A 114,455-nucleotide genomic window follows, 5' to 3' on the forward strand; every position below is an offset into this window, starting at 1 on the left:
TGGCGAGGAACAGCAACGCAGGATATGGGCTGCTGGCGCCGAAGTTGACTAACAGAACTAGCCACACAGGCCACTAGCGACCACTGAAACAACAACGGCAGCCTCAATGGCTGCCGTTGTCGTTAAAGCGGGTGCGATGTATCAGGCCAAACGTGCCAGCATTTCCTTGGCTTCGCTTTTCTGGCCGTCATCACCCTCAGTGATCACTTCACTGAGGATATCCCGCGCACCATCGCTGTCGCCCATGTCGATGTAAGCCTGAGCCAGGTCCAGCTTGGTAGCGACCTCATCGGTACCCGAGAGGAAATCGAACTCAGGCTCGTCAGTGTCGATCGCTGCGTCCTCGACCGTGAAGCTTGGCCCGGCGAACGACTCTGCGATAGGCGGCTGCTTCAGACTTTGCGATAGACGATCCAGCTCGGCGTTGACGTGATCAAGCTCCACAGCGAACGCATCCGGCTCGGTGTGCGCATCGAGCTCATCGGACAGAGACAGATCGAAATCAGCCGGCAGCTCCAGATCATCGATCGGCGCCGTGGTAACCGTCGGTACTTCAGTTACCGGCAGGTCTTTCAGGTCATCGTCAAGGCTCAACAGGAACTCGTCATCGGCCAGCGCGTCGGCTGGCATGTCACCGCCCAGATCAAGATCGAAATCCGACAGATCGTCCAGGCTCTCCTTCGCTTCGGCCTGCTGCTGCAACACCGATTCGAAGCTCAAATCATCATCCAGCGGAAAGGCTTCAAGCTCAGGCTCAGGCACGACCACCGCAGGAGAAGCTGCTTCCAGATCATCCAGACTCAGATCAAAGGCGGTATCAAACTCATCATCCATTGCGGCCGGGGCTGACGCCTCAGGCTCATCAAGCAGCAGATCCTTGACGTATTGTGCGTCCAGCGCAGCAGCCACCGCCGCCGCGCCGATACCTGCGACGGCTGCCACTGCAACCATCGACGGGAAACGGCTTTTCAGCTGTTCGACTTCAGCATGATTCTTGCCATTGGCGACCAACTGACGCTCTTGAGCGACAAACGCGTCACGATCGCCCTGTGCGCCATAGACTTCCATCAGTTTCAAGCGCAAGTCACTGCGCTGCGGTTCCTGCTTGATGGCCACTTCCAGAATCTCGGCAGCCTGATTCAAGGCACCGCGATCGATGTGCGATTGCGCTTGCGCCAGAACCTCGTCCGAACGCTCAGCCGCTGGCGCTACCAACGGTGCGGCAATGGGCGCTACAACTACAACGGGCGCGATCGGAGCTGGAGCGAGCTTGACGCTCGGCGGTGGAACTTCAAGACCTTCGAAGCTGCTTTCCGGCAGGTCCAGATCGCTGGAAAACTCAGCTTCCTCTGACAAGGCACGGGCCATGCGCATATGCTTTTCGGCCTCTTGCTGAGCTTTGCGACGACGCGCCAACAGCAGCAACAACAGCAGAACCACCACCGCACCGCCACCAATCAGCCCCAACAGGACTGGATTGGTCAGCAGATCATTGTATTTCGACTCTTGCGCGGCCGGGGTCGCCGCTTGAATCGGCGTCTCGGCAGGTACCGCTGCAGGTTTGGCAGCGTCAGGCGCCGGTACTGGCGCCGCGTCTGCCAGTGGCGTCACCGCAGCCTGAGAATGTGCGACCAACTCGGCCGGCATCGCCACCGAAGGCTTGGCAGCGTCCGCGCCTTCGGCTTGCATCTTGGCCAACTGATTGTTCTTCAGCTCGATCAAGCGCTGGAGTTTGTCCAGCTGGCTTTGCAGATCCGTCATGCGACTTTTCAATTCGGCATTGTCGCGCCGGGTCGAATCGAGGCTTTCCTGAGTGACCGCGAGCTTGTTGCTCAGCGCTTTGCTGTCGCCAGCCGCGCCTTTGCCACGCGCTTTGCCGGAGTCCGCGGAAACCAGACTCAAATTATCTTTGACTGCTGTTTGCGACGGCGCGGCATCGCCACGCGCACGCTTGGTGGCGTCCAGCTGCTGCGGGCGCGAGGCCAGGCGGCGGCCCTGGCGCCAGGCAGTATTCTGCGCGGCGACTTCGGCAACAGCCTTAGGCTGCGGCAGGCTGGTAATTTGCTCAGGGGCCGGCAAACGCAACACCTGACCGGTTTTCAACCGATTGATATTGCCGTCGATAAAGGCATCCGGGTTCAGTGCCTGAATCGCCAGCATGGTCTGCTGGACCGAACCGCCGTTACGAGCCTTCGCGGCAATCTCCCAAAGGGTGTCGCGCCGCGTAGTGGTGTATTGCGCAGGCTTGCCTGCCCCGGTGAGCGGAGCGGTGACCGCAGCAGCTGGAGCTGGCGCGGACTGAGCAGCGGCTTCAGCGGTTTGCGGGGAGAACTTCGAAGGATCCAGCAACACGCTGTAATCACGCAGCAGACGGCCGCTAGGCCACATCACCTGCACCAGAAACTTGACCATCGGCTCGGACAGCGGCTTGCTCGAAGTCACGCGCAAAACGCTTTTGCCACTAGGATTGAGCACCGTGGTGAAGGTCAGGTCATTGAGGAATGCCTGACGGTCGACACCAGCCTTGTCGAACTCTTGCGATGACGCCAGGCTCGGCACTACTTCGGCAGCGGTGAGGTCCTTGACATCAAGCAGTTCGATTTCTGCCACCAGCGGCTGGTTCGGAGTCGACTTCAGGGTCAACTCGCCGAGTCCAAGGGCCTGCGCCATACCGGAGGACAGCGCCGAGGCGGCCGCAATTGCTAACACCAGTTTGCGAACTTGAACCATTGCCTCATCCTTTGTTTGAACACTCCTCGGCTAGCGAGAAGGTGTAGTAGCCGCTGCCTTAAGGCATTGCGCGCAGTGATGAACGTGACCTGCACGCTATTTTTTCATTCATGCCCCTGGAAGCCCCGTAAAGCGGCTCACCTCCAGCAACAACCAGCCGAGCATACTGCCCGGCCAGAATCATTATGCAAATTGTTGCCAAGTATCTTTTACAGAAGGTCTTTTATCAACAACTCAGCCAACTGCACAGCGTTCAGTGCGGCACCTTTGCGTACGTTATCTGACGTCAGCCACAAATTAAGTTCCGCCGGGTCATCGACACTGGTCCGAACCCGTCCGACATACACCACATCCTGCCCCACCGCATCGCCGACCGCCGTCGGGTAATCACCCGCTTCGACCAGTTCGATGCCCGCAGCCGCGTCCAACGCCGCGTTGACCTGTACCAGGTCGATATCGGTCGCAGACTGCAAGGTCACGCTAAAGCTATCGCCAAAAAACACCGGGGCTTGAACACAGGTAACAGAAATCTTTAACAAAGGCTGCGCCAGGACCTCACGCAGCTCCCTGACCAGGCGCTTTTCCAGCAACGTGTGGCCTTGAGCATTAGGGGTGCCAACTTGAGCCAGCAGGTTGAACGCCATCTGCCGATCAAAGAATCGCGGCTCCAACGGGCGGACATTAAGCAGTTCGGCGGTTTGCCGGGCCAGCTCTTTAACGGCTTCGCGACCTTGCGCGGAAACGGCCAGGCAGGCCGTCAGGTTGACGCGTTGAATATCGAGCAAACCACGCAACGGCGCCAACACTACCGCCAACGCGGTGGCCGATGCACTTGGGCTGCTCAGTTGTACTGGTTTTTTCAGCCCGGCCAGCACCTGGCCGTTGGCTTCCGGAACGACCTGCGGCGCTTGCGCGGCGGGCAAGGCACCGGACAAATCGATCACCGCACAACCGGCAGCTGTAGCACGCGGCGCAAAACTCAGCGTAACCGCGGGACCCGCAGCGAAGAACACCAACTGAACCTTGCTGAAGTCGAATTCGTCGACTTCACGCACTCGCATGTTCTTGCCGCGGAACGGCACCGAGTGCCCGGCCGACTCGCTGCTGGCCAGCAGGTACAAGTTGGCGACAGGGAAATCACGCTCTTCGAGAATCTGGACGAGTGTTTCGCCGACAGTACCGGTGGCGCCGATCACGGCAATATCAAAGGACTGGCTCATGTTGCTACCTCAGGCGAAACGGGGGAGCGGCACTTTACCGGTCGAGAGATGCCTAGGCAATTCGTCACAATACCGATCGTTCCCATGCTCCTGCGTGGAAATGCCGCCATGGACGCTCTGCGTCCGCCGTAGATGTGACGCGGAGCGTCACGGGATGCATTCCCACGCAGAGCGTGGGAACGATCACTGCATCATAAAAAAACCCGCATCTCTTTCGAGACACGGGTTTTTCAATGCTTCAAACGATCAACGCTCAAGCAGAATCCGCAACATGCGACGCAGCGGCTCGGCCGCGCCCCACAGCAGTTGGTCGCCGACGGTGAAAGCACCGACGAACTGCGACCCCATGTTGAGCTTGCGCAGACGGCCCACCGGTACGTTCAGGGTGCCGGTGACCTTGGTTGGGCTCAGCTCCTGCATGCTGATCTCGCGCTGGTTCGGCACCAGTTTGACCCAAGGGTTGTGCTGGCTGATCAGCCCTTCGATATCGGCAATCGGAACATCTTTGTTCAGTTTGATGGTCAACGCCTGGCTGTGGCAGCGCATGGCGCCAATGCGCACGCAAATGCCGTCCACCGGGATCGGGCTCTTGAAGCGACCGAGGATCTTGTTGGTCTCGGCCTGGGCCTTCCACTCTTCACGGCTCTGACCGTTCGGCAGCTCTTTGTCGATCCACGGGATCAGGCTGCCGGCCAACGGCACACCGAAATTTTCGGTCGGGTAAGCGTCGCTGCGCATGGCTTCGGCCACTTTACGGTCGATGTCGAGGATGGCGCTGGCCGGGTTGGCCAGTTCATCGGCGACAGCGGCGTGGGTAGCGCCCATCTGTTTGATCAGTTCACGCATGTTCTGCGCGCCGGCACCGGAGGCCGCCTGATACGTCATGGCGCTCATCCACTCCACCAGACCGGCTTCGAACAGACCGCCCAGGCCCATCAGCATCAGGCTGACCGTGCAGTTGCCGCCGATGTAGTTCCTGGTGCCCGCGTCGAGCTGCTGATCGATGACCTTGCGGTTCACCGGATCCAGCACGATCACCGCGTCATCCTGCATGCGCAGGCTGGAAGCGGCGTCGATCCAGTAACCCTGCCAGCCGGCTTCGCGCAGTTTCGGGAAGACTTCGCTGGTGTAGTCGCCACCCTGGCAGGTCAGAATCACGTCGAGGGTTTTCAGCTCTTCAATGCTGTAAGCATCCTTCAGCGGAGCAATGTCCTTGCCCACGGACGGGCCTTGGCCACCGACATTGGAAGTGGTGAAAAACACCGGCTCGATAAGATCGAAATCCTGCTCTTCCAGCATCCGCTGCATGAGCACGGAACCGACCATACCGCGCCAACCGATCAGACCTACACGTTTCATCGCAACTACACCTTCTTGAAAAAGTGGGCCGCTGCTTTCATGGGTGAAAGTGGCAGCGGGCCCGAGAGATTACAGATTCCGCAGCGCGGCGACTACTGCGTCACCCATTTCCTGCGTACCGACTTTAGTGCAACCGTTCGACCAGATGTCGCCGGTGCGCAAACCTTGATCCAGTACCAGGCTCACGGCCTTCTCGATGGCATCGGCGGCGTCCAGCAGATTGAAGCTGTAACGCAGCATCATCGATACCGACAAAATGGTCGCCAGCGGGTTGGCAATGCCCTGCCCCGCGATGTCCGGCGCCGAACCGTGGCACGGCTCGTACATGCCCTTGTTGTTGGCATCCAGCGACGCCGACGGCAGCATGCCGATGGAACCGGTGAGCATCGACGCTTCGTCAGACAGGATATCGCCAAACAGGTTGTCGGTGACAATCACGTCGAATTGCTTGGGTGCACGCACCAGCTGCATCGCGGCATTGTCGACGTACATGTGGCTCAGCTCGACGTCCGGGTAGTCCTTGGCCACTTGCTCAACGACTTCACGCCACAGCTGACTGGATGCCAGTACGTTGGCTTTATCCACCGAGCAGAGCTTTTTGCCGCGTACTCGCGCCATGTCGAAACCGACACGGGCGATACGACGGATCTCGCTTTCGCTGTAGGGCAGCGTGTCGTAGGCCTGACGCTCACCATTTTCCAGCTCGCGGGTGCCACGGGGCGCGCCGAAATAGATACCGCCGGTCAGTTCGCGGACGATCAGGATATCCAGGCCAGAGACGATTTCCGGCTTGAGGCTCGATGCATCGGCCAATTGCGGGTAAAGGATCGCCGGGCGCAGATTGCCGAACAGCCCCAGTTGCGCACGAATCTTCAGCAATCCGCGCTCAGGACGGATGTCACGCTCGATCTTGTCCCACTTCGGGCCGCCCACGGCGCCGAGCAGCACCGCATCGGCAGCACGAGCGCGCTCCAGGGTTTCATCAGCCAACGGCACGCCGTGCTTGTCGATGGCTGCGCCGCCGATCACGTCATGGCTCAGCTCAAAACCCAACTGATACTTGTCGTTGGCCAGTTCCAGCACCTTGACCGCTTCGGCCATGATTTCCGGACCAATACCGTCACCCGGGAGAATCAGAATCTGCTTGCTCATGCTTTCCTCATTTCATCTGTCGGCGTGCCCGCAGGCTCGCGGGTTCACCGGGGAAAAATTCTATCGTTCGGCCCACAGCACCAGTACATCCGTACTGAACGAACCGTCGGCCTCAATCTCAAAATACTCGCGCACCTCAGCGCCCATGGCCTGCTGCAACTCACGGATCGCCACCCGCAGCGCCTGAGGCGTACGCATACGCTCGACCCAGGAGGTGTACTCCAGACGCAGACGCTGGCGAGTCGTGCTGCGGGTATGCAAACCCGCTTCGTTGACCTGACGCAACCACTCACCGGCAGAATAATCGCGCACGTGACTGGTGTCGCGCAGCACTTCGACGCTTTGCAGGTAAGTGTCGAACAACGGGCTACCCGGCGACATCACATCGATAAACGCAGCTACCCCGCCCGGCTTGAGCACCCGCCGCACTTCGCGCAGGGCCAGACCGAGATCGCTCCAGTGGTGCGCCGAATACCGGCTGAAAACGAAATCGAACTCGCCATCGGCGAACGGCAGACGCTCGGCAGCGCCCAGCACTGTAGTGACATTGCTCAGCCCTCGATCGACCGCCGCGCCAGCCACCACGTCGAGCATCTGCTGAGACAGGTCGTAAGCCACGACCTCGTCCACCAACGCAGCGACATGAAAACTGACATGACCGGCGCCGCAACCCAGATCCAGAACTTTTGCATCTGAGCGCCCGGCCAGCTCGGCCTGTAGCAACGCGAACTCGGTGCCTTGAGCGTGCACGGCGCTGCTCAGATAGGCCGCCGCCTGTTCACCGAATTGCTTTTGTACCACTTGGCTATGCTGGGGACTGCTGGTCATGGTGACTTCCTTTTAGGGTGAGTCTTGTGTTGTTTGTGCGACCGTCATCGCGAGCAAGCCCGCTCCCACATTAGATTGGGTATGGCTTCAATATCCCGCCCGACACAAATTTAGTGTGGGAGCGGGCTTGCTCGCGATGAGGCCGCAACTGCCTACAACAATTTCGAATCAATCACGCGTCGCGAAACAACCACGGCTGGCTGGCGCGATGTTTGGCTTCGAAGGCGGCAATCGCATCGCTGTCCTGCAGGGTCAAACCGATATCGTCCAGACCGTTGAGCAGGCAATGTTTGCGGAACGCGTCAATCTCGAAGCTCAAGATCTTGCCGTCCGGACGGGTCACCGTCTGGGCTTGCAGGTCGATCTGCAGCTGGTAGCCCGGGTTGGCCTCGACCTGCTGGAACAGCTCATCGACTTCGGCATCGCTCAAGATGATCGGCAACAAGCCGTTCTTGAAGCTGTTGTTGAAGAAGATGTCGGCGTAGCTCGGCGCGATGATGCTGCGAAAGCCATATTCTTCCAGTGCCCATGGCGCATGCTCACGGCTCGAGCCGCAACCGAAGTTCTCCCGGGCGAGCAACACGCTGGCGCCTTGATAACGTTCGGCGTTGAGCACGAACTCCTTGTTCAACGGACGCTTGGAGTTGTCCTGATATGGCTGCCCCACATCCAGGTAACGCCACTCATCGAACAGGTTCGGGCCAAAGCCGGTGCGCTTGATCGACTTGAGAAACTGCTTGGGAATGATCTGATCGGTGTCGACGTTGGCACGATCCAAAGGCGCGACAAGGCCAGTGTGCTGGGTAAAAGCTCTCATGTTTACTGCGCTCCCTGGGTCAATTCACGGACATCGATGAAACGACCGTTGACGGCCGCGGCGGCAGCCATCGCCGGGCTGACCAGGTGCGTACGACCACCGGCACCCTGACGGCCTTCGAAGTTGCGGTTGGAGGTCGATGCGCAGTGTTCGCCCGACTCCAAACGGTCCGGGTTCATTGCCAGACACATCGAGCAGCCTGGTTCACGCCATTCGAAACCGGCCTCGATGAAAATCTTGTCCAGACCTTCCGACTCAGCCTGCGCCTTCACCAGACCCGAGCCCGGCACCACGATCGCCTGCTTGATGGTCGAGGCCACTTTGCGGCCCTTGGCGATCACCGCCGCAGCGCGCAAATCTTCGATCCGCGAGTTGGTGCAAGAACCGATGAACACACGGTCCAACTGGATATCGGTGATCGCCTGATTGGCGCTCAAACCCATGTACTTCAAGGCACGCTCGATGGAACCGCGCTTTACCAGATCCATCTCTTTCGCCGGGTCCGGCACGTTCTGATCGACCGCGAGCACCATTTCCGGAGACGTGCCCCAGCTGACTTGCGGCTTGATCTGCGTTGCGTCAAGTTCAACGATGGTGTCGAACTTCGCATCAGCGTCGGACACCAGATCTTTCCAGGCTTCGACCGCCAGGTCCCATTCCGCGCCCTTCGGAGCAAACGGACGGCCCTTGACGTAGGCGACAGTTTTTTCGTCCGCGGCGACCAGGCCAACCCGTGCACCGGCTTCGATGGACATGTTGCAGATGGTCATGCGGCCTTCCACCGACAAGTCGCGAATCGCGCTACCGGCAAACTCGATGGCGTGGCCGTTGCCGCCGGCGGTGCCGATCTTGCCGATCACCGCGAGGACGATGTCCTTGGCCGTCACGCCGAAAGGCAATTGGCCTTCAACGGAAACCAACATGTTTTTCATTTTTTTCGCAACCAGACACTGAGTGGCGAGCACATGCTCGACCTCGGAAGTGCCGATCCCGTGAGCCAGGGCACCAAATGCGCCGTGAGTCGAGGTGTGGGAGTCGCCGCAGACCACGGTCATGCCCGGCAAGGTCGCGCCCTGCTCCGGACCGATGACGTGGACGATGCCCTGACGGATGTCGTTCATCTTGAATTCGACGATGCCGTATTCATCACAGTTGTCATCGAGGGTCTGAACCTGCAAACGCGAGACCTGGTCGACGATGGCTTCAATACCGCCTTTACGCTCCGGGGTGGTCGGTACGTTGTGGTCCGGGGTCGCGATGTTGGCATCGATGCGCCAAGGCTTGCGCCCGGCCAGACGCAGGCCTTCGAAGGCCTGCGGCGAAGTCACTTCATGAATGATGTGACGATCGATATAAATCAGCGCCGAACCATCGTCGCGCTGCTTGACCAAATGCGAATCCCAAAGCTTGTCGTAGAGCGTTTTGCCGGCCATCAGACGGTCCTCATCAGCGTATTTCTATGCCCCGGGTTTTGATGCATTTCAATAACCCCTTGGCTTGTGAGGTCGATCCTATGGCGTTACATTAAATAACTCAAATTCATATTTTTTATGCTTTGGATAACAATCTGGAATACAACCATGGATCTGGCCAACCTTAATGCCTTTATCGCGATTGCCGAGACCGGAAGCTTCTCCGGTGCCGGCGAACGCCTGCACCTGACGCAGCCGGCCATCAGCAAACGCATTGCCGGGCTGGAGCAGCAACTCAAGGTGCGATTGTTCGACCGGCTCGGCCGTGAAGTCGGCCTGACTGAAGCCGGGCGTGCCCTGCTGCCTCGGGCCTATCAGATACTCAATGTGCTGGATGACACCCGCCGCGCGCTGACCAACCTGACCGGCGAGGTCACCGGCCGTCTGACTCTGGCGACCAGTCACCATATCGGCTTGCACCGCTTGCCACCATTGTTGCGGGCCTTTACCCGGCGCTATCCGGACGTAGCGCTGGACATTCAGTTCCTCGATTCGGAAGTGGCTTACGAAGAAATCCTCCATGGCCGCGCCGAACTGGCGGTGATCACCCTTGCACCGGAGCCGCACACACTGGTACGGGCAACACCGGTCTGGGATGACCCGCTGGACTTCGTCGCCGCGCCGGAACACCCACTTGTCCGCAATGGAGTGGTCAGCCTGGCCGATATCGCCCTGCATCCAGCGGTATTCCCCGGTGGCAACACCTTTACCCACCATATTGTCCAGCGCCTGTTCGAAGCCCAGGGGCTGACGCCGAACATCGCCATGAGTACCAATTATCTGGAAACCATCAAAATGATGGTCTCCATCGGCCTGGCCTGGAGTGTTTTACCGCGTACCATGCTCGATGATCAGGTGGCGCGTATTCCTTTACCGGGCATACAGCTCACTCGCCAGCTAGGCTATATCCTGCACACCGAACGGACGCTGTCGAATGCTGCGCGGGCTTTCATGGCCTTATTGGATGCACAAATCGATTTGCCAGGGACACCGGCATAAGTTGTGCTTACCCGATATAGTCTGGAACCCTCGCGCTAAATGCCCTATTGAGCTCAAGGCCCGCAGCCAATGCACAAATCCTCTGACCGCACTCGCCACTCCACGCCCGCTATGCCGCGCATAAAGGCGCTGGACCCGAAAACGTCGGAACAGAGCTGGGAGAGCGCCCCGCAATTGCTCGCCGCGCTGAACGGTGCCCGCCTGGGCGCCTGGTATTGGGACATAGAACGCGGGCAAATCAGCTGGTCTCGCGGCACTCAGGCCTTGTTTGGCTTCGACCCGCGGCAACCGCTGCCAGCCGACCTGGAATATCTGGACCTGGTGCCCATCGAGGATCGGGCCAAAGCCATGCGCGCCTTCAATGCAGTGGTCGCCGGCGCGCCACTGGAGCAGGCAATGCACCACCGAATCCGCTGGCCGGACGGCAGCCTGCATTGGCTGGAGATCAGCGGCAGCCTGGTGCCGGACAAGAACGGCAAACCGCGAATGATCGGCGTGATCCGCGAAATCACCCATCAACGCCAGCGCGAACAAGCCTTGAGCAGCTCGGAAAAACGCTTCGCCACGCTGTTTCATCTGTGTCCAAACATGGTGCTGCTGACCCGCCAGGAAGACGGCCTGATCAGCGAGGCCAATCAATATTTCGAAAGCCTTTTCGGCTGGCCAGTGCAAGATGCAATCGGCCGCACCACACTGGAGCTGGGTCTTTGGGTCGATCCGGAGCAACGCGCGCAGTTGGTCAAGGCCACCAAGGCCAAAGGTGAACTGACCAACATGGAGGTGCAGTTTCGTGCCAGCAGCGGGCAAATCCACGATGGCATACTCAGTGCGCAAAAAGTTGAGCTGGAGGGGCAGCCCTATCTGCTCAGCACCTTCCTTGACACCACCGAACGCAAAAATGCCGAACAAGCCCTCAAAGACAGCCAGGAGCGCCTCGACCTGGCACTGGACTCTGCCCAGCTCGGTACCTGGGACTGGCACATTCCCAGCGGCATGCTCTATGGCTCGGCACGCGCGGCACAGCTTCACGGTCTGGACCCCAAGCCTTTTCACGAACCCTTCGATGCGTTCTTTGAAGGCGTCCCCGGTGAAGAGCGCGACAGCATGCGCGATGCCTACCGCAGCTTGCGCGAAGGACCGGCCGGCAACTATCAACTGACCTATCGCGTGCAGCTGGCAGACGGCAGCTCGCGCTTCCTGGAAAGCCGTGCCCGACTCTACCGCGACGAAGATGGCAATCCATTGCGTATGGCTGGCACCTTGCTGGACATCACCGAGCAGGTTGAGCGCGAGCAACGCCTGATCACCTCCGAAGAGAAATTCGCCAGTCTGTTCCAGGTCAGCCCGGACCCGATCTGCGTGACACGCCAGGACACCGGCCAGTTCATCGAGATCAACTCCAGTTTTACCCAGACATTTGGCTGGACCGCCGCCGACGTCATGGACCGCAGCGCCGATCAGATCGGGCTCTGGGACGATTCAGCGCAACGCCGGCAACGCATCGAGCAAGTCATCCGCGAGCAGGCGCTGAACAATGTCGCGGTCATTGTTCATCACAAGAATGGCCAAGCCCTGACCTGCGTGATCTCAAGTCGCCAGATCAGCGTCGGCGACCAACCCTGCATCGTGACCACTCTGCGCGACATTACCCAACAGCAACGCTCCGAGGCTGCGCTCAAGGCCAGCGAAGAGAAGTTCGCCAAGGCATTCCACTCAAGCCCCGATGCCATCACCATCACCGAACGCGACACCGGGTGCTACCTGGAGGTCAATGACGGTTTCTGTCGGCTGACAGGCTACCGCGCCGATGAAGTGATCGGGCGCACGGTGTATCAGGTCGGTATCTGGGCCGAAGAGAAACAGCGCTCGACCTTGCTGGCCGAATTGCAAGTGAAAGGCCGGGTTCATCATCTGGAAATGCTCGGCCGTAACAAGCGCGGGGATATTCTCACGGTGGAGGTATCGGTCGAGCCCATTACCCTGAATGAAACGCCGTGCCTGCTGCTGACGGCGCGGGACGTCAGCCTTTTGAAGAATGCCGAGGCGCAGATCCGCCATCTGGCTTACCACGACCCTCTGACCAACCTGCCCAACCGTGCACTGCTGATGGACCGCCTGAGCCAGCAGATAGCGCTGCTCAAACGGCATAGCCTGCGTGGCGCCCTGCTGTTCCTCGACCTCGATCACTTCAAGCACATCAACGACTCCCTCGGTCACCCGGTCGGCGATACGGTGCTGAAAATCATTACCGCCCGGCTTGAAGCCAGCGTACGCATGGAGGACACCGTCGCGCGCCTTGGCGGCGACGAGTTTGTGGTATTGCTCAGCGGCCTGGAAGGCTCACGCGGCGAAGTCAGCGATCAAGTACGGGAGCTGGCCGACACCTTGCGCGATCTGCTGTCCGAACCCATGTTTCTCGACGGTCAACGGTTGCAAGTCACACCGAGCATCGGCATCGCGCTGATCCCCGACCACGGCTCGACCCCGAGCGATTTGCTCAAGCGCGCGGACATCGCGCTCTACCGGGCTAAAGATTCCGGACGAAATACCACGCAAATGTTCCACAGCACCATGCAAAAAGCCGCCAGTGAGCGATTGCGCATGGAAACCGACCTGCGCCTGGCCTTCTCACGAGGCGAGTTCAGCCTGCACTTCCAGCCACAAGTCGACGCACGGGGCAACCGCATAGTGGGCGCCGAAGCACTGGTTCGCTGGCAGCACCCAAAACTGGGCGCGCAACCCCCCGCAGATTTCATCAAAGTCCTGGAAGAGAGCGGGCTGATTCTGGAAGTCGGTACCTGGATTCTCAATGAGGCCTGCCTGGCCTTCCGCCAACTGATAGATGAGGGCCGGATCGACCCGCTCAATTTCAGCCTTTGCGTGAATATCAGTCCACGGCAATTTCGTCAGAACGACTTCGTCGAACACATCGAACGCAGTATGAACAACCATCAACTGCCCTGCTCGCTGCTGAAACTGGAGATCACCGAAGGGATCGTGATCCAGAACCTCGATGACACTGTCAACAAGATGCGCCGCCTGAAAAAGCTCGGAGTGAGCTTTGCCATGGATGATTTTGGCACCGGCTATTCTTCGCTGACTTACCTCAAACGCCTGCCAGTGGATGCGCTGAAAATCGACCAGTCCTTCGTCCGCGACGCAACCAGCGACCCGAACGACGCGGAAATCATCCGTGCCATCGTCGCCATGGCCCTCAGCCTCGAGCTGACGGTGATTGCCGAAGGCGTGGAAACCCATGAGCAGCTTGAGTTTTTGCAGGGCCTGGGCTGCCATTTGTATCAGGGCTACCTGCATAGCCGGCCGTTACCGCTGAACGAGTTCAAGAAGCTGCTCAAATGAGGGGCGCAAAAAAGGGCGCCGATGGCGCCCTTTCCATTGCAGCTGGCTGATATGGCAAAAATCAGTGCTGCAAAGCCGGCTTTTTCGTTTCGTTGATCGGAATGAGCCGGGCTTTCGCCTCTTCCGGCACGATACGCAACAGGTCGATGTTCAACAGACCATTGCTCAGGCCCGCAGCCTTGACTTCGATGTGGTCTGCCAGGCGGAAGGACAGTTTGAAGGCCCGCTGGGCGATACCTTGATACAGATAGGTAACGTCTTCGCCGGTATCGCGCTTGCCGCCACTGATGGTCAATACGCCTTTTTCGACTTGCAGCTCCAGGTCTTCTTCCTGGAAACCGGCCGCGGCAATCACGATACGGTATTGATCTTCCGCGTGTTTTTCCACGTTGTAGGGTGGGTAGGTGCTACCTGGCTCATTGCGTAGCGCCGACTCGAACAGATCGTTGAAACGATCGAAGCCAACCGAAGAACGGAACAGTGGAGCCAAAGAAAATGTAGTACTCATGATCTATCTCCTGAAATTCAGCAAGTGGTTATCTCCGCGACCCGAATTCGGCATCGCGTATAAAAGAGATAAGGATTGACCCACACATTTCAAGAGGCTTTTTTTGAAAAAAATCAGGCCGCTTCGGTGCGCTGAATGCCCAGCAAACGCCCGACCTGATCCAGATCGGTTTCCCGACGCATCGCGGTGAACAGCTCAACCGCTTCGGGGTAATTGCGTGTCAACATCGCCAGCCACTGCTTCAAACGCCCCGGCGCAGAGCGTGGCGTCAGTTGCGCGACGGCCTGCGCCCAGAACTCATGAAGCATCGGCTGCAGGTCGGCCCAGGACATCTCGACAACCTCCTCACCGGCCCGCGCAGCGGCTATCTGCCGCGCCAGATCCGGGCGCGAGACCAGTCCGCGACCGAGCATGATGTCTTCGACACCGCTGATCTCACGGCAGCGGCGCCAGTCTTCGACGCTCCAGATATCGCCGTTGGCGAACACCGGCACTTTGACCACGTCCTGAACTCGTGGAATCCACTCCCAATGGGCAGGCGGCTTGTAACCGTCGGTCTTGGTTCGGGCATGCACGACGATGTGCTCAGCACCGCCCTCGGCCAGAGCCGTTGCACACACCAGCGCGCCGTCCGGGCTGTCGAAGCCCAGGCGCATCTTGGCGGTCACCGGGATATGCGCCGGCACCGCGCGACGGACTTGGGCGACAATTGCGTTCAGCAGTTCCGGCTCTTTGAGCAGCACCGCGCCACCGCGAGACTTGTTGACAGTCTTGGCCGGACAGCCGAAGTTCAGATCAATGACTTGCGAGCCCAACTCGCAGGCCAGTGCGGCGTTTTCCGCCAGGCACACCGGGTCAGAGCCGAGCAATTGCACGCGCAACGGCACGCCGGCAGCAGTCTTCGCGCCGCTGAGCAACTCAGGAGCCAGCTTGTGAAAGTAAGCCGGGGTCAGCAGACGATCATTGACGCGAATGAATTCGGTCACACACCAATCGATCCCGCCAACCTGGGTCAAAACGTCCCGCAGGATGTTGTCAACCAACCCCTCCATGGGCGCCAAAGCAATTTGCATGGATAACACTCAACGAAAAACGCGGGCAAAAAAACGTGCGGCAGTTTACTGGGTTTTCAGGCGAAAGAGTTGCACCAGCGTTTGTGACGAGGGGACAAGCCCCCTCGCCACAAATCGGCGCTAGATTGCGACTTGCAACGCCGGGCCATAGCCCTCGATAAACTCCGCGGGCATACGCTTGGGCCTGCCACTGGATAGCTCGATACAGGCAAAAGTGGTCTGGGCCCGGAGCAAGGTGGTGTTATCGCTTGGGCGGACCAATTGAAAGCGCCGGGTCATTTTCAGACGCTGATCCCAATCGACGATCCAGGTCGCCAATTGCAACTCATCACATTCATAGGCAGCAGCCAGGTAGTCGATCTCGTGGCGGACCACCGCCATCGCCCGATCCAGGCGTCGGTATTCGGTCAGGTCCAGTCCCAAACGCTGCGAATGACGCCAGGCACAGCGCTCGAGCCAGGTGACATACATCGCGTTATTGGCATGCCCGAGCCCGTCAATGTCTTCGGCACCCACCTGCAGATCAATGATAAATGGCGTTGCCAGGTCCCAGCCCATGCCCTACTCCCCCGGTCAGATGAATTCGGGGGCAGTGTAACGGATGCTCAGGCGGTTTGGCGCGATTGCAGACTGCGACCGGCGAGCAGGGCCAGCACACCGTCGATCAAACGCGGGTCAGCCAGTACACGCTGATGGCCGCCCTCTTGCAGCCGCAGCAAACGGCTGTCGAACCAGGCCTCGTGAATCAGCTCCGATTCTTTGACCGGAACAAAGCAGTCATCCTCGGCGTGCACGATCAGCCCTGGCATATCCAATTGATAGTGCGCCACATCGAGCAAAGACGCCTGCATGCCGACTTCCTGCTCAACTTGCCGGATAAATGCCGAACGCGCCGCAGGCGGCAGGCGTACATACCGGGCAAAACCGCGCAACACACCCAATATGCGGGCTGGAGCGGCGATGCTGACCAGGGTTTCAGTACGCAAACCCAACTGGACCGCCAGCATGGCGCTGGCACCGCCCATGGAGTGACCGATGACCGCTTGCAGCGGTGGCAATTCGGCGGCAGCCTCAAGCATGGCGCGGGCGAACAACACGACATTCGCCTCACGACCAGGAGATCGACCGTGGGCCGGGCCGTCCAGCGCGACCACCGTGTAACCGGCGTCGACCAGCGCGGTGATCAGGCTGGCGAACTGCGTCGGCCGTCCTTCCCAACCATGCATCAACAACACCGTTGGACCCTGGCCCCAGCGCAACGCCGAAAGCCCGAATCGCAAGGTGATTCGCTCGGACTTCGCCAGCAGCGGCAACTCCCAATCGCGCGGCGGCAGTTCACGCGGCGTCATGAACGCCAGCCGCATCTTGCGGGCAATCAGCTGCGGTGCAAACCAGCCCAGGGTGCCATTAACGCCACGAACCCAGCTTAAAGTGCTCATCGCTCATCTCCTCAGGCTTTCGCTTCAGGTCACAGCACCGCCGACTTGGCGGCACGTAGCAGTCGATCAGATAACTCTCCGGCACCCAGGGCACGAGCCAGAGCCAGACCACCAACCATCAGGGCGATATCGGCCAAAGCCTTGTCGGTGTCTTCCGGACTGGCCGCCAATTGCGCCACCATCAACTCCAGGTGTTCATTCAGCGCCTGACGAAAGTCGTCCGGCAGGCGCCCCAACTCCCCGACTGAAGCCGGGATCGGGCAAGCCTGTTCGGTAGAATCACGGTGCTTGCGTGACAGGTAGAACGCGGCGACCAAGGCGCGACGCTCTTCACCGGTCAACTCGGTATCCATTTGCGCGATCAAGCCACGGCGCTGAGCGAGCAGTTGCCTGAACGCCTCCAGCATCAGCGCATCCTTGCTTTCAAAGTGCGCATAGAAGCCACCCACCGTAAGCCCGGCGGCACCCATCACCTCCCCCACGCTCGGCTCGGCCGGACCACGCTGAATCAGCGCTGCGCTTGCGGCCTTCAAGATACGTTCGCGGGTTTGAGCTTTTTTATCGTTCATCGTTGCCTCCGAATATTACGATTAAAATATTATTCTCATAATAAATTTTCGCAAGTCGTTGATGTGACCGTTGGTCAGAAGAGCCATTCTTTGAGAACAGAAAGCTGAAGACAGAGAGTTGAGGAATAAGAGAATTGGCGAATGCCAGACAAACAAAAGGGCCATTCAATAATTGAATGACCCTATAAATCCCGCAGAGCGGGTAATCGTGGCGTCCCCTAGGGGACTCGAACCCCTGTTACCGCCGTGAAAGGGCGGTGTCCTAGGCCACTAGACGAAGGGGACGCAAAACCTTCTATACAACTGATCAGGCTGAGTCTGATCGATTCAAGGCCGGTGTGGCCAGACCTTGAACTGTAAAATTGGTGGAGCTAGACGGGATCGAACCGTCGACCTCTTGCATGCCATGCAAGCGCTCTCCCAGCTGAGCTATAGCCCCGGATTTTTCGCCTCGCGGCGGAGCAGCATTTTTCAACACCGCTTCTGTAAAAATGGCGTCCCCTAGGGGACTCGAACCCCTGTTACCGCCGTGAAAGGGCGGTGTCCTAGGCCACTAGACGAAGGGGACGCAAACCCTTCTATACAACTGATCAGGCTGAGTCTGATCGATTCAAGGCCGGTGTGGCCAGACCTTGAACTGTAAAATTGGTGGAGCTAAACGGGATCGAACCGTTGACCTCTTGCATGCCATGCAAGCGCTCTCCCAGCTGAGCTATAGCCCCTCGTCGGTGAGGACGGGGCGAATCTTAAGGGCGTATTGGGAAGCTGTCAAATTCTTTTTCAACAATTTTCAATATTTTTTGTCGGCATAACAATCACTTACCGCCCTCCCCTAGAGAATCCGGGTAGGGCATCCACTCTTGCAGCAGCTGCCGCAGGCTGCGTTGGACCATGAAGTGCTCCTGAATCGGGCGTCCTGCCCTTTATCAGCAAATTGAGTCGAGGCCATTTAAGGGCCGCTTCGCAGCCCAACGCAGCCTTCGGCAGCTGCTTATAGAGGGAACGTGCCGACTCAGCCGTCTCAGGCGATAGCGCCCAGGAGTTTTTCCCACTCCTTGTTTTCCTTCTTCGACACACCACCGAGCAAGTCGATGGCCTGGCGCAGGCGGAAACGCGTCAGGTCCGGACCGAGGATTTCCATCGCATCGAGCACCGACACCGAGCTGGCCTGGCCAGTGATGGCAGCGAACATCAGCGGCATGGCGTCACGCAGCTTCAGCTCCAGGGACTCGACCACCGCCTGAATGGTCGCGGTGATGCTGTCCTTCTCCCACTGACGCAGGCTTTCCAGCTTCCACAGGATCAGTTGCATCAGCTGACGCACCTGGTCGCCCGAGAGCTTCTTGGACTCGAACAGCCTGGCATCCGGCGTCACGCCACCAGCAAAGAAGAACCCGGCCAACGGCGCAATCTGGCTGAAGGTCTCGACCCGACCCTGCACGTGCGGTGCGATCTTCATCATGTATTCAGGATTCAGCGCCCAGGTCTGCACGCGACTGGCGAACTCTGCCACCGGCAGATCACGCAGCCACTGGCCGTTGAGCCAGGACAGCTTCTCGATGTCAAAGATCGGCCCGCCCAGGGAAACCCGCGACAGGTCGAAGTTGTCGACCATTTCCTGCAGTGAGAACTTCTCGCGCTCGTCCGGCATCGACCAGCCCATACGACCCAGGTAGTTGAGCATCGCTTCCGGCATGAAGCCCATGCGCTCGTAGAAGGTCACCGAGGTCGGGTTCTTGCGCTTGGACAGTTTGCTCTTGTCCGGGTTACGCAGTAGCGGCATGTAGCACAACTGCGGTTGCTCCCAGCCGAAGTATTCGTAAAGCAGGATCAGTTTCGGCGCCGAGGGCAGCCACTCTTCGCCGCGCAGGACGTGGGTGATGCCCATCAGGTGATCGTCGACCACGTTGGCAAGGAAGTAGGTCGGCAAGCCGTCGGTCTTCATCAGCACTTGCATGTCCATGCGATCCCATGGGATCTCGACGTCGCCACGGAGCATGTCCGGTACCACGCAGACGCCTTCTGTCGGCACCTTCATGCGGATCACGTGGGGCTCGCCAGCGGCCAGGCGGGAGGCGACTTCTTCTTTGGAGAGCAACAGCGCACGGCCGTCATAGCGTGGAGTTTCTCCGCGGGCCATTTGCTCGGCGCGCATCTGGTCCAGTTCGTCGCTGGTGCAGAAGCACGGGAAGGCATGGCCCAGGTCGACCAGCTGCTGACAGTACTTCTGGTAGATATCACCGCGCTCGCTCTGGCGATACGGGCCGTGCGGGCCGCCGACATCCGGACCTTCGCTCCAGTCGATGCCCAGCCAGCGCAAGGCATCGAAGATCTGCTGTTCGGACTCTCGGGTCGAACGCAATTGATCGGTGTCTTCGATCCGCAGGATGAACTCACCGCCATGCTGCTTGGCAAAGCAGTAGTTGAACAAAGCGATGTAGGCGGTGCCGACGTGGGGATCCCCGGTTGGCGATGGCGCGATGCGAGTGCGGACGGTGGTCATGGCATGTCTCGGAAAGAATATAAAAAGCGGAGATGAAACAAGGGGCGAATGGTAACAGGCGACACCGACCCGGCTCCAGTGAGCAGGGCATTTAAGCCAAGGTTGAGGCTACAAACCGCTCTAAAGCAGCTGAATGGCCGATTATCAGCAACCGGCATTTACCCCCCGCTGGCTATATGCCAGATTCGCCCCCCCTGTTAAATTTCCTTACACCTATCGACTACAGTCTGCCCATGCCTGCCCCACTCAAGCGTCGCCTGCTTACCTTTCTGTCGATCGTCCTGCTGATCGCACTGAGCCTCTTCGCCCAGTGGTTCTTCAAGGGACGATTTTATGAAAGCACCGATAACGCCTATGTCCAGGGCGAAATCACTCGCGTGTCCAGCCAACTGGGCGCACGCATCGACGAAGTGCTGGTGCGCGACAACCAGCACGTGGAAAAAGGCGAACTTCTGATCAGACTCGAAGACGCTGACTTCCATCTCGCCGTCGACCGCGCCAACGCCACGCTGGCCACCCGCGAGGCGGAACGCCTGCAAGCCCAGAGCAAGCTGACCCAACAGGCGAGCCTGATCGCCGCCAGCCAGGCACAGGTTGCGTCCAGCCAGGCCAGCCTCGGACGCTCACAGATCGACCTGTCCCGCGCGCAGACCCTGCGTAAACCGGGTTATGTCTCGGAAGAACGGGTCACCACCCTCTCCGCCGACAACCATATCGCCCGTTCGCAAGTGGCCAAGGCCCAGGCTGACTTGCAAGCCCAGCGCCAGCAGGTCAACGCCCTCAGCGCCGAGATCAAACGCCTCGACGCGCAGATCGCCAACGCCAAAACCGACCTGGCTCAGGCCGAGCTGAACCTGGCCCGCAGCGAAATCCATGCACCGATCAGCGGCCTGATCGGCCAGCGCGCCGCCCGCAACGGCCAATATGTGCAGGCCGGTGCCTACTTGCTGTCGATCGTGCCGGATCAGGACATCTGGATTCAGGCCAACTTCAAGGAAACCCAGATCGGCCACATGAAGCCCGGGCAAAAAGCCGAGCTGACTTTCGATGCTTATGGCGACACACCGATCGAGGCCCGAGTCGACAGCCTGTTCGCCGCCTCTGGCGCGCAGTTCAGTCTGCTGCCGCCGGACAACGCCACTGGCAACTTCACCAAGGTGGTTCAGCGCATCCCGGTCAAATTGACCTTCGCCGCTGATAATCCGCTGCGCGGCAAAATTCGCCCGGGCATGTCGGTCACCGTCAAAGTCAACATCAAAGCCGACGCTGGCGCAGAAAATGGCCGGTGATCAACTGATCCGTCCGGTCGGTGAACCGACCCGGCGCGACTGGATTGCGGTGATGAGCGCGATGCTCGGTGCCTTTATGGCGGTGCTCGACATCCAGATCACCAACTCCTCGCTCAAGGATATTCAGGGCGCGCTGTCGGCCACTCTCGAAGAAGGCTCGTGGATTTCCACCTCGTACCTGGTGGCGGAGATCATCATGATCCCCCTCACCGCCTGGCTGGTGCAGCTGCTGTCCGCACGACGACTGGCGGTATGGGTCTCGCTGGGCTTTCTGGCAGCCTCATTGCTGTGCTCCATCGCCTGGAGCCTGGAGAGCATGATCGTCTTTCGTGCCTTACAAGGCTTCACCGGCGGCGCGCTGATTCCGCTGGCGTTCACTCTGACGCTGATCAAGCTCCCCGAACACCACCGCGCCAAAGGCATGGCCATGTTCGCCATGACTGCAACCTTCGCTCCATCCATCGGCCCGACCATCGGCGGCTGGCTCACCGAAAACTGGGGCTGGCAATACATCTTCTACATCAACGTCCCGCCCGGTCTGATCATGATCGCCGGGTTGCTCTATGGCCTGGAGAAAAAGGAAGCCCACTGGGAACTGCTGAAAAGCACCGACTACACCGGCATTCTCACACTCGGCATCGGCCTGGGCTGTTTGCAGGTTTTTCTTGAAGAAGGCCATCGCAAAAACTGGCTGGAATCGAATCTGATCGTCACCCTGGGCAGCATCGCGCTGTTGAGCCTGATCACCTTTGTGATCGTGCAGATCTCCAAGCCTGCCCCGCTGATCAATCTTGGCATCCTGCGTAACCGCAACTTCGGTCTGTCGAGCATTTCCAGCCTGGGGATGGGTGTCGGGCTGTACGGATCGATTTATCTGTTGCCGCTGTATCTGGCTCAGATCCAGAGCTACAACGCCTTGCAGATCGGCGAAGTGATCATGTGGATGGGCGTGCCGCAGCTGTTTCTGATCCCGCTGGTGCCCAAGCTGATGAAGTTCATCCCGCCCAAATTGCTGTGCACTTTGGGATTCGGACTATTCGGGCTGGCGAGTTTCTTGTCGGGCGCACTCAACCCGGACTTTGCCGGACCGCAGTTCAATCAGATCCAGCTCGTCCGCGCCATGGGCCAGCCGCTGATCATGGTAACCATCTCGTTGATCGCCACTGCCTACATCCTGCCGCAGGATGCAGGGTCTGCTTCGAGCCTGTTCAACATCCTGCGCAACCTCGGTGGTGCGATCGGGATCGCCCTCCTCGCCACACTGCTCGACGCCCGAACCAAGACCTACTTCGACTATTTGCGAGAGTCCATCGTCCCGAGCAACCCGCAGGTCGCCGAGCGTATGGCGGTACTGACCGAAAAACTCGGTAATGAGACCGCAGCGCTAGGCAAACTCAGCGAGATCGCCCATCAACAGGCGTCGATCATGGCCTACAACGATGCCTTTCATTTTGTCGGGATTGCATTGGGGATCAGCATGCTGGCGATTCTGCTGACCAAGGCATTGCCGGCGGGGATCAAGACTGGGGAAGCGCACTGACACCGAGTTAGTGATCGTTCCCACGCCGGGGATGCCACCCCGGACGCTCCGCGTCCGCTCTGGATGTGACGCGCAGCGTCACTGGATGCATTCCCACGCAGAGCGTGGGAACGATCAACGTCGATCATCAAACCACCAACAACCGCTCGCGCAGTTTGGCGATCTCGTCGCGCATTTGCGCAGCGGCTTCAAACTCAAGGTCTCGCGCCAACTGGTACATCTTCTCTTCGAGCTGGCGAATACGCTTGGAGATTTCGCTCGGCGAGCGCAGTTCGTTTTCGTACCTGGCGCTTTCCTCGGCAGCTTTGGCCATGCCTTTGCGCTTTTTGCTGCGCGAACCTGGCACGGTAGCGCCTTCCATGATGTCGGCAACGTCCTTGAACACGCCTTTGGGGGTAATGCCATTGGCCAGGTTGAAGGCAATTTGCTTCTCGCGACGGCGCTCGGTCTCGCCAATCGCCCGCTCCATCGAACCGGTGATCCGGTCAGCGTAGAGAATCGCCCGCCCATTGAGGTTACGTGCCGCACGACCAATGGTCTGAATCAGTGAGCGTTCGGAACGCAGGAAGCCCTCCTTGTCCGCATCGAGAATCGCCACCAGTGACACCTCGGGCATGTCCAGACCTTCACGCAGCAGGTTGATCCCCACCAGCACATCAAACGTCCCCAGGCGCAAATCGCGAATGATTTCGACCCGTTCTACCGTATCGATGTCCGAGTGCAGGTAACGCACTCGCACGCCATGGTCGGCCAGATAATCAGTGAGATCTTCGGACATACGTTTGGTCAGTGTGGTCACCAGCACTCGCTCTTCCAGTGCCACACGCTTGTTGATTTCCGAGAGCAAATCATCGACTTGAGTCAGCGCCGGACGAATCTCGATCTGCGGATCCACCAGACCGGTCGGCCGCACCACCTGCTCGATCACGCGACCGGCGTGCTCGGCCTCATAGTTACCCGGTGTTGCCGATACGAAAATCGTCTGCGGGCTGATGCTTTCCCATTCGTCAAAACGCATTGGCCGGTTGTCCAGCGCCGATGGAAGACGGAAACCGTATTCCACCAGGGTTTCCTTGCGCGAACGGTCGCCTTTGTACATCGCGCCGACCTGCGGCACGCTGACGTGGGATTCGTCGATCACCAGCAAGGCATCGGCTGGCAGATAGTCGAACAAGGTTGGAGGCGCCTCACCCGATTCACGGCCCGACAGGTAGCGTGAGTAGTTTTCGATGCCGTTGCAGTAACCCAGCTCGAGAATCATCTCCAGGTCAAAACGGGTGCGCTGCTCCAGACGCTGCGCTTCCACCAGCTTGTTATTGGAGCGCAGATATTCCAGGCGCTCCTGAAGCTCGACCTTGATCCCTTCGATGGCATCCAGCAGGGTTTCCCGTGGCGTCACGTAGTGGCTTTTCGGATAGAAGGTGAAACGCGGCAGTTTGCGGATCACTTCGCCGGTCAGCGGATCGAAGGCGGAAATCTTCTCCACTTCATCATCGAAGAGTTCGATGCGGATCGCTTCAAAATCAGATTCCGCCGGGTGGATATCAATCACATCGCCGCGTACGCGAAAGGTCGCACGGGCAAAGTCCATGTCATTGCGGGTGTATTGCAAGTCGGCGAGCCGGCGCAACAAGGCACGCTGATCGAGCTTGTCGCCGCGATCCACGTGCAGCACCATCTTCAAATAGGTTTCCGGACTGCCCAAGCCGTAGATGCACGAAACCGTGGTGACAATGATCGCGTCCTTGCGCTCCAGCAAGGCCTTGGTCGCGGACAACCGCATCTGCTCGATGTGATCGTTGATCGAAGCGTCTTTCTCGATAAAGGTGTCGGAAGACGGTACGTAGGCTTCAGGCTGGTAGTAGTCGTAGTAGGAAACGAAGTACTCCACCGCGTTGTTCGGGAAAAACGCCTTGAATTCCCCATACAGCTGCGCCGCCAGGGTCTTGTTCGGCGCCAGCACCAGGGTCGGGCGGTTGATCTGAGCGATCACGTTGGCAATGCTGAACGTCTTGCCCGAGCCGGTCACACCGAGCAGCGTCTGGTGCGCCAGCCCGGCCTCGATACCTTCTACCATCAGGCGAATGGCTTCCGGCTGATCGCCAGCGGGCTCAAAGCGGGTGACTAGCTGGAAATCAGACATAACGTACCTCTGGTGAAGGCCTGCACGGCAATGCCGGACAGCAACGAGAAAGACCGCAAACGACCAATGTCGCCGGGAAAAAACTGGATTGTGCTCGATGTGGAGCCAAATGCCACAGGTTTCAAGGCAAACGCCCTACATCCCCACAACCCCCTTGATGTTGCAATTTGACTAACGGTCGAGAAATAAACCGAAAAACTTGCCTTAAAAGCCCAATCGCCTGTCGCAGCGATCGGTGATGGCCTCTATACTAGCTCCCCGTTTGTGCACCGCTCTAGTGCATTCGGCTGGAGCGCTACACGTCCCTCCACACTCCATTCAGAGCCGCCGTAATAATGAGCCTGTTCTCCGCTGTCGAAATGGCACCACGCGATCCAATCCTGGGCCTCAACGAAGCATTCAACGCCGACACCCGCACTGACAAGGTCAACCTGGGGGTTGGTGTTTACTGCAACGAGGAGGGGCGAATTCCACTCCTGCGAGCCGTTGTCGAAGCCGAGACGATTCGCGCCGCTGAACATGCTTCCCGTGGCTACCTGCCGATCGACGGCATTGCCGCCTACGACCAGGCCGTGCAAAAGCTGCTGTTCGGTAAAGACTCGCCACTGCTCGCGGCTGGCCGGGTCGTCACCACCCAGTCCGTCGGCGGTACCGGCGCGCTGAAAATCGGTGCTGACTTCCTCAAGCAACTGCTGCCCAACGCCGTCGTCGCCATCAGCGACCCAAGCTGGGAAAACCACCGCGCGCTGTTCGAAACCGCCGGTTTCCCGGTTCAGAACTATCGCTACTACGACGCCGCGACTCACGACGTAAACCGCACTGGCCTGCTGGAAGACCTGAACGCCCTGCCAGCCGGCTCGATCGTTGTGCTGCACGCTTGCTGCCACAACCCGACTGGCGTCGACTTGAGCCCGGCTGACTGGAAAAACGTTCTGGACGTGGTCAAGGCGAAAAACCTCGTACCGTTCCTCGACATGGCCTACCAGGGCTTTGGCGACGGCATCGACGAAGACGCCGCTGCTGTGCGCCTGTTCGCCGAGTCGGGCCTGAACTTCTTCGTTTCCAGCTCGTTCTCCAAGTCGTTCTCGCTGTACGGCGAGCGTGTTGGCGCGCTGTCGATCGTCAGCGAATCGAAAGAAGAAAGCGCGCGCGTACTGTCGCAAGTCAAACGCGTGATCCGCACCAACTACTCCAACCCGCCGACCCACGGTGCAGCCATTGTTGCCGCCGTACTGAACAGCCCTGAGCTGCGCGCCCAGTGGGAACAGGAACTGGCCGAGATGCGTCTGCGCATTCGCGGCATGCGCACGCAGATGGTCGATCTGCTGGCGAAAAACGCGCCTGACCGCGACTTCAGCTTCGTCGGTCGTCAGTGTGGCATGTTCTCTTACTCCGGCCTGACCGTTGAGCAGGTTACCCGCCTGCGCACCGAGTTCGGCATCTATGCACTGGACACCGGCCGCATCTGCGTCGCCGCGCTGAACCAGAGCAATATCGATGTGGTGACCAAGGCCATCGTTCAGGTGATCTAAGCCACACGCGCGACAGAAAAGGGGAAGCCGTTTGGCTTCCCCTTTTCGTTGCTGCCCAGAAAATCAACAGCGTGGCGCACATGCACTCTAGACTGATGGTCTAGCGCCCTGCCTATTCGAGATATCTTATGAAAAACGATGATTTACGCGCTGACCGCGATGAAGACCTGGATCACTTCGTGCCGCGCAACCAGACCAAACGCAGCAGCGGACTGGTGTGGCAGGTTGCCTTGGGCGTGTTTCTCGGTGGCCTGGCCCTGTGGCTGGTGCAACTGGCTGCCACCTCGCTGTACGCCAAGTTCATGCTCGGCACCTTTACCTTCGGCGGATAAGGTCGATCAGCCCGCCAGTTCGGTCGAACGCTGACTGGCGGCGTCGTCAAAGGCCACATACAGCGATTCGGCGACCTGGCTTTTGATCGCCTTGGTGCTTTCCAGCCCCAGCACAAACCCTTCGGCCTTGCCGCCAGCACGGTTCAGTTCATCAGCGGTGCTCGCCTGAGTGATCGCATCAAAGAGCTTCTCGGCATGCGGCCCGACGCCTTTGGGCAGGCTGATCTGAGCGATGCTCATACGAACACCTCGCGCAGCAGGGAAGCAGTGAACTGTGATGAGTGAGTCATGACACGTACCTTTTCGGCTGAGGGCCGGTAGCGCGTGAAACCACTTCCGGGGGGCCATGGTAGACCCCTGCCACGATTCTGGTAACCGCCAATGGCTGACAACACCCTTCTCGCCCCGGAATCATCACCGCCCAACGGAAAATGTTTCACTTGAGCAATCCAGGCTTGACTTGTCCTTTTTAATCAGTAACATACGGCGCATTCCGCGATAGCTCAGTTGGTAGAGCAAGTGACTGTTAATCACTGGGTCCCTGGTTCGAGTCCAGGTCGTGGAGCCATACTAGGTTCCAGAGAAGGCTTCAAAAATCTCTGAAACTCCCGAAAAACCCGCCTTCTTTTGGCGGGTTTTTTCGTTTTCGGCAACTACCTCATCGTTGGCCTCGCCGATGCGCGCCGCAAGCGCCAGGAGGTCAAGCGACCGCACGGTCGACAGCCATATCCGTAATCTGCGGCGCAAGCTCGAACAGGCCTGCCTGGGGGAGAACCCCAATCGAGTCGTTGTATGGCGTGGGTTATCGGTTTCAGCTCGCCGACGACTAATGCGTCATCGTGACTTACGTGCACACGTAGTCGACCTGATGCCGCGCGATGCGAGAATTCCCCAACTCGCCCCTCACCCGCAAATGCTCAGGGTGGGAGGCATAGGCATCCAGAGCTTCCTGCGAATCAAACTCGCTGTAGAGCACCACGTCGCAGGCATAGTCGATTCGACTCAAATCCACGCCGACCTCAATCTTCAGAAGTCCAGGTATCAGTCCGGCGAGCCCTTCAAAACGTTCCTTGAGGAACAGGCAAGCTTGCCTGTGCTGTTCAGGCGTTTCACCCTCCAGGTTCCACATCACAATGTGTTTGATCATCGCTGTCTCCCTGCGGCGCCAGTCATGCCTGCCATATCAACCCTTGCTCTTCTGATATACGTCCACGAATACCGCCGCCAGCAACACAGCGCCTTTGATCATCTGTTGGTAGTCGATGCCAATACCCATAATCGACATGCCGTTGTTCAGCACACCCATGATGAAAGCGCCGATCACCACGCCGACCACCTTGCCAACTCCGCCGGATGCCGAGGCGCCACCGATGAACACCGCAGCGATAACATCCAGCTCGAACCCGGTACCACCCCGCGGTGTCGCGCTGTTAAGGCGAGCGACGAAAATCAGCCCTGCCACCGCCGCCAGCACGCCCATGTTGACGAAGGCGAAGAAGGTCACCCGCGAGGTGTTGATCCCCGACAGCTTGGCGGCCTTGAGATTGCCACCCACCGCGTAGATCCAGCGGCCGATCACGGTGCGGTTCATGATGAAGGTGTACACGCCGATCAACACACTCATGATCACCAGCACCGTGGGGATGCCGCGGTATGTCGAGAGCAGGTAGCAGAAGTACACGATGAGTGCCGTGATCACGCCATTCTTCAGCGCGAACAGGGTCATAGGGGCGACATTGCCGCCGCTCTTGAGGGTGCGTTTGCGACTGCGATACTCGACCACCCAGAACGCTGCTGCGACGGCAATCCCCAGCAGCAACGAGGTAATGCGCAGGTTTTCGTTGGCAAAGACATCCGGGATGAAGCCCGAACTGATCGCCGAAAAGGCTGGCGGAAACGGCCCGATCGACTGCCCTTGGGAGATCGCGATGGTCGCGCCACGAAAGATCAACATGCCAGCCAGGGTGACAATGAACGACGGCATGCCCCACACCGCCACCCAGTAACCCTGCGCCGCGCCAATCAGCGCACCCGCCGCCAGGCAGATCACCGTTACGGTGAAGAAATCCAATCGATACTGGACCATCAGCACGGCGGCCAGCGCGCCGATCACGCCGACTACCGAACCGACCGAGAGGTCGATGTGGCCGCAGACGATCACCATCAGCATGCCCAACGCCATGACCACGATGTAGCTGTTCTGCAACAACAGGTTGGTGAGGTTGAGCGGCTGCATCAGCGCCCCGCCGGTAGCCACCTGGAAGAACACCATGATGACGATCAACGATGCCAGCAGACCGTATTCGCGCGCGCCGCGCTTGAATGACGTGAGCGCCGTTGGTTTGGATGTGAGAGGTATGCTTACTTCGCTCACTGGATCACCTCATTTTTCATGATTGCGTGCATGATTTTTTCCTGCGATGCCTCTGCGATCGGAAACTCGCCGACAAAGCGCCCTTCATTCATCACATAGATTCGGTCACAGGTACCCAGCAGCTCAGGCATTTCCGAGGAAATCATGACGACGCCCCTGCCCTCGCTGACTACCTGATTGACCACCGCGTAAATCTCGTACTTGGCACCGACGTCGATGCCGCGGGTGGGCTCGTCCAGGATCAATACCTTGGGATCGGAAAACAGCCATTTAGCCAACACGACCTTTTGCTGGTTACCCCCCGAGAGCTTGTCCACCGTCTGCAAAACGTCTGGGCTGCGAATGCGCAGGCGCGCCTGGAAATCGACCGCCACCGCGGTCTCGGCCAGTTCGTTCATCACCCAGCGTTTGGACACGGCAGCCAGGTTGGCCATGCTGGTATTGCGGGTGATGCTTTCACCCAGTACCAGACCGGCGCCCTTGCGGTCTTCGGTGGCGTATGCCAAACCTTGATCGATGGCCTTGCGGACGGTGCCAAGGTCCACTTCACGCCCTTCGAGACGAGCCTTGCCGCGGATGTTCGAGCCATAGGAGCAGCCAAATACACTCATGGCGAATTCGGTACGGCCAGCGCCCATCAGCCCGGCAATGCCCACCACTTCGCCGCGACGCACGTGGAAATTGATGTTGCGGATGCGGTCGCGCCCGGGGTGCTCCGGGTCGCCGACCGACCAGCCTTCGACCTCGAACAGCGTTTCGCCAATGTCAGGAACGCGCTTCGGATAGCGGTCCGACAGTTCGCGGCCGACCATGGAGCGGATCACCCGGCCTTCATCGATAGGCTCGGCGCGGCAGTCGATGACGTCGACGGTACTGCCATCACGGATCACGGTGATCTCGTCCGCTACCCGCCCAATCTCATTGAGCTTGTGCGAGATGATGATCGAAGTGATGCCACGCCCTTTGAGCTCGAGCATCAGCTTGAGCAAGGTGTCGCTGTCTTTTTCGTTGAGGCTCGCGGTCGGCTCGTCAAGAATCAGCAGGCGTACGTCCTTGGCCAGCGCCTTGGCGATTTCCACCATCTGCTGCTGGCCGATACCAAGGTTGCCCACCAGGGTCTGCGGCCGGGCATCGAGGCCGACCCGCGCGAGTAACTCGCGGGCCCGCTGGTGCGCTTCATCCCAGTCGATCACGCCATGACGCGCGATCTCGTTACCGAGGAACAGGTTCTCGGTTATCGACAGCATTGGCACCAGGGCCAATTCCTGGTGAATGATGCAGATGCCCAGCGCCTCACTGTCGCGCAAACCCTGGAAAGTTCGTGGCGCGCCATCGAAGACAATTTCACCGCTGAAGGTGCCATGCGGATAGACGCCGCTGAGGATCTTCATCAGGGTCGATTTGCCAGCGCCATTCTCACCGCAGATCGCATGGATTTCGCCATCGCCGACCTTGAGGTTGACCCGGCTTAGCGCCTTCACCGGGCCGAAGCATTTCTGGATATCACGCATATCGAGAATTGTTTTTGTCATTTTTCTTCTCTCCTGCCAGCACGCACCGATCGAGGGTTGCCTCAGCGCAACTGCTCCGGGGTGTAGAACCTGGTGTCATCGACGAGGACTTTCTGCCAGTTGTTGCCATCGACCAGTTGTGGGGTCAGCAACTGGGTCGGCACGATCATGGTGCCGTTGTCATAGGACGTGGTGTCGTTGACCACGACTGTCTTGCCCGTCAAGGTCGCGTCCATCATCTGCGCGGCGGCTCCGGCGAGGGCGCGGGTGTCCTTGAAAATGGTGGAGGTCTGGTCGCCGCGAATGATCGACTTGATGCTGGAAATCTCGGCATCCTGGCCGGTCACGATCGGCATTGCCTGCTTGCCCGTGCCATAGCCCACACCCCGCAATGAAGACACCACGCCATTGGCGATCTGATCGTTCATGGCCAGTACCGCGTCCAGGTGGGCGGTGCCGTAGAAAGCGCTGAGCAGGTTATCCATGCGCGCCTGGGCCTGGGCACCGTCCCAGTTGGGCGTGGCCACTTTGTCCAGGTCCTGCTGGCCGCTGCGAATAACCAACTTGCCGCTGTCGATGTAGGGCTTGAGCTGCGACATCACCCCCGCGTACACCACATGGGCATTGTTGTCGTCCGTGGAGCCGGCGAAGATTTCCAGGTTGAACGGACCTTTGCCCTGTTTGAGCTGCAGCTTGTCGACGATGGACTGTCCCTGCAGCACCCCGGTGCGGTAGTTGTCGAAGGTGACGTAGTAGTCGAAGTCTTTGGTGTTGCGGATCAGGCGATCATAGGAAATGACCTTGATACCTTTTTCCTTGGCCTGCTTGAGCACATCGGCCATGGTCGTGCCATCGATGGGCGCAACGATCAGGCCCTTGATGCCCTTGACCATCATGTTTTCGATTTGCGACAGCTGGGTCGGCGCTTCGTACTGGGCATACTGCAGGTCGGTGTCGTAACCGAGTTTCTTCAACGAGTCGACGATGCTGCTACCGTCTGAAACCCAGCGCGCTTCGGTTTTCGAGGGCATGGCAACGCCAATGGTGCCCTTGGTGCCGGTTTCGCTTTTCGAGCAGGCACTGACGGCCAGGCCCAACAATACTGCCGCGGCAACCTTGATGATCTTGTGCATAGTGTCCTCTTCTTTTTGTTGTTGGCATTTCTCGGGGATGCAACTCCCCTTCCGGCTCTGTTTACAGAGCCGGCGGGGTCATTTCGCCTATGGAGCTTTTGTCTAAAGAGCTACATGTAGCTATTTAGCCAGGTTGACTTCCTGGCCATTCAACTCAGCGGACTCGAACAGTGCTTCGAGTATCACGTTGATGTTATGCGCCTGGCTGGCTGGCACCGTCGAAGGACTGCCGGTGCGTAACGACTGGACGAAGGCAGCGGCTTCACGATCGAAATACACCGGGTTACCGATCTCGGCAATTTCCGGGGAATAGACGGTTTTACGCACCGCCCAGATCTCCGGAAAACTGTTCTCGTTCCAGTGCGTCCAGCCTTGCTGATGGCCGTTCTTGCCATCGTGGTAAAGCTTGTACGACGCAGGCATCGGCGTGGAATGCATCACCCCGTGGGTTCCGTAGGCGGTAATGTCCCAGCTCTCGGTCCAGGGCATGGGGTCCCAGGACATGAAATCGATGGTGATCAATTTGTCATCGTAGTTGAGCACCGCGCCCACCGCGTCCTCGCGCGCCGAATCGCTCATCTGCCCGGCGAACTTGGTAATCCGCGCATTGACCGATTTGGGCATGCCGAAGTGCAGCAGCAAACGGTCGATGGTGTGGCAGCCGATCACATAAAAGGCACCGCCACGGTCACCCGGTTGCTTCATGTGGTTGGTGTCGGCCTCGTCGTGAGAGCAGCCAGCGTGCGCGCGAACCTGCAGCACTTTGCCGATTTCACCGCTCTGCAGAACCTGCTGCATTTTTTCCACCGACGGCGCGTAGCGCCAGCAGTAGCCGACCTGGAACAACCCGCCGGTGCGCTCGACCGCGTCGACGATGCGACTGGTGTCGATGGTGCCGCGGCCCGCCGGTTTTTCGCAGAGAACAGCCTTGCCGGCCTCCAGCGCTTCGATGGCCCAATCAGCCATCAGGTAGCTCTTGGGGTGCACCAGCACCACATGCACGTTCGGGTCAGCGAGGATTTCTTCCTTGCTGCGTGCCTGCAAGTCCAGCGCATCGCAGAACGGTGCTAGCAGAGGGCTGTCGTCATAGGCGCCAAGAAACTGCACGCCGGGTATGCGCTTGAAGGCTTTGACGCGGCCCGACGTGTGTGGGTGGGTAATCCCCAGGCAGGCCACACCAATAGTGGCGCCACTCTCAAGCTTGTAAGACATGATGTTCTCCAGGTGTTCTTGTCCGAGATAGCCAATGACCGTTCAGGCCTCAGAGCCTGACCGCGCGCCCGGTCTTGACCGATTCGACCGCAGCATCGGCCAGCTGCAGGGCCTTGAGGCCATCCTGCACGGTGGTCGGCATCGGAGTGCCCTTCACCAGCGCTTCGATATAGGCATCGAGTTCGGCTTTGTAGGCTTGCTGATAACGCTCAAGGAAGAAGTTCAGCAGCGGTTCGCGCGCATCGGTGACGTCCTGATTCCAGCGACGGATGGTCGTCGGACGCAGGTTATCCATCTGCAGCATGCCTTTGGAGCCAAACACTTCGATGCGCTGGTCGTAGCCATAGACCGCCTGGCGGCAGTTGTTGATATGGCACTGCTTGCCCGACGCCGTTTGCATCTGCACCATCGCGGTGTCGTAGTCGTCGTACTTTTCCATCATCTGCGGATCGATCAGGCGGCTGCCGATGGCGGTCAGCTCGACGGGTTCCTCGCCCAACAACCAGCGGCCGATGTCCAGGTCGTGGATGGTCATGTCGCGGAAGATACCGCCCGAATGCTGGATGTAGTCTTCAGGCGCCAGACCAGGATCGCGGCTGCTGATGATCACCTGGCGCACTTCGCCGATATCGCCGGCGTCGATGGCCGCGCGCATTTCGGCGAACGTGGACTCGAAGCGGCGGTTGAACGCCAGCATGACCCGCCCATTGAGGCGCTCCACCTCCTCCACCGCAGCCAGGCTCTTGGCCATGTCCAGGTCGATCGGCTTCTCGCACAGCACCGCTTTGCCCTGGCGCACAGCACGCAACATCAAGCTGATATGGGTGTGGGTCGGGGTGCCGATAACGATGGCCTGGACATCGTCGCGATCGATGGCCGCTTCGCAGTCGAGCATGGCTTCGGTGCCGAATGCATCGGCCAGGCTCTGAGCGGCATCGGCGAAAGGATCCGCCACGACTACCAGCTTGGCGAACTTGCTTGCAGCGACATTGGCTGCGTGGATCTTGCCGATACGACCGGCGCCGAGAACTGCGATACCTACCATTTTTTATCTCCTGGAAACGCTATTGTTCGTTGTTGTAGACGAGCAAAACTTCAATGGGCTTTAACGCATCAATTCGGGAACTTGATCCCTTCGAATTGCGCAATGGTTGTGTCAAAGGCTTTCTTCGCCGCCACTTCCAGCGGCAGCTTGCGCAGCTCAGCGGAGATCAGTTCGACTCCCCAAGGCCCGTTGTAGCCAACATTGACCACTTGCTGAATAAAGTCCGGCACGTCGAGTTGGCCTTCGCCGCAGCATTTACGGTGGTGCGTGGAGTCGTTGAACAGCGTTTCGACGATAGCGTGGTTGGCATCATCCAACTCGATGGACTTGATCAGCTCCAGCGGAATCTTGGCGATTTCGTCGAAGCTCATACCGCCCCGTGCAACGTGCCAGGTGTCGACCAACAGGCCGCCGTTGGGGCGTACGCCCTCGGCCACCGCTATGGCGAGATCGATGGTGCGCACGCTGGAAAACGGCAGGAACTCGATCACCACATTGACGCCGAAGGGCTGGGCCCGGTCGCACAACAGGGCAAAGGTTTCACGCATGCGCGGTACGTCGGGCGGCCCATCTTCGAACAGGCCGGCGGCGACTTTGAGGCTACGCGCACCGAGTTCGCCGGCGACTTCCAGTAGTTCGTCGCGGATCTTGTCCGAAGCCGCGCGGCGTGCCCCGTCCAGGTGCCAGTCAGTCAGGAACTCGACTTCCAGGTGCTTGATACCATTGTCCTGGAGGATATTGCGCACCGTAGAGATGCCCAGCTTGGCGACGTTGTGCACAAGGTCGGCGTGCACCAGGCCCATGCCTTTCCAGCCGGCTTTCGAGGCGGCTTGTGCACGGTCCTGCAAGGAAAACGGACTGATCTCGCTGGGTGCGCCGGGGTACGTATCGCCAGCGAGGGTCCAATAAGCGGCAAGCAGTTCAATATTGTTATTTGGCATGACGATCACTTTTGAGTGAGTGGTTTGAGGACGGTCGCTAACAGCTTTCGTTTAATCAGACCGGGGTCAGGACGAAGTCCCAATTGACCGCCAGGAACGGCACGGGCAAGTCGTAACGTTCGGCGACTGCCGGATCGCTTTGAGTCGTGAACTCGGCGATCAACTCTTTCTTCACGCCAAACACGGTGTCCTCGTGCAAATACTGGCAGTCGGGCGTGAAGATATGCGTGATGACCTGGTCGTAACCGTTGGCGGTGACGATGAAATGCAGATGCGCTGCGCGGTTCGGGTGCCGGCCCAGATCACCCAACAACTTGCCTACTGGACCGTCGGCAGGGATCGGGTAATGGCGCGGCTTGACGGTGCGGAACGCGTAGTAGCCATCGGCATCGGTGGTGAACAGCCCGCGCAGGTTGTAGTCCGGTTGCACACCTTTCTGCTGCACGTCGTAGAAGCCATCGTCGTTGGTCTGCCAGATATCCAGGGTGGCGCCGGCAATCGGCCGGCCGGCCGTATCCAGCACCCGTCCGCTGACAAGCGTCGGTTCGCCCTTGCCGTCCAGGCAGATGTTCGCGCCGTTTTCGTAGTGCGGCGCATTGGCCACATAGAACGGGCCGAGAATGGTATTGGGCGTGGCACCCTTTGGCCGGCGATGGTTGATCGCATCGATCAACATGGTCGCACCCAGCACGTCCGACAGCAGGATGTATTCCTGACGCCAGTCGGTGCACATTTGTCCGGTCTGAGTCAGGAACTCGATGGCCTTGAACCACTCATCGTGAGTCGGCTCGATTTCCTTGATGGCTGCATGCAAATGCCGGGTCAATACCGCCATGACTTCTGCCAGGCGCGGGTTGGCCTCGGCAGAGATTCGGGCATTGACGATTTCGGCGGAATTTTCCTCTTCGAAAAGGCCGCCAATGGCGATGTCGGTGTCCAGGTGAGCAGTCATGATTCGAGATCCTTGATCGTTATTCTTGAAGGCCGGCCGGCTTTTAAGGTTGGGCGCCGGCATGCGCAATAGCAGTTCTCAATACGCTTTAACGTCGACAGCGCGCCATTTACGCCCGCTGAAACGCTGCTTCATCTGCTGTTCGATTTCTTCAAGGGTCAGGCCCTTGGTTTCTGGCAACCACAAGGTGCAGAAGATGATCGAGCCGATGTTCACCACGGCGAACAGGAAGAAGGTCATGCCGCCCATCACACTCAGCAGGACCGGGAAGACGAAGGCGACGATGGCATTGAAAATCCAGAATACGCTCACTGAAATGCCATTCATCAAGCCCCGGGCGTGAGTCGGAAACAGCTCCGACATCAAGAGCCAATACACCGGGCCGATGCACATTTGCATGAAGAACAGGAACACCAGCACGCCGGACAACGCCAGGTAACTTTGCAGGAGCGAATGCGGCATGAAGTTGAGCACGACACCAAGGAAGATTTGTGCCAGCACCACGACGCTCAGCCCCAGCAGCAGCATCGAGCGACGGCCCATGCGGTTGATCACCCACATACCGATCAAGGTGGCAATCACCGAAACCACGCCATTGCCGATCGTTGCGATCAGTGCGGCATTAGTACCCATCCCAGTCTCTTTGAGAATCATCGGCGTGTAGTACATGAACGCATTGACACCGGTGAACTGGATAACGAAACCCAGGCCGATACCAATGGCGAGGAGCTTGAGCAGCCAGGGTTCATTGAGCTTGCCGAGCACGCCGGTGTGGTGCCGTTCAACGTTGCACTGGGCAATGATTTCCTTCAGCTCGCGGTCCGCCTCGCGCTGGGTATCACGGATACCGGCCAAGGTCGTTTTGGCTTCGGCAATACGACCTTTGCTAACCAGCCAACGTGGCGAGGTGGGCACAAAATGCATTCCAACGTACAGCAGCACCGCCGGGATCAGCGCAATGGCCAGCATGTAGCGCCAGATGTACGGACTGTCGAACAGGTGCGCCAGGCCGGCGCTGGTGATGTAGGCCAGGCATTGGCCAGAGACAATCATCAACTCGCTCTGGCACACCAGCCGACCACGGTGTCTGGGTGCCGCCAACTCAGCGATCAGCACCGGCACGGTGGATGACGCACCGCCGACGGCGATCCCCAGAATGAAACGGGTAACGACCATGGTCCATATATCAGGTGCTATGGCGGTACCCAGCGCACCCAATGCAAACAATATGGCCAAGGCCTTGAGCACACCGAGGCGACCATAGCGGTCGGATAATTGACCCGCGAACAAAGCGCCGAAAGCGCCACCAAAAATCAGCGAGGAAGCCACCAGCCCTTCCGTCATGGGCGTCAGGCCAAGCCCACCTTGGCTGACATCAAGCGTCATGAACGGCAGCGCCCCGGAGATCACTCCGGTGTCGTAACCAAATCCCAGCGACCCCATGGTGGTGATGGCTGCGATACGCCAAAGAATCTTTGACGAAGCACTGGAGGCATTTTGATTGTTGGACATGAGGTCAACCTTATTGAAATTATTTGTACGCTCAGTGGATTTGAGACTACTGCCATTGAAACGGAAAAAAAATGCCTCTACGGCAAATGTGTTTTCCGCTAAGTGGAAAACTGCAGGCGGCCGCGATACCCGACACGAAGGGTCGGCAAAGGGTTTAGGGGTGGCATTGAATAATCGGAAATCGGCAGGCAATAGCTGGCCGCAACCTTGCACTTGGCAAAGTTTCCGGTGGATTTAACGTTCTTTATGACTCGTGCGGGCGAAAGCAGAGGTCATTAATGTCGCCGTTCAAAGTGCTCTAGCGCGTCCAGTAACGCTCGTACTCATGCTCGGCAAAGTCCGCGAGCAGAAAATCGATGAATACACGCAGCTTGGTCGGCATATAACGACGGCTTTGAAAAGCCATATTAATCGTCAGGCGAGGCAAGTCCCAATCATCCAGCACCGGAATCAAACGCCCCGCCACCAGGTCGGCATTGATGATGTACTTCGGTTGCACCAGGATGCCACCGTTGGCCAAGGCCGCTGCGCGGACAATCTGCCCATCGTTGGTTTCCAGGATAGGGTCGACCTTGACCACGCGTTCTTCATCTCCTTTGGTAAAGCGCATGACCCGCGGCTGATTGGCGTGGCTGTAAAGCAACAGATCATGGCTGGCCAGATCGTCGATGGTCTTGGGCGTGCCCTTTCGCTGCAGATATCCCGGTGAAGCGGCGAGCACCCGACGCGTTTCGGCGAGGCGGCGAATGGTGATATTGGAGTCCGGCTCGTATTCCTTGGTCCTGATCGCCAGATCGATTTCGCTGTCGATAATGTCGTAGTAGCGGTTCTCACCCAGCACTTTGACCGTGATATGCGGGTACTTCTTGCGAAACGCCGGGATCAGCGGCGCGATATGCAGCATGCAGAACGAGATTGAAGAGGTAATCGTCAAAGTGCCAACCGGCTGCACCAGCGATTCGCTGAGCGAAGCCTCGGCTTCCTTCAATTCACCGAGCAGGCTTTTGCAGCTCGCATAGAACTGATGGCCGGAGTTGGTCAGGGCCAGGCGCCGCGTGTTGCGGTCGATCAACCTGACGTTGAGCCGTTGCTCCAATGCCACCAGGTGCCTGCTTGCAGCGGCATTGGATAACCCGAGTATTTCTGCCGCCTTGGTCAAGGTCCCGACTTCTGCCGTGGTAACAAACAGTTCCAGTTCGGTCAGCCGATCCATTCAGTGCTCCGTTTTTATTTTTTCATATATGAAATAAAGAATTTCGCAGGCGGCCTTTTTCAACGCTGTGCGGAACTATAACGTGCAGCGCTATGAGCTGAAAAGAGCGGCCCGAGACGTATCTCGCCAATCACCAAGCGTGCTTGGGCCTAAGAAAATCAAGGAGTCAAGATGCGAAATCTGGACGAAGCGACCATTACACAAGCCGTATTGGCGCGTAATAGCAGCACCACTGATGCGCGCTTGTGCGAGGTAATGACCAGCCTCGTGCAACATCTGCATGCCTTCGCTCGCGACACCAAACTGACGGAAGAGGAATGGCGAAGCGGCATTGATTTTCTCGAACAAGTGGGCAAGGCCTGCTCGTCCAATCGCCAGGAGTTTGTGCTGCTGTCACACACGCTGGGGCTGTCGACCCTGGTGCTGGCTCAGAATGACAGGAAGCCGTCGGGTTGCACCGAGGCAACAGCCTTCGACGTGCCAGAGATTCAGAACACCACGGTGTATGACCTGGGCGCCGACATCAGTGCCGGGCTCCACGGCGCCAAAGGGTACATGCGGGGCACCATTCGTGACGCCAAAGGCAATCCGCTGCCGTCCGCTGCCATTCAGGTCAGCCAGGCAGGTGGCGACTTGAATAATCCTGTGGCAAGCGACACCGAGCGTGCCTTGCTACAAGCCGACCAGCTCGGCCGATACTTTTTTTCCACCGTCGTGCCCCAAAGCCACCGCGTACTCCATGACGGTCCAGTTGGCACAATGCTCACCGCGCTCAATCGCCACGCCTGGCGCCCGGCGCACCTGGAGTTCGTGATTGGTGCACCCGGTTACAAACGGTTGGTCACCCACGTTTTCCGCGAAGGTGATCCCTACCTTGATTCCGATGCCGTGTTCGGCGTGCGTTCTTCACTGATCACCCACTGGACTCAACAACCTCCCGGCGAGACTCCGGATGGGACTGTCAGCAGCGATCCCTTTTATACCCTGGAGTTCGATTTCTTCCTGACGAAGGCGTAGTCGTCGATCACCTGGCTAATTCCAATCTCGAGGGCCCCATGAGCAACGAGCCGTCCATCACTGCGTTGATTTCAGCACTGGAAGAACAACGTTATCAAGCGATGCAAAGTAATGACCTGGAGAACATTCAGCGTCTACTTCATCCCGAACTCAGTTATGTCCACTCCAGTGGCAAAGTGGATAACCGCGACAGCTTTGTGAAGAACTTGCGTGATGGACTTTCTATCTATCACCGAATTCAACACGTTGTTCATAAGGTCTATCAATCAGGAGACACCGCCATCGTCTTTGGAGAAATGGTCGCCGATATCACTTCCCATGGCGTGGCTAAAACGATCCAGAACCGAACGTTAAATGTCTGGCTGAGGACAGGAATGAATTGGCAATTGTTCGCCTATCAACCGACCCCTATCGCCAAGAGCTCATCATCCCTACCTGTTTGCGGAGAATAGACTTATGTCCACGTCCCCCTTTATTTATAACGGTCAACCGTCGCGCGTCATCTTCGGCCAAGGTTCGCTGCAACAGTTGGAAGCGGAAATCGATCGACTGGGCGCCAAGCGCGCGTTAGTCCTCTGCACTCCAGAACAACGCGCCCAAGCCGAACATATTGCCCAATTACTCGGCAGCCGCGCAGCAGACATTTTCGACAAGGCCGTCATGCACGTGCCCATCGAAACCGCCCGTGAAGCCCGCGAACTGGCACGCAAGCTGGGCGCCGATTGCGCAGTGGCCATTGGCGGCGGCTCAACCACAGGGCTCGGCAAGGCAATAGCAATGGATTCCGGGTTGCCTATCCTGGCGATACCGACCACCTATGCTGGATCCGAGATGACGCCGGTATTCGGTCTTACCGAAAATGGTCTCAAGCGCACCGGCAAAGATCCGCGCGTGCTTCCCAAAACCGTGATCTACGACTCGCAGCTCACCGTCAGCCTGCCCGTCGACATGTCCATCACCAGCGGCATGAACGCCATTGCCCACGCCGCCGAAGGCTTATATGCCCAGGACGGAAATCCGGTGATGTCACTGATGGCCGAGGAAGGCATTCGGGCTCTCGCCGCTGGCATGAAGACTATCCGTCACAACCCGGGCGATCTCGACGCCCGCGATGATTGTCTTTATGGTGCCTGGCTCTGCGGCACAGTGCTCGGCAACGTCGGCATGGCGTTACATCACAAGCTTTGTCACACCCTGGGCGGCAGTTTCAACCTGCCCCATGCACAAACCCATACCATCGTGCTGCCACACGCTATTGCCTACAATCAATCTGCCGCTCCGGGCCTATCGCGCATTTGCCGGGCGCTGAACGTTGAGGATTGCAGCCCGGCGGCGGCACTGTTCGACCTGTCCAGCTCACTGGGCGCACCGACCCGGCTCAAGGATCTGGGCTTGACCGAAGCCGACCTGGATCGCGCGACGGATATTGCCTTGTCCAACCCCTACTGGAACCCAAGACCGATTGAAGCAAAAGCCATCCGGCAGTTGTTGCAAGATGCCTACGAAGGCATTCGTCCGGCGTAAAAAACGGTGAATCAGTAAGGCAGATTAAACGGCGTAACGATCTGCACCTGTGACGGCGCAATCGGCCCGGCCTTCCACAGGCGATGAAACTGCAGAATATGCAGGAATACCTGGCGAGCATCGATCTGCAGGTTGTGGTCGATGATCGCGGCGATTTTTTCCTCCGCCAGCAATTGACGGTTTTCCTCGTCCAGGTCGTGGCCGATAAACACCTCAAGCGGGCGATCCAGCGCGGCGAACGCGTCGACGATCGCCCGGTTGCCCCCGCCCACGCTGTAGACCGCCTTGAGGTCGGGATGCTGTTTCAGCGCCTCGATCACACGCTCGAAGGTGCGTTCGTAAACCCCGTAGCCACCGCTGATGTCCAGCACCCGCAAATGCGCGGCACGGCTGCGCAGCCACATGCGAAAGCCCATTTCCCGCTCTTCCTCACCACGAAACAGCTCACTGCCAATCACCACGGCGACGCCCTGTGGTGCCGGGGCTAGCCAGCGCGACAGCAGGTAGGCGGCGGTCTGCCCGGCAGTGCGGTTGTCCATGCCGACGTAGCCGATGCGCTCGCTGTGCGGCAAGTCAGTGACCAGGGTTACCACCGGAATGCCAGCCGCGGCCAGTTGCTTGATCGCCAGGTTTACCGCCGGCTCATCGGCGGCCTTGAGCACCACGCCCTGGCTGCCGGTATTTACGCAGCGCAGCAACTGGTCGTGCATCGCCTGTGGTTCGATTTCTTCAAACAAGTGAAACCGCGGCGCGATGCGAAACGGCGCCAGACTGCTCAATTGCGCGGTCATCGCCGCCTGCACCGCCGCACTGAAGCGTTGCGGCGTGTGCATGATCACGTCGACATGGAAAGTGCGCCCCGCCGCCAGGCCATTCTTCTCCTGAGCCTCAAGTTCGCTCAGGGCCTGCTCGATGCGGCGGTGGGTCTGGTAATGCACGCTGCCGCGCTGGTGTAGCACGCGATCGACTGTCGCCTTGCTGACGCCCGCCTGGGTAGCGATCTGCTTGATGGAAAAGTGTTTGGCACGTTCGAGCATCGTTTTAAACCTGAGGCTTTCTTGAGGTCTTTTTGGGCATTACTGAGGTTATGCCAATGCTAGTCTCAGTTTCGCCAGGCGTCGAGCCGGCGTAAGGACAACAACGCTCATAACAACAAGAAACCAGGAGAACCACATGTCTCAAACCGACCTCACTACCTCGTTCAATGGTCAGTACTTTGTCGTCACCGGCAGCACCCAAGGCCTCGGTGCGGCGGTGGCCCATACCCTGGCGCGCCGGGGCGCCGCCGGCCTGATCATTTGCGGACGCCGCGCGGACCAGGGCCAGGCCCAGGTGCGCCAGCTGGCGGAATTCGATTGCCAGGCATTTTTCGTCGAGGCCGACCTGGAGCGAGTCGAGGATTGCCGTGCGGTGATCGAGGCTGCCCGCACCCGCTTCGGCACCCTCCATGGCCTGGTCAACTGCGCCGGCATGTCTGATCGCGGCGGCATCCTCGACACCTCCCCTGAACTGTTCGATCGCCTATTCGCGGTCAACGTGCGAGCACCGTTCTTCCTCATGCAGGAAGCGCTGAAACTGATGATCAGCCAAGGCGTGGAAGGCGCCATCGTCAACATCCAAAGCATCGTCAGCCACGGCGGGCAGTCGTATCTGACGCCTTACTCGGCCTCCAAAGGTGCCCTGGCGATACTGACCAAAAACGTGGCCTTCAGCGCCCTGCGCAACCGCATCCGGGTCAACGGCCTGAACATCGGCTGGATGGACACGCCCCATGAGGACGAAATCCAGCGCCGCTACCATGGTGCCGAGAATGGCTGGCTGGCGACTGTCGAGCGCGCGCAGCCTTTTGGCCGCCTGCTCAAACCCGAGGAAGTGGCGCAGAGCGTTGCGTTCCTGCTGTCCCGCGAATCGGGAATGATGACCGGCACACTGATCGATCTGGAACAAGGCGTGATCGGCTGCGGCGACGACACCGCTCCGCGCCCCGCCAGCCCGCTGAGCCTGACGGGAGACGCGCTATGAATCAGCCGCTGTCAGCTTTTGTGCGTGCCGATTCAGTGCAGTTGCAGGATTTCGCCCGACTCTGCGAACAACAGGTCAATCCCGAGGAATATTCCCACTGCAGTGACGTGCAAAACAATGTACCGATCTATCACGCGCAGACCTTGCGCGATGGCCATCGCGTGGAGGTGCAGAGCGAGTTGCACCGGCTGTTTCGCGACGGCCCCGGGGTCATGGTTGTGCGCCAGGGCTATGCAGACCTGGACGTGGTCGATCGCCACAGCCAGGTGTTCGAAGCAATCTTCGCCAAGGAAGCCGCCCAGGGCCTCAGCGCCGATCACTTCGCGAAGGCCGGCAGCAACGGGCGCATCTGGAATTCGTTGCAAAAGGCGGCGCTGCAATCTCCGTCGTCTTTTGTCGAGTACTACGCCAACCCGCTACTGGGGTTGATTGCCGAAGCCTGGCTGGGCCCCGGCTTTCAAGTCACGGCCCAGGTCAACGTGGTGCATCCGGGCGGCCAGGCGCAACAGCCACATCGTGACTACCACCTGGGCTTCCAGACAGAGGAAGTAGTCGAGCGCTTCCCGTTGCCCCTGCATGCGCTGTCGCAGTACCTGACATTGCAAGGGGCCGTGGCCCACTCCGACATGCCACTGGAAACCGGCCCGACCCTGCTGCTTCCGTTTTCCCAGCAGTACGCCCTGGGTTATCTGGCCTGGCGCCGCCCTGAATTCATCGACTATTTCCAGCACCATGCAGTACAGCTGCCTCTGAGCAAGGGCGACTTGCTGTTTTTCAATCCAGCGTTGTTCCACGCTGCCGGTAGCAATCACACGCCGGACCGCCAGCGTATGGCCAACCTGCTGCAAATCTCCTCGGCATTCGGCAAGCCCATGGAAACCGTGAACCGCGAACGCATGATGCTGGCGCTCTACCCCTGCCTGCTGCAGCGGTTGGCGGATCAGGTACTGAACGCGCAAGAGCTGGACGCAGTGATTGCCTGCACCGCCGACGGCTACGCCTTTCCCACCAACCTGGACACCGATCCGCCCCTGCACGGCCTGGCCCCGCAGACCGGGCAGCAACTGATGCTGCAAGCGCTGACGGAACGCTGGACCTACGCGACCTTTGCCGAGCGCGTGGCGCAGATGAGCGCCAAACGCCAGGCATGACCCTATTTCCAACGTGTTCAAAAACAACAACAAAACCGGACTGAAACCATGAAAAAACGACTCCTGACCTACCTCTTCGCCGTCCTCTTCGCCCCCTTGGCACTCGCCGATATCCGCATCGGCGTCAGCATCGCCCAGGTGGATGATGTGTTCCTGGCGCAGATGCGCGACTACATGGCCGCCCACGGCAAGGATCTGCCGGGGGTGACTCTGCAATTCGAAGACGCCCAGGGCGATGTGGTGCGCCAGCTCAACCAGGTGCAGAACTTCACCGCCCAGGCCATGGACGCGATCATCGTCAACCCGGTGGATACCGCAGCCACGCAACAGATGACCAATGACGCGCAAAAGGCCAGCGTTCCCCTGGTCTATGTCAACCGCCGCCCCGACCAGGCCGAACTGCCGCCGGGCGTCGGCTATGTGGGTTCGGACGAGATCAAGGCCGGCGAGATGCAAATGCGCTACCTGGCGGAAAAAATGGGTGGCAAGGGCAATCTGGCGATCATGCTTGGCCTGCTTTCCAACAACGCCACCCACAACCGCACCCAAGGGGTGAAGGAAGTGCTCAAAAGCTATCCGGACATCCACGTGGTCGAAGAACAGAGCGCCGAGTGGCAGCGCAGTAAGGCCATGGACCTGATGAACAACTGGATTCTGTCGGGCAAAAAAATCGATGCGGTAGCCGCCAACGCCGATGAAATGGCCATTGGCGCGGCGATGGCCATCAGCCAGGCCGGCATGCGCGCGGGCAAAGACATCCTGGTCGGTGGCAGCGACGGCGGCCCCGCTGGCCTGGACGCGATCAAGAAGGACCAACTGCTGGTGACCGTCTACCAAGACAACAAAGGCCAAGCCATCGCCTCCATTGATCTGGCACTAAAGATGATCAGGAAAGAACCCTATAAGGCACAGTTGACCATTCCCTATCAGCTAATTACCAAGGCCAACTATCAAGACTTCCTTAACCCTTGAATATTGCCTGCTCAAGATCGCTGGCCGGTGAAACACGCCTTTGGTTAAATTACGCCGCCGGCTCTATGATGGGCGGGCTTCTGGACCATGGGGGGACATCAATTGGCCACGAACCCTTCAAACCGCTCACGACTCACATCACGCTGGCCAGCGCTGGGTAAACTTCTCGGCAAGGCCTTTGCAAGACCGTCGCAAGCCACTGCACGCGCACGGGTGATCCATGAATACTTCCGCCAAAAAGCCCATGATCAAGGCTATACCCTCAGTCACAGCCAACAGCAGGTGATCGACTGTATGGCCCGGCAAGCCGATGGCTTGCTGAAAACCGGCGCAAATGCGCATGCTCCGCGTAGCCTATACCTCTATGGCGCCGTCGGCCGTGGCAAAAGCTGGCTGCTGGATGGATTTTTCCAGGCTCTGCCGATGGCTGAAAAGCAGCGCTTGCACTTTCACGATTTTTTCGTCCAATTGCACCAAGGCATGTTCCGCCATCGCCAGCAGTCCGATGCGCTGGCAAGCACGCTGGATGAACTACTCCTGCACTGCCGCGTACTGTGTTTCGACGAGTTCCACGTCCACGACATTGGCGACGCGATGCTGATCACCCGGCTATTCAAAGCGCTGTTCCAGCGTGGAATCCTGCTGCTGGTCACCTCCAACTACCCGCCGGCCGGCTTGCTGCCCAACCCCCTTTACCACGCCCGCTTCAAGCCGGTGATCGATCTGATCAATGCGCGCATGCATGTCATGGAGGTCGGCGGCCCCCATGACTACCGCAGCCAGGCACGGACTCATTCGCAGCAGCTCTTCACTCACGGGCAATACGTCTGGCCCAGTAGCCCGGCTCAGCGCCAGGCATTGCAATTGCCCGAGCAAAACGCCCCAACGTTTGCCCTGCCTGTAGGCGCCCGACAATTCCAGGTACGACGGTGCGAAGAACGGAGCATCAGCTTCGACTTCAGCGACCTCTGTGAACAACCCACCGCCGTGATGGACTATCTGGAGCTGTGCCGACGCTTCGACACCTGGATCATCGATAGACTGCCCAACCTCGCCGACTGTTCAACTGCCGCCCAGCAGCGTTTTATCAATCTGATCGACGTATTGTATGACCAGGACAAACGCCTGCTATTGCTGGGCGAACGTCCTCTGCGCGAGCACCTTGGCGGCGACGCCATCGACCTGGCGCGAACCCGCAGTCGATTAGGGCAGTTGATTGAGGTCGGACCTGCGTCATAAACCATCCAACCTGCGGCCCTTTATCGTTATCATGGCGCCCATTTCCAATGGCCGCGCGCCCTTCTCTTTTCGAGTATTGAATCTGTTCATGGATACCCTTGCACAACTTCGGGCCGGCCAACTGGCGGGCATCAAACGTCTGGATCTGTCCTGCGGGCTGAGCGAATTCCCTCAGGAGATCTTCGAACTGGCGGACTCCCTCGAGGTGCTGAACCTGAGTGGCAATGCCTTGAGCCAACTGCCGGACGACCTGCATCGGCTGACGCAGTTGCGAATTCTGTTCTGCTCGGATAATGCATTCACCGAACTCCCGACGTGCCTTGGCCAATGCGCCCGCCTGAGCATGATCGCGTTCAAGGCCAACCGCATCGAGCGCGTCCCCGGTGCCGCGCTGCCGCCGATGCTGCGCTGGCTGATCCTGACCGACAACTGCATCAGCGAACTGCCCGCCGAGCTTGGCGAAAGACCTCATTTGCAAAAACTGATGCTCGCAGGAAACTGCTTGCAACAACTGCCGGCGAGCCTGAGCCAATGCCATCAGTTGGAGCTGATCCGGATTGCTGCCAACCGCCTGACCGAGCTGCCGCAGTGGCTGTTATCGCTGCCACGACTGGCCTGGCTGGCTTACGCGGGCAACCCGCTGGAATCAGAGGCGGACGCTTGCGCTCTGGACGCCACCCCGCACATTCCCTGGTCACAGCTGCATCTACAGCAGAAACTGGGCGAAGGCGCTTCCGGGGTGATTCATCAGGCACTGTGGGAACAGCCATCACAAGCCGCGCGCGAGGTTGCGGTGAAGCTCTACAAGGGCAGCATGACCAGTGACGGCTCACCGCAGCATGAAATGAATGCCTGCATCACCGCGGGCCAACATGCCAACCTGATCAAGGTCGAAGGCAGGATCGTCGACCACCCGCAGGCACAAGCCGGGCTGGTGATGCATTTGATCAACCCCAGCTATGGCAATCTGGCCGCGTTGCCGAGCCTCGCTTCCTGCACTCGCGATGTCTACGAAGCCAACACACGGTTCAGCGCCGCGTCCGCATTGCGGATCGCCAGCGGTATTGCTTCGGCCGCCGCACACTTGCACCAACAGGGCATCACCCACGGCGATCTCTACGGCCACAATATTCTGTGGAACGCTCAAGGCGACTGCCTGTTGGGTGACTTCGGCGCGGCTTCGTTTCACTCCACCTCAGACAGCTTCGAGACACGCGCCCTGCAACGCATAGAGGTGCGGGCGTTCGGGATTCTGTTGGGGGAATTGCTGGAGCGGATTGACTCGGGGTTGAGCGAGGTTGCTCGACAGCCATTGCTGGCGTTGAAAAGCCGATGCTGCCAGGCGGATGTGCTGGCTCGGCCGGGTTTCGTAGAGATTGGTGAGGATCTACGGGTTGCGGTTGAATCATTGCGAGAATCGGCGGCGTCTTGAAAAGATCGTCCGAACGCGGCCCGAACTTATCGGCAGCTCCTACAGAATTTGCGTACACCCGCCAGTGGTGTGGATGGATGCCAATCCCGTAGAAGCTGGCGCAGGCTGCGATCTTTTCGCAGCCACGCAGCCCTTGCAGATAGAAGCTCTTAACCCGCCAAACCGACAAACATATCCTGCACGTCGTCGTGGTTATCGAGCCCTGCAAGGAAGGCTTCGACTTCTTCCATTTGCGCGTCGCTCAAGCCACTGACCGGGTTTTTAGGCTGGTAGCCCAATTTGGCCGACAACACGGTAAAACCCTGTTCAGGCAAGGCTTTCTGTACCGCGTCCAGATCGGCAGGTTCGGTAAGGAACAACGTCGTGCCCTCTTCTTCACCCGGCTCGAAGTCCTGGGCGCCAGCCTCGATAGCCGCCATCTCTGGATCAGAATCCGGGCTATCGGGGGACGCTTCGATCATGCCGACATGGTTGAAATCCCAGGCAACCGAGCCCGAAGCACCCAATTGGCCTTTGCGGAACGCCACACGAATTTCCGCGACGGTACGGTTGATGTTGTCGGTGACACACTCAACGATAAGCGGAACCTGATGAGGCGCGAAGCCTTCATACGTAACGCGATGGTATTGAACGGTTTCGCCAAGCTGACCCGAGCCTTTCTTGATCGCACGCTCCAGGGTTTCGCGTGGCATCGAGGCTTTTTTCGCCTGCTCTACCACCAACCGCAGATGCGCGTTAGTGGCCACATCCGCGCCATTACGCGCGGCAATAGTGATCTCTTTGACCAGTTTGCCGAAGATCTTGCCCTTGGCATTGGATGCCGCTTCTTTGTGTTTAACCTTCCACTGTGCGCCCATTACTCACTCTCTTGATCTGTGGCGCCGAGACATCTATTGGCCGACGCTTTGTGCAAGTTTATACGGCCTAAAGTTCCCAATCGACCAAAAAGTCGAGTGACTGATCGACTTCTCCATAACATCGGGTTTGACTCGGGCCGCAGCCACCGAACCGGGTCTGTTTTCGATTGGCTGGTGAACAGCCAGACACCTGGCGCTGAAAGACTGATCAGCCTTTGTCGGCCTTGCCCGCTGCCGCAGCAAACCTGGCCAGGCGCACATCCAGATGCCGCGGTCGGCGCCCGTGATCTTCGGCGTGCTCCTTGCGCCGGATCGCGTTGCGGACCATCAATGAGCCCAGATAGCGGATCGGCTCCGGCGGAAAATAACCCAACGGGCCGTTGACCAAGGGCGAGCGGGTCCAGAGATTGTCCAGGCCTTGCACCATCGACGCGAGGATCTGCCCGCCCATATGACAAGGCCCGACACCGCTGCCGGAATAACCGAATCCATAGAACACGTTGCCGCTGGCGCTCATCTGGCCGAAGAATGGCAGCCCGGTGACCGAACGATCCGAGGGGCCGTTCCAGGTCGCCTCCACTGCGACATCGGTAAACGCCGGGAAGAACTCCGCCAGACTATTGCGCAACAAACGTTCGTAAGGTGAAGGCTGATCGAACACCGGCAGCATCCGCCCGCCATATGCAAAGGTGTTGCCGCCTTTGCCAAGCATGATTCGGCCGTCCGGGGTGTTGTGGTAGTAGTGCACGAAAATCCGCGAATCAAGCACCGTCACACCGCTGGTCAAGCCGATTTCCTTGAGTAGATCCGGACGCGGCTCAGTGATGATCATGTCACTGGAGACGATCGCCACGCTGCGCTCGAACTGTGGGAACGCCCGGGCCATCCACGCGTTCATCGCCAGCACCACGCGGTCGGCCTGGATGCTCCCGGACGGCGTTCGAATCACCGCGGGTTTGCCCTCCTCCAGACCGATCATCGCGGTGTTTTCATGAATCCGGACACCCAGTTGCAAGGCGACCCGCCGTAAACCACGCACCAGCTTGCCCGGCTGCACGCTGGCCGCCGCCGGGGAATACCAGCCTTCAAGATGCTTGCTGGAACCGGCCATGCGCTGCACATCGGCCACAGGGCGTTTTTCGAAAGAGTTGATGCCATTGCGCTCGAGGGCGGCGATCACCCCGTCGGTAGACCCGCACTGCGCCCGGTTGGTGGCGGTGTACAACGTACCATCGAGGCGGTAATCGGCATCCACCGCGTATTTCTCGCAGAAAGCGCCAATGGCATAAATGCTTTGCTCCGATTCCTTGACCAGCCGCACCGCCTCTTCGACACCGAATAACCGCTCCAGCGTGAAATACTTGGCCGACCAGGACAGTGCACAACCACCGTTGCGTCCGCTGGCACCGGCGCCGCAGATATCGGCTTCGATCAACACCACATCAAGCTCGGGGTTCTGCTCCTTGAGCATGATCGCGGTCCACAACCCGGTGTAGCCACCGCCGACGATACAAACGTCAGCGCTGGTATCGCCTTGCAACGGCTCGCAGGGTTCTGAAGCCTCAGACTTCAAGGCCTGTTCCAGCCAGAATGGTCTCATGGGGCACATCTCCAGTACAGTTGGCCACACTCCGACCTGCCGTCATGACACGACGGCAAGCAGGGTTTGTTTGGCAATAGGATTTCAGCTACGCAGCGGTTTGACGGGCATGGCCCCGTTGGGCACAAAGGCGCAATCCGCTTTGAGACCTGTCGGACGGCTGTTCCAGTGCGGGATCAAGACCAGTGAGGAGAACATCGCGCAACCGGCGAAGACGATAAACACCGTGACCGTGTCGAAGTAACCCGGCAGCAATCCACCGAGAATCGCCCCGACCGAGCCGCAACCATTGACGAAACCCGCCGCCGTCGCACCGGCCTTGGCCGTGCCGAAGTCAATCGCCGCCGCGCCACTGATCATCGAGTCCGGTCCGTAAAGGGTCAGCCCCATGAAAAACAACAAAACCACCACCAGCAGCACACTGCCGGTGTGCAACGCCCCCATGAACAATGCCAGCGATACAGTCAGCGCCAACAGACTCAAGACACAGGCCGGCATCCGTCGCGCGCCAAAGACCTTGTCCGAGGCCAGGCCTATCATGATCGGCCCGAGCAAACCGGCCAGTTCAAACGCCGTTGGCACAATCGCCGCGCCGACCTTGCCCACCGAGGGCATTTGCTCGAAGACAATCACCGGCCCCCACAGCAAAATCGCGTAGCGCGCCGGTTTCAACAGGAAGTAGGCGAAGCCCAGGGTCAGCACCGTGCGGTTGCGCAGGATTTCGCGCAGCGGTTCCCAGACGCTGATTTTGCTCCGGGCTTGCAACTCCTCGGCGGTCAGTTCAGGTTCTGGCTCCACGGCAGGCAAGCCAACGTCTTCAGGTTTGTTGCGTTGAAAGATAAAGAACAGCACCGCTACCAGACCAACAACCGCTGCGCTGGATATAAACGCCGCATGCCAGGTACCGATCAGTGTGTAAGCCCACCAGCCGGCAAACGGCGACGCCACCAGGCCGCCGAAGGCGTAGCAAGAGCTCCACAAGCCCAAGACCCGCCCGCGCTGCTCGGCGGGAAAGAAACTGCCAATGTTTTTGCACAATCCCGACCAGCCAGTGGACTGCGCCAACCCCTGGATCAACATACAAGTGAAAAAGATGGGCAGTGTCGCGAAGCTGCCCATGACCAATGCCGCCACGGCGGAAATCAACAAGCCACCCAACACCACGACCCGCGGCCCGAAACGGTCAGCGAGCATGCCCCAGGTGAATTGACCGACGGCATAGGCCGCCAGGTAGATGCCGTCGAGGTTGGCCATCATCATCTTGTCGAGATGAAAGGTGGGGTCTTCACCGATCCCCAGTTTGGCCACGGAAAAGGCTTTGCGAGTGAAATAGAAGGCCGCGTAGGCCAGCCAGGTGATGGCAAAAATCTGCACGCGCCAACGCTTGATGGTATCGATGTGCTTATTCATTGTGAGTCTGACCTCAGGGTGAGTGTGCCGGCAGAATTGGAAAAAACGCCTGTTTTTTTATTGTTGAGCACCGCGATATCGCCCTTCAGGAGGAGCGATACCGGTCAGATGAGTCCTGTTGCTTCCCTGTAGTCGGAGGTTCTTCCGCACGCACAGGCTCATGGCCGCCGAGGACTGTCGTACGACCAGCCACCGGGGTTGAGGGCGATAAAAACAATTACTGATTAATAAGTGAAATCGATTTATCGTATTTCAAATATAAGCTCAGCTGTTTACTGGTGATCCGATGTCTGTCTCTCACGCCCAACTCAAAGCGTTCCACGCCGTTGCGGTGCACGGCAGTTTCACGCGCGCCGCCGAACGCTTGTTTCTGACTCAGCCAGCGATTTCCGACCAGGTGCGCAAGTTGGAAGAGCGTTTCGGTGTGTTGCTGTTCCATCGCAACAAACGCTCGGTGCACCTGACCGATCTGGGCGAACGCTTGCTGAGCATCACTCAGCGCCTGTTCGTCATCGAAGCTGAAGCCCAGGAGCTGCTGCACGACTCTCAGGCCTTGCAGACCGGCAGTCTGATCCTCGCCGTGGATGCACCGGTGCACGTACTGCCGCAGATCGCCCGCTTCTGTGAGCGCTACCCCGGTATCAGCGTGAAAATCGAGACCGGCAACACCGATGAATCACTGTTTCGGCTGTTCAACTACCAGGCTGACCTGGCCCTGCTTGGCCGCGATGTCAGCGATGAACGCCTGCTCTCGCTCCCCCTGCGCAATGACCCCATGGTGGCGTTCGTTTCGCGCAACCATCCGTGGGCCAGCCGCCAGTCGATCTGCCTGGCGGACCTGGATGACACGCCGCTGGTGCTGCGTGAAATCGGCTCGGTGACGCGGCAGACGCTGGAAGAGGAAATGAATCAGGCAGGCTTTCGCATCCGTCCGGCGATTCAGGTGGAGGGCCGTGAAGCGGCGCGCGAAGCTGTGGTGGTGGGAATTGGCGTAGGCGTGGTGTCAGCGGCGGAATTCGGCTCCGACTCGCGGGTTTGTGCGCTGCCGATTACCGATTGCAAACGGCGGTTGACCGAGACACTGGTATGCCTGCGCGAGCAAAGTTCACGGCGGGTAGTGGCGACCTTTCTGGAGATGGTTCGCGAGAGTCTGGTGTAGGCCGCTGGCGATCCCTGTAGCAGCTGGCGAAGCCTGCGTTCGGCCGCGCAGCGGTCGTAGTTCGGTGAATGAGTTCTGACTGGAAGAACGTGGTTGCCGGTTTAACGACTGCTGCGCAGCCGAACGCAGGCTTCGCCAGCTGCTACAAAAAACACGTCGCTATTGAGGTGACAATCCCAAAAACGCCTGAATCAAGCGCAAATCCCGCCGCCGCTCCATGCAGCCAATCATGTGCCGATTGAGCAGCCCTTCGCCAATGATCGGCACGGCAGCCACCCGCGGATCATGACTGACCTCCACTGACGAGACGATGCCCACACCCAACTCGGCGGCCACGGCCTCAGTCACCGCTTCCCGACTGTCCAGCTCCAGCAGCACCCGCGGTCTGACGCTGGCCAGACCGCACGCCTCGTCAAAGGTGCGGCGGGTAATCGAACTCGGCTCACGCAGCACCATGATCACCTGATCCAGCTGTTCGATGCCGATCCCCGCAGGCGAAGCCAGCCAAGGATGATTGGCCGGCACCAACGCGCAGATCCTGGATTCGCTCAATCGTTGCAAGTGCAGCCCTTTGCGCGGCTCCACTTCGGTCAGCACCGCCACATCCGCATGTTCGGACAGCAACGCTGCGAGGGTTTCCTGCGCATTGCCCAAACGTAAATTCACGGTGATCCCCGGGTATGCCGCCCGCAGACTGGCGAGCATCGGCATGACCATGTGCGGACCGTCCGCCGCCACTTCCAGACGTCCGGTGAGCAACTGCCGATTGGCTTCAAGCATCGCCTGGGCCTCTTCGGCCAGGCCGAACATGGCTCGAGTGATCGCCGCCAGTTTGATCCCCTCCTCCGTCAGCTCCACCCGCCGTGCGGTGCGCCGTAACAAGGTGATCTGGTAATGCTCCTCCAACGCCTTGATATGCCCGGTGACCGCCGGCTGGCTGATGAACAAACGCGCAGCGGCCCGGGTGAAGCTGCCCTCTCGGGCCACGGCATCAAACGCTCTTAGCTGGAACAGGTTCATATCTATCGGCCTCACTGATGGCTTGCATAACAACAAACAATTTGATTGATGACAAGCCAAACCGCAATTTATGCCCCGTACCTTCATCCCCAAGCGTTTTTGCGAGGACATCAGCATGAGTACTGCCGAGCCAATCCTGCTCACCCCAGGCCCGTTGACCACTTCAGCCCGCACCCGTCAGGCCATGATGGTCGACTGGGGTTCATGGGATGACCGCTTCAATCAACTGACCGCCAGCCTTTGCGAACAGCTGCTGGCGATCATCGACGGTGCCGACAGCCATCACTGCGTACCCTTGCAGGGCAGCGGCACGTTTTCCGTGGAAGCGGCCATCGGCACCCTGGTGCCCCGTGACGGCAAGGTGCTGGTGCTGATCAACGGCGCTTATGGCAAACGCCTGGCGAAAATCTGTGAAGTGCTCGGCCGCTCGTTCAGTACCTTTGAAACCGCCGAAGACGAACCGACCACCGCCGCCGATGTCGATCGTCTGCTGCGGGCCGACCCCAGCATTACCCACGTCGCACTGATCCACTGTGAAACCAGCACCGGCATCCTCAACCCGCTGCCGGAAATTGCCCGGGTGATTGCCCGGCACGGCAAACGGCTGATCATCGACGCCATGAGCTCCTTCGGCGCACTGCCGATCGATGCCCGACAAGTGCCGTTCGAGGCGCTGATCGCTGCGTCCGGCAAATGCCTGGAAGGCGTGCCGGGGATGGGCTTCGTCTTTGTTCGCAAGGAGGCACTGGCCAATGCCGCCGGCAACTCGCATTCGCTGGCGATGGACCTGTTTGATCAGCACAGCTATATGGCCAAAACCGGTCAGTGGCGCTTTACCCCGCCGACCCACGTGGTCGCGGCGCTGCACGAAGCCCTGCTGCAATACAACGAAGAAGGCGGTTTGCCGGCGCGTCATCAGCGTTATGCCAATAACTGCAAAGTCCTGCTCGATGAAATGGCCAGGCTGGGCTTGCGCAGCTTCCTGCCGGCGGCGATTCAGGCGCCGATCATCATCACCTTCCACGCGCCGAAAGATCCGCGCTACCAGTTCAAGGAGTTCTACGAACGGGTCAAGGCCAAGGGCTTCATTCTCTATCCCGGCAAGCTGACCCAGGTCGAAACCTTCCGTGTCGGCTGCATCGGCCACGTCAATGAAGCCGAGATGCACGCGGCCGTGGCAGCGGTGGCGGACGTACTGCGGGAAATGGAAGTGCTGGAAATCTGATTCAACTGCCGGACGCGTCCCTGTAGGAGCGAGGCTTGCCCGCGAAACAGGCGACGCGGTCCGTCAGTTACACCCCGTTATCGTTTATCGCGGGCAAGCCTCGCTCCTACAAAGGGTTTAACGAAATGAACTACAGCAACCCAACCAAGCTTCAAGCCGCCATCCTCGACTGGGCCGGCACTGTCGTCGACTTCGGCTCGTTCGCGCCGACCCAGATCTTCGTCGAAGCCTTCGCCGAGTTCGACGTTCAGGTCTCCATCGAAGAGGCCCGTGGCCCGATGGGGATGGGCAAGTGGGACCACATCCGCACCCTGTGCGACCAGCCGCAAGTTGCCGAGCGTTATCGCAAGGTGTTCGGTCGCGCACCGACCGACGACGATGTCACCGCCATCTATAAGCGCTTCATGCCATTGCAGATCGAGAAAATCGCCGAGCACTCGGCGCTGATCCCCGGCGCTCTGGACACCATCGCCAACCTGCGTCAGCAAGGCATCAAGATCGGCTCCTGCTCCGGTTATCCGAAGCAGGTGATGGACAAAGTCGTCGAACTGGCGGCCACCAACGGCTATGTTGCTGATTATGTGGTCGCCACCGATGAAGTCCCGAACGGTCGCCCGTGGCCTGCTCAGGCACTCGCCAACGTGATCGCGCTGGGCATCGATGACGTCGCTGCCTGCGTCAAGATCGACGACACCGTCCCTGGCATTCTGGAAGGTCGTCGTGCCGGCATGTGGACCGTGGCGCTGATCTGCTCGGGTAATGCACTGGGCCTGACCTACGAGGGCTACCGCGCCTTGGGCAGTGAGGAACTGGCCAGCGAACGCAAGCGTATTCATGCGATGTTCGAAGGTTCCCGCCCGCATTACATGATCGACACCATCACCGACCTCCCGGAGGTGATCGCCGATATCAACAAGCGTCTGGCCAATGGTGAGATGCCACAAACCAACTGATCCCCGGTACGCGACACAAAAAAGCGGCAGCCCTTGATCGGGGCTGCCGCTTTTTTTGTGTCGGATAACCGTCCCAGAGTATTTATACGCCGAAGAAAAGCCTGATCTGCCTCAGGCAATCCCACAGAAACAGGATTACAGTTATAGAACTCCGTCGAGCAAGAACGGATGCTTGTGACCTGATAAGTGAGGGACACCGCATGCCCTGGACAAATACCGAGTCGCGTTACAGCACGGTGTCGATTGCATTGCATTGGTTGATGCTGGTGTTGCTGGCAGTGGTCTACGCCTGTATCGAATTTCGCGGCATATTCCCCAAGGGCAGCGGTGGTCGGACCTTGATCACGGAAGCACACTACATGCTCGGCCTGACCGTGTTCCTGCTGGTCTGGCTGCGCCTGTTCGCACGAAGCCTCGGTGTCGCGCCGAAAATCCTGCCGACGCCACCTGGCTGGCAGATGCTTGTATCCAGACTGATGCATCTGGCGCTGTATGTATTCATGATCGCCATGCCCATCCTCGGCTGGCTGATTACCAGTGCCAAGGGCAACCAGGTCATGTTCTACGGGGTGGACTTACCGTTGCTGGTTCACGAAAACAAGGCATTTGCCAAGCAGCTCCAGGGTTGGCACGAGCTGGGCGGTACTATCGGTTACTGGCTGATTGGCCTGCACGCCGTAGCCAGCTTGTATCACCACTATGTGGTGCGCGATAACACGCTGCTGCGGATGATGCCAAAACGCGGCTAATCCTTACCCATAGCCGTGAATCCCCGACGGCCCTGCAAACCGCCGGTGTGCACAAAGATCAATCGTGCTCCCTGGGCCAGGCCCCCCGCTTCGATCTGTTGTTTGAGCGCCAACAGCGCTTTGCCGGTGTACAGCGGTTCAAGCGGTATACCACTGTGCTTCTCGGTCAACTCGATGAACTCAAGCAACGCCGGATCGACCTTGGCGAAGCCGCCGCGACTGCCGTCGAACAGCTCATACACCGGATCGCATAATCCTGCTTGCCGGACTATCGTCTCGATCTGTTGAGCGACCCCATGATCATCAGGCACTGCCAACGCGCCATAGACCGGATGCGCCCCCGCCTCGGCCAGTACCAGACCGGCCAGTGTGGTCCCTGTCCCGGCGGCCAGCCACCAGGCGTCATAGTCGCTCCAGCCCAGTGCACTCAGTTGATTGCGCGCCATCTCCAGCAATCCCGCGCACCCTTGCGCGCCGCGTAAACCGCCCCCGCCTTCGGGTACTGGTTGCAAATGCGGGTATTGCACTTGCCACGGCAGCCAGAAGCCAGGCTCATGCCGCGCGCGATAGCCGCCATAACCCAGCCAATGCAGCTGCATGCCGAAGGCCTGCAAATCCAGTACGGTCGGGGTTTCTTGTGGGTGACCACGCAGCAAACCGACAGTGGGGAAACCGAAACGCTTTCCCGCCGCTGCCAGCGCGTGCAGATGATTGGAGTGAGCACCGCCCAGGCTGATGATGCCCTTGGCCCCGACTTGATCGGCTGCGGCCAGATGTTTGATCAGCTTGAACCACTTGTTGCCGCAGATCAGCGGGTCGATGAGGTCCAGACGCAGGATGGCAACCTGAATATTGGCCTGTGTCAGCCAATCCAGATGAAGGTGTTCAAGGGGCGCGCTGGGTAGCCAGTCGAAGGGACCCAGGCTCATGGCAGGAAAAGCATCGGCAACACGCTGCGTGGAAAAGACGCCAGTCTAGCAGCGAGCGCGGCCGTCGTCGTAGCAGCTGGCCAAGCCTGCGTTCGGCCGCGTAGCGGTCGTAAAACCTGAGTCCCCTATCTTGCTTCGGGAGCGCGGCGTCAGGTATTACGGCCGTGCCGGCCGAACGCAGGCTACGCCAGCTGCTACAGGGGCCGTTACAATTGCGCCGCCAATCGCGAACCCTGATTGATCGCCCGCTTGGCGTCCAGTTCAGCGGCCACGTCCGCACCACCAATCAGGTGCACGTTCTGTCCGGCCGACAGCAGGCCGTCCTGCAGCTCGCGCAACGGGTCTTGTCCTGCGCAAATCACGATGTTGTCCACCGGCAATACTTGCGGCTCGCCTGCCTCCCCGATGCGGATGTGCAGACCGGCATCGTCGATCTTCAGGTATTCGACGCTGTTGAGCATCTGCACCTGCTTGTTCTTCAGGCCCGTGCGATGAATCCAGCCAGTGGTCTTGCCCAGGCCGTCGCCGACTTTGGACTTCTTGCGTTGCAGCAGGAACACCTGACGCGCCGGTGCATGGGGCTCAGCCTTGATACCGGCGACACCACCACGTGCAGCGAGGTGGGTATCGATGCCCCACTCCTTCCAGAACGCCTCGCGGTTCTGGCTGGTGGACACACCCTGATGGACGAGAAATTCCGACACGTCGAAGCCGATACCGCCCGCACCGATCACCGCCACGTTTTTGCCGACAGGCTTGCGCTCAAGAATCACGTCCAGGTAGCTCAAGACCTTGGCATTTTCGATGCCGGGAATTGCCGGCAAACGAGGGGCGATACCGGTGGCGAGAATGATCTCGTCATAACCGCCAGCCACCAGTTGCTCGACGTCGACCCGGGTGTTCAGGCACAGCTCGACATGGCTGGTTTGCAACTTGCGTTTGAAATAGCGCAGGGTTTCAAAGAACTCCTCCTTGCCCGGCACGCGCTTGGCGATGTTGAACTGGCCACCGATCTCGCTGGCGGAATCGAACAGCGTCACCTGATGCCCACGTTCCGCCGCGACGGTAGCCGCCGACAAGCCCGCAGGCCCGGCGCCAACCACGGCGATTTTCTTGATCTGCTGCACCGGCAGGTAATTGAGTTCGGTTTCGTGGCAGGCCCGCGGGTTCACCAGACAGCTGGTCAACTTGCCACCGAAGGTGTGATCCAGGCAGGCCTGATTGCAACCGATGCAGGTGTTGATCTCGTCGCCGCGCCCGGTAGCGGCTTTGTTGACAAAGTCCGGGTCGGCAAGGAACGGCCGCGCCATCGAGACCATATCCGCGTCGCCTTCAGCGAGAATCTGCTCGGCGACTTCCGGGGTGTTGATGCGGTTGGTGGTGATCAAAGGGATCGCTACCTCACCGCGCAGCTTGGCGGTGACCTTGCTGAACGCAGCACGCGGGACTTTGGTGGCGATGGTCGGAATCCGCGCCTCATGCCAACCGATCCCGGTATTGATAATGGTCGCACCGGCCTGCTCGATAGCCTTGGCCAGCTGGACGATTTCCTCCCAAGTGCTGCCGCCTTCCACCAGATCAAGCATCGACAGGCGATAGATAATAATGAAATTCGGCCCTACGGCCTCGCGCACGCGGCGAACGATTTCCACCGGCAGACGCATGCGGTTCTCGAAGCTGCCACCCCAGCGGTCAGTACGGTGGTTGGTATGCGCCGCCAGAAACTGGTTAATGAAGTAGCCTTCAGAGCCCATGATTTCGACGCCGTCGTACTCGGCTTTTTGCGCCAGGGTCGAACAGGTGACGAAATCGCTGATTTGCTTCTCGATACCTTCCTCGTCCAGTTCTTTGGGTTTGAACGGGTTGATCGGCGCCTGGATGGCGCTTGGCGCTACCTGTTTCGGGCTGTAGGCATAACGCCCGGCGTGGAGGATCTGCATGCAGATCTTGCCGCCCGCCTCGTGTACCGCGCGGGTCACGATCTGGTGCTTTTGCGCCTCTTGCTCGGTGGTCAGTCTGGCCGCGCCCGAGTACACACCACCTTCCTCGTTCGGGCCAATGCCGCCGGTGACCATCAAACCAACGCCACCACGGGCACGTTCGGCGAAGTACGCCGCCATACGCTCAAAACCGCCGGGCTTTTCTTCCAGACCAGTGTGCATCGACCCCATCAGGGTGCGATTGCGCAACGTAGTGAAACCCAGATCCAGCGGGGCCAACAGGTGCGGGTAATGAGCGGCGGCCATCGGTAACTCCATAACGAGCAATCACGGAAAAGTGCAGGAACTCTTTGGCTCCCATCAGTTATGTTCGACAGACTAAGAGCACACCTCTCGCCGCTCAATGACCGTAACTGACAACTTATTGATCCAAATGTGCAGCGCCCCTTGGCAATCGCATGCATGGGCCCTACCCTAGTCGGCAAACCCTGTATGCGGCCGCTTACTGTTTTCCCATGCGCAAACTTCTCAGCCTCACCTTTTCCTTGGCTTTGATCGCCGCCATCACCCTCTATGCGATGTGGACCGCCGAACGCCCCGTCGGCCATTACTTGTCGGACTTGCGGATCAAGCTCGCCGTGGATCACGGTATTCGCGCCGATCGCGGCAACCTTCTGGGCATCCAGCCCGAACTGTTCCCCACCGATTATCAAAGCCCCCAGCAATTGCATCGCAAGCTTGCGGCCTATTTGCAGCAAGCCCTGGATCTAGGCTTGCTGAATGACAAAACCATCGTCGTGCTGCCGGAGCATATCGGTACCTGGCTGATGGTCAGTGGCGAAAAAGATGAGGTGTACCAAGCCTCCAGCCTTGAAGAGGCAATGAACTGGCTGGCTGTCAGTAATCCAATGGCGTTTGCACGGGCACTCATCAGCGCCACAGGCGACAGTCGTCTGGATGACGCGTACCTGCGGATGAAAGCCGACTCCATGGCCAGGGATTACCAGGCACTGTTCGGCGGGCTGGCCAGGGAATTTGGTGTAACGCTGGTGGCAGGTTCCATCGTGCTGCCTGAGCCAAGTGTCAGCGACAGCCAGCTAAAAGCCGGTCGCGGCGCGCTGTACAACAGCACGCTGGTGTTCGGCAGCGACGGCTTGCCGATCGGCCAACCCCAGCGTCAACGCAATCCGGCATTCGATGAGCGCGGTTTTATCCAGCCCGGTGCCGACAGGACAATTAACGTCATCGACACCCCGGCAGGACGCCTTGGCGTATTGATCGGCAGAGACAGCTGGTACCCCGACAATTACCGCAAACTCAATGACCAGGGCGCGCAGTTGATTGCCGTTCCGGCCTTCGTTACCGGTCGCGGCACATGGGACAAACCCTGGCGCGGGTACAAAAACATGCCGACTCCCAGCGAAACCCGCCTCAAGCCCGGAGAGCTCAGCGAAGGTGACGCCTGGCATCGCCTGACACTGACCAGCCAGCTTCCCGGCAACCACGCTATAGCCGCGGTGAGCGTGTTTTTACGTGGCCAGCTCTGGGATCAAGGCAGCGACGGCCAGAGCTTTATCAGCTGCAACGGCCAAACCCTCACCGACGGCGATGCCCGCGGTGCCCGTATGCTGAACATCTGGTTGTAACCGATGAAACCGCTACCGATGCGCCTCGGCGATCTATCTGTTGGCTTTGTCCATAGCCTTGCCGACGCCGTGCGCAGCCATGGCCTGGACCCACAGGATTTGCTCGATCAATATGGCCTCGACCCGACGCGCCTGGCCGAAGCCGGCGCAAGGCTGTCGATTCCACGTTACATGCGCCTGGGCCACGCAGCCATTCAACTGACCGCAGACCCGGCATTGGGCTTGCGCATGGGCCAGCTCAGTCGTCTCAGCCAGGCCGGCCTGGCCGGAGTCACGGCGGCCCAGGCACCGACGGTTCGGGAAGCCGCGCGCTGCCTGACCCGTTTCGAAGCCTTGTATGGCTCAAACTATCGCGGCCATTCGAGCTTCCATGAAGATGCTCAAGGCGCCTGGCTGCGGTTCTATTCCATCAGCCCCTATAACGCCTACAACCGCTTCGTGGTGGATTCGATCATTGCCGGATGGCTACAGCAGTTATCCAGCCTGAGCCCCGAACCGCTGCACGCCGAGCGCATCGACATCGAGTTCGCCGAGCCGGATTACCGTGAATGTTATGCAGTGCTGGGTGACTGCCCTATCCATTTTGGTGCTGAGCACAATCAGCTGCGTCTGAGCCAGGCCAGTCTGGCGCTGCGCAACCCTGAGCATTGCCCCAGCACCTGGCGTCTACTGATCAAGCTGTGTGAAAGGGAGCTGGAGCAACTGACTCGAACCCGCAGCCTGCGTGAGCGCATTATTCAGTTGCTGGGACCCTTGCTCAATGGTGGCCGGGAACCCGACCTGGAAGAAGTGGCGGCACGCCTGAAGCTGCCGACCTGGACCTTGCGCCGCAAGCTCGCCGAAGAAGGCACGCAATTTCGCGCCATTCTCAACGACACCCGGCGTGATCTGGCCATGACCTACATCCGCGACACCGAGCTGGCGTTCGGGGAGATTGCTTACTTGCTGGGATTTGCCTCAGCCGAAGCCTTTCAACGGGCCTTCAAACGCTGGAATGGCCAGACTCCCGGCGAATTTCGCCGAAGCCATCGCCAATCAGCCTGACGCACGCCACCACCATCACAGCTCGGTAGCGTCTTCAGCAGGTTCCAATGGATCGAGTTCAAACGCCTGATATTCGAGAAGCTCTTCCTGATAATCGTCCATTGCGACATCCTTTTTGGTTGCAGTGTAAAACCGATTGCTTAAATGACCTTCGCTCTCAGCATAAAGTGCCTTCATGACGGAAAAAATAATCCTTCATGACACTCAGACTCTTAAAAATCAAACGTAGCAGATCCCCGCGAATTTACCGCCATCCGCTGTGCAACGATTGTATTGGCATGATTGTGTTGGCCGCGCTGAAGGCCCCAGGCGATGACGGGCAGTCAGCCTGAAGTCACTTGTCGCAAGCGATCAGCCGCTACAGGATTGATATCGGCAAGGCCAATCCTGCAGCGGTCCGGGCCGGGCTTACTGAGCCGAAACCGGCAGAGCCTGAATCGGCTCTGTCGGTGCCGGCAGCGAAGCTGGATTCGCCGGTGGTGTTACGGTTTCAGCCGACGGGACTGGCGCCGCGGTTTGCTCAGGGACAATCGGTGCGGTTTTCGCTGACGGCGCCACAGGCTCTGAGACCGCTGGCGCGCTTTCTGCTGGCACAACAACTGGCGCAGGTTCTGCGGCCGGTACAACAGCGGGCGCAGGTGTTGGTGTTGGCGCTACAGCAGCAGGCGCAGGCGTTGGCGCTACAACAGCAGGCGTTGGCGTTGGCGCTACAGCAGCAGGCACGACTTTGGGCTCGGGCACCCCCAGATCGGCCTTCGGCTTCTCGGTGATATTCGCAGCCTTCTTGGCCTCAGGCGGCATGAACAGTTCAACCAGCGCAAAGAAACGCTCATAAAACTTGGCCGAAGACACTGTTTCGCTGGCGACCTTGACCATCGAATCGTCGGAGGAGCCAATTGGCATCGACACCGAACCCAATACACCGACCCCAAGACTGGCGGAGTTATTGGTCTTTTTCAGCGCATAGCGATCCTGCAAGGCATTGGCGAACATCGTTGCGTGGTGACCGGCACTGCCGTCTTCAGCACAGACAACGCTGAAGCTGATCTCCATATGCGTTTCACCGGTCTGCTGAAAGCTCTTGTGACCACTGACCAGCTTCGGATCGCTGCTGGTGATGATATAGCCCTGACTGAGCAAGGCGCGACGTGCGGCTTCGCACGTCGCGGTATCGCTCATCGGGTAGTCGCGCGAGAAGGTTCCGGAGTCAGCGAAATTTTCATGCTCATAAATGGCGGCTTTTTGCGACGAGCAACCTGCTGCGCCTGCCATCACAAGCGCCAGTACAGCAACACGCAAGTGGAATGATTTAAACATTGAAAATCCTGAGCAAAACGGTTCGAGGCGTATTGTGCAACAGATCGACGCTCATGGGCGTACCGTTTAGTGTCTTAAAAGCGTTACAAACTTACTGACCGCTATTTGCGGGAAAAAATCACGTACACAAATGATCCATGAACACCCGCAACCTGACCACCGCAGGCTTCATTACCGTCATGACAGAAGCCTTGCCGGCGGGCCTGCTGCCACGAATGAGCGAGGACCTGAGCGTTTCGCAAGCATGGGTCGGCCAGTTGGTCACGCTTTACGTCTTCGGCTCGTTACTGACGGCGATCCCCCTGACCAGCGTCAACCGGGGCTGGCGCCGTCGCCCCTTGCTGCTGATTGCGATTGGCGGCTTTTCTATCGTCAACAGTATCACAGCCTCCCTTACCGGCATCGATAACCCATACAAAGACCCCGGCCTTGCGGCCGGGGTCTTTGTTTACAACTTGTCGACTCAGTGAGGCATCAGAAGCGCTTGATGTCCGCCTGGCTTTCAAGTTGCTTGCGATAGGCCGCAAAGTCTTGCTGACCAATACGCGAAGCAAGGAAGCGACGATACTGGGCTTTCTCTTCCTCGGTAGGCGCTGCCGCTTCGTTCACGCCGTTCAGACGCACGATCACCAAGCTACCATCAGCCAGGGTCACGCTGCTGAAAGTCGGCTTGTCCTTGGCTACAGGTTTCGGCATACGGAACAGTGCTTGCAGCACCGTTGGATCGATGCCTTCCTGACCACGGGTTACGGCCCCAGTCACTTTCCAGTTCTGACCATCCACCGCTTGGGTCAACGGTGTCTTGCCATCGCGCAGACCGGCAATCAGTGTTTCAGCCTTGGCCTTGGCGGCAGCACTTGCATGCTCCTTGGCCAATTGCACGCGGATGCTGCCGGCAACGCTTTCCAGAGGCAGTTGTTCAGGCTTGCGATGCTCTTTGGCACGCAGCACCACAACAGTTTCCGGATCCAGCTCGATGGCGGTGCTGTTAGCCCCCTCATCCAGCACTTCAGGACTGAACGCTGCTTGCAAAACCGCACGGTTGGCGGCAACACCATCGCCACCTTCACGACCGAATGGCGCCGAGGTGTGAACGGTCAGTTTCAGGTCTTGAGCCGGCTGAGACAGATCGGAAGCTTCGAACGAGGAGTCCTCCAATTGCTTGGTCGCCTCGACAAAGCGCTGCTCGACCTGTTGGGTTTTCAGCTCTTTGGTCAGCTTGTCTTTCAGGCTGGCAAAGCTCGGCACTTGAGGTGCCTCAACGCCCAACAGCTTGATCAAGTGCCAACCGAAGTCAGTGCGAACCGGTGCCGAAACCTGATCCTTGTTCAAGGCGTACAAGGCCTTTTCAAAGCTTGGGTCGTAGACACCTGGACCTGCGTAACCGAGGTCACCGCCGTTAGCTGCCGAGCCCGGATCCTGCGAGAACTCTTTGGCCAACGCTTCGAAGCTTTCACCCTTGGCCAGACGTTGTTGAACTTCGTCGATTCTGGCCTTGGCTTGCGCCTCGTTCACCTTGTCATTCACTTCAATCAGAATGTGCGCCGCCCGACGTTGCTCGGAGAGGTTCGCAGTTTCTTTCTGATACTGAGCCTGCAGGTCCTCGTCCTTGACGCTGATCTGATCAAAGAAAGAGGATTTCTTCAACTCGAGGTAATCGATCACCACCTGATCAGGAGACATGAACTCCTTGGCGTGCTCGTCGTAGTAAGCCTTGATCTCATCATCGGTCAGTTTGACTGCCGCCGGGTCAGCCTTGATATTCAAGGAGGCGAAATCGCGAGTCTGTTTTTCCAGACGGGCGAAAGCCATAACCTGTGCATCGGTCACGAAACCGCTACCTGCCAGACCGGCACGCAGCTGACCGATCAGCATTTCCTGCGTCAGCATCTGACGGAATTGCAGACGGTTGTAACCCAACTGACGGATCACCTGATCGAAACGCTCGGAGCTGAACTTGCCGTCGACCAAAAACTCAGGCGTTTGCAGAATCACTTGATCCAAAGCAGCTTCGGAGAAAGCGAATTTCGAACTGTTTGCGCCCTGCAGCAACAATTTGCGATCGATCAGCCCTTTCAGAGCGGCTTCACGCAGCATCTTTTCGTCGAGCAAGGAAGCATCGAAATCCTTGCCCAGCCGTTGCATGAGCTGACGGCGTTGCATATCGACCGCCTGGCTCAGCTCATTCTGGCTGATGTCTTCGCCGTTCACCTTGGCCGCATCATTGGTATGTGTGGTGGCCTTGAAAATGGCGTCGAAACCGGTCAAAGCCATCAGTGCAACGATGACTCCAATAATGGTCTTGGCAATCCAGCCTTGTGAATTGTCCCTGATATTCTGCAGCATGCGTCCCCCATAAACGGTTGTACTTCAAATTAAGCAACCGTGGAGCGTGGGTAGAATCCGGATAGAAGAAAGGCGCATCCGAGGATGCGCCTTCTCGTAACTGGCGGAGCGGACGGGACTCGAACCCGCGACCCCCGGCGTGACAGGCCGGTATTCTAACCGACTGAACTACCGCTCCGCTGCCAAGTCAGGACTGACCCCGACCCGGATGGGTAAAGACTTTGAAGAAACTTAGTTAACAGCTTCTTTCAGTGCTTTACCGGCTTTGAAACCTGGTTTTTTGGCTGCTGCGATTTCCAGCGTCTTACCGGTCTGTGGGTTACGACCAATGCGAGCTGGACGATCGGTAACGGAGAAAGTGCCGAAACCAACCAGTACAACAGAGTCGCCAGCCTTGAGAGCGCCAGTGACGGATTCGATTACTGCGTCCAGCGCACGGCCAGCAGCAGCTTTCGGGATATCAGCGGATGCAGCGATAGCATCAATCAGTTCCGACTTGTTCACTCTAAGTCCCCTTATATCTATTTGAGTATGATTCTAAGTTTTTTGGTGAAAGCAAAAACGAGTGCTGAATGGCCTACAGACACTTAAGAGCCGCTTTATAACAAGGGCTCTAAAAAGCTGTCAAGGAAGCCCCCCAGGCTAATGCGTACTAATGCGTGCTAATTCTTTCCTTAGAGTCAGACTCGCGCTTTTCATCCTTTGCAACTATCTCGGGAGCCACATCCGGCAAGGGCTCCGGCGCGTATTGCAGCGCAATTTGCAGGACCTCGTCAATCCATTTAACTGGTTTAATCTGAAGATCTTGCTTGATATTGTCAGGAATTTCCTTCAAGTCGCGGACATTCTCTTCAGGAATGATCACGATTTTGATCCCGCCGCGATGTGCCGCCAACAGCTTTTCCTTGAGGCCGCCAATCGCCAGAACCTGACCACGCAGGGTAATTTCACCTGTCATGGCGACATCTGCACGCACCGGAATCCCGGTCAGTGCGGACACCAGAGCGGTGCACATGCCTACACCAGCGCTAGGACCGTCTTTAGGTGTAGCCCCTTCCGGCATGTGGATGTGGGTATCGCGCTTCTCGTGGAAGTCCAGAGGGATCCCCAGGCTTTTCGCACGACTGCGAACAACCGTCAGCGCCGCGGTGATCGACTCGACCATCACGTCACCCAAGGAACCGGTCTTGATCAGTTGGCCCTTGCCGGGAACCACGGCGGCTTCGATGGTCAGCAACTCACCACCCACCTGAGTCCAGGCCAGGCCTGTCACTTGCCCGATCTGATCCTGCTGTTCAGCCAGGCCGTAGCGGAATTTGCGCACGCCCAGGAAGTGCTCCAACAGCTCGGCGGTCACTTTCACCGAGAAGCGTTTTTCCAGGGAATGCTCTTTGACCGCCTTGCGGCAAACCTTGGCAATCTGACGCTCAAGCCCACGTACACCGGCTTCGCGGGTGTAGTAGCGAATGATGTCGCGGATCGCTTCGGCGTCGAATTCCAGTTCGCCTTTCTTCAAGCCGTTGGCCTGAATCTGCTTGGGCGAGAGGTATTTGACGGCGATGTTGATCTTCTCGTCCTCGGTGTAACCGGGCAGACGAATGACTTCCATCCGGTCGAGCAATGCCGCCGGGATGTTCATCGAGTTGGCGGTGCAGAGGAACATTACATCGGAAAGGTCGTAATCGACTTCCAGGTAATGGTCGTTGAAATTGTGATTCTGCTCGGGATCGAGCACCTCGAGCAAAGCCGAAGCCGGGTCACCGCGCATGTCGCTACCCATCTTGTCGATTTCATCGAGCAGGAACAGCGGGTTGCGCACGCCAACCTTTGTCATCTTTTGAATCAATCTTCCTGGCATCGAACCGATGTAAGTCCGCCGATGACCACGAATTTCCGCTTCGTCACGCACGCCGCCGAGCGCCATGCGAACAAATTTACGGTTGGTCGCATGGGCAATCGATTCAGCCAGCGAGGTTTTACCCACCCCTGGAGGACCGACCAGGCACAACACCGGGCCACGAATTTTCTTCACGCGCTTTTGCACTGCGAGGTATTCGAGGATCCGTTCTTTGACTTCTTCAAGCCCGTAATGGTCGGCATCGAGAATATCTTCAGCCCGCGCCAGGTCCAGGCGCACCTTGCTCTGGGCCTTCCACGGCACCTGAACCAGCCAGTCGAGATAAGAACGCACCACTGTCGCTTCCGCTGACATTGGCGACATTTGCTTAAGCTTGTTCAGCTCGGCCTGAGCCTTGGTCATGGCATCTTTCGGCAAACCGGCGGCATCGATGCGCTTTTTCAGCTCCTCGATTTCATTATGGCCTTCGTCGCTATCACCCAGCTCTTTCTGAATGGCCTTCATCTGCTCATTCAGGTAGTACTCGCGCTGGCTGCGCTCCATTTGCTTTTTGACGCGACCACGAATGCGTTTTTCAACTTGCAACAGATCGATCTCGGCATCCAGCAACGCCAGAACGTGCTCGACCCGGGCCGACAAATCGATGATTTCGAGAATTTCCTGCTTCTGCTCGATTTTCAGCGCCATGTGCGCCGCCATGGTATCGACCAGGCGACTCGGCTCGTCGATGCTGTTGAGGGACGACAGCACCTCGGCAGGGACTTTTTTGCCCAACTGCACATATTGCTCGAACTGAGCCAGCAAGCTGCGGACAAATACTTCCGACTCGCGCTCAGGAGCATCAACTTCGTCAATCAGCGAAACTTCGGCGCGGCAGTGGCCGTCCACTTCGCTGAAACGCTCGATCGCACCGCGTTGCTCACCTTCGACCAACACTTTGACCGTGCCATCAGGCAGCTTGAGCAGCTGCAGAACCGTTGCAATGGTACCTACGCGATAAAGTGCGTCTTCACCGGGATCGTCGTCAGCAGGGTTTCTCTGAGCCAGCAGGAGAATCTGCTTGTCGCCCGTCATCGCGGCCTCGAGGGCTTCGATAGATTTCTCGCGCCCCACGAACAGCGGGATAACCATGTGCGGATAAACCACAACATCACGCAATGGCAGGAGAGGCAATTCGATGGTTGTCTTCATGATTTCGCCTCTACGGCGGCCATAAGGCCGTAAACAGATGGGAGTAAGCTTGAAACCAAGATGGGGGCTGCCTTGAAAAAAAACAAGCTCAAAACAGTACTTAAAGCCTGTCTGTACCTGTAAGAGTAGCCGGATTGCTCGCGATGGACGTTAACGATAACGCGTGCTTTCTGAATAAACGCGCCACCCTTGAGTCCATCGCGAGCAAGCTCGGCTCCTACAGACAACAAAAGCAAAGGGGCCCGAAGGCCCCTTCTTTAAATCCAGCAGTGCGACGCTCAAGCGTCTGGCGCTGCCTTGGCTGTCGGCTCACTGTTTTCGTAGAGATACAGTGGCTTGGACTTGCCTTCTATAACGCTTTCGTCGATCACTACTTTACTCACCTCGGATTGCGAGGGGATCTCATACATAGTGTCCAGCAATACACCTTCGAGGATCGAACGCAATCCACGAGCACCGGTCTTGCGCTCAAGCGCACGCTTGGCCACCGACTTGAGAGCGTCGGTACGGAACTCAAGATCGACGCCTTCCATCTCGAACAGCTTGGCGTACTGCTTGGTCAGAGCATTTTTCGGCTCGGTGAGAATCTGCATCAAAGCAGCTTCGTCGAGCTCGTCCAGGGTTGCCAGAACCGGTAGACGACCAACGAATTCCGGGATCAGACCGAACTTGACCAAATCATCAGGCTCGACTTCACGCAGGGATTCACCAACCTTCTTACCCTCTTCCTTGCTACGCACTTCAGCGTTGAAGCCGATGCCACCACGGGTAGAACGGCTTTGAATCACCTTTTCCAGCCCGGAGAACGCACCACCGCAAATGAACAGGATGTTACGCGTATCGACCTGAAGGAACTCTTGCTGCGGATGCTTGCGACCACCTTGAGGCGGAACGGAAGCGACAGTGCCTTCGATCAATTTAAGCAGCGCCTGCTGCACGCCTTCGCCGGAAACGTCCCGGGTAATCGAAGGGTTATCAGATTTACGCGAGATCTTGTCGATCTCATCGATATAGACAATGCCCATTTGAGCTTTCTCTACGTCGTAATCGCACTTCTGCAGCAGTTTCTGAATGATGTTTTCAACATCTTCACCGACATAACCCGCCTCGGTGAGGGTGGTGGCGTCAGCGATGGTGAAAGGCACGTTCAGCAAGCGAGCCAGTGTCTCTGCAAGCAGGGTTTTACCCGAGCCTGTAGGGCCGATCAGCAAGATGTTGCTTTTGCCGAGCTCGACATCGTCATTCTTTTTGTCGCGCTGGTTGAGGCGTTTGTAGTGGTTGTACACCGCTACAGCCAAAACCTTTTTCGCACGCTCCTGACCAATCACATACTGATCAAGGATGCTGCTGATTTCTTTAGGCGAAGGCAATTTATGCGCGCTGCTTTCAGCCTGTGCTTCCTGCACCTCCTCGCGGATGATGTCATTGCACAGGTCGACGCATTCGTCGCAGATAAAGACCGAGGGGCCGGCAATCAATTTGCGTACTTCATGCTGGCTTTTGCCACAGAAGGAGCAATAGAGCAATTTGCCGTTGTCCTCGCCGTTGCGGGTGTCAGTCATTCGATCGATCCAAATCCGATAGGCTTGCAACACAAGATGAAGGCAATTGCAGGCTTTTTCAAGCCCGCAGGTGGCCAGTTAACCCAACCACCTACATTTGAGCTGCTTAGGCAGGCATTTGACGCTTCGTGATCACGGAGTCGATCAGGCCATATTCGGCCGCACGTTCCGCGCCCATGAAGTTATCACGTTCGGTATCACGCTCGACGGTTTCGAGGCTTTGCCCGGTGTGATGGGCCAGCAACGAGTTCAAGCGATGACGAATAGAGAGGATTTCCTTGGCATGGATGTCGATATCCGACGCTTGCCCCTGGAAGCCGCCCAACGGCTGGTGAATCATCATGCGCGAGTTAGGCAGGCAGTGACGCTTGCCCGCAGCGCCACCGGCGAGCAGGAAAGCACCCATGCTGCAGGCCTGGCCGATGCAGATGGTCGAAACGTCAGGTTTGATGAATTGCATGGTGTCGTAGATCGACATGCCCGCAGTCACCGAACCGCCTGGTGAGTTGATGTAAAGATGGATGTCCTTGTCCGGGTTTTCCGCTTCAAGGAACAGCAGTTGCGCCGCAACCAGGTTGGCCATGTAGTCTTCTACCGGACCAATCAGGAAAATCACCCGCTCCTTGAGAAGGCGCGAGTAGATGTCGTAGGCACGTTCGCCACGGGCAGACTGCTCGATAACCATCGGGACCAGGCCGCCTGCGGCCTGGATGTCAGAGCTCTGCTGATAATAAGAATTGCGGGACATGTCCGGCAGTCACTCCCAAATAGTTATGTCTTGAATACGCATAAGCCAGCGCGAAGGCTGGCTTATGTGTGTATTTCAAACTAAGAAAAAATCAGTCGGCTTGTGGAGCTTCTACCGGCTTGACCGCTTCTTCGTAAGAGACCGATTTGTCGGTCACGCTAGCTTTCTGCAGAACAGTATCCACAACTTGTTCTTCCAGCACAACCGAACGGACTTCGTTCAGCTGCTGGTCGTTCTTGTAGTACCAGGCCACAACCTGCTCAGGCTCCTGATAAGCGGAAGCCATTTCCTGGATCAGCTCGCGAACACGGGTTTCGTCAGGCTTGAGGTCGAATTGCTTGACCACTTCAGCAACGATCAGACCCAGCACCACGCGGCGCTTGGCTTGTTCTTCGAACAGTTCGGCCGGCAGTTGATCAGGCTTGATGTTGCCACCGAACTGCTGAACGGCCTGAACGCGCAGACGGTTCACTTCATTCTCGAGCAGGGACTTCGGCACTTCGATCGGGTTGGTGGCCAGCAGACCGTCCATTACCTGATTCTTGACCTTGGATTTGATCGCCTGGCGCAGCTCACGCTCCATGTTCTTGCGAACTTCGGCGCGGAAACCGTCAATACCCGCTTCCTTGATACCGAACTGAGCGAAGAATTCTTCGCTCAATTCCGGCAGCTTCGGCTCGGACACAGTGTTCACGGTAACGGTGAACTCTGCTGCCTTGCTGGCCAGGTCCAGGTTCTGATAGTCCTCAGGGAAGGTCAGGTTCAGAACACGCTCTTCGCCAGCTTTAGCGCCAACCAGACCGTCTTCGAAGCCAGGGATCATGCGGCCGGAACCCAGGACCAGCTGAGTACCCTTGGCAGAACCACCAGCGAACACTTCACCGTCGACCTTGCCAACGAAATCGATGTTCAACTGATCTTCGTTCTGGGCAGCGCGATCGGCTTGCTCAAAACGGATGTTCTGCTTGCGCAGCACTTCCAGCATCTTGTCGAGATCGGCGTCCGCCACGTCAGCGCTCAGGCGCTCGACGGCGATGGAGTCGAAGCCGGCAACGGTGAATTCAGGAAACACTTCGAAAGTAGCTACGTATTCCAGGTCCTTGCCCTTTTCCAGGACTTTAGGCTCTACGGAAGGAGCGCCAGCCGGGTTCAGCTTCTGCTCGACAACAGCTTCGTAGAAGGAAGCCTGGATCACATCGCCCACAGCCTCTTGACGCGCATCAGCTTCGTAACGCTGACGAATCACGCTCATTGGCACCTTGCCAGGACGGAAGCCTGCAATTTTGGCCTTTTGGGCAGTCTGCTGCAGACGCTTGTTGACTTGGGTCTCGATGCGCTCAGCTGGCACGGTGATGCTCATGCGGCGCTCAAGAGCAGAAGTATTTTCAACAGAAACTTGCATGGATATTCCTCGTTGCACAGACGTTAGCCGGCCGTTTCCGACCCCAGAATCAAGGGCATGCATTCTAGTGGGTCAAACTCAAGAAGTCACCCTACTGAAAACGGGTAAAAAAGCAGCAGGCAATTTATAGGCGGGGACAAACGGTTGCGCCTCGCCCTGAGAGCAAATACAGCGAATCACGCCAAGGCCTCTACACCAACCCTTCTATATATAGAAGGAATCAGCGGGCACATCCCTGGCAGCCGAACCGACAAGGTACACGGCAGGCAAACACAGCACCATCCAGCGACAAAATGGCGATGACTCGCCACCCTTTCAGCCCAATGCCAGCAGCCATCCTGGAAATTCACGCTTCTGAAACGAAAACGGCGCAGCCCTTTTCAGGTGCTGCGCCGTTATCTGCTATCAAATAGCTACTTAATTGGTGCGGACGAAGAGACTCGAACTCTTACACCTTGCGGCGCTGGAACCTAAATCCAGTGTGTCTACCAATTCCACCACGTCCGCGTATCAAGCTTTTAAAGCAAAGGCGCCAGACTATTAATCTGGCGCCTTTCTAAATATGGGGTGGACGAAGGGGATCGAACCCTCGACAACGGGAGTCACAATCCCGTGCTCTACCAACTGAGCTACGCCCACCATATTGCCTTGTTGCGTTACTTGTGCCAAAGCTGCCTAATGGCGCACCCGGCAGGACTCGAACCTGCGACCATCCGCTTAGAAGGCGGATGCTCTATCCAGCTGAGCTACGGGCGCCTTGTTAATCTGTATTCTTGGACGATTACAAACTAAGTGCTTTCAGTCTTACCGAGTTAAACAGCAACCCGACTCAACCTTCTTAACCAGTGCTAGGCTGTGCCCGACAAGTGCGACGAATGTTATAGACGACCGGAAAGGTCGTCAACTCTTTTTTGAAAAAAATTCATTTGATTAAAGGGGTTAGGGGAATTTGCAGACCAAGCGCCTTTGCCCTCACGTCACGACATGCGAGAATGCGTTCTCTTTTCTTTCCCCTCTCGATGGTTAATCACGCGTCATGACTGCACAACTAATCGACGGCAAAGCGATCGCCGCTAGCCTGCGCCAGCAGATCGCCAAACGTGTCGCCGAGCGTCGCCAGCAAGGCCTGCGCACTCCTGGCCTCGCGGTGATCCTGGTCGGCAGCGACCCCGCCTCTCAAGTTTATGTCTCGCACAAGCGTAAAGACTGCGAAGAGGTCGGCTTCCTTTCGCAAGCCTATGACTTGCCCTCCGACACCACTCAAGAAGCACTGACCGATCTGATCGATCGCCTGAACGATGACCCCAGGATCGACGGCATTCTGCTTCAGCTCCCTCTTCCTGAACAGCTGGATGCCTCCAGGCTGCTGGAGCGCATTCGCCCGGACAAAGACGTGGATGGTTTCCACCCTTATAACGTCGGCCGTCTGGCGCAACGCATTCCACTGCTTCGCCCTTGCACACCTAAAGGCATCATCACCTTACTGGAAAGCACCGGCGCCGACCTTTATGGGATGGATGCAGTGGTGGTTGGCGCTTCCAACATTGTCGGGCGTCCGATGGCGATGGAATTGCTGCTGGCCGGCTGCACCGTCACCGTCACCCACCGCTTCACCAAGGACCTGGCTGGCCACGTTGGCCGCGCTGACCTGGTGGTTGTAGCCGCTGGCAAGCCAGGTCTGGTCAAAGGTGAGTGGATCAAGGAAGGCGCGATCGTCATCGATGTTGGCATCAACCGCCAGGAAGACGGCAAGCTGGTGGGCGATGTGGTTTATGAAACCGCCCTGCCCCGCGCTGGCTGGATCACGCCAGTTCCAGGGGGGGTTGGCCCGATGACTCGCGCCTGCCTGCTGGAAAACACACTGTACGCGGCAGAAACGCTGCACAGCTAAGTTCAGGTATTACTTAAAGACTTGAACAAAGAACCCCGCCACTTGGCGGGGTTCTTTGTTTTAGCGCCTTGAAACACCCTTAAATCGTTAAGCCCGCTCTGCCAGTGCTGCATTAAGCTGCGCACGGTGCGCCAGTTTCTGCAAACGTTTTTCCAGACCCATCATGATTGCTCGATCAGAAGGACCGCTTTCCAGCTCGTCAATCAAGCCATTGGCCAGCTTGCGCAACTCATGAACGATGACGATCCGCCGCCCGCAAATGCACCAGCTTGGCAGGATATCCCGCACACCACGGAAATCGTTTAGATACCTCGGCAGTGGAGCATCCCGTGTCAGGGATACCCCCCCGTTTTTTTATATTTTTTTAAGGTTTTCGACTGGCTGCCGAAGAACAATCGACAGTTCTTCGACCATACTCATAAAATGTAACGTTTTTCGAGAAAGCCCCGTTACACAACGGCATATCCATCTTTTAACGAGTCCACCCGCGTGAAAATTCGTATTTCGATCCTGAGCCTGGTTTTCGCATTTACAGGCACTTTCATCACGCCGAGCGTCAACGCTCGTGAAACCATCGCGGCGCCCCGAGACACTTCCCATCTGCACATCGCATCCGGTAGCGCGATACTGGTCGACCTGCAGACTAATAAAGTCATCTATTCGAGCAACCCGGACGTCATCGTGCCGATCGCTTCAGTCACCAAGCTGATGACTGGCATGGTCGTTCTGGACGCCAAGCAGTCGATGGACGAATACATTTCCGTGTCGATCAGCGACACCCCGGAAATGAAAGGTGTGTTTTCTCGCGTCAAACTCAACAGTGAACTCAGCCGCAGAGAAATGCTGCTGATCGCGCTGATGTCCTCGGAAAACCGTGCAGCCGCCAGCCTGGCCCATCACTATCCAGGTGGTTATGCGGCGTTTATCGCTGCGATGAACGCCAAAGCCAAAGCGCTGGGCATGACCAGCACCCATTACGTCGAACCCACCGGCCTGTCGATCCATAACGTATCCACTGCCCGCGACTTGAGCAAGCTGCTGGAAGCCGCCCGCAAATATCCGATGTTGAGGGAGCTGAGCACCACCAAGGAAAAGACCGTGGCTTTCCGCAAGCCGAACTACACCTTGGGCTTTCATAACACCGATCACTTGATCAACAAGGCCAGCTGGGACATCAAGTTGACCAAGACCGGCTTTACCAACCAGGCCGGTCACTGCCTGGTATTGGTGACCGTTATGGGCGATCGCCAGGTCGCCCTGGTGATTCTTGATGCCTTTGGCAAATACACGCATTTCGCCGACGCCACCCGCATCCGAAACTGGGTCGAAACCGGGAAAAGCGGTTCCGTGCCGGAAGTTGCCGTACGTTACAAAGCTGAAAAGAACCTCAAGAACCGTCATGGTGGTGTAGCGCAGAGTGCTGATTAACCCTTGGGAAACCTAATGAAAAAGCCCTGAACGTCATGTCAGGGCCGTCACAATAAACGGCGCTCAAGAGCGCCGTTTTTTATCCCCTGAATCAGTGCGCGCCAACTGCCTGGGTTGCTCTCGCCGCGGCCTGCTCCTGGCCGGCCTGAGCCAGCTCATTAGCGGCTTTGAGCCAGCGCTGCTGGTCAACCTTGGCGGGTATCTGGGTCGGTCCCTGGATCAGCACAGCCCAACTGCCAGCGTTCTCCCAAGAAGATTCAAAAGACTTGAAGTCGATCAGTAAACGACGGTTCATCCCCGCGCGGAGCAAAACTGTCTGCTTATGACGGTTGTAGCCCGCGAGCACGGCGTACCTTGGCTCCGACCAGAACGCCGAGCCTTCGGTGAAACGCACCAGCACCGGGTAACCTGCCGCAACCTGGGTCAACAACGCGGGAAGATTATTGTCGAGCGGATAGACCACCATGCCGTACTCGCGCGCCAGGGCCTGCATATTCTGCTGCAGCCCGGCTTCACCGCCCGGCAAATGAAGTGGTTTATCCAACAAGCCCGGCGTGATCACGATACCTTGCTGGGACAGCATGCTGGCCAAAGCACTGGGCCCACTCTGATACAGCTCGCTACGAAAAAACGGCACGCCGTTGAGCTCGACGCGCTCCGGCAAACGCTGGATCTCTGGCTGCACGCTCCCGGCGCAACCGGCCAGGCTCAGAACACAAGCACCGATCAGCAGCGCAGATCGAAATCGAGGAAATACCCGCAACATCATCACTCTCTTGGTCAGGCGCCAGGCAAACACGCTCCCGGCTTGGCCCTCGATCATAGGGCCGTCTTGGGCGACGGTATAGCCTTGAACGGCAGTTTATTGCGCCCGATAGAGCGAACTGGTTGGTGGCTCTCGACCTTTGGTCAATAGCTTGAAACACATCAGCGACTAGACTGTCCATTGCAAAGAGTGTGCGCCCCAAGCAGGGCTAAAAGGAGGCACTTATGAGCCTGACAACGACAATCATCATGCTGATCTTTGGCTGGCTGGCCGTTGCCGCCGCGATGCTCTGGGGCGTGCTGCGCGTTACTCGCAGACACCATCACCCACACATCCAGCCAACCCCCATTGCGAAGACCGAAAAAACTGCCGGTCGCACCGCTACCGCGCATTGACTGAAATCAGCCCCCCCCTAAAAAAAGAAAGAGAAAACGGTCGCCGTGCCCTTTCGAGCACAGACGACCGTTTGCTATTTGCGCTACTCAGGCCTCAACAGCAACCCGCTTCTGGCGAGCGCGGCGCGACAGCATATTCAAACCTTCAATCGTCGCCGAGAACGCCATGGCCGCGTAGACGTAGCCTTTCGGTACATGAGCGCCGAAGCCTTCGGCAATCAAGGTCATACCGATCATGATCAGGAAGCCCAGAGCCAACATCACCACAGTCGGGTTGTCGTTGATGAACTTCGCCAGGGGCTCGGCCGCCAGCAACATCACCAGCACCGAGACCACTACGGCAATGATCATGATCGGCAAGTGCTCGGTCATGCCAACGGCGGTAATGATGCTATCAATCGAAAAGACCATGTCCAACATCAGGATCTGACCGATCGCCGCGGCAAAACCAATCGATACACCGGAGGTCGCGGATGCCGTCTCTTGCGGCTCCGGGTCCATGCTGTGGTGGATCTCTGTCGTCGCTTTCCAGAGCAGGAACAGACCACCGGCAATCAGGATCATGTCTTTCCAGGAGAACACCTGGCCGAACACATCGATGACCGGTTCGGTCAACTGCACGATAAACGCAATGGTGCTGAGCAGGCCCAGACGCAGAACCAATGCCATGCTGATGCCGATGCGCCGCGCTTTGGCCCGGTGCTGCTCAGGCAGCTTGTTGGTCAAGATCGAGATGAAGATCAGGTTGTCGATGCCAAGCACGATTTCCATAACGATCAAGGTAGCCAAGGCCACCCAGGCGGTGGGGCTGACGGCGAGTTGTAAAAGATATTCCATGGGTCAGTCCTGACTCGGTATTCGAAGGGTTAGATTTCCTGCGACGACTTTTCGCGTTGCTCGCCGTCGTCAGCGGGCTTTTTCCTGTTACTGATCAAGCCCTGAGTCGCATTACTCAGTGCCTGCTCCGCAGCTTTGTGGGTGTCGTCGATGGCTTGCCTGGCGCTCTCGGTCGCTTTGCCCATCAGTTGCCGGGCACTTTTCTCGACCTGGTCGCAGCCACTAAGCGCAAATACCGAGAGCGCCAGCAGACTAGCGGCGCCAATGGATTGGAGTTTCTTCATGAGTTCCTCGATAGAACATACAGACCCAAGACGATGGCCCGTCCATAGCGCTGCATTCTAAGGAGGCAAATACTTCAGGAAAATTCGTATTTTTAGCAGCTATACTTCGGTTTTTACGAACTTAATCCCCCATGCTCAATTATCGGCAACTGCATTACTTCTGGGTTGTGGCCAAGACCGGCAGCATCGTTCGGGCGTGTGAGCAGCTGAACCTGACGCCACAGACCATCAGCGGGCAAATCAGCCTGCTCGAACAGACCTACGGGATCGAGTTGTTTCGCCGGGTCGGGCGACAGCTTGAGCTGACCGAAGCCGGGCGCCAGACCCTGCCCTACGCCGAGCAGATGTTCCAGCTCGGCGGTGAGCTGGAGGCGATGCTAAGAGCCCAGCCCAATGAGCAACAGATTCAGTTCCGGGTCGGGGTTGCTGACGTAGTACCCAAGTCAATCGTCTACCGCCTCATCGCGCCGACCATGGAGCTGAGCGAGCCGATCCACATCACCTGCCGTGAAGACAAACTCGAACGGCTGCTTGCCGACCTGGCCATCCAGCGTCTGGACCTGGTGATTTCCGACAGCCCGATGCCGTCACATCTGGACATCAAAGGCTACAGCCAGAAACTCGGTGAATGCGGGATCAGTTTTTTTGCCACCAGCGCCCTGGCTGAACGATATGGGAAAGACTTCCCTCGGGGTTTGCACGGCGCCCCACTGCTGATTCCCGGGCAAGAAACCGTGGTGCGCAGTCGGTTGCTGCGCTGGTTCGCCGAACAGCAGATCCAGCCACGCATCGTTGGTGAGTTTGATGACAGCGCCTTGATGCAGGCCTTTGGCCAATCCGGCAGCGGGATATTCATTGGCCCGAGCGTGATTGCCGACGAAGTGAAACGCCAGTATGGCGTGGAGTTGATTGGCCAGACCGATGCGGTAACCGAGTCGTTCTACGCCATTTCGGTGGAGCGCAAGGTCAAGCACCCCGGCATTGTCGCCATTACCGAAGGCGCCCGACGCGAGCTGTTTACCGCGATTGACATCTGAGGATTCAGGCGCAAACCGCGCGGGTTTTGGCGGTCATCAACAACAGCGCCAGCAGGATCGACAGCACGATGAAGCCCGCCGCTGCAAAACCCAGACTGGCCAGCCCCAACGTATCGATCACCCGGCCGCCAACCATCGCACCCAGCCCAATGCCCAGGTTGGCCCCGGCGATATTCAGCGACGCGGCGAAGGCCGGCGCCTGTGGTGCGACCTTCATCAAGCGGACATGGCTGACGAGGAACAACGCTGCCTGGGTTACACCCCATATGCCCATGGCAGCCGCCAACCCAACCGTCGAATGAATGCTTGGCACCAGCGCCACCATGCCGCCGATCATGAAGGCACAGAACACCATCGAGGCGATCAGTGGATGGCGATCAACCATGCGTCCGCCCAGTGAGTTACCGATCAACCCCACCGCACCGAAGCCCATCAGGCACCAGCCGACCACAGTGCCGTTGAAACCGGCAAGTCGCTCCAGGATGTCGGCCAGGTAGGTGTAAGCGGTGAACATGCCACTGAAGACCAGGATCGACAGCAGCACATGGCCCTGCATCAACGGACTGCGCAGAATTTTGAACTGTGAACGCAGGCTCACCTGTTTTTCATGCAACTGCGTCTTTGGCAGATAGATAAACAGCAGCAATGCCTTGGCAAACGCCACCACCGCCAGAATGGCAAACGCACTGCGCCAGCCGAATGCGTCGGAAATCAAAGTGCCGACCGGAATCCCGAAGACGGTCGCGCAGACGATTCCAAAACCGATTTTCGCGATGGCGCGCCCGGCGTAATCCGGCCCGACGATGTCCACAGCCGTCTCGCTGGCCAAGGCCCAGAACACTGGCAAACCCAGCGCCGGAATCAACCGCGCCAGCGCCATTACACCTATGTTCGGCGCCACTGCCGCCAGGGTATTGGCCAGGCCAAACATGATCAGCACGCTAATAAACAGCCGCCTGCGCTCAAAGCGCGCGAAATATGCGGTCAAGAACGGCCCGAACGCGGCCACGGTAAAGGCGAACAAGGTCACCAGTAAACCGGCCTGGGAGACGCTGACATCCAGGTCGCGAGCGATGGATGGCAACAGGCCAACAATGATGAATTCTGTGGTCAGCACGGTAAAACCGGCGGCTGACAACAGAAGGATGGGCAACAACATGCATTACTCCGCAAACGACGACGCCAGCGATAGCCCAAGGGCTCACTGGATATGAAAAAAGAGGATGGCGGATCTTAACAGAGTGTTTCCGACAGCGGTTACGCGAACCTGACCTATCGCCTTGAACACCCGGGCAGCAGGCCGTTATCGGTGCCTGGTCCAGGAAAAAACAAGCGCATTGAGCCAAAAGCCTGAGCCCTGCCTCTGCAATATAAGAAAAGCCCGGAAAGGCTCAGTACGAACCTTTCCGGGCTTTTTTGTCTTTGCGGTTTAGAACGCGCCCATGTAATCGCGTTTGCCGATTTCAACACCGTTGTGACGCAGGATCGCGTAGGTGGTGGTGACGTGGAAGAAGAACTGCGGCAGGCCGTAGGTCAGCAGATAAGCCTGGCCACTGAAGCGCTTCTCTTTCGGTGTGCCTTGACGGGTGATGATCTCGATCCCTTCCTTGCCATCGATTTGCGCCGGTTTGATGCCGTCGATGAATGCCAGGACTTTGCTGATCAGCGCTTGCAGCTCAGCGAACGTGGTTTCGGTGTCGTCGTACTTCGGCAACTCAACCTCGGCCAGACGCGCGGAAACGCCTTTGGCGAAATCAACGGCGATTTGCACCTGACGCACCAGCGGGAACATGTCGGGGTACAGGCGCGCTTGCAGGAAGGCATTTGGCTCGATGTTCTTTGCCGTGGCGTGGGCTTCGGCCTTGTTCAGAACGTCGCTCAAGGCGTTGAGCATTTGCTTGAAAACCGGGATGGAAGCGGCGTACAGGGAAATAGTCATGACAATCTCGCAGGTTGTGGCGGGAGGTAAACGTGACGCGATTATAGACATGCTTGGGCGCTCTGGCGGCTTGTCTTTTATTCTGCAAGGATTAGGCTAGTCGCCTTCGACAGCATAGGGAAAGCGCGATGAACACCGAGCACGACACCCCCATCGACGAACTGCGGCTCAACAGCACTGAACTCCGTATTCTCGGTTCTTTGATCGAGAAACAGGCCACCAGCCCGGAAACCTATCCGCTGACCCTCAATGCACTGGTTATCGCCTGCAATCAGAAAACCAGCCGCGAACCGGTGATGAACCTCAGTCTGGGTCAGGTCGGCCAGAGCCTTCGCGTCCTTGAAGGACGGGGTTTCACTCGATTGGTCATGGGCAGCCGCGCCGATCGTTGGGAGCATCGGCTGGACAAGGCACTGGAGCTGGTTCCCGCCCAGGTGACTCTCGCTGGCCTGCTGTTCCTGCGCGGCCCGCAGACCGTCAATGAACTGCTCACCCGCAGCAGCCGCATGCATGATTTCGAAGACAACGAACAGGTCGTGCATCAGTTGGAACGGCTGATTGCCCGAGGCCTGGCGTTGCTGCTGCCCCGTCAGTCCGGACAACGCGAAGACCGCTACATGCATGCGCTGGGCGACCCGGCCGATATCGAAGCGATTCTGGCTGCGCGCCAAAACCCGGTTGAGCGTGGCGCCAACAGCGGCGTGTCGGTGGAGCGCATCGAAGAACTGGAAGCACGGATCGCGGCACTGGAAGAACGTTTGGCACGGCTGGAATAGCGCCCTGTCGACGCTTTCGCGGGCTTGCCTTGTTCGGCCTGGAGAGCACGCAAACCGTCGTAGCAGTTGCCGCCAGGCTACGTCCGGCCGCGCAGCGGTCGCAATAGGGGCAATCGCGTCTTTGCAGGAAGACCGAAGTAGCCGGATTTACGACCGCTGCGCGGCCGGACGTAGCCTTCGGCAACTGCTACAGGGGAAGCGATTCCCGAGACAGCTAATCAGCCCCGTGCGAAGGCGACCGCCTTCTGGAACTGCTCCTCGGTGGGGCGCACGCCGGTGTACAACACGAACTGCTCCAGAGCCTGAATGGCGATCACCTCCAGCCCGGTGATCACCCGCTTGCCTTTGGCCTGGCCACGCAGGATCAGCGGTGTTTGCGACGGAATCGCCACCACATCGAAGACTGTTTGCGCGGCGTCGATGGCATCCGCTTCGAACGCCAACTGATCGACTTGCGGCCCACCGGCCATACCAATCGGCGTGACGTTGATCAGCATCTGTGGCCGTTGGTCACCCAGCTCAGCCAGCCATTGGTAACCCAGGGAACTCGCCAGGGCGCGACCGGCCACTTCGTTACGGGCCACAATTAAACCGTTTTTGTAACCGCCATCGCGCAAGGCGCTGGCCACAGCCTTGGCCATGCCACCGCTGCCGCGCAGTGCAAAGGTCGAACTTTGCGGCACTTCATGCTTGTTCAGCAGTTGCTCGATGGCGATGTAATCGGTGTTATAGGCCTTTAGATGGCCATTGGTGTTGACGATGGTGTTTATGGACTGGATGGCCTTGGCCGAATCATCCAGTTCATCGACCAGCGCGATGCAGGCTTCCTTGAACGGCATCGAAACCCCGCAGCCACGGATGCCCAGAGCACGAATTCCGCCGACTGCACCAGGCAGATCGTTGCTGCTGAAAGCCTTGTAATAGAAGTTAAGGCCCAGTTGCTCATACAGATGATTATGAAAACGCAGGCCGAAATTCCCGGGGCGCCCAGACAATGACATACACAGTTGGGTGTCTTTGTTCGGGTTCATCAGCATGTTTATCTCCTTCAAATAGAACTTTCAGATGGACGGGATTAGCCAGCCCACCGATTCTGTTCGATCATAGTCCTGTAAGGTTCAAGTACCTGATTGTGTATCAAATCAAGGTAAAGAAACCGGTACAGACCTTACACAATATTTACTGAACGGCTTCGCAGTTTTTTCAAAAAATGCTGTCTTAGAAGTATCCCCGCGACAAACTGTGGGTCTATTGCAGACCACAAGCGCAGGGGCTGGAACCCGAGGAATAGCCATGATTCGTAAAATCCCCACAATAGCCTTGCTCATCGGTGCACTCGCTGTCACCGGACAGGCGTCCGCCCACGATCACCGTGGTGGTGGTTGGGGTTGGGGTGGTCCGGCCCTGTTTGGCGCTGTTGTCGGCGCTGCGGTAGTGGGCTCGGTAATCACCAGTCACGATCGCCCGGTCTATGTTGAGCAACCGGTGTACGTGCAACCTCAGCCGGTATATGTCCAGGCTCCACCGCCTGTCTATTACCAGTCGCAACCGGTTTATGTGCAGCCGGCACCGGTTTACTACGGCCCGCCACCTGGCTACTACGGCCCACCGCGCGGTTATTACGGTCCACCACGTTGGTAGTTATCACGCTGTGAATGCATCAGGCCCCGCCTCAAAACGGGGCCTGATGCATTGTAGAACCTGAACAACGTCTGAATAGATCCTGCCAGGGTCGCTGCTGAGACAGTGGTTACGGCTGAATTTGGCATGATAGATCCGACTGTCGCCTTCGCACCTCGATGCAACGACTGTCATATTTATGTCATGACACCTCAGCAAGATCTGACTTGTCCATATAAGCAGGCCCATAAAAACAAGGACGACCCACAATGCCGACTCAGAATCCCCACCGCACTGCCGGCCTCTGCACATCGAGCAAGGTCTACAGTGCGCTGACCGAACTCAAACACCTGGAAGGCCATCGAAGTGCCAAGTTCCTGTCTTTACTGGCCGAGAACCTGGTGCGAAAAGGCCTGTTGAATGATCAGGAAGTGGTGAACATGCTCGATCAGGTCGTCGACTGACACCAGGGTCGCGTTGAATTTCGCCTGCGTCGATGTCCACTATCGAGCGCGATGATTTTTCGTTGAACCGGCAGGTCCGTAAGGTAGCCCCATAGATTGATGGAGGTACTTATGCCCAAGGTTCATATCATGTCCGTTATTGGCAGCGCCGTTCCCGCACCGCTCAGAGAGCTAGGACTGCTCGCCTGTTGGTATCTGGTGCAGGACGGCGTACCGATCAGCGGCCCGCTCACTTCACTCCCGGCCGCTCAGGCGCTGTCGCAAAGAATGGGTTCCCATGGTTTGCACGCCTAAGCAAAAAGTACATTGCCACTGGCGCCCGGACGATCCCCGCCCCCACCGCTGGCAACAGCACTGACAGCCTCCCCTTGATGCTTGATCCGCAATGGCGCGCCGCAGTGCCATCTTTGTTCATGGCGCATAGATCCAGATCAATAAATCCCGGACGCGACTCGATTACCCTCCCGGCCTTTTGCGATCGACACGACCATGCCCCTTGCCACTCCGGAACTCCTCGCCCCTGCCGGCACCCTGAAAAACATGCGTTACGCCTTCGCCTACGGTGCCGATGCGGTGTACGCCGGGCAGCCACGCTACAGCCTGCGGGTGCGCAATAACGAATTCGACCACGCCAACCTGGCCACCGGCATTCGTGAAGCCCGGGCCCAGGGCAAGCGTTTCTATGTGGTGGTGAATATCGCCCCGCATAACGCCAAGTTGCGTACCTTTCTCAACGATCTGGAACCGGTGATCGCCATGGCGCCGGATGCGCTGATCATGTCCGACCCCGGCTTGATCATGTTGGTGCGCAAGCATTTCCCGCAGATGCCGATTCACCTGTCAGTTCAGGCCAACACGGTGAACTGGGCCAGTGTCGAGTTCTGGCAGCAACAAGGCTTGAGCCGGATCATCCTGTCCCGCGAACTGTCCCTTGAGGAAATCGCCGAGATTCGCCTGCAGGTCCCAGGCATGGAGCTGGAAGTGTTCGTTCATGGCGCGCTGTGCATGGCCTATTCCGGTCGTTGCCTGTTGTCGGGTTACCTGAACAAGCGCGATGCCAATCAGGGCAGTTGCACCAACGCCTGCCGTTGGCAGTACAAGGCACAACCGGCGGTAGAGAATCAATTGGGCGAAATCGTCAAGGCGTTTCAACCCCAACCGGCCCAGCCAACGCTGGGCCTCGGCGCACCGACCGATCAGGTGTTTGTGTTGCAGGAAACCAATCGCCCCGAAGAGCTGATGCCGGCATTCGAGGACGAGCACGGCACCTACATCATGAACGCCAAGGACCTGCGCGCGGTGCAGCACGTCGAACGCTTGACCAGGATGGGTGTGCACTCGCTGAAAATCGAGGGCCGGACCAAATCGCATTTTTACTGCGCACGGACCACTCAGGTCTATCGCCGGGCGATCGATGACGCCGTTGCCGGCCGGGAATTCGACCGCAGCCTGATGACCGATCTCGACTCCCTGGCACAACGCGGGTACACCGAAGGCTTTCTACGCCGGCATGTGCATGACGAATATCAGAACTACCAGAACGGCAGCTCGGTGTCCGAGCGTCAGCAGTTCGTCGGTGAGCTGACCGGCGAGCGACGTGATCGACTGGCCGAAGTCCGCGTGAAGAACCGCTTCCTGCTCGGCGACCACCTGGAGTTGATGACCCCCAAAGGCAACTTTCATTTCGATTTGCATCAGTTGTACAACGTCAAAGGAGAGCCCATTGAGGTTGCGCCGGGAGACGGGCACACGGTGTATTTGCCGATTCCGGATCAGGTGGATTTACGCTTTGGGTTGTTGATGCGGGATGTGCGAGTGAGTGCGGCAGCTGAGCGTTGATCGCTCCCACGCTCCCGCGTGGGAATGCAGCCCGTGACGCTGCGCGTCACATAAAAGCGGACGCGGAGCGTCCGGTGAGGCGTTCCCACGCAGAGCGTGGGAACGATCAGACGCAGAGCGTGGGAGCGATCAGGACTCAGATGCGGAATTGCCCCACCAACTTGCCCAAGCGCTGGCCAAGCTCGGCCAGACTGCGGGAGGTCTGTGCACCGAGTTGGGTTTCGTCGGCCACGTTGTCCACCGCCACGGCGATCTGGTGCACGCTGCGATTGATCTCTTCGGCCACCGCCGTTTGCTCTTCGGCGGCGCTGGCGATCTGCGCGTTCATCGAGTTGATGGTGCCGATCAACTGGGCCATGGTGTCCAGCGAAGCACCGGCCTCGTTGGCCTGGGCCGAAGTACCGTCACCGGCATCGCTGGAACGGCGCATGGCTTCTACCGCTGATTGAGTGCCCTGCTGCAGGCGGTCGATCATGCCCTGGATTTCCTGGGTACTTTGCTGGGTGCGGCTAGCCAGCGCCCGCACTTCATCGGCCACCACCGCAAAACCACGCCCGGCCTCACCGGCGCGGGCCGCTTCGATGGCCGCGTTGAGTGCCAGCAGGTTGGTCTGATCGGCAATCGAACGAATAACGCTCAGCACACTGACAATAGACAACACATCTTTTTGCAGGCTATCAAGGGACGTGCCGCTGCTGCGGATATCGCTGACCAACGCGTGGATCTGTTTGATGCTGCCATCCACCACGCGCTTGGCGGCCTGCCCCTCTTCATCGGTCTGCTGCGCAGCAACCGCGGCGCCCTGGGCGCTTCTCGCGACTTCCTGAGCCGCCGAGGACATCTCGTTGATCGCCGTCGCCACCTGATCCGTCTCGTGACGCTGGCGTTCCATGGCCTGCTCCGAACGCTGAGCCTGATCGGAAACCTGTGTCACCAGACCGGTCAACTGCGAGGTCATTTCGGTGATTTGTCGCACCAGGCCGTGGATCTTGTCGACGAAGCGATTGAACGAGCCGGCCAAGTCGCCCAGCTCATCCTGGCTGGTAATCGCCAGACGACGAGTCAGGTCGCCCTCACCCGCGGCAATATCGTCCAGGTTGGCTTTCATCAAGTGCAGCGGACGCAAAATGGTGTTGGCGACGAACATGCCTACCACCGCAATCACCAGCAGCACCACGATGGCGATGCCGACGATGCTCAGCACCACGCCTTGCATGCGCTCATGAACCTTGGCCTCGACCACTGCGACCTGGGCCTCGATCCCGTCCAGGTTGACTGAAGTACCGATGGCCATGTCCCACTTGGGCAGGTATTCGGTGTAGCCGAGCTTGGGCACCAGAACTTTCGGGTCGCTCGGCAACGGCGAGCTGTATTGCAGATAGTGAGTACCGTCCTTGGCGACTTTCACCAGGTCACGGTTGACATACACGCCATTCGGATCGCGGTTGTCCTTGAAGCTCTGACCCACGCCGTCCGGGCTGTTGCTCTTGAACAGGCGCACCGTTTGCGAGTCGTAACCGAAGAAGTAGCCATCCTTGCCATAGCTGATGCTCGACAGCAGCTTGACCACTTGCGCCCGGGCCGCGTCATCACCCGGTGCCGCCGCGTCGTACAACGGCTTGATCGCGCTCATCGCCACCGCCACATAACTTTGCAGCGTCGCCTTGGCATCGGTCAGCAGGCGCTGACGGGTTTCGTCGACTTCTTTGCTGGCCTGTTCTTGCAGAATGAACACCGTAGTCAGACTGATAACCAGCGCAAACAGTAAGACCGGGAGTACCGCGAGGGATAAAACTTTGGCCTTCAGGCTTAGGCGCATTGCATTCACTCTTGATTTTATTGGCGTGGTTAAGCCTTTAACGGCACGCCGGATCAAAAGTTGAGGGGTCGTCCCACAAACACAGACCAAAGGTCGCCTGGCTGTCCTTAAACGACGATTTGTCGCTTGCATTCAATGAGCACAATAAAAAATTAAAACTATTTACTTGTCTAAAACGTTTCAGCAGCACTTCTTTAAATGAATGGATAAAGAAACAAAAAGTGCCGCCGCTACAGTGCGAAGACTCTCATGTTCTATCCAATCAAGGACGTCTCCATGTCGATCAGACAGCTTTCCATTCAATGGAAAATTACCCTTCTGGCCGGACTCTGCCTGCTCGGCATTGTCACGTTGCTGGTAGGGCTTTCGCTCTATCGCATGGAGCACAATTCCGAGCTGGTCAAAGCCTCGAGCATGGAGATGCTCAACGAAGCGGCTCAGGCACGTATCGAGGCTCAGGGCGAAGTCCAGGCGCTGGGCATTCGCCAGCAATTCATGGACGCCTACCAATACGGTCACGGCTTCTCCCGCCAGGTACTGTTCCTGCGCGAACAAGCCGAGAAGCGTTTCCTCGATGCCTTCGACCTTCGTGAAGACCTGACCCGTCAGGTCAAGTCGGCGCTGCAAGCCAACCCGCAACTGCTCGGTCTGTCGCTGGTGTTTGAAGCCAATGCGCTGGACGGCAAGGATGAGTTGTTTGCCGGCCAGAAAGAAATCGGCAGCAACGAAAAGGGCCGCTTTTCCCTGTACTGGTCGCAACCGACACCGGGCAAGCTGACCTCAATGTCGCTTCCGGAAAGCGACATTGCCGATACCAGCACCGGCCCCAGCGGCGAACCGGCCAATGCCTGGTTCACCTGCCCACGCACCACACTCAAGCCTTGCGTGATCGAGCCCTACTTCTACATGATCGACGGCCAGAACGTGCTGATGACCAGCATCGTCTTCCCGCTGATGGTCGACGGTAAAGTCATCGCCTCGCTGTCGGTCGACATCAACCTCAACAGCCTGCAAGCGGTCAGCCAGCAAGCGAGCAAGAAACTCTATGACGGCCAGACCAGCGTCAGCATCATCAGCCCGGTCGGCCTGCTGGCCGGCTACAGCGCGGACGCCGGCAAACTGAGCCAGCGTCTGGACATGGTCGACAAGGCCAGCGGCGCCGAGCTGGTCCGCATGCTCTCCAGCGGCAACCGGACCCAGAGTCTGCACAGCGATCAAGAGCTCAAGGTGCTCTCGCCGTTTTCGCCGATTCCTGGCGGCAAGTCGTGGGGTGTGCTGCTCGATGTGCCGGAAAAGGTCCTGGTCGGCCCGGCTGAAACCCTGAAGAAAGAACTCGACCAACGCAGCACCGCCGGCACCCTGATCGAACTGAGTCTGGGCCTGTTGGCGGCAGTCATCGGCCTGTTGCTGGTCTGGTTGATGGCCCGCAGCGTGACCAAACCAATCCTCGGCGTGGCGCACATGCTCGAAGACATTGCCAGCGGTGAAGGTGATCTGACCCGACGCCTGGCATACGACAAGCAGGACGAACTGGGTCAGCTGGCCGGCTGGTTCAACCGCTTCCTCGATAAGCTGCAACCGATCATCGCCGATGTGAAACGCTCGGTGCAGGACGCCCGCAGCACCGCCGACCAATCAGCCGCCATCGCCACCCAGACCAGCGCCGGCATGGAGCATCAATACCGTCAGGTTGACCAGGTGGCCACCGCCTCCCACGAAATGAGCGCTACCGCGCAGGACGTCGCCCGTAGCGCCGCGCAAGCGGCCCAGGCCGCTCGCGACGCCGATCAGGCGACCCGTCAGGGTTTGACCGTGATCGACCGCACCACCTCCAGCATCGACAACCTCGCCGCGGACATGAGCACGGCGATGACCCAGGTCGAAGGCCTGGCCGCCAACAGCGAGAAAATCGGTTCGGTGCTGGAAGTCATTCGCGCCATCGCCGAGCAGACCAACCTGCTGGCACTCAACGCCGCCATTGAAGCCGCTCGCGCAGGTGAAGCCGGACGTGGATTCGCCGTGGTCGCCGACGAAGTACGCAACCTGGCCCGCCGCACCCAGGAGTCCGTGGAGGAAACCCGCCAGGTGATCGAACAGCTGCAAAGCGGTACTCGGGACGTTGTCGGCTCTATGAGCAACAGCCATCGTCAGGCTCAAGGCAGTGTCGAGCAAGTCAGCCAGGCAGTCACGGCCCTGCGTCAGATCGGTGATGCCGTGACCGTGATCACCGACATGAACCTGCAGATTGCCAGCGCTGCCGAAGAGCAAAGCGCCGTGGCCGAAGAGATCAACAGCAACGTGGCGACCATTCGTGACGTGACTGAGTCTCTGTCGGGGCAAGCCAACGAGTCGGCGCGGGTCAGCCAGTCGCTGAACAGTCTGGCTAACCAGCAGCAGAGCTTGATGGATCAATTCAGGGTTTGATCAGCGGTTGGCGGTGTTGATCGTTCCCACGCTCCGCGTGGGAATGCATCCCGTGACGCTCCGCATCACATCCACAGCGGATGCAGAGCGTCCATGGCAGCGTTACCACGCAGGAGCGTGGGAACGATCGAAGCCCGCTCCCAAAGGCAACTCAATCACCACCCTCAACCCGCCCAGCTCACTACCCTGCAACTGCAATACCCCGCCCCTCGCCTCGACGATATCACGCACGATGCCCAACCCCAGGCCATGGCCATCGGTCTGTTCATCCAGCCGCGCACCGCGGCTCAACACCTGATTGCGGTTCTGCTCGGGAATCCCCGGCCCGTCATCCTCCACCACCAGGCGAAAGCCCTCGGCCGTCTCGACGATGCTCAGTTTCACCTCGGCATCCGCCCATTTGCAGGCGTTGTCCAGCAAGTTGCCCAGCAGTTCAAGCAAGTCTTCCCGATCCCATGGCAGGCGCAAGCCGGGACGTACGGCGTGGCTGAGTTCAAGGTGTTCGCCGTGGATCATGTTCAGGGTGGCGAACAAACCGGGCAGTTCTGCAGCGCAATCGAACTGCGCACCGGGCAAGGCATCACCGGCCAGACGGGCGCGATTGAGCTCGCGATTGAGACGTTGCTGCACCTGTTCAAGCTGCTCTTGCAAGACCTTGCGCAACGCTGGATGGGCCTCCAGTTTCTCGCTCGACGCCAGACTCAACAGCACCGCCAGCGGGGTTTTCAGGGCGTGCCCCAGATTGCCCAAGGCATTGCGTGAACGCTTGAGTCTGTCTTCGGTATGCGCGAGCAGATGGTTGATCTGCGCCACCAGCGGTTCCAGCTCAACCGGCACTTGGGCGTCCAGTTGTGAACGCTGGCCCTGCTGTAGCTGGGCAATCTGTTCCCGGGCCTTTTCCAATGGACGCAAGGCTCGACGTACGGTAATTCTCTGCAAAATCAGAATCAGCAGTAAACCCGCCAGACCAAGGCCCAGGCCAACTTGCTGCATGCGCCGAAAGCTTTCCCGTACCGGTGTGTAATCCTGCGCCACGCTGATGGAAATCGATTGCCCCAACCGTCGATAGTCCGAGCGCAAGACCAGCAACTGCTGCCCTTCCGGCCCCAGTTGCAGATTGCTTTGCAGGCCCGCCTGCTCCAGCTTCGGCAGTTCCTGATCCCATAACGAGCGCGAACGCCAGTGGACGTCGGCAAAATCGATACGAAAGTAATGCCCGGAAAACGGTCGCTGATAGGCCGGCGACAAACGGCGCTCATCCAGTTGCAAACCTTGCGGACCGCGCACCAACGCCACCAGCAAGCTTTCGCTGTCATTGCGCAGACCGGCTTGCAGATAGCGTTGCAAACCCACTTCGAACAGCCAGAGGCTGGTCTGCGCCAGCACCAGACCGACAATGACCATCACGCTGATCAGCCCCAGGCTCAAACGGCGCTGTATCGACTTCACTGCGCTTGCCCGCCGAACAGATAGCCCTGACCGCGACGGGTTTCGATCACGCTGCGGCCCAGCTTGCGTCGCAGATGGTTGACGTGGACCTCCAGGACATTGGAGTCGCGCTCGGTTTCACCGTCGTAGAGATGACCAGCGAGATGGCTTTTGGAAAGGATTTGCCGGGGGTGCAGCATGAAATAACGTAACAGCCGAAACTCCGCAGCCGTCAGCTGGAAATCGGAGCCGTCGCGGGTGACGCACTGGCGGCCTTCATCCAGATGCAGACCAGCGGCTTTGAGGGTCGGCTGATTGGCCTGGCCATGGGAGCGCCGCAACAGCGCCTGAATCCGCAAGTGCAACTCTTCAGGATGAAACGGTTTGGTCAGGTAGTCGTCCGCGCCAGCTTTCAGGCCTTCGATACGCTCGGCCCAGGAACCACGGGCAGTGAGGATCAACACCGGCGTGGCCAGACCACCGGCGCGCCACTGGGTCAGCACCTCAAGCCCGGGTAAGCCCGGCAACCCCAGATCGAGAATAATCAAGTCATAGGGTTCGCTGCTGGCCTGATACACCGCATCGCGGCCGTCGGCCAGCCAGTCGACGGCGTAGCCCTGGCGATTGAGCCCGGCCATCAACTCGTCGGCCAGCGGGACGTGGTCCTCCACCAAAAGCAGGCGCATCAATCATCTTCCTTGTCTTTGAGCAGCTCACCGGTGTTGGCGTCGAGTTCGATTTCATGCACCACGCCCTCGACGGTCAGCAGCTCGATGTCATAGATATAGGGCACGCGTTCGTCTTTATGCTCCTCGAACTCGGCTTCCAGCAATCTGGCTCCGGGGTAGCGTTGCAGAGCCGGCCCCAGCAGTTGCTCAAGCGGTGCGATCACCCCTTGCTGACGCAGGCGCAGGGCTTGGTCCTGATCCAGGTCACGGGCCACTGCCACCGAGCAAAAAGCCAGAAGCACCAGCGCCATTCGGCTGCCGGCGCGCAGATTTACCTTCATTACGTATCCTGATGATCCTTGAGAACCTGCTCGCAGACGGCGTCCAACGCCAGGTCCCACTCAACACCCTGGACATCGCGCAGTTCAACCTGAATAGATGTAAACCTACAGGCCCCACGATAACCACATCAACTTAACTGAAACTGAATTGCCTTCATTGCCGTCCTGGAAACCGCGCACCGACGGTAAAATCTTCTACAATCGCCGATCGCCAGACATGAGGTCGGTATGACCGCTATCCACATCAAGTTCCCCGCCCTGACCCTCAAAGCCGGAAAACGCGCTTTCACGCGGATCCGTGAAAACGGCTTGAGCGCCGCCGACGTCGGTACGCTTCCGGGCGCCGCCGGTGGGCCGAAAGCCTTGGGTATTCAGGGTCTGGATCTGGCGTTGTTTGGTGAGTGGCTGCCGGCGGCCCCGCGGGAGCGCTCGTTGATTGGCGCCTCTGTCGGTTCCTGGCGCTTCGCCAGTGCCTGCTTGCCGGACCCAGCCGAAGGGATCAGACGCCTCGGTCAGCTCTACAACGAGCAAAGTTTCGGCAAAGGCATGAGCATGGCGCAAATCAGCCAGCGTTCGCAGCGCATGCTGCACGACCTGCTCGACGGTCGCGACACCTCGATCCTCAACAATCCTGACTACCGACTGAACATCGTCGTGGTGAAAAGTCACGGTCTGCTGGCCGACGATCATCGCGCGCGGTTGGGTCTTGGCCTGTCGTCGGTGATCGCCGACAACCTGCGCGGGCGCTCACGCCTGTCCCGGCATTTCGAACGACTGATCCTGCATGATCCGCGCCTGGCGCCGCCGCTCGATGCCCTCAACGACTTCCCTTCGCGCTTTGTGCCTCTGGACGCTACCAACCTGCGCCAGGCCTTGCTGGCCTCGGGCTCGATCCCGATGATCATGGAAGGCGTGCGCGACTTGCCCGGCGCGGGTGTCGGCACCTATCGCGACGGCGGCCTGCTCGATTACCACCTCGACCTGCCCTACAGCGGCGATGACATCGTGCTCTATCCACACTTCACCAACCGGGTGATTCCCGGCTGGTTCGACAAACCTCTGCCGTGGCGGCGCGGTAACCCGCAGCGGTTGCAGGACGTCTTGCTGCTAGCGCCCTCCAAGGATTACCTGGCCCGCCTGCCCTATGGCAAACTACCGGATCGCAACGACTTCAAGCGTTTCATCGGCGATGACCTCAGCCGACAAAACTATTGGCGCACAGCCATGGACGAAAGCCGCCGGCTCGGTGACGAATTCCTTGAATTGGCCGCGAACGGTCGGCTGGGGGAGAACTTGCTGACCCTTTAGTCAGTGTTTTCCCGCATCGACAAACCCAAGCTGTTAAACTCGTCACCTGCTTTCATCGCCGCGGGCGATAGCCACCTGACAGAGCTCAAACCACTGTGGAAATCTTCAAAGAATTTACCTTCGAATCCGCCCACCGCCTGCCCCACGTCCCGGAAGGCCACAAATGCGGACGCCTGCACGGTCACTCGTTCAAGGTGGCGATTCACCTGAGCGGTGATCTCGATCCGAACACCGGCTGGATTCGCGACTTCTCGGAAATCAAGGCGATCTTCAAGCCGCTCTACGAGCGCCTCGATCACAACTATTTGAATGACATTCCCGGCCTGGAAAATCCAACCAGCGAGGTCCTGGCCAAATGGATCTGGAACGAGTTGAAGCCCCTGCTGCCGGAGCTCAGCGCGATCCGCATCCATGAAACCTGCACCAGTGGCTGCATCTATCACGGCGAATAAGCCGGCGATCAAAAAAACCACCGGGCCCGGTGGTTTTTTTATGCCTGTCACTTCGGTTTTTGGGTCGTTGCAGTCCAGGCCCTTCCCTCGGTTATCAGCGTATCAGGACAACGAGAAATCGCCGTCTGCGCAAAACCATTCAAGAACGAGTCAAAACCTTACCGAAAAAAAGCATTGTGTTCGTTAAATCGGGAATGTTATGTTTTTAACATCAAGATAAAAAATGAAATACATATAACATTTTGCGCAATCGCCTTTCGAGAACGTCATGGACAAGAACAGCTTCCAGCTGACGCTAGAACAACAGTTCCCTACGCTGACGCCGACCGGCAAGCGGATCGCCACTTATCTGCTGGCCAACCTTCAACAACTGCCTTTCGAAACCGCTGACAGCATCGCTCAGCAAGCCGGTACTACGGGTATTTCGGTGGGACGTTTTCTGCGTTCACTGGGGTATCAGAATCTCGATGACGTCAAACAAGGTCTGCGTGGCGAGTCCCCGGCTTCGTGGCTGATCACCGATCGACTGGGGGCTTTTCGCAGCGAAGCGGATCAAGAGGACGCCCTCGATCGCTCCCTCGGCCGGGAAATCGAAGCCATCCAGCATGTCTATAGTCTGGCCCGGACTCAGCCGTTTGCCGACATTGTGCAGAACATCTTTGAAGCCGATGCGGTGTTCATCCTCGGCATCCAGTCCACACGTGGCATTCTCAACGCCTTCCACAGCCACCTGGAATACATTCGGCCCAAGGTCTACTACGTCGATGGCCTGTCGGGTATTTATGCCGAAACGCTGAACTCGGGTTTCGAAAAACCCTACGCGATCATTTCCGACTTTCGCGCCTACTCCAGCATCACTCAGACCTTCTGCGAAGTGGCCAATGCCAATCACTTACCGCTGGCACTGATCACCGACCTGCAATGCCCCTGGGCCCGGGATTACTCCCTGGATCTTCTGCAACTGAAAACCGATGTCGGCCAGTTCTGGGATTCCCTGGCGCCGCTGACTTGCCTGTTTAACCTCATGGTGTCCGCCGTGGCCGAGATGTACGGCGAGCGACTGGACGAACGCTTGGCGAAGAACCGGCAACTTCAGGAAGTCTTCGGCCAGTTCGAGCGCTAGGCATCCATAACAACGCAACCCCCGATGGAGTGTTTGAGTGAATAACAGCCCACTTGTAGAAATTGACGCCCACGCGCACCAGGTCCAGATCGACCTGATCTACGCCAGCGCCGACAACCTGGCTGGCCAAGTGATCTACCGCAATGCTCGCTGCTTACTGCACGCCGAGGCCGAAGCCTGCTTGCGCAAGGCTAGCCAACTGGCGCGCCAGGCCGGTTTGACCCTGCGGATCTACGATGCCTACCGTCCGGCTTATGCGCAGCAGCTGTTGTGGAAAGCCCTGCCCGACCCGGACTACGTGCGTGATCCGCGTCTGGGCTCGCACCACACCCGCGGCGTGGCGATCGACCTGACTCTGGTGGGTGCCGATGGCGAACCGCTGGACATGGGCACCGCCTTCGATGCCATGGAGCAAAAGTCCCATCAGTTCTATGCCGATCTGCCTATTGAAGTGCAGCGCAATCGCCTGTTGCTGCTGGGGATCATGCTAAGCGCCGGCTTTGAAGCAATTGCGACCGAGTGGTGGCATTACGAACTTCCAGACGCCGAACAATTCCCTTTGATCGAGGAGCGTGACCTGCCCTTCGATGCATGAGTTGCACCCATAGACGTTTACCGACACAGGCTCCGGCAAAAACAACAGGCAGCCCACTGCCACAGGCCGGATAACAATAAGCACTTCGCTTCAGATCCAACTGCCCGGTTATAGATTTTATAAAAAACCTGACGAACTTCCATTAATCGAATGATCAAGGAAACCGGCATGAGCCCTAACACCCACACTAACCGTCATTTGTCCTTCCAGCACAAAGTCGCTCTGTCATTACTCTGTGGCGCCCTCAGTCTGGGCGCCTGGCAATCAGCCAGTGCGGCGGCCCCCAAAGATACCTTGATGATTGGCAAAGCCGCCGACCCGCAAACCCTTGACCCGGCCGTGACCATCGATAACAACGATTGGGCAGTGACCTACCCGGCCTATCAGAAACTGGTGACCTACAAAGTCGAAAATGGCAAAGGCAGTACCGAGGTCCAGGGCGACCTGGCTGACAGCTGGAGCACCTCGCCAGACAATCTGGTCTGGGAATTCAAGCTCAAGACGGGAAACAAATTCGACGACGGTGCGCCGGTGGACGCCGCAGCGGTCAAGTTCTCCTTCGACCGCTTGATGAAGCTCAAACAAGGCCCCTCCGGTGCCTTCCCGGATGACATGAGTGTCGCAGTGGTTGACCCTCTGACCATCCGCTTCACCTTGAGCAAACCCTACGCGCCGTTCCTCTTTACCCTCGCCCACAATGGCGCGGGCATCATCAACCCGGACGTCGCCAAGAAGAGCGAGGACATCAACGCCTACCTCTCGACCCACACCGCAGGCTCCGGCGCGTTCCATTTGACGAACTGGCAAAAGGGCCAGTCGCTGACGCTGGAACCAAACAGCTATTACGCCGGGCTCAAGCCAAGCCTGAATAAAGTGGTGATCAAAATCATAAGCGAGGCCTCGGTGCGCCGTCTGCAACTGGAGCGCGGCGATCTCGACATCATCGAAGACATGCCAGAGGACCAGCTCAGTACGCTGGCAAGCAAATCCGGGATCATGATCCAGAAGTTTCCGTCCCTGCGCGTGACCTACCTCTACCTGAACAACAAGAAAGCCCCGCTGGACAACCGGAACGCCCGCCAGGCCATCGTTGATGCCATCGATTACAACGGCATCGTTGACGGCATCCTCAAAGGCCAGGCCAAGCTCATGAACGGGCCGATCCCCTTGGGCATGTGGGCCCATGACGAGAGCCTGTCACCGATGAAACAGGACCTCTCGGCAGCCAAGGCCAACCTCGACAAAGCCCCACAGAAGATCAGTAACCTGGACTTCATGTACTCGGACAAGGATGCCAACTGGGAATCCATTGGCCTGACACTGCAAGCCGGTCTGGCGCCATTGGGGGTCAACCTCAAGCTCGAGAAGCTCGCCAACGCAACCATGCGCGAGCGTCTGGGCAAGGGTGATTTCGACGTAGCCATCGGCTCGTGGAGCCCGGACTTCGCCGACCCCTACATGTTCATGAACTTCTGGTTCGACTCCAACTTGCAGGGGCTGGCGGGCAACCGCTCGTTCTACAGCAACCCGCAAGTGGACACGCTGATTCGCGATGCAGCCGCCAACAACGACACCACCAAACGGATCGAGCTGTACCAGCAGGCACAGAAAATCGTGCTCAAAGACAGCGTCTACGCCTACCTGTATCAGAAGAACTACACCTTGCCGATGCGTGATTCAGTGAAGGGCTATGTGTTCCATCCGATGCTCGAACAAGTGTTCAACATCGCTGAAATCAGCAAATAGAACGAAGTCCTCGCCAGCCCGGCGGCCGCGCCTGATGCGGCCGCTGCGGCGCTTCGCCTTCCGGCAATGAATCCGCACTTTCACTGCCGTCCGTCAAGCGTTAACGAGGTGCCTCATGGCCTTCCTGAATATGTTGCGTAAACGCCTGCTCGGCCTGTTATTGGTCGTGGTCGGGGTTTCGCTGATTACCTTTACCATTTCGCACCTGATTCCCGGCGACCCGGCCCGTTTGATCGCCGGCGACCGGGCCAGTGACGCCATCGTCGAGAACATCCGTCACCAACTCGGGCTCGACCTGCCGCTCTATCAGCAATATGGCCGCTACATGCTCGATCTGCTGCACGGCGACCTCGGCACCTCAATCCGCACCAGCCGGCCAGTGCTTGAAGACCTACAGGCGTTCTTCCCGGCGACCCTGGAACTGGCCCTCGCCGCCTTGTTGCTGTCGGTGCTGGCGGGCGTGCCGTTGGGCGTGCTGTCGGCGGTTTACCACAATCGGACCATCGACCAGATCGCCCGCACCCTGGCAGTGACCGGCATTTCCACCCCGGCGTTCTGGCTCGGTCTGGGCCTGATCGTGTTGTTCTATGGCCAACTCGGCTGGTTGCCCGGCAGCGGAAGGCTGGACGAAGGTCTTGAGCCGCCACGCACGATCACCGGTTCCTATCTGATTGACTCGCTGCTGGCCGGCAACCTGGAGCTGTTTCTCAACGCATTGCAGCACTTGATTCTGCCGGCGATCACTCTGGGCTTCGTCAACCTCGGTGTGGTTGCCCGGCAGATTCGCTCGGCCATGCTTGATCAACTGGGCGAGGACTACATCCGTACCGCACGCGCCTATGGTTTATCGCGCTGGGCGGTGATCCTGCGCCACGCGCTGCCCAATGCGCTGATTCCCTCCGTCACGGTGCTCGGCCTGACCCTTGGTGATCTGCTCTATGGCGCGGTACTGACCGAAACCGTGTTCGCCTGGCCCGGCATGGGCGCCTATGTGGTCAAGTCGATCCAGTCGCTGGATTTCCCAGCGGTCATGGGCTTCGCGATCCTGGTGTCGTTTATTTACGTGTTGCTCAACATGGCGATCGACCTGCTGTACCGAGTGATCGATCCGCGTATCGGCGAGGTAAGTTGAAATGACCGCTCCCTTGACTCTCCCTTTGCCAGTGCCGTTGGCACAACGCCCGAACTGGCGAGCAAAACTGGCCTACCTTGGCTATCAGGTACGACGCAGCCCGTTGACCATCGCCGGCCTGACCATCACCCTGTTGGTGTTGATCTGCATGGCATTCGCGCCGTGGCTGGCCAGCCATGATCCTAATGCCCTGAACCTCGCCCAACGCTTGGCACCGCCCTCCGGCGCTCACTGGTTCGGCACCGACGAGGTCGGCCGTGACCTGTTCAGCCGGGTGCTCTACGGCAGCCGACAGTCAGTCGGCGTCGGTCTATTCGTGGCCTTCGCCTCTTGTTTTGCCGGAGGCTTGCTCGGCTGTCTGTCCGGGATCATCGGCGGGCGCTTCGACGGTCTGATCATGCGCTTGATGGACATCATGCTGTCGGTGCCTTCGCTGGTGCTGATCATGGCCCTGGCGGCCGCCTTGGGCCCAAGCCTGTTCAACGCCATGCTGGCAATCACCGTGGTGCGCATTCCGTTCTATGTGCGGCTGGCCCGAGGCCAGGCCCTGAGCATTCGTCAGATGGGCTATGTGAAAGCCGCGCAGACCTTCGGTGCCGATCGCTGGCACATCGTGTCCTGGCACGTCGGGCGCAACGCCATGCCGCCGCTGATGGTGCAACTGAGCCTGGACATCGGCAGCGCCATTCTCATGGCCTCGGCGCTAGGTTTCATCGGCCTCGGTGCACAACAACCCACGGCCGAATGGGGCGCGATGGTCGCGACCGGGCGCAACTTCATCCTCGACAATTGGTGGTATTCGACCTTTCCGGGCCTGGCGATCCTGGTCACCGCCACCGGCTTCAACCTGCTGGGTGACGGTGTCCGTGACCTGCTCGATCCACGGCAACAAGGGAAATGAACATGCACAGCCCATCGGTACTCGCCATCGAGAACCTGAGTCTCGAATTCGTGGCCTATCGCAGCAATGTCCAGGCGCTCAACGGTGTTTCGCTGCACGTCGACCCTGGTGAAATTGTCGGCGTGGTCGGTGAGTCCGGCTCCGGCAAGTCAGTGACCGCCATGCTCAGCCTGCGCTTGTTGCCCGAACGAAGTTACCGGATCACCGCCGGCAGCTTACAGATGCTCGGGCGCGACATGCTCGGCGCTAGCGAAAAGGAGTTGCTGAACATCCGTGGTCGCGACGCCGCAATGATCTTCCAGGAGCCGATGACCGCCCTCAACCCGACCCGCCGCATCGGCCGGCAGATGCTCGACGTGATCATTCATCACCAGCAACTGAGCAACACCGACGCCAGAGCCAAAGCAATCGCCTTGCTGCGCGACATGCACATCGCCGACCCCGAGCAAATCCTTGAAAGCTACCCTTTCGAACTGTCCGGTGGCATGCGTCAAAGGGTGATGATTGCCCTGGCGTTTTCCTGCGACCCGCAGCTGCTGATCGCCGACGAGCCGACCACCGCCCTTGATGTCACCGTACAGCGCCAAGTGCTGCTGCTCCTGCGCGAGAAGGCTCGGCAGCGCGGCACAGCGATTCTGCTGATCACCCACGACATGGCCGTAGTCTCGCAATTCTGTGATCGGGTCTACGTCATGTACACCGGCGCGGTAGTGGAGGAAGGTCCCACCTGCGAGGTCATGGGCAACCCGCAGCACCCCTACACTCGCGGGCTGCTCAGTGGGTTACCCGAGCAGGTGTCGCCCGGCGAGACGCTGCTGACCATTCCCGGCCAGGTACCAAACCTCGCAGCATTACCTTCAGGCTGCACGTTCCGCGAGCGCTGTACCCACGCCATGCCGGCGTGTGCCGAACGCCCTCGTCTCAATCTGATCGACGGCAATAGCCAGCGCAAAAGTGCTTGCTGGTTGTCTATAGCGGAGCACGCGTGATGAATACTCCAAACACCTCGACACCACTGCTCAGCCTGAACGATGTTCGCGTACGCTTCCCCGTCAGTAACGACTGGCTGGGACGGCCGCAAGGTTATGCCCATGCGCTGAATGGCATCGACCTGCAAGTCAATGCCGGAGAAACCCTGGGCATCGTCGGCGAGTCCGGTTGCGGAAAAAGTACGCTCGCACAGTTGTTGATGGGGCTGGTACCTCCGAGCGCTGGAGACCTGCAGTGGATTTACCGAACCCCGCGCGAGCGCCACAGCCATGTGCAGATCGTATTCCAGGATCCACAGTCCTCTCTCGATCCACGTTTGCCGATCTGGAAAATCATCACCGAGCCGTTGGTTGCACTGGGCAACACACCGCGCGCGCAGATGCGTGCCATTGCCACCAAAGTGGCCGAACAGGTAGGCATTCGCAGCGAGTACCTTGATCGTTATCCACACCAGTTCTCCGGGGGCCAACGCCAACGCATCGCCATTGCCCGAGCGCTGTCGTCCAACCCGAGCATCATCGTGCTCGATGAGCCGACCTCGGCACTGGACATCTCGGTACAGGCGCAAATCCTCAACTTGCTGGGCGAGTTGCAACGCAGCCGTGGCCTGACCTACATCCTGATTTCCCACAACGTCTCGGTGGTACGGCACATGGCCGATCGAGTCGCCGTCATGTATCTAGGGCAGATTGTCGAACTGGGCAGCGCCGAACAGGTTCTGGAGCGACCGCTGCACCCCTATACCCGATTGCTACTGGATGCGGTCCCGCGGCTGGGCGTACCACTCGAAGCCGGGCAGGTATCAGCCCCCACCGAACTGCCAGGAAACCGTACATTGCCTTCCGGCTGTTTTTTCCTCGAACGCTGCCCACGCCGTACCCAAGGCTGTGAGCGCCCGCAGATACTGAGCGGTAGCCAGGGCCATCAAGTGCGCTGCCACCTTGAGAAAAAATAAAGAGGCGGACCCAAGAGGGGGCGCCTAACGTTGCTCCCGCTGGACTGCGTAGCAGCTGGCGCCAGGCTGCGTTCGGCTGCGAAGCAGTCGCAAATCATGCCATCACGGTTAACCCGTAAAACCGCAGTGCCTGATTTTACGACCGCTGCGCGGCCGAACGCAGCCTGGCGGCAGCTGCTACGGACCGCGTAGTGGCTTAACTGACTGGCATCAGGACAAACCCACCTGCCACGCCCCCATGCAGTGATCCAATGTGTATCAACCCCGCACTACTTTCGCGCCCGACTGGGAAAATTGACCAACCCATCAGGCTAAATCTCCATTCACGGCTATAAATGTTGTGCATGCTAGTGCCCTACCTGATCCTGCTGGGCACAGTAATCCCACCAATTGGCGGCGTGATCATGGCGGACTTCTTTTTCCGCTATCGTGGTCGTTATCCACGCTTGACAGAGGCACAACTGCCCGCGTTCAACTGGCCGGGACTGACGGCTTATGCGGTGGGTACCGTGGTGGCATTCATCTCACCATGGGTAGCGCCGCTGGTGGGTATCGCCGCCGCTGCGCTGATCTATATTGTGCTGACAGGCATGCTCGGCGCCCGTACATCCATGCCGGTCGACGCCCAAACATAAGACTGAATAAAAGGACTGTCGCGATGCATATCATCAACGCCCGCCTGCGCAACCGCGAAGGTCTGCATGAACTGCACCTGGAAAACGGCCTGATCGCCAGCATCGCCCGGCAAACCGAAGCGCCGACACTGGGCCCTGAAGACCTGGATGCCGGTGGCAATCTGGTAGTACCGCCCTTCGTCGAACCGCACATTCACCTGGACGCCACCCTCACCGCCGGCGAGCCGCGCTGGAACATGAGCGGTACCCTGTTCGAAGGGATTGAATGCTGGGGCGAACGCAAGGCGACCATCACCCAGGAAGACACCAGGACCCGCGCCAGCAAGACCATTCGCGCCCTCGCCGCCCACGGCATTCAGCATGTGCGCACCCATGTCGACGTCACCGACCCCAGCTTGACCGCGCTCAAAGCAATGCTCGAAATACGCGAAGAAAGTCGCCACCTGATCGATCTGCAGATCGTCGCATTCCCCCAGGAAGGCATCGAGTCTTACCGCAATGGACGGGAACTGATGGAAGAAGCCATTCTCCTGGGCGCCGATGTGATTGGTGGCATACCGCATTTTGAGTACACCCGCGATCAAGGGGTGAGTTCGATCAAATACCTGATGGACCTGGCAGAACGCACCGGCTGCCTGGTAGACGTGCATTGCGACGAAACCGACGACCCGCATTCGCGCTTCCTCGAAGTGCTCGCCGAAGAGGCCCGCAGCCGCGACATGGGCGCCCGGGTCACGGCCAGCCACACCACCGCCATGGGTTCCTACGACAACGCCTACTGCGCCAAACTGTTTCGCCTGCTCGGGCATTCCGGGATCAGCTTCGTCTCCTGCCCGACCGAAAGCATTCACCTGCAAGGACGCTTCGATAACTTCCCGAAACGCCGCGGTGTAACCCGCGTCAACGAGTTGCTTGAATCCGGAATGAATGTCTGTTTCGGCCAGGACTCCATCGTCGATCCCTGGTACCCGTTGGGTAACGGCAACATCCTGCGGGTGCTCGAAGCCGGTCTGCACATCTGCCACATGCTCGGTTATCGCAACCTGCAAAGTGCCTTGGACCTGGTCACCGACAACAGCGCCAAAGCCATGGCTTTGGGTGATCGTTATGGACTGGAACCAGGTCGCCCGGCCAATCTGCTGATTCTGTCAGCCGACAGCGACTACGAAATGATCCGCAGCCAGGGGCTGGCGTTGTATTCGATTCGAGGTGGGGAAGTGTTGATGAAAAGGCAGATGCCGCAGGTGGAATGGGTTGGGGATTCGAGCTACAGCTGATTGCCTTTAGAGACTCGCTCGCCGGACTGACGCCATCGCGAGCAAGCCCGCTCCCACACTGGATCGCAGTCGTTCACAAATTAAGTGTTCGCTGAAGATCTAATGTGGGAGCGGGCTTGCTCGCGATGGCGTCAGTCCGGCTCCGTTGCTCTAAGGGATGATCCTCGCTGTCCCGAACAATCTGACGCGACTCAACTCGCCGTCCTTTTCCTCCAGAAAGATCGGCGCCGTGCCGCCCGGCATGACCACCGCAACCTCCCCCGCCGCCACCCAACCCACGCTCCAGGCAGCACAAGCCACTGCGCTGGCACTGGTGCCGGATGACGCAGTCGGGCCTTCACCGCGTTCGAACACCCGGGCGACGATCCGCCCTTCAGATTCACGCATTGCCCACTGCAGGTTGACCCCTGCCGGGCATGGCTCGCCAGCACCGGCCGGCATCGCAAAAGCGATGCGAGTCAGGCCTGAAGATAAATCGGGCTCGCGCATCTGCTCATTACCGGGTAGCGCAGCCGCTTGCGATACCAGGGTCACGCAATGGGGATTGCCAATGCGCACGAACTGGCTGTGATCCCACAGAGGGTTCAGCCTGGAAAGCGGCGGCACCTTGTTCAGACTGCGACCGTTCAATTCAGCCGCCGCAACGCCTTGAGCACCTGTGGCCTGCGCACCGAATGCCGGTTTGCCCAGGTCCAGCCAAAACCCGCGAATGCCGTCAATCCCGGCCGACTCTACCGAGGTTTCCACCGGCGACACAGCATCACGCTTGTCGTGATGAACCTTGAGCAGGCACGCCCCCTGCTCCGGCATCAAACCCTGCTCAGTCAACGCCTGAGCAAAAATCGTCAAACCGTTACCACTGCGCTCGGCCAGGCTGCCGTCAGTGTTGACGATCAGCAGGTCGTAGGGCGGTGCGGACTGAAACGGACCGATGAGCAAACCATCCGAACGATGTGCCTTGGCGCCTGGCGGCATGGCTTGGGGTGCCCAGCCGCAAAAGGCTTCCACTGCCTGCAACGCCCAGGTATCGCGGGTTTGAGCGGCCAGGCGGGCCTGCTCAGGCAACTCGATTCCCCTTTGACGCAGAGCATCGGGAGAGGCAACAGCGTAGATATTCCCGCGGGCATCATAGAACTGCGTCATACAGCAACGGCCGCCAGCGCTTCAATCTCGAACAACATGTCGTCCAGCGCCAGCCTCGGCACCGGGATCAGGGTGCAGGCTGGCTTGGGTAACGAACCCCAGACCCGATGCAGCTCCTCGCCGAAGATTTCCAGACGCTCCAGGCTGTGATCAACGATCAGCACCGTCAGTTTGGCGACATCGGACACTTCAGCATCGGCCGCCGCCAGGGCGATCTGCAGATTTTCCAGCGCCTGCCGGACCTGTTCGGCGAAGTCGCTGGATAACTGACTCTGCGCGTTCTCGCCGCCCTGCCCGGCGATAAACACCAGCCGTGCGCCAGCGGCGACCTGGGCCACATGGGAATAACCATTGGCGGTCGGATCGTAAAGCCCTGGCGGGTTCGACAGTTGTAGCGTTGGCGCGTGTTTTTTATCCGTTTGCATCGCGATCTCTCCTTGTTTGAGGCCAGTAGTACAACGAACAACTTTCCGCTTATTTGATCGGCAATGCTACCGGCCGGATCGGTGCCGCGTCTGCACCGCGAAACTTCAGTGACGCACCGATAAAGGCAAATTGATAAACCCGGTCGCGAGACAAGCCTTCAAGATTGACCAATTCCATGATCGGCGCCCCTTTGATTGCCAGCAGATAGGTATGCAACGGCAAATAGTTACCCTCTACTTCCGAGGGGAACGTCTCGAAACTCAGGTTATCGGCGCCCACCACCATCGCTTCGCCGTCCTCGATCAGGAATTTTGCGGCGTCCAGGCTCAAACCCGGTGGGTTGGCCATGTAGACCTGGGCATTTTCATAATCACGCATGCGCCCGGTCCGGATCAGCACTACGTCACCTTTTTGCAGCGACACACCCTGGACTTTCAGGGCCTCACGCAGGTCTTCGCGGGTGACCCGGTAATTGTCGGGCAACATCTCCAACCCCTTGGCCGCTGCGACGTCAATCAGCACTCCGCGAGCGACAATCGGCGGGAGTTTTTCTGCGCCGGTGACGTTCCAGCCACGATCCCCCAAATGCTCGTCGGCGCGAAAGCCGTTCCAGACTTTGCCGTTCAAGCCAAAGTGATTGAGAGCATCGATGTGGGTACCCATGTGCGCATACATCGACACCGCCGAACCGCTGTAGCTGACATGCTGATTCATCGGTTCGCCGACCTTCATCGGGTCGGCGATCACATTGCCATGCGGGGTGTGCGTCATCCACATCTGGTACGGCGGATCACCGGCAGCCTGCCAACTGGGCATGCCAACAAAGTACTCGACCGCCAGATCGTAGGCTTGTGAACCACTCACCCGGGCCATGATCGCGGCGCGGGACTGTGGGGTGATCAGGTTCAGCCGGCCGATTTCATCCTTCGGTCCCCAAGGGCTGACGCCGACATCCGGTGCAGCCTGGGCTGCGCCACTGAGCAGCGAGACCAGCAAGGGCAATACGGCACGTCGGGAAATGCTTTTGAACGCGGGGAAAGCAGCCATGACAACACTCCTTGCAGATTGAAGTCACCATGGTATTGAATCGTTTTTTACAGATAATCAGCCTTTTGATTAATACATATTCAACCAGGAAGAAATTATATGGACCTGTTGATGGCCATGCGCACCTTCCGCCGGGTGGTGGAACGGGCCAGTTTCAGCAAGGCGGCCATTGACCTTGAGCAATCCACTGCGGCCGTGAGTAAACAGGTTCGTCAGCTTGAGCAGCGTCTGGGCACGTTGCTGATTCTGCGCACCACCCGCCGTATGAGTCTGTCCGAAGCCGGACAGGCCTACTTCAGCGAGTGCTGTCATCTGCTTGACGAGCTCGATGCACTTGAACGGGCCACGCTGGCCGGAGCCAGCGAACCGAGTGGACGCCTGCGGGTCAATGCACCGCTGTCGTTCGGTCTCAAGGTGCTTTCACCGGTGCTGGTGAAATTCATGCAGCGCTATCCACAGTTGAAGGTCGAGTTGACCCTGGATGACCGCTTACTGGATGTGGTCAGCGAAGGCTTCGACGTGTCATTGCGGATCCGCACAAGCCTGCCCGACTCTTCATTGATTGCCCGGAACCTGGGAGACGTCGAACAGATTATCTGCGCCTCACCGGGTTATCTGAACGCCCACGGCACACCGAACACCGCCGAAGATCTGCGTCAGCACGCCTGCCTCGCCTACCGACTGGCCGAACACCCCGGCAGTTGGCAACTCGAAGGTCCGCACGGTCATACACGGCTTGAACTGCCGGTACGCTTTGCGGTGGACAACAGCCTGATGCTCGGCGACATGCTGCTGGCCGGACTGGGCATCGGCGCCCTGCCCTCGTTCATTGCCTTGCCGCTGCTGGAAAGCGGTCAGTTGCAACGGGTCTTGCCGGAACATTCGATGTCCCGACGCGGTATCTACGCGCTGTACGCGAGCAACCGCCATCTCTCGCAAAAAATCCGGGTGTTTGTCGATTTTCTGGCTGAGAGGTTAAGTCAGGAGTGACATTGCAAGGTCAGTTGGGCGGCCGGGATCCCTGTAGCCGCCATCGCCAGCGGCTACGGGAAATGTCAGAGATTCCTTGACCGACTGACATTACGGATTGTCTGCGCCTCGCCCGACGCTGCCTGATGTGCAAGGATGTTGCGCCGCACATTGTTATCCGCCGGATTGCCAAGGATTTTTCATGACCGCCATCAGTACCCCAGCTCCCGTGGTCCCCGGGCGTCTGGAGCAAATGTCTACCCGTATCGCCTTCTTCATCGCCGGTTTCGCCATCGCCGCCTGGGCGCCGCTGGTGCCTTACGCCAAAGCGCGGGCCGGACTCGATGAAGGAACACTCGGCTTGTTGCTGCTGTGCCTGGGGGTCGGCTCGATCATTGCCATGCCGGTGGCCGGGATCCTGGCTTCGCGCTTCGGTTGCCGTCGGGTGATGACCGGCGGGACGATGTTGATCTGCCTGGCTCTCCCGCTGTTGGCGACGGTTTCCTCGACGCCGTTGTTGATCGCCGCGCTGTTCATGTTCGGCGCCGGGCTGGGTTCGGTGGACTCCACGGCGAACCTGCAAGCGGTGATCGTCGAACGGGCCAGTGGCAAAACCATGATGTCGGGCTTCCACGGATTGTTCAGCCTCGGCGGGATCGTCGGCGCGGCCGGGGTCAGCGCTCTGCTGGGCCTGGGGATATCGCCGTTGAGTGCCATGCTGGTGGTAATCGTGTTTCTGGTGCTCGCTTTGCTCAAGGCTGCGCCGCATCTGTTGCCCTATGCCAGCGAAAGCTCAGGTCCGGCCTTCGCCGTACCCCATGGCGTGGTGCTATTTATCGGCAGCCTGTGCTTTATCGTGTTTCTCGCAGAAGGCGCGGTGCTCGACTGGAGCGCGGTGTTCCTGACGTCCGAGCGCAATCTCGACGCCGCCTGCGCGGGCTTGGGTTATGCCGCGTTTGCCCTGACCATGACCGCTGGCCGTCTGACCGGCGACGCCATCGTGTACCGGCTCGGCGCCATGCGAGTGATCGTGTTTGGCGGCCTTACCGCCGCTACTGGCCTGTTGCTCGCAACTCTCGCCCCAGCCTGGGAAGCGGCATTGATGGGCTATGCGTTGGTGGGTGCGGGCTGTTCGAACATTGTGCCGGTGCTGTACACCGCCGTCGGCAAACAGAACGTCATGCCGGAAAGCATCGCCGTGCCGGCCATTACCACCCTGGGCTACGCTGGCATCCTCGCCGGGCCCGCGCTGATCGGTTTTATCGCCCACGGCAGCAGTTTGAGCATTGCCTTTGGCTTGATTGCGTTGCTGTTGCTGGCCGTTGCGGCCAGCGGGAAAGTGTTGAAGGTCTAAAAGCTGTGGCGAGGGACTTGCTCCCTCGCCACAGGAAATAATCAGAACCCTACGCTGGCCTGCACAAAGAACGTGCGTGGCGCGCCGACATAGATCCCCGAGTTGTTGTCGCTCGAGCGGGTGAAGTACTGGCGATCGAAGAGGTTCTTCACCCCGGCGCCGAGTTTCAGGTTCGACAACTGCGAGCCGAAGTCATAACCACCGCGAACGTTCCAGGTCACGTAACCCGGTATGTCACCGTACTGACCATCAGCGGTACCAGTGATGTAATTGCCGCTGAAGCTGCCATCGGCGTTGATGCCGGTGCCCAGGGCATCCTGTCTCTACTTGCAAGATCTGCCCTGCCTGCCTAGGGGAAATTGGCTATGGGAAAGGCTATTGGGCATTAGCCTTTTTTTCAATTTGCAAAATTCACAAGTGCCATCTGATCGATAGCTGTCCTACGTGCGAGAAATCGCTAACAAAAGCACGCCCCACTTATGTTACCGCGGGTAGTCGGGCCATGCTCGAAGACCTTGTGCGCTTCGTCGACGTCAACCGGATTGTGCCGACCATCGACAAAGTCTTCCCATTCGATGAAGCCGTCGCCGCCTACGACTACCTGCAATCGGGCCAGCATTTCGGAAAGGTCGTGATCGACGTTCGAATGAACTCATAACTATTTTCGTGAGTGCGCACGACGCACCTCCCCCCTCATCACTCAAAAGGCCGCCACATGGGACACCACGCAAAGGGCGGCTGATCCGTTATCAACCGCCCGGATGCTGCACTGCACGACTGGCTCCCTGCTTCAAGACCCGAACGGGATGCGCCGGCGATGAACCTGAACGCAAAATAGATGAGGTACCGGCATACTGTCCTGTAATATCGACGCCCATTATTGAGCGAGTTTTTTCATGAAGCCAACCGAACGCCACCGTACCATTCTCGATATGGTTCGAACTCGCGACACCAACGTCGAAGAGTTGAGCGCGGCGCTTGGAGCATCCGAAGCGACCGTGCGCCGAGACCTTACGCTTCTCGCCAGGCAACGGTTGCTGGTGCGTACCCACGGTGGCGCAACGGCGTTGATCGGGGTGCACGAACCGGAAGCCTCGCTGGAAGAACGCAAAGGCTCCCACCGCGATGAGAAAGACGCCATTGCAAAAGCGGCGGCCGCTCACATCCAGGAGGGCGATACGGTCTTTCTCGACAGTGGTACCAGTTGCGTCGCACTGGCCATTCATCTTTATTCGCACAAGAACATCCATGTCGTCACCAACAACCTCCTGGCCGTCATGGCGCTTGCCAATGCCCCTGGGGTAAGGCTCACGTTGATTGGCGGCGATCTTCGCGAGTCCAGTATGAGCACGCTCGGTCCGCTGGCCGAACTTTCGCTGAGCCGACTCAGCGTTGACCGGGCGTTCCTTGGTGCCGATGGTGTCGTTGCCGGGTTTGGTCTGTGTGAAGCGAGCGCCCAACAGGCCTATCTGAAAGAGTGTGTCATCAAGCGCGCGGCACAGGTTTTCGTGCTGGCCGACTCCGAGAAACTGGGTCGGGCACGACAACAGCACTGGACACCGCTCGAGCGGGAGTGGCGACTGATTACTTCATCGCTGGATGAAGTTGAGCTCAAGCCGTTTGAAGAAATGGGCATGGTGACGGTTGAGACCGTTGTTGTTAGCCATGAGTAACCAGGCAGCACCGGAGGGTGCTGCCTGGTTACAACCATTTTTCCAGTCTGCCCGTCGACTCCTGAAATAGACCTGTCAGGACTTAAATCGATGACGCGTCAGACTGCGTGTCATCATCGCCCTCCCCTTAAAAGATGTAATCAGTGGTCAGGAAGTTCGATTCGCGGCGACGAATGATCTCGCTGATCAACTGCTTGTTGTCTTCCTGAAACTTCGCAGCCACCAGGGTGCGGATCGAGAATACCCGCAATGCGTCATGCACCGACAAGGTTCCCTCGGCCGAGTTCTTGCGACCGTTGAACGGAAAACTGTCCGGACCGCGCTGGCACTGGGCGTTGAGATTGACGCGGCCGACCTGGTTGGCAAAGGCATCCACCAGCTTGCCGACTTGTGCCGGATCAGTGCCGAAGATGCTCAACTGCTGCCCGAAGTCAGACTCCAGGACATAGTCGATGACCGTCTCCAGATCACGGTAAGGCACCACGGGCACGACTGGCCCGAACTGTTCTTCCTGGTAGATCCGCATCGACGGGTTGACCGGGTAGAGCACGGCTGGGTAGAAGAACGAATCCCGGGTCTGGCCACCACCCGGGTTGACCACTCTGGCGCCTTTAGCGACTGCATCGGCCACCAGGCCGCTCAAGTAATCGGTCTTGCCCGGCTCCGGCAGCGGTGTCAGCGCCACGCCAGGTTCCCAGGGCATGCCCGACTTTAGGCCGGCGAGTTTGTGGTTGAATTTCTCCAGAAAGCTGTCGACGACGTCTTCGTGCACAAAAAGGATCTTCAACGCAGTGCAACGCTGGCCATTGAACGACAGCGAACCGGTGACAGCCTCGTTGACAGCATTATCCAGATCGACCTCGGGCAGGACGATGCCCGGGTTCTTCGCATCCAGCCCCAAAATCGCACGCAAGCGATGGGGGCGCGGATGCAGTTTCTTCAGTGCGCTGGCGCCCTTGTGGGTGCCGATGAACGCGAACACATCGATCTTGCCGCTGGCCATGAGCGCACTGACGGTTTCCCGGCCGCTGCCATAAATCACATTGATCACCCCGGCCGGAAAGCTGTCGCGGAAGGCTTCGAGCAGCGGACGGATCAGCAGCACGCCGAACTTGGCTGGTTTGAAGACCACGGTGTTGCCCATGATCAGGGCCGGAATCAGGGTGGTGAAGGTTTCGTTCAGCGGGTAGTTGTAGGGCCCCATGCACAAGGTCACGCCCAGCGGCACGCGACGGATCTGACCGAGGGTGTCCTGCTCGAGGTCAAAGCGACTGGATCGACGATCCAGCTCCTTGAGGGCGGTAATGGTGTCCACGATGTAGTCGCAGGTACGGTCGAATTCTTTTTCCGAGTCCTTGAGGTTCTTGCCAATTTCCCACATCAGCAACTTGACCACAGCAGTGCGCTGTTCGCGCATGCGCGCCAGAAAGGCTTCAACGTGCTGGATCCGCTGCGCTACGCGCATGGTCGGCCAGTCGCCCTGGCCGTTGGCGTAGGCACCGACCGCCGCGTCGAGAGCGACCAGTGCCGCCCCGGCGTCGAGCAGCGGCGTGCTGCCGAGGATCGCTTGCTGGTCGCCCTCTGCTGTGCTGAGGAACACCGGGCTGCGCACAGGAGCCAGCGGGCCGTTCCAGGTGTGTAGTTGGCCGTCGACCAAGTATTCGCGCTGTTCGATCGGGGCACCGAGGCGGTACTGTTCAGGGATGTCGGCGAGAGCAGGAAACAATGTTTCAAGGCGAATGGTGGACATGAAAACAACCTCTTTTTATTGTCAGTAGAAAAATGGCTGGGCGACGGATCTGGATTGCCCGCCGCTCCGGGTGGGGTTCAAGGCCGAGCAGCCCGACAGATCGCCGCGAACGAGGCGGCATTCAGCGAGGCACCGCCAATCAACCCCCCATCAATATCCGGTTGGGCAAACAGTTCGCTGGCGTTGTCCGCCTTGACGCTGCCGCCATAGAGAATCGATGTGGTTGCCGCCAAGGTCGAATCCTGTTCGGTCAGCAGCGCACGAATATGGCGGTGTACCGCTTGAGCCTGCGCCGGTGTGGCGGTCTCGCCCGTACCGATTGCCCATACCGGCTCGTAGGCAATGACCCCGGCGGCCAAGCCTTCGATACCGACCTGCTGCAGTACCGCCAGGATCTGCCCGGCGACCACTTGCTCGGTGCTTTCTGCGCGCCGCTGCTCCAGGGTTTCGCCCACGCAAAGCACCGGAACCAACCCCGCGTGCAAGGCGGCGGCATACTTGCGGGCAACCTCGACATCACTTTCGGCGAACAATGCTCGCCGCTCGGAATGGCCAACCAATACAAAGCGACAGCCCAGATCCAGGAGCATCGAGCTGCTCACTTCCCCGGTAAAGGCCCCGTCACCATGGGCATAGAGATTTTGCGCACCCAGGCGCACATGGGTGCCCGCCAACAACTCGGCGACCTGCGCGAGATAGGGATGCGGCGGACAAATCGCAATATCGACCTCACGCAAAGTCCCCCACACACTCTGCAAGGCATACAGCAATTGCGCGTTGGCTTGCCGATCGCCATTCATTTTCCAGTTGCCGATGACCCGCTTGCGTTTCATTGACGTGCCCCCAGTCGCCCTTCAAGCAACGCGACAGTGCTGTAAGGCGCACGGTCCTGCAGCGCGTCTTCGATACGCAGCAGCTGGTTGTACTTGCCCACCCGGTCAGAACGACAGAGCGAACCGGTCTTGATCTGACCGGCACAGGTAGCGACCGCCAGATCGGCAATGCTGGTGTCCTCGGTCTCACCCGAACGATGGGAAATCACCGCGGTGTATCCCGCGTCCTGGGCCATGCGAATGGCGTCGAAGGTTTCGCTGAGGCTGCCGATCTGGTTGTACTTGATCAAAATCGAGTTGCCGATGCCACGCTCGATACCTTCCTTAAGAATGCGCGTGTTGGTGACGAACAAGTCGTCGCCAACCAGCTGCACCCGCTTGCCCAGCTTTTCGGTGAGATACGCCCAGCCATCCCAATCGCTCTCGTCCATACCATCCTCGATCGATACGATCGGATAGCGCTGGCACAGCCCGGCCAGGTAGTCGGCAAACCCCTTGGAGTCGAAGTCCTTGCCCTCGCCTGCCAGCACGTAACGCCCATCGCGATAGAACTCGGAGGCCGCACAGTCCAAGGCCAGGGTTATGTCCCGTCCCAAGACATAACCGCTGCGCGTCACTGCCTCCTCGATGACCACCAGCGCTTGTTCATTGGACGCCAGCGAAGGGGCGAAGCCGCCTTCGTCACCGACGGCGGTACTCAGACCGCGTTCGGCTAGCACCTGTTTGAGGGTGTGAAACACCTCTGAGCCGATGCGCAAGGCTTCCTTGAACGAACCGGCACTGACCGGCTGGATCATGAATTCCTGAATGTCGACGTTGTTATCCGCGTGTTCGCCGCCGTTGAGGATGTTCATCATCGGCACCGGCATGCTGAAGGCGCCAGAACCGCCGTACAACGCAGAAAAATGCTCGTAAAGTGCAACATTCAAGGCCGCCGCAGCCGCTTTGGCCGTCGCCAGGGACACGGCAAGAATGGCGTTGGCGCCCAAGACGCTTTTGCTCTCGGTACCGTCCAGGGCAATCATCGCATCGTCGACTTCACGCTGATTCAGCGCATCCAGCCCCACGACACGCTTGCGTATCGCGCCATTGACAATTGCCACCGCGCGCATCACGCCT

100 protein-coding genes, 9 tRNA genes and 7 pseudogenes (1 of these 116 running past the window's edge) are annotated in these 114,455 nt (G+C 58.7%); 49 read left to right on the plus strand and 67 right to left on the minus strand.

Annotated elements, in window-relative coordinates; all coding sequences use genetic code 11:
• Positions 1-141: 141 nt before the first annotated feature.
• The 7 genes from AC07O1_RS19270 to leuC all read right to left on the minus strand — a co-directional run bounded on the left by AC07O1_RS19270 (position 142) and on the right by leuC (position 9,539).
• Positions 142-2,730: a FimV/HubP family polar landmark protein gene (locus tag AC07O1_RS19270; protein WP_495089779.1), complete on the minus strand. Its 2,589-nt coding sequence runs from the start codon at positions 2,728-2,730 to the stop codon at positions 142-144.
• A gap of 209 nt (positions 2,731-2,939) precedes the next feature.
• On the minus strand, positions 2,940-3,950 hold the full coding sequence (locus AC07O1_RS19275; RefSeq protein WP_495089780.1) for an aspartate-semialdehyde dehydrogenase: 1,011 nt from the start codon (positions 3,948-3,950) through the stop codon (positions 2,940-2,942).
• A 246-nt stretch (positions 3,951-4,196) separates the two neighbouring features.
• Positions 4,197-5,309 (minus strand): aspartate-semialdehyde dehydrogenase, encoded by a 1,113-nt coding sequence (gene asd / locus AC07O1_RS19280; protein ID WP_494994687.1) that lies wholly within the window; start codon positions 5,307-5,309, stop codon positions 4,197-4,199.
• Between the two features lie 69 nt (positions 5,310-5,378).
• Positions 5,379-6,461: a 3-isopropylmalate dehydrogenase gene (gene leuB, locus AC07O1_RS19285; protein WP_494994686.1), complete on the minus strand. Its 1,083-nt coding sequence runs from the start codon at positions 6,459-6,461 to the stop codon at positions 5,379-5,381.
• A 60-nt stretch (positions 6,462-6,521) separates the two neighbouring features.
• Positions 6,522-7,289, minus strand: a complete 768-nt coding sequence (locus AC07O1_RS19290; protein WP_495089781.1) for a class I SAM-dependent methyltransferase — start codon at positions 7,287-7,289, stop codon at positions 6,522-6,524.
• Between the two features lie 172 nt (positions 7,290-7,461).
• Entirely contained in the window at positions 7,462-8,106 is a 645-nt protein-coding gene (leuD, locus tag AC07O1_RS19295; protein WP_495089782.1) for a 3-isopropylmalate dehydratase small subunit, read from the minus strand.
• A gap of 2 nt (positions 8,107-8,108) precedes the next feature.
• On the minus strand, positions 8,109-9,539 hold the full coding sequence (gene leuC, locus AC07O1_RS19300) for a 3-isopropylmalate dehydratase large subunit (RefSeq protein ID WP_495089783.1): 1,431 nt from the start codon (positions 9,537-9,539) through the stop codon (positions 8,109-8,111).
• 147 nt (positions 9,540-9,686) lie between these two features.
• On the opposite strand from leuC, the gene AC07O1_RS19305 reads away from it, so the two are divergent.
• Positions 9,687-10,577: a LysR family transcriptional regulator gene (locus AC07O1_RS19305; RefSeq protein WP_494994682.1), complete on the plus strand. Its 891-nt coding sequence runs from the start codon at positions 9,687-9,689 to the stop codon at positions 10,575-10,577.
• A gap of 69 nt (positions 10,578-10,646) precedes the next feature.
• Positions 10,647-13,937 carry a PAS domain S-box protein gene (locus AC07O1_RS19310; protein WP_495089784.1) on the plus strand — a complete coding sequence of 1,097 codons (3,291 nt, stop codon included), beginning with the start codon at positions 10,647-10,649 and terminating at the stop codon, positions 13,935-13,937.
• Positions 13,938-13,998: 61 nt separating this feature from the next.
• Here AC07O1_RS19310 and AC07O1_RS19315 read toward each other — a convergent pair whose 3' ends face one another.
• The 10 genes from AC07O1_RS19315 to gltX form a co-directional block, all read right to left on the minus strand.
• Positions 13,999-14,445 carry an Hsp20 family protein gene (locus AC07O1_RS19315; protein WP_495089785.1) on the minus strand — a complete coding sequence of 149 codons (447 nt, stop codon included), beginning with the start codon at positions 14,443-14,445 and terminating at the stop codon, positions 13,999-14,001.
• Between the two features lie 113 nt (positions 14,446-14,558).
• Positions 14,559-15,518 (minus strand): tRNA dihydrouridine synthase, encoded by a 960-nt coding sequence (locus tag AC07O1_RS19320; protein ID WP_495011681.1) that lies wholly within the window; start codon positions 15,516-15,518, stop codon positions 14,559-14,561.
• Positions 15,519-15,638: 120 nt separating this feature from the next.
• A complete protein-coding gene (locus AC07O1_RS19325) occupies positions 15,639-16,076 on the minus strand; it encodes an acyl-CoA thioesterase (RefSeq protein WP_494994678.1) in 438 nt (145 codons plus the stop codon).
• Between the two features lie 47 nt (positions 16,077-16,123).
• Positions 16,124-16,957: an alpha/beta fold hydrolase gene (locus AC07O1_RS19330; protein WP_494994677.1), complete on the minus strand. Its 834-nt coding sequence runs from the start codon at positions 16,955-16,957 to the stop codon at positions 16,124-16,126.
• 29 nt (positions 16,958-16,986) lie between these two features.
• A complete protein-coding gene (locus AC07O1_RS19335; RefSeq protein ID WP_494994676.1) occupies positions 16,987-17,526 on the minus strand; it encodes a TetR/AcrR family transcriptional regulator in 540 nt (179 codons plus the stop codon).
• Between the two features lie 209 nt (positions 17,527-17,735).
• Positions 17,736-17,811 (minus strand) — tRNA-Glu (locus tag AC07O1_RS19340).
• Between the two features lie 78 nt (positions 17,812-17,889).
• Positions 17,890-17,965, minus strand: a tRNA-Ala gene (locus tag AC07O1_RS19345).
• A gap of 53 nt (positions 17,966-18,018) precedes the next feature.
• Positions 18,019-18,094, minus strand: a tRNA-Glu gene (locus AC07O1_RS19350).
• Between the two features lie 78 nt (positions 18,095-18,172).
• Positions 18,173-18,248, minus strand: a tRNA-Ala gene (locus tag AC07O1_RS19355).
• A gap of 299 nt (positions 18,249-18,547) precedes the next feature.
• A complete protein-coding gene (gene gltX / locus AC07O1_RS19360; RefSeq protein WP_494994083.1) occupies positions 18,548-20,029 on the minus strand; it encodes a glutamate--tRNA ligase in 1,482 nt (493 codons plus the stop codon).
• A 233-nt stretch (positions 20,030-20,262) separates the two neighbouring features.
• Here gltX and AC07O1_RS19365 point away from each other — a divergent pair, with 233 nt between their 5' ends.
• Positions 20,263-21,318 (plus strand): HlyD family secretion protein, encoded by a 1,056-nt coding sequence (locus AC07O1_RS19365; RefSeq protein ID WP_495089786.1) that lies wholly within the window; start codon positions 20,263-20,265, stop codon positions 21,316-21,318.
• Positions 21,308-22,858 carry an MDR family MFS transporter gene (locus AC07O1_RS19370; RefSeq protein WP_495089787.1) on the plus strand — a complete coding sequence of 517 codons (1,551 nt, stop codon included), beginning with the start codon at positions 21,308-21,310 and terminating at the stop codon, positions 22,856-22,858. Before AC07O1_RS19365 ends, AC07O1_RS19370 begins: the two co-directional genes overlap by 11 nt.
• A 127-nt stretch (positions 22,859-22,985) precedes the next feature.
• On the opposite strand, the gene uvrB is transcribed toward AC07O1_RS19370, so the two are convergent.
• Positions 22,986-25,001, minus strand: a complete 2,016-nt coding sequence (gene uvrB / locus AC07O1_RS19375; protein ID WP_495089788.1) for an excinuclease ABC subunit UvrB — start codon at positions 24,999-25,001, stop codon at positions 22,986-22,988.
• Between the two features lie 335 nt (positions 25,002-25,336).
• On the opposite strand from uvrB, the gene AC07O1_RS19380 reads away from it, so the two are divergent.
• Both AC07O1_RS19380 and AC07O1_RS19385 read left to right on the plus strand, forming a co-directional pair.
• Entirely contained in the window at positions 25,337-26,533 is a 1,197-nt protein-coding gene (locus AC07O1_RS19380; RefSeq protein WP_495089789.1) for an amino acid aminotransferase, read from the plus strand.
• 128 nt (positions 26,534-26,661) lie between these two features.
• On the plus strand, positions 26,662-26,865 hold the full coding sequence (locus tag AC07O1_RS19385; RefSeq protein WP_123425711.1) for a hypothetical protein: 204 nt from the start codon (positions 26,662-26,664) through the stop codon (positions 26,863-26,865).
• 6 nt (positions 26,866-26,871) lie between these two features.
• Here AC07O1_RS19385 and AC07O1_RS19390 read toward each other — a convergent pair whose 3' ends face one another.
• Positions 26,872-27,105 carry a hypothetical protein gene (locus tag AC07O1_RS19390; RefSeq protein WP_495089790.1) on the minus strand — a complete coding sequence of 78 codons (234 nt, stop codon included), beginning with the start codon at positions 27,103-27,105 and terminating at the stop codon, positions 26,872-26,874.
• Between the two features lie 252 nt (positions 27,106-27,357).
• On the opposite strand from AC07O1_RS19390, the gene AC07O1_RS19395 reads away from it, so the two are divergent.
• Positions 27,358-27,433 (plus strand) — tRNA-Asn (locus AC07O1_RS19395).
• A 63-nt stretch (positions 27,434-27,496) separates the two neighbouring features.
• Positions 27,497-27,695 (plus strand): annotated as a pseudogene (locus AC07O1_RS19400) (winged helix-turn-helix domain-containing protein); the annotation flags it as partial.
• Positions 27,696-27,709: 14 nt separating this feature from the next.
• Here the strand turns inward: AC07O1_RS19400 and AC07O1_RS19405 are convergent.
• From AC07O1_RS19405 to AC07O1_RS19450, 10 genes are all read right to left on the minus strand, one after another.
• On the minus strand, positions 27,710-28,012 hold the full coding sequence (locus AC07O1_RS19405; RefSeq protein WP_495013198.1) for a Dabb family protein: 303 nt from the start codon (positions 28,010-28,012) through the stop codon (positions 27,710-27,712).
• A 36-nt stretch (positions 28,013-28,048) separates the two neighbouring features.
• The gene (gene mmsB / locus AC07O1_RS19410; protein ID WP_495013197.1) at positions 28,049-29,239 is read right to left on the minus strand and encodes a multiple monosaccharide ABC transporter permease; all 1,191 of its coding nucleotides are present in this window, start codon (positions 29,237-29,239) and stop codon (positions 28,049-28,051) included.
• Positions 29,236-30,771 (minus strand): multiple monosaccharide ABC transporter ATP-binding protein, encoded by a 1,536-nt coding sequence (gene mmsA / locus AC07O1_RS19415; RefSeq protein WP_495089791.1) that lies wholly within the window; start codon positions 30,769-30,771, stop codon positions 29,236-29,238. Before mmsA ends, mmsB begins: the two co-directional genes overlap by 4 nt.
• A 41-nt stretch (positions 30,772-30,812) precedes the next feature.
• Complete coding sequence (gene chvE / locus AC07O1_RS19420; protein ID WP_495089792.1) at positions 30,813-31,883, minus strand: multiple monosaccharide ABC transporter substrate-binding protein; 1,071 nt, start codon at positions 31,881-31,883, stop codon at positions 30,813-30,815.
• 120 nt (positions 31,884-32,003) lie between these two features.
• The gene (locus tag AC07O1_RS19425) at positions 32,004-33,131 is read right to left on the minus strand and encodes a Gfo/Idh/MocA family protein (protein WP_495013206.1); all 1,128 of its coding nucleotides are present in this window, start codon (positions 33,129-33,131) and stop codon (positions 32,004-32,006) included.
• 13 nt (positions 33,132-33,144) lie between these two features.
• Positions 33,145-34,140, minus strand: coding sequence for an inositol 2-dehydrogenase (gene iolG, locus AC07O1_RS19430; RefSeq protein WP_014337565.1), 996 nt, complete (start codon positions 34,138-34,140; stop codon positions 33,145-33,147).
• 68 nt (positions 34,141-34,208) lie between these two features.
• Positions 34,209-35,081 carry a sugar phosphate isomerase/epimerase family protein gene (locus AC07O1_RS19435; RefSeq protein ID WP_495089793.1) on the minus strand — a complete coding sequence of 291 codons (873 nt, stop codon included), beginning with the start codon at positions 35,079-35,081 and terminating at the stop codon, positions 34,209-34,211.
• Positions 35,082-35,136: 55 nt separating this feature from the next.
• Positions 35,137-36,033, minus strand: a complete 897-nt coding sequence (locus AC07O1_RS19440) for an intradiol ring-cleavage dioxygenase (protein WP_495089794.1) — start codon at positions 36,031-36,033, stop codon at positions 35,137-35,139.
• A gap of 78 nt (positions 36,034-36,111) precedes the next feature.
• On the minus strand, positions 36,112-37,545 hold the full coding sequence (locus tag AC07O1_RS19445; protein WP_495089795.1) for a sugar porter family MFS transporter: 1,434 nt from the start codon (positions 37,543-37,545) through the stop codon (positions 36,112-36,114).
• A 298-nt stretch (positions 37,546-37,843) separates the two neighbouring features.
• Positions 37,844-38,758, minus strand: a complete 915-nt coding sequence (locus AC07O1_RS19450) for a LysR family transcriptional regulator (protein ID WP_495013190.1) — start codon at positions 38,756-38,758, stop codon at positions 37,844-37,846.
• Between the two features lie 171 nt (positions 38,759-38,929).
• On the opposite strand from AC07O1_RS19450, the gene AC07O1_RS19455 reads away from it, so the two are divergent.
• From AC07O1_RS19455 to AC07O1_RS19465, 3 genes are read left to right on the plus strand one after another with little or no spacing between them, the layout of a single operon-like run.
• Complete coding sequence (locus AC07O1_RS19455; protein ID WP_495089796.1) at positions 38,930-39,775, plus strand: dioxygenase; 846 nt, start codon at positions 38,930-38,932, stop codon at positions 39,773-39,775.
• Positions 39,776-39,813: 38 nt separating this feature from the next.
• Positions 39,814-40,227: a nuclear transport factor 2 family protein gene (locus AC07O1_RS19460; RefSeq protein WP_495089797.1), complete on the plus strand. Its 414-nt coding sequence runs from the start codon at positions 39,814-39,816 to the stop codon at positions 40,225-40,227.
• A gap of 4 nt (positions 40,228-40,231) precedes the next feature.
• On the plus strand, positions 40,232-41,299 hold the full coding sequence (locus AC07O1_RS19465) for a maleylacetate reductase (protein WP_495089798.1): 1,068 nt from the start codon (positions 40,232-40,234) through the stop codon (positions 41,297-41,299).
• Positions 41,300-41,310: 11 nt separating this feature from the next.
• On the opposite strand, the gene AC07O1_RS19470 is transcribed toward AC07O1_RS19465, so the two are convergent.
• The gene (locus tag AC07O1_RS19470; protein ID WP_495089799.1) at positions 41,311-42,336 is read right to left on the minus strand and encodes a LacI family DNA-binding transcriptional regulator; all 1,026 of its coding nucleotides are present in this window, start codon (positions 42,334-42,336) and stop codon (positions 41,311-41,313) included.
• A 136-nt stretch (positions 42,337-42,472) separates the two neighbouring features.
• Between AC07O1_RS19470 and AC07O1_RS19475 the strand changes: the two genes are divergently transcribed.
• The 5 genes from AC07O1_RS19475 to AC07O1_RS19495 all read left to right on the plus strand — a co-directional run bounded on the left by AC07O1_RS19475 (position 42,473) and on the right by AC07O1_RS19495 (position 48,115).
• The gene (locus AC07O1_RS19475; protein ID WP_495089800.1) at positions 42,473-43,321 is read left to right on the plus strand and encodes an SDR family oxidoreductase; all 849 of its coding nucleotides are present in this window, start codon (positions 42,473-42,475) and stop codon (positions 43,319-43,321) included.
• The gene (locus AC07O1_RS19480) at positions 43,318-44,472 is read left to right on the plus strand and encodes a phytanoyl-CoA dioxygenase family protein (RefSeq protein ID WP_495089801.1); all 1,155 of its coding nucleotides are present in this window, start codon (positions 43,318-43,320) and stop codon (positions 44,470-44,472) included. The genes AC07O1_RS19475 and AC07O1_RS19480 overlap by 4 nt, the downstream gene beginning before the upstream one ends.
• Before the next feature lie 48 nt (positions 44,473-44,520).
• The gene (locus AC07O1_RS19485; protein ID WP_495089802.1) at positions 44,521-45,444 is read left to right on the plus strand and encodes a sugar ABC transporter substrate-binding protein; all 924 of its coding nucleotides are present in this window, start codon (positions 44,521-44,523) and stop codon (positions 45,442-45,444) included.
• Between the two features lie 102 nt (positions 45,445-45,546).
• Positions 45,547-46,683, plus strand: a complete 1,137-nt coding sequence (gene zapE, locus AC07O1_RS19490; RefSeq protein WP_494994096.1) for a cell division protein ZapE — start codon at positions 45,547-45,549, stop codon at positions 46,681-46,683.
• Between the two features lie 88 nt (positions 46,684-46,771).
• Entirely contained in the window at positions 46,772-48,115 is a 1,344-nt protein-coding gene (locus AC07O1_RS19495; protein ID WP_495089803.1) for a protein kinase, read from the plus strand.
• A 149-nt stretch (positions 48,116-48,264) separates the two neighbouring features.
• Here the strand turns inward: AC07O1_RS19495 and AC07O1_RS19500 are convergent, their stop codons facing one another.
• The 3 genes from AC07O1_RS19500 to AC07O1_RS19510 form a co-directional block, all read right to left on the minus strand.
• Positions 48,265-48,972, minus strand: coding sequence for a YebC/PmpR family DNA-binding transcriptional regulator (locus tag AC07O1_RS19500; RefSeq protein ID WP_494994098.1), 708 nt, complete (start codon positions 48,970-48,972; stop codon positions 48,265-48,267).
• 208 nt (positions 48,973-49,180) lie between these two features.
• On the minus strand, positions 49,181-50,572 hold the full coding sequence (locus AC07O1_RS19505; RefSeq protein ID WP_495089804.1) for an FAD-dependent oxidoreductase: 1,392 nt from the start codon (positions 50,570-50,572) through the stop codon (positions 49,181-49,183).
• 84 nt (positions 50,573-50,656) lie between these two features.
• Complete coding sequence (locus tag AC07O1_RS19510) at positions 50,657-51,982, minus strand: MFS transporter (protein WP_495089805.1); 1,326 nt, start codon at positions 51,980-51,982, stop codon at positions 50,657-50,659.
• A 286-nt stretch (positions 51,983-52,268) separates the two neighbouring features.
• Between AC07O1_RS19510 and AC07O1_RS19515 the strand changes: the two genes are divergently transcribed.
• Positions 52,269-53,141 carry a LysR family transcriptional regulator gene (locus AC07O1_RS19515; RefSeq protein WP_495013179.1) on the plus strand — a complete coding sequence of 291 codons (873 nt, stop codon included), beginning with the start codon at positions 52,269-52,271 and terminating at the stop codon, positions 53,139-53,141.
• 159 nt (positions 53,142-53,300) lie between these two features.
• Here the strand turns inward: AC07O1_RS19515 and AC07O1_RS19520 are convergent, their stop codons facing one another.
• Positions 53,301-54,161 (minus strand): LysR substrate-binding domain-containing protein, encoded by an 861-nt coding sequence (locus AC07O1_RS19520; RefSeq protein ID WP_495089806.1) that lies wholly within the window; start codon positions 54,159-54,161, stop codon positions 53,301-53,303.
• 115 nt (positions 54,162-54,276) lie between these two features.
• On the opposite strand from AC07O1_RS19520, the gene AC07O1_RS19525 reads away from it, so the two are divergent.
• The 3 genes from AC07O1_RS19525 (at position 54,277) to AC07O1_RS19535 (ending at position 57,088) form a co-directional block, all read left to right on the plus strand.
• The gene (locus AC07O1_RS19525; protein ID WP_495089807.1) at positions 54,277-55,386 is read left to right on the plus strand and encodes a 2-aminoethylphosphonate--pyruvate transaminase; all 1,110 of its coding nucleotides are present in this window, start codon (positions 54,277-54,279) and stop codon (positions 55,384-55,386) included.
• A gap of 125 nt (positions 55,387-55,511) precedes the next feature.
• Positions 55,512-56,339 carry a phosphonoacetaldehyde hydrolase gene (gene phnX, locus AC07O1_RS19530; RefSeq protein WP_495089808.1) on the plus strand — a complete coding sequence of 276 codons (828 nt, stop codon included), beginning with the start codon at positions 55,512-55,514 and terminating at the stop codon, positions 56,337-56,339.
• A 200-nt stretch (positions 56,340-56,539) separates the two neighbouring features.
• Positions 56,540-57,088: a cytochrome b gene (locus AC07O1_RS19535; protein ID WP_494994102.1), complete on the plus strand. Its 549-nt coding sequence runs from the start codon at positions 56,540-56,542 to the stop codon at positions 57,086-57,088.
• Here the strand turns inward: AC07O1_RS19535 and AC07O1_RS19540 are convergent.
• Both AC07O1_RS19540 and AC07O1_RS19545 read right to left on the minus strand, forming a co-directional pair.
• A complete protein-coding gene (locus tag AC07O1_RS19540; RefSeq protein WP_495089809.1) occupies positions 57,085-58,017 on the minus strand; it encodes a 1-aminocyclopropane-1-carboxylate deaminase/D-cysteine desulfhydrase in 933 nt (310 codons plus the stop codon). The two genes, AC07O1_RS19535 and AC07O1_RS19540, sit on opposite strands and share 4 nt — an antisense overlap.
• A gap of 206 nt (positions 58,018-58,223) precedes the next feature.
• Positions 58,224-60,263, minus strand: coding sequence for an oxidoreductase (locus tag AC07O1_RS19545; protein ID WP_495089810.1), 2,040 nt, complete (start codon positions 60,261-60,263; stop codon positions 58,224-58,226).
• Between the two features lie 209 nt (positions 60,264-60,472).
• Between AC07O1_RS19545 and AC07O1_RS19550 the strand changes: the two genes are divergently transcribed.
• Complete coding sequence (locus AC07O1_RS19550) at positions 60,473-61,603, plus strand: carbon-nitrogen hydrolase family protein (RefSeq protein ID WP_495089811.1); 1,131 nt, start codon at positions 60,473-60,475, stop codon at positions 61,601-61,603.
• A gap of 3 nt (positions 61,604-61,606) precedes the next feature.
• Positions 61,607-62,647 (plus strand): AraC family transcriptional regulator, encoded by a 1,041-nt coding sequence (locus AC07O1_RS19555; protein WP_495089812.1) that lies wholly within the window; start codon positions 61,607-61,609, stop codon positions 62,645-62,647.
• Between the two features lie 15 nt (positions 62,648-62,662).
• Here AC07O1_RS19555 and AC07O1_RS19560 read toward each other — a convergent pair whose 3' ends face one another.
• On the minus strand, positions 62,663-62,824 hold the full coding sequence (locus AC07O1_RS19560) for a hypothetical protein (protein WP_494994107.1): 162 nt from the start codon (positions 62,822-62,824) through the stop codon (positions 62,663-62,665).
• Positions 62,825-63,055: 231 nt separating this feature from the next.
• Positions 63,056-63,964, minus strand: a complete 909-nt coding sequence (locus AC07O1_RS19565) for a DUF2242 domain-containing protein (protein WP_495089813.1) — start codon at positions 63,962-63,964, stop codon at positions 63,056-63,058.
• 152 nt (positions 63,965-64,116) lie between these two features.
• Here AC07O1_RS19565 and AC07O1_RS19570 point away from each other — a divergent pair.
• Positions 64,117-64,353 (plus strand): annotated as a pseudogene (locus AC07O1_RS19570) (MFS transporter); the annotation flags it as partial.
• An 85-nt stretch (positions 64,354-64,438) separates the two neighbouring features.
• Here the strand turns inward: AC07O1_RS19570 and AC07O1_RS19575 are convergent.
• The 10 genes from AC07O1_RS19575 to AC07O1_RS19620 form a co-directional block, all read right to left on the minus strand.
• Positions 64,439-66,310, minus strand: a complete 1,872-nt coding sequence (locus tag AC07O1_RS19575) for a SurA N-terminal domain-containing protein (protein ID WP_495089814.1) — start codon at positions 66,308-66,310, stop codon at positions 64,439-64,441.
• Positions 66,311-66,411: 101 nt separating this feature from the next.
• A tRNA-Asp gene (locus AC07O1_RS19580) sits at positions 66,412-66,488 on the minus strand.
• Between the two features lie 53 nt (positions 66,489-66,541).
• Positions 66,542-66,814, minus strand: a complete 273-nt coding sequence (locus tag AC07O1_RS19585) for an HU family DNA-binding protein (RefSeq protein WP_002552737.1) — start codon at positions 66,812-66,814, stop codon at positions 66,542-66,544.
• A 148-nt stretch (positions 66,815-66,962) separates the two neighbouring features.
• A complete protein-coding gene (gene lon / locus AC07O1_RS19590) occupies positions 66,963-69,359 on the minus strand; it encodes an endopeptidase La (RefSeq protein ID WP_494994110.1) in 2,397 nt (798 codons plus the stop codon).
• A 278-nt stretch (positions 69,360-69,637) separates the two neighbouring features.
• Entirely contained in the window at positions 69,638-70,921 is a 1,284-nt protein-coding gene (gene clpX, locus AC07O1_RS19595; RefSeq protein ID WP_494994111.1) for an ATP-dependent Clp protease ATP-binding subunit ClpX, read from the minus strand.
• 106 nt (positions 70,922-71,027) lie between these two features.
• Positions 71,028-71,669, minus strand: a complete 642-nt coding sequence (gene clpP, locus AC07O1_RS19600; protein WP_489072213.1) for an ATP-dependent Clp endopeptidase proteolytic subunit ClpP — start codon at positions 71,667-71,669, stop codon at positions 71,028-71,030.
• 91 nt (positions 71,670-71,760) lie between these two features.
• Positions 71,761-73,071 carry a trigger factor gene (tig, locus tag AC07O1_RS19605; protein WP_495089815.1) on the minus strand — a complete coding sequence of 437 codons (1,311 nt, stop codon included), beginning with the start codon at positions 73,069-73,071 and terminating at the stop codon, positions 71,761-71,763.
• Positions 73,072-73,493: 422 nt separating this feature from the next.
• A tRNA-Leu gene (locus AC07O1_RS19610) sits at positions 73,494-73,578 on the minus strand.
• Positions 73,579-73,634: 56 nt separating this feature from the next.
• Positions 73,635-73,710, minus strand: a tRNA-His gene (locus AC07O1_RS19615).
• 40 nt (positions 73,711-73,750) lie between these two features.
• Positions 73,751-73,827: transfer RNA gene (locus AC07O1_RS19620), tRNA-Arg, on the minus strand.
• Positions 73,828-74,107: 280 nt separating this feature from the next.
• Here AC07O1_RS19620 and folD point away from each other — a divergent pair.
• Positions 74,108-74,962, plus strand: coding sequence for a bifunctional methylenetetrahydrofolate dehydrogenase/methenyltetrahydrofolate cyclohydrolase FolD (gene folD, locus AC07O1_RS19625; protein ID WP_494994113.1), 855 nt, complete (start codon positions 74,108-74,110; stop codon positions 74,960-74,962).
• 87 nt (positions 74,963-75,049) lie between these two features.
• On the opposite strand, the gene AC07O1_RS19630 is transcribed toward folD, so the two are convergent.
• On the minus strand, positions 75,050-75,250 hold the full coding sequence (locus AC07O1_RS19630) for a hypothetical protein (RefSeq protein ID WP_495089816.1): 201 nt from the start codon (positions 75,248-75,250) through the stop codon (positions 75,050-75,052).
• 201 nt (positions 75,251-75,451) lie between these two features.
• Here AC07O1_RS19630 and pbpG point away from each other — a divergent pair, with 201 nt between their 5' ends.
• Positions 75,452-76,390 carry a D-alanyl-D-alanine endopeptidase gene (gene pbpG / locus AC07O1_RS19635; protein WP_494994114.1) on the plus strand — a complete coding sequence of 313 codons (939 nt, stop codon included), beginning with the start codon at positions 75,452-75,454 and terminating at the stop codon, positions 76,388-76,390.
• Positions 76,391-76,481: 91 nt separating this feature from the next.
• On the opposite strand, the gene AC07O1_RS19640 is transcribed toward pbpG, so the two are convergent.
• The gene (locus AC07O1_RS19640; protein WP_495013170.1) at positions 76,482-77,213 is read right to left on the minus strand and encodes a PA2778 family cysteine peptidase; all 732 of its coding nucleotides are present in this window, start codon (positions 77,211-77,213) and stop codon (positions 76,482-76,484) included.
• 167 nt (positions 77,214-77,380) lie between these two features.
• On the opposite strand from AC07O1_RS19640, the gene AC07O1_RS19645 reads away from it, so the two are divergent.
• On the plus strand, positions 77,381-77,551 hold the full coding sequence (locus tag AC07O1_RS19645; protein ID WP_494994116.1) for a hypothetical protein: 171 nt from the start codon (positions 77,381-77,383) through the stop codon (positions 77,549-77,551).
• 87 nt (positions 77,552-77,638) lie between these two features.
• On the opposite strand, the gene AC07O1_RS19650 is transcribed toward AC07O1_RS19645, so the two are convergent.
• Both AC07O1_RS19650 and AC07O1_RS19655 read right to left on the minus strand, forming a co-directional pair.
• On the minus strand, positions 77,639-78,388 hold the full coding sequence (locus tag AC07O1_RS19650; RefSeq protein WP_494994117.1) for a TerC family protein: 750 nt from the start codon (positions 78,386-78,388) through the stop codon (positions 77,639-77,641).
• Between the two features lie 29 nt (positions 78,389-78,417).
• The gene (locus tag AC07O1_RS19655; RefSeq protein ID WP_495089817.1) at positions 78,418-78,672 is read right to left on the minus strand and encodes a hypothetical protein; all 255 of its coding nucleotides are present in this window, start codon (positions 78,670-78,672) and stop codon (positions 78,418-78,420) included.
• A 131-nt stretch (positions 78,673-78,803) separates the two neighbouring features.
• Between AC07O1_RS19655 and nhaR the strand changes: the two genes are divergently transcribed.
• Positions 78,804-79,709 carry a transcriptional activator NhaR gene (nhaR, locus tag AC07O1_RS19660; RefSeq protein WP_495089818.1) on the plus strand — a complete coding sequence of 302 codons (906 nt, stop codon included), beginning with the start codon at positions 78,804-78,806 and terminating at the stop codon, positions 79,707-79,709.
• 4 nt (positions 79,710-79,713) lie between these two features.
• Here nhaR and AC07O1_RS19665 read toward each other — a convergent pair whose 3' ends face one another.
• Together AC07O1_RS19665 and AC07O1_RS19670 are read right to left on the minus strand one after the other, a co-directional pair.
• On the minus strand, positions 79,714-80,868 hold the full coding sequence (locus tag AC07O1_RS19665) for an MFS transporter (protein ID WP_495089819.1): 1,155 nt from the start codon (positions 80,866-80,868) through the stop codon (positions 79,714-79,716).
• A 270-nt stretch (positions 80,869-81,138) separates the two neighbouring features.
• Positions 81,139-81,648: a DUF1993 domain-containing protein gene (locus tag AC07O1_RS19670; protein ID WP_495089820.1), complete on the minus strand. Its 510-nt coding sequence runs from the start codon at positions 81,646-81,648 to the stop codon at positions 81,139-81,141.
• A 128-nt stretch (positions 81,649-81,776) separates the two neighbouring features.
• Here AC07O1_RS19670 and AC07O1_RS19675 point away from each other — a divergent pair, with 128 nt between their 5' ends.
• Entirely contained in the window at positions 81,777-82,424 is a 648-nt protein-coding gene (locus AC07O1_RS19675) for a YceH family protein (protein ID WP_495089821.1), read from the plus strand.
• 218 nt (positions 82,425-82,642) lie between these two features.
• Here the strand turns inward: AC07O1_RS19675 and AC07O1_RS19680 are convergent, their stop codons facing one another.
• Complete coding sequence (locus tag AC07O1_RS19680) at positions 82,643-83,461, minus strand: shikimate 5-dehydrogenase (protein ID WP_495013166.1); 819 nt, start codon at positions 83,459-83,461, stop codon at positions 82,643-82,645.
• A 256-nt stretch (positions 83,462-83,717) separates the two neighbouring features.
• On the opposite strand from AC07O1_RS19680, the gene AC07O1_RS19685 reads away from it, so the two are divergent.
• The 4 genes from AC07O1_RS19685 to trhP all read left to right on the plus strand — a co-directional run bounded on the left by AC07O1_RS19685 (position 83,718) and on the right by trhP (position 86,347).
• Positions 83,718-84,065, plus strand: a complete 348-nt coding sequence (locus AC07O1_RS19685; protein ID WP_495013165.1) for a hypothetical protein — start codon at positions 83,718-83,720, stop codon at positions 84,063-84,065.
• 248 nt (positions 84,066-84,313) lie between these two features.
• Positions 84,314-84,508 (plus strand): hypothetical protein, encoded by a 195-nt coding sequence (locus AC07O1_RS19690; RefSeq protein WP_419117255.1) that lies wholly within the window; start codon positions 84,314-84,316, stop codon positions 84,506-84,508.
• A gap of 111 nt (positions 84,509-84,619) precedes the next feature.
• A complete protein-coding gene (locus tag AC07O1_RS19695; protein ID WP_494994126.1) occupies positions 84,620-84,802 on the plus strand; it encodes a hypothetical protein in 183 nt (60 codons plus the stop codon).
• Positions 84,803-84,997: 195 nt separating this feature from the next.
• A complete protein-coding gene (trhP, locus tag AC07O1_RS19700) occupies positions 84,998-86,347 on the plus strand; it encodes a prephenate-dependent tRNA uridine(34) hydroxylase TrhP (RefSeq protein ID WP_495089822.1) in 1,350 nt (449 codons plus the stop codon).
• Between the two features lie 136 nt (positions 86,348-86,483).
• On the opposite strand, the gene ctpM is transcribed toward trhP, so the two are convergent.
• The gene (gene ctpM / locus AC07O1_RS19705) at positions 86,484-88,298 is read right to left on the minus strand and encodes a methyl-accepting chemotaxis protein CtpM (protein ID WP_495089823.1); all 1,815 of its coding nucleotides are present in this window, start codon (positions 88,296-88,298) and stop codon (positions 86,484-86,486) included.
• A gap of 363 nt (positions 88,299-88,661) precedes the next feature.
• Between ctpM and AC07O1_RS19710 the strand changes: the two are divergent.
• Together AC07O1_RS19710 and AC07O1_RS19715 are read left to right on the plus strand one after the other, a co-directional pair.
• Positions 88,662-89,732, plus strand: a pseudogene (locus AC07O1_RS19710) (cache domain-containing protein); the annotation flags it as partial.
• A gap of 342 nt (positions 89,733-90,074) precedes the next feature.
• Positions 90,075-90,590: pseudogene (locus AC07O1_RS19715) on the plus strand (methyl-accepting chemotaxis protein); the annotation flags it as partial.
• A gap of 102 nt (positions 90,591-90,692) precedes the next feature.
• Here AC07O1_RS19715 and AC07O1_RS19720 read toward each other — a convergent pair.
• The 4 genes and pseudogenes from AC07O1_RS19720 to AC07O1_RS19735 form a co-directional block, all read right to left on the minus strand.
• The gene (locus tag AC07O1_RS19720; RefSeq protein WP_495089824.1) at positions 90,693-92,039 is read right to left on the minus strand and encodes a sensor histidine kinase; all 1,347 of its coding nucleotides are present in this window, start codon (positions 92,037-92,039) and stop codon (positions 90,693-90,695) included.
• Positions 92,036-92,704 (minus strand): response regulator transcription factor, encoded by a 669-nt coding sequence (locus AC07O1_RS19725; protein ID WP_495089825.1) that lies wholly within the window; start codon positions 92,702-92,704, stop codon positions 92,036-92,038. The genes AC07O1_RS19720 and AC07O1_RS19725 overlap by 4 nt, the downstream gene beginning before the upstream one ends.
• The gene (locus AC07O1_RS19730) at positions 92,704-93,027 is read right to left on the minus strand and encodes a PepSY domain-containing protein (protein WP_495089826.1); all 324 of its coding nucleotides are present in this window, start codon (positions 93,025-93,027) and stop codon (positions 92,704-92,706) included. The genes AC07O1_RS19725 and AC07O1_RS19730 overlap by 1 nt, the downstream gene beginning before the upstream one ends.
• A pseudogene (locus AC07O1_RS19735) lies at positions 93,027-93,119 on the minus strand (PepSY domain-containing protein); the annotation flags it as partial. The gene AC07O1_RS19730 and the pseudogene AC07O1_RS19735, both read right to left, overlap by 1 nt.
• Positions 93,120-93,255: 136 nt before the next feature.
• Between AC07O1_RS19735 and AC07O1_RS19740 the strand changes: the two are divergent.
• From AC07O1_RS19740 to codA, 11 genes and pseudogenes are all read left to right on the plus strand, one after another.
• Positions 93,256-94,335 carry a patatin-like phospholipase family protein gene (locus AC07O1_RS19740; protein WP_495089827.1) on the plus strand — a complete coding sequence of 360 codons (1,080 nt, stop codon included), beginning with the start codon at positions 93,256-93,258 and terminating at the stop codon, positions 94,333-94,335.
• A 95-nt stretch (positions 94,336-94,430) separates the two neighbouring features.
• Entirely contained in the window at positions 94,431-94,787 is a 357-nt protein-coding gene (gene queD, locus AC07O1_RS19745; RefSeq protein WP_489072189.1) for a 6-carboxytetrahydropterin synthase QueD, read from the plus strand.
• Between the two features lie 268 nt (positions 94,788-95,055).
• The gene (locus AC07O1_RS19750; protein ID WP_495089828.1) at positions 95,056-95,910 is read left to right on the plus strand and encodes a MurR/RpiR family transcriptional regulator; all 855 of its coding nucleotides are present in this window, start codon (positions 95,056-95,058) and stop codon (positions 95,908-95,910) included.
• 37 nt (positions 95,911-95,947) lie between these two features.
• Positions 95,948-96,505, plus strand: coding sequence for a D-alanyl-D-alanine dipeptidase (ddpX, locus tag AC07O1_RS19755; RefSeq protein ID WP_494994132.1), 558 nt, complete (start codon positions 95,948-95,950; stop codon positions 96,503-96,505).
• Positions 96,506-96,673: 168 nt separating this feature from the next.
• The gene (locus AC07O1_RS19760) at positions 96,674-98,251 is read left to right on the plus strand and encodes an ABC transporter substrate-binding protein (RefSeq protein WP_495089829.1); all 1,578 of its coding nucleotides are present in this window, start codon (positions 96,674-96,676) and stop codon (positions 98,249-98,251) included.
• Positions 98,252-98,366: 115 nt separating this feature from the next.
• On the plus strand, positions 98,367-99,383 hold the full coding sequence (locus AC07O1_RS19765) for an ABC transporter permease (RefSeq protein ID WP_495089830.1): 1,017 nt from the start codon (positions 98,367-98,369) through the stop codon (positions 99,381-99,383).
• 1 nt (position 99,384) lies between these two features.
• The gene (gene ddpC, locus AC07O1_RS19770) at positions 99,385-100,284 is read left to right on the plus strand and encodes a D,D-dipeptide ABC transporter permease (RefSeq protein WP_494994135.1); all 900 of its coding nucleotides are present in this window, start codon (positions 99,385-99,387) and stop codon (positions 100,282-100,284) included.
• Between the two features lie 2 nt (positions 100,285-100,286).
• Positions 100,287-101,273: an ABC transporter ATP-binding protein gene (locus tag AC07O1_RS19775; RefSeq protein WP_495089831.1), complete on the plus strand. Its 987-nt coding sequence runs from the start codon at positions 100,287-100,289 to the stop codon at positions 101,271-101,273.
• Entirely contained in the window at positions 101,273-102,229 is a 957-nt protein-coding gene (locus AC07O1_RS19780; protein WP_495089832.1) for an ABC transporter ATP-binding protein, read from the plus strand. Before AC07O1_RS19775 ends, AC07O1_RS19780 begins: the two co-directional genes overlap by 1 nt.
• 335 nt (positions 102,230-102,564) lie before the next feature.
• A pseudogene (locus AC07O1_RS19785) lies at positions 102,565-102,864 on the plus strand (cytosine permease); the annotation flags it as partial.
• 23 nt (positions 102,865-102,887) lie between these two features.
• Positions 102,888-104,141 (plus strand): cytosine deaminase, encoded by a 1,254-nt coding sequence (gene codA, locus AC07O1_RS19790; protein ID WP_495089833.1) that lies wholly within the window; start codon positions 102,888-102,890, stop codon positions 104,139-104,141.
• Between the two features lie 150 nt (positions 104,142-104,291).
• On the opposite strand, the gene AC07O1_RS19795 is transcribed toward codA, so the two are convergent.
• Genes AC07O1_RS19795 through AC07O1_RS19805 form a run of 3 tightly spaced genes read right to left on the minus strand, consistent with a single transcriptional unit; the run spans position 104,292 to position 106,757 of the window.
• The gene (locus AC07O1_RS19795) at positions 104,292-105,284 is read right to left on the minus strand and encodes a diaminopimelate epimerase (protein WP_495089834.1); all 993 of its coding nucleotides are present in this window, start codon (positions 105,282-105,284) and stop codon (positions 104,292-104,294) included.
• Complete coding sequence (locus AC07O1_RS19800; protein WP_495013160.1) at positions 105,281-105,709, minus strand: RidA family protein; 429 nt, start codon at positions 105,707-105,709, stop codon at positions 105,281-105,283. Before AC07O1_RS19800 ends, AC07O1_RS19795 begins: the two co-directional genes overlap by 4 nt.
• 49 nt (positions 105,710-105,758) lie before the next feature.
• Positions 105,759-106,757, minus strand: a complete 999-nt coding sequence (locus AC07O1_RS19805; RefSeq protein WP_495089835.1) for a cyclase family protein — start codon at positions 106,755-106,757, stop codon at positions 105,759-105,761.
• A 99-nt stretch (positions 106,758-106,856) separates the two neighbouring features.
• On the opposite strand from AC07O1_RS19805, the gene AC07O1_RS19810 reads away from it, so the two are divergent.
• Together AC07O1_RS19810 and AC07O1_RS19815 are read left to right on the plus strand one after the other, a co-directional pair.
• Positions 106,857-107,747 carry a LysR family transcriptional regulator gene (locus AC07O1_RS19810; protein WP_495089836.1) on the plus strand — a complete coding sequence of 297 codons (891 nt, stop codon included), beginning with the start codon at positions 106,857-106,859 and terminating at the stop codon, positions 107,745-107,747.
• Positions 107,748-107,928: 181 nt separating this feature from the next.
• Positions 107,929-109,080: an MFS transporter gene (locus AC07O1_RS19815; protein WP_495089837.1), complete on the plus strand. Its 1,152-nt coding sequence runs from the start codon at positions 107,929-107,931 to the stop codon at positions 109,078-109,080.
• Between the two features lie 41 nt (positions 109,081-109,121).
• On the opposite strand, the pseudogene AC07O1_RS19820 reads toward AC07O1_RS19815, so the two are convergent.
• Positions 109,122-109,361 (minus strand): annotated as a pseudogene (locus AC07O1_RS19820) (hypothetical protein); the annotation flags it as partial.
• Positions 109,362-109,507: 146 nt separating this feature from the next.
• On the opposite strand from AC07O1_RS19820, the gene AC07O1_RS19825 reads away from it, so the two are divergent.
• The gene (locus AC07O1_RS19825) at positions 109,508-109,738 is read left to right on the plus strand and encodes a zinc-binding dehydrogenase (protein ID WP_495089849.1); all 231 of its coding nucleotides are present in this window, start codon (positions 109,508-109,510) and stop codon (positions 109,736-109,738) included.
• A 238-nt stretch (positions 109,739-109,976) separates the two neighbouring features.
• A complete protein-coding gene (locus AC07O1_RS19830) occupies positions 109,977-110,753 on the plus strand; it encodes a DeoR/GlpR family DNA-binding transcription regulator (protein WP_495089838.1) in 777 nt (258 codons plus the stop codon).
• Positions 110,754-110,880: 127 nt separating this feature from the next.
• Here the strand turns inward: AC07O1_RS19830 and AC07O1_RS19835 are convergent, their stop codons facing one another.
• The 3 genes from AC07O1_RS19835 to eno form a co-directional block, all read right to left on the minus strand.
• Complete coding sequence (locus AC07O1_RS19835; protein WP_495089839.1) at positions 110,881-112,503, minus strand: NADP-dependent glyceraldehyde-3-phosphate dehydrogenase; 1,623 nt, start codon at positions 112,501-112,503, stop codon at positions 110,881-110,883.
• Between the two features lie 77 nt (positions 112,504-112,580).
• The gene (tpiA, locus tag AC07O1_RS19840; protein ID WP_495089840.1) at positions 112,581-113,336 is read right to left on the minus strand and encodes a triose-phosphate isomerase; all 756 of its coding nucleotides are present in this window, start codon (positions 113,334-113,336) and stop codon (positions 112,581-112,583) included.
• Positions 113,333-114,455 carry the 3' portion of a phosphopyruvate hydratase gene (eno, locus tag AC07O1_RS19845; RefSeq protein ID WP_495089841.1) on the minus strand. It continues 191 nt past the right edge of the window, so the window shows 1,123 of its 1,314 coding nt (coding positions 192-1,314); its start codon lies off the right edge, out of view; the stop codon is at positions 113,333-113,335. The genes tpiA and eno overlap by 4 nt, the downstream gene beginning before the upstream one ends.

This window comes from Pseudomonas sp. GW821-FHT07G10, from assembly GCF_059418545.1.

Excerpts from the sequence above, each read along its gene's own strand:
- AC07O1_RS19270 (WP_495089779.1), bottom strand. The coding sequence starts at position 2,730 with ATGGTTCAAGTTCGCAAACTGGTGTTAGCAATTGCGGCCGCCTCGGCG.
- AC07O1_RS19275 (WP_495089780.1), bottom strand. The coding sequence starts at position 3,950 with ATGAGCCAGTCCTTTGATATTGCCGTGATCGGCGCCACCGGTACTGTC.
- asd (WP_494994687.1), bottom strand. The coding sequence starts at position 5,309 with ATGAAACGTGTAGGTCTGATCGGTTGGCGCGGTATGGTCGGTTCCGTG.
- leuB (WP_494994686.1), bottom strand. The coding sequence starts at position 6,461 with ATGAGCAAGCAGATTCTGATTCTCCCGGGTGACGGTATTGGTCCGGAA.
- AC07O1_RS19290 (WP_495089781.1), bottom strand. The coding sequence starts at position 7,289 with ATGACCAGCAGTCCCCAGCATAGCCAAGTGGTACAAAAGCAATTCGGT.
- leuD (WP_495089782.1), bottom strand. The coding sequence starts at position 8,106 with ATGAGAGCTTTTACCCAGCACACTGGCCTTGTCGCGCCTTTGGATCGT.
- leuC (WP_495089783.1), bottom strand. The coding sequence starts at position 9,539 with ATGGCCGGCAAAACGCTCTACGACAAGCTTTGGGATTCGCATTTGGTC.
- AC07O1_RS19305 (WP_494994682.1), top strand. The coding sequence starts at position 9,687 with ATGGATCTGGCCAACCTTAATGCCTTTATCGCGATTGCCGAGACCGGA.
- AC07O1_RS19310 (WP_495089784.1), top strand. The coding sequence starts at position 10,647 with ATGCACAAATCCTCTGACCGCACTCGCCACTCCACGCCCGCTATGCCG.
- AC07O1_RS19315 (WP_495089785.1), bottom strand. The coding sequence starts at position 14,445 with ATGAGTACTACATTTTCTTTGGCTCCACTGTTCCGTTCTTCGGTTGGC.
- AC07O1_RS19320 (WP_495011681.1), bottom strand. The coding sequence starts at position 15,518 with ATGCAAATTGCTTTGGCGCCCATGGAGGGGTTGGTTGACAACATCCTG.
- AC07O1_RS19325 (WP_494994678.1), bottom strand. The coding sequence starts at position 16,076 with ATGGGCTGGGACCTGGCAACGCCATTTATCATTGATCTGCAGGTGGGT.
- AC07O1_RS19330 (WP_494994677.1), bottom strand. The coding sequence starts at position 16,957 with ATGAGCACTTTAAGCTGGGTTCGTGGCGTTAATGGCACCCTGGGCTGG.
- AC07O1_RS19335 (WP_494994676.1), bottom strand. The coding sequence starts at position 17,526 with ATGAACGATAAAAAAGCTCAAACCCGCGAACGTATCTTGAAGGCCGCA.
- gltX (WP_494994083.1), bottom strand. The coding sequence starts at position 20,029 with ATGACCACCGTCCGCACTCGCATCGCGCCATCGCCAACCGGGGATCCC.
- AC07O1_RS19365 (WP_495089786.1), top strand. The coding sequence starts at position 20,263 with ATGCCTGCCCCACTCAAGCGTCGCCTGCTTACCTTTCTGTCGATCGTC.
- AC07O1_RS19370 (WP_495089787.1), top strand. The coding sequence starts at position 21,308 with ATGGCCGGTGATCAACTGATCCGTCCGGTCGGTGAACCGACCCGGCGC.
- uvrB (WP_495089788.1), bottom strand. The coding sequence starts at position 25,001 with ATGTCTGATTTCCAGCTAGTCACCCGCTTTGAGCCCGCTGGCGATCAG.
- AC07O1_RS19380 (WP_495089789.1), top strand. The coding sequence starts at position 25,337 with ATGAGCCTGTTCTCCGCTGTCGAAATGGCACCACGCGATCCAATCCTG.
- AC07O1_RS19385 (WP_123425711.1), top strand. The coding sequence starts at position 26,662 with ATGAAAAACGATGATTTACGCGCTGACCGCGATGAAGACCTGGATCAC.
- AC07O1_RS19390 (WP_495089790.1), bottom strand. The coding sequence starts at position 27,105 with ATGAGCATCGCTCAGATCAGCCTGCCCAAAGGCGTCGGGCCGCATGCC.
- AC07O1_RS19405 (WP_495013198.1), bottom strand. The coding sequence starts at position 28,012 with ATGATCAAACACATTGTGATGTGGAACCTGGAGGGTGAAACGCCTGAA.
- mmsA (WP_495089791.1), bottom strand. The coding sequence starts at position 30,771 with ATGACAAAAACAATTCTCGATATGCGTGATATCCAGAAATGCTTCGGC.
- chvE (WP_495089792.1), bottom strand. The coding sequence starts at position 31,883 with ATGCACAAGATCATCAAGGTTGCCGCGGCAGTATTGTTGGGCCTGGCC.
- iolG (WP_014337565.1), bottom strand. The coding sequence starts at position 34,140 with ATGGTAGGTATCGCAGTTCTCGGCGCCGGTCGTATCGGCAAGATCCAC.
- AC07O1_RS19435 (WP_495089793.1), bottom strand. The coding sequence starts at position 35,081 with ATGCCAAATAACAATATTGAACTGCTTGCCGCTTATTGGACCCTCGCT.
- AC07O1_RS19440 (WP_495089794.1), bottom strand. The coding sequence starts at position 36,033 with ATGACTGCTCACCTGGACACCGACATCGCCATTGGCGGCCTTTTCGAA.
- AC07O1_RS19445 (WP_495089795.1), bottom strand. The coding sequence starts at position 37,545 with ATGTCCAACAATCAAAATGCCTCCAGTGCTTCGTCAAAGATTCTTTGG.
- AC07O1_RS19450 (WP_495013190.1), bottom strand. The coding sequence starts at position 38,758 with ATGGATCGGCTGACCGAACTGGAACTGTTTGTTACCACGGCAGAAGTC.
- AC07O1_RS19455 (WP_495089796.1), top strand. The coding sequence starts at position 38,930 with ATGCGAAATCTGGACGAAGCGACCATTACACAAGCCGTATTGGCGCGT.
- AC07O1_RS19460 (WP_495089797.1), top strand. The coding sequence starts at position 39,814 with ATGAGCAACGAGCCGTCCATCACTGCGTTGATTTCAGCACTGGAAGAA.
- AC07O1_RS19465 (WP_495089798.1), top strand. The coding sequence starts at position 40,232 with ATGTCCACGTCCCCCTTTATTTATAACGGTCAACCGTCGCGCGTCATC.
- AC07O1_RS19470 (WP_495089799.1), bottom strand. The coding sequence starts at position 42,336 with ATGCTCGAACGTGCCAAACACTTTTCCATCAAGCAGATCGCTACCCAG.
- AC07O1_RS19475 (WP_495089800.1), top strand. The coding sequence starts at position 42,473 with ATGTCTCAAACCGACCTCACTACCTCGTTCAATGGTCAGTACTTTGTC.
- AC07O1_RS19480 (WP_495089801.1), top strand. The coding sequence starts at position 43,318 with ATGAATCAGCCGCTGTCAGCTTTTGTGCGTGCCGATTCAGTGCAGTTG.
- AC07O1_RS19485 (WP_495089802.1), top strand. The coding sequence starts at position 44,521 with ATGAAAAAACGACTCCTGACCTACCTCTTCGCCGTCCTCTTCGCCCCC.
- AC07O1_RS19495 (WP_495089803.1), top strand. The coding sequence starts at position 46,772 with ATGGATACCCTTGCACAACTTCGGGCCGGCCAACTGGCGGGCATCAAA.
- AC07O1_RS19500 (WP_494994098.1), bottom strand. The coding sequence starts at position 48,972 with ATGGGCGCACAGTGGAAGGTTAAACACAAAGAAGCGGCATCCAATGCC.
- AC07O1_RS19505 (WP_495089804.1), bottom strand. The coding sequence starts at position 50,572 with ATGAGACCATTCTGGCTGGAACAGGCCTTGAAGTCTGAGGCTTCAGAA.
- AC07O1_RS19510 (WP_495089805.1), bottom strand. The coding sequence starts at position 51,982 with ATGAATAAGCACATCGATACCATCAAGCGTTGGCGCGTGCAGATTTTT.
- AC07O1_RS19515 (WP_495013179.1), top strand. The coding sequence starts at position 52,269 with ATGTCTGTCTCTCACGCCCAACTCAAAGCGTTCCACGCCGTTGCGGTG.
- AC07O1_RS19520 (WP_495089806.1), bottom strand. The coding sequence starts at position 54,161 with ATGAACCTGTTCCAGCTAAGAGCGTTTGATGCCGTGGCCCGAGAGGGC.
- AC07O1_RS19525 (WP_495089807.1), top strand. The coding sequence starts at position 54,277 with ATGAGTACTGCCGAGCCAATCCTGCTCACCCCAGGCCCGTTGACCACT.
- phnX (WP_495089808.1), top strand. The coding sequence starts at position 55,512 with ATGAACTACAGCAACCCAACCAAGCTTCAAGCCGCCATCCTCGACTGG.
- AC07O1_RS19535 (WP_494994102.1), top strand. The coding sequence starts at position 56,540 with ATGCCCTGGACAAATACCGAGTCGCGTTACAGCACGGTGTCGATTGCA.
- AC07O1_RS19540 (WP_495089809.1), bottom strand. The coding sequence starts at position 58,017 with ATGAGCCTGGGTCCCTTCGACTGGCTACCCAGCGCGCCCCTTGAACAC.
- AC07O1_RS19545 (WP_495089810.1), bottom strand. The coding sequence starts at position 60,263 with ATGGCCGCCGCTCATTACCCGCACCTGTTGGCCCCGCTGGATCTGGGT.
- AC07O1_RS19550 (WP_495089811.1), top strand. The coding sequence starts at position 60,473 with ATGCGCAAACTTCTCAGCCTCACCTTTTCCTTGGCTTTGATCGCCGCC.
- AC07O1_RS19555 (WP_495089812.1), top strand. The coding sequence starts at position 61,607 with ATGAAACCGCTACCGATGCGCCTCGGCGATCTATCTGTTGGCTTTGTC.
- AC07O1_RS19560 (WP_494994107.1), bottom strand. The coding sequence starts at position 62,824 with ATGAAGGCACTTTATGCTGAGAGCGAAGGTCATTTAAGCAATCGGTTT.
- AC07O1_RS19565 (WP_495089813.1), bottom strand. The coding sequence starts at position 63,964 with ATGTTTAAATCATTCCACTTGCGTGTTGCTGTACTGGCGCTTGTGATG.
- AC07O1_RS19575 (WP_495089814.1), bottom strand. The coding sequence starts at position 66,310 with ATGCTGCAGAATATCAGGGACAATTCACAAGGCTGGATTGCCAAGACC.
- lon (WP_494994110.1), bottom strand. The coding sequence starts at position 69,359 with ATGAAGACAACCATCGAATTGCCTCTCCTGCCATTGCGTGATGTTGTG.
- clpX (WP_494994111.1), bottom strand. The coding sequence starts at position 70,921 with ATGACTGACACCCGCAACGGCGAGGACAACGGCAAATTGCTCTATTGC.
- clpP (WP_489072213.1), bottom strand. The coding sequence starts at position 71,669 with ATGTCCCGCAATTCTTATTATCAGCAGAGCTCTGACATCCAGGCCGCA.
- tig (WP_495089815.1), bottom strand. The coding sequence starts at position 73,071 with ATGCAAGTTTCTGTTGAAAATACTTCTGCTCTTGAGCGCCGCATGAGC.
- folD (WP_494994113.1), top strand. The coding sequence starts at position 74,108 with ATGACTGCACAACTAATCGACGGCAAAGCGATCGCCGCTAGCCTGCGC.
- AC07O1_RS19640 (WP_495013170.1), bottom strand. The coding sequence starts at position 77,213 with ATGATCGAGGGCCAAGCCGGGAGCGTGTTTGCCTGGCGCCTGACCAAG.
- AC07O1_RS19645 (WP_494994116.1), top strand. The coding sequence starts at position 77,381 with ATGAGCCTGACAACGACAATCATCATGCTGATCTTTGGCTGGCTGGCC.
- AC07O1_RS19650 (WP_494994117.1), bottom strand. The coding sequence starts at position 78,388 with ATGGAATATCTTTTACAACTCGCCGTCAGCCCCACCGCCTGGGTGGCC.
- AC07O1_RS19655 (WP_495089817.1), bottom strand. The coding sequence starts at position 78,672 with ATGAAGAAACTCCAATCCATTGGCGCCGCTAGTCTGCTGGCGCTCTCG.
- nhaR (WP_495089818.1), top strand. The coding sequence starts at position 78,804 with ATGCTCAATTATCGGCAACTGCATTACTTCTGGGTTGTGGCCAAGACC.
- AC07O1_RS19665 (WP_495089819.1), bottom strand. The coding sequence starts at position 80,868 with ATGTTGTTGCCCATCCTTCTGTTGTCAGCCGCCGGTTTTACCGTGCTG.
- AC07O1_RS19670 (WP_495089820.1), bottom strand. The coding sequence starts at position 81,648 with ATGACTATTTCCCTGTACGCCGCTTCCATCCCGGTTTTCAAGCAAATG.
- AC07O1_RS19675 (WP_495089821.1), top strand. The coding sequence starts at position 81,777 with ATGAACACCGAGCACGACACCCCCATCGACGAACTGCGGCTCAACAGC.
- AC07O1_RS19680 (WP_495013166.1), bottom strand. The coding sequence starts at position 83,461 with ATGCTGATGAACCCGAACAAAGACACCCAACTGTGTATGTCATTGTCT.
- AC07O1_RS19685 (WP_495013165.1), top strand. The coding sequence starts at position 83,718 with ATGATTCGTAAAATCCCCACAATAGCCTTGCTCATCGGTGCACTCGCT.
- AC07O1_RS19690 (WP_419117255.1), top strand. The coding sequence starts at position 84,314 with ATGCCGACTCAGAATCCCCACCGCACTGCCGGCCTCTGCACATCGAGC.
- AC07O1_RS19695 (WP_494994126.1), top strand. The coding sequence starts at position 84,620 with ATGCCCAAGGTTCATATCATGTCCGTTATTGGCAGCGCCGTTCCCGCA.
- trhP (WP_495089822.1), top strand. The coding sequence starts at position 84,998 with ATGCCCCTTGCCACTCCGGAACTCCTCGCCCCTGCCGGCACCCTGAAA.
- ctpM (WP_495089823.1), bottom strand. The coding sequence starts at position 88,298 with ATGCAAGCGACAAATCGTCGTTTAAGGACAGCCAGGCGACCTTTGGTC.
- AC07O1_RS19725 (WP_495089825.1), bottom strand. The coding sequence starts at position 92,704 with ATGCGCCTGCTTTTGGTGGAGGACCACGTCCCGCTGGCCGACGAGTTG.
- AC07O1_RS19730 (WP_495089826.1), bottom strand. The coding sequence starts at position 93,027 with ATGAAGGTAAATCTGCGCGCCGGCAGCCGAATGGCGCTGGTGCTTCTG.
- AC07O1_RS19740 (WP_495089827.1), top strand. The coding sequence starts at position 93,256 with ATGACCGCTATCCACATCAAGTTCCCCGCCCTGACCCTCAAAGCCGGA.
- AC07O1_RS19750 (WP_495089828.1), top strand. The coding sequence starts at position 95,056 with ATGGACAAGAACAGCTTCCAGCTGACGCTAGAACAACAGTTCCCTACG.
- AC07O1_RS19760 (WP_495089829.1), top strand. The coding sequence starts at position 96,674 with ATGAGCCCTAACACCCACACTAACCGTCATTTGTCCTTCCAGCACAAA.
- AC07O1_RS19765 (WP_495089830.1), top strand. The coding sequence starts at position 98,367 with ATGGCCTTCCTGAATATGTTGCGTAAACGCCTGCTCGGCCTGTTATTG.
- ddpC (WP_494994135.1), top strand. The coding sequence starts at position 99,385 with ATGACCGCTCCCTTGACTCTCCCTTTGCCAGTGCCGTTGGCACAACGC.
- AC07O1_RS19775 (WP_495089831.1), top strand. The coding sequence starts at position 100,287 with ATGCACAGCCCATCGGTACTCGCCATCGAGAACCTGAGTCTCGAATTC.
- AC07O1_RS19780 (WP_495089832.1), top strand. The coding sequence starts at position 101,273 with ATGAATACTCCAAACACCTCGACACCACTGCTCAGCCTGAACGATGTT.
- codA (WP_495089833.1), top strand. The coding sequence starts at position 102,888 with ATGCATATCATCAACGCCCGCCTGCGCAACCGCGAAGGTCTGCATGAA.
- AC07O1_RS19795 (WP_495089834.1), bottom strand. The coding sequence starts at position 105,284 with ATGACGCAGTTCTATGATGCCCGCGGGAATATCTACGCTGTTGCCTCT.
- AC07O1_RS19800 (WP_495013160.1), bottom strand. The coding sequence starts at position 105,709 with ATGCAAACGGATAAAAAACACGCGCCAACGCTACAACTGTCGAACCCG.
- AC07O1_RS19805 (WP_495089835.1), bottom strand. The coding sequence starts at position 106,757 with ATGGCTGCTTTCCCCGCGTTCAAAAGCATTTCCCGACGTGCCGTATTG.
- AC07O1_RS19810 (WP_495089836.1), top strand. The coding sequence starts at position 106,857 with ATGGACCTGTTGATGGCCATGCGCACCTTCCGCCGGGTGGTGGAACGG.
- AC07O1_RS19815 (WP_495089837.1), top strand. The coding sequence starts at position 107,929 with ATGACCGCCATCAGTACCCCAGCTCCCGTGGTCCCCGGGCGTCTGGAG.
- AC07O1_RS19830 (WP_495089838.1), top strand. The coding sequence starts at position 109,977 with ATGAAGCCAACCGAACGCCACCGTACCATTCTCGATATGGTTCGAACT.
- AC07O1_RS19835 (WP_495089839.1), bottom strand. The coding sequence starts at position 112,503 with ATGTCCACCATTCGCCTTGAAACATTGTTTCCTGCTCTCGCCGACATC.
- tpiA (WP_495089840.1), bottom strand. The coding sequence starts at position 113,336 with ATGAAACGCAAGCGGGTCATCGGCAACTGGAAAATGAATGGCGATCGG.